This window comes from Herbaspirillum sp. CAH-3 (genome assembly GCF_009668275.1).
Classification (GTDB): Bacteria; Pseudomonadota; Gammaproteobacteria; order Burkholderiales; family Burkholderiaceae_D; genus Herbaspirillum; species Herbaspirillum aquaticum.
Map to the genome: position 1 here is coordinate 451171 of NZ_VSWE01000001.1, position 96082 is coordinate 547252.

At 60.7% G+C, this 96082-nt stretch carries 114 protein-coding genes and 1 tRNA gene (1 of these 115 cut by a window edge); 81 read left to right on the plus strand and 34 right to left on the minus strand.

Annotation, left to right across the window (positions count from 1 at the left end):
* A protein-coding gene (locus FYB76_RS02160) for a serine O-acetyltransferase (protein ID WP_154132517.1) crosses the window boundary here: on the plus strand, positions 1–424 show its 3' portion. 104 nt of this gene lie to the left of the window's left edge; the window shows 424 of its 528 coding nt (coding positions 105–528); its start codon lies off the left edge, out of view; the stop codon is at positions 422–424.
* Between the two features lie 126 nt (positions 425–550).
* On the opposite strand, the gene FYB76_RS02165 is transcribed toward FYB76_RS02160, so the two are convergent.
* Together FYB76_RS02165 and FYB76_RS02170 are read right to left on the minus strand one after the other, a co-directional pair.
* A complete protein-coding gene (locus FYB76_RS02165) occupies positions 551–1096 on the minus strand; it encodes an FxDxF family PEP-CTERM protein (protein WP_154132518.1) in 546 nt (181 codons plus the stop codon).
* Positions 1097–1832: 736 nt separating this feature from the next.
* Positions 1833–2993 (minus strand): glycerate kinase, encoded by a 1161-nt coding sequence (locus tag FYB76_RS02170; protein WP_154132519.1) that lies wholly within the window; start codon positions 2991–2993, stop codon positions 1833–1835.
* 289 nt (positions 2994–3282) lie between these two features.
* Between FYB76_RS02170 and FYB76_RS02175 the strand changes: the two genes are divergently transcribed.
* From FYB76_RS02175 to FYB76_RS02185, 3 genes are all read left to right on the plus strand, one after another.
* Positions 3283–3525 (plus strand): hypothetical protein, encoded by a 243-nt coding sequence (locus tag FYB76_RS02175; RefSeq protein ID WP_088753726.1) that lies wholly within the window; start codon positions 3283–3285, stop codon positions 3523–3525.
* Positions 3526–4112: 587 nt separating this feature from the next.
* Complete coding sequence (locus FYB76_RS26545) at positions 4113–4562, plus strand: hypothetical protein (RefSeq protein WP_186450067.1); 450 nt, start codon at positions 4113–4115, stop codon at positions 4560–4562.
* Positions 4563–4704: 142 nt separating this feature from the next.
* Positions 4705–4781, plus strand: a tRNA-Pro gene (locus tag FYB76_RS02185).
* Between the two features lie 62 nt (positions 4782–4843).
* Here the strand turns inward: FYB76_RS02185 and FYB76_RS02190 are convergent.
* Genes FYB76_RS02190 through FYB76_RS02205 form a run of 4 tightly spaced genes read right to left on the minus strand, consistent with a single transcriptional unit; the run spans position 4844 to position 7561 of the window.
* Entirely contained in the window at positions 4844–6022 is a 1179-nt protein-coding gene (locus tag FYB76_RS02190) for a tyrosine-type recombinase/integrase (RefSeq protein ID WP_154132520.1), read from the minus strand.
* Positions 6019–6246, minus strand: coding sequence for a DUF4224 domain-containing protein (locus FYB76_RS02195; RefSeq protein WP_154132521.1), 228 nt, complete (start codon positions 6244–6246; stop codon positions 6019–6021). Before FYB76_RS02195 ends, FYB76_RS02190 begins: the two co-directional genes overlap by 4 nt.
* The gene (locus tag FYB76_RS02200; RefSeq protein ID WP_229296848.1) at positions 6243–6605 is read right to left on the minus strand and encodes a hypothetical protein; all 363 of its coding nucleotides are present in this window, start codon (positions 6603–6605) and stop codon (positions 6243–6245) included. Before FYB76_RS02200 ends, FYB76_RS02195 begins: the two co-directional genes overlap by 4 nt.
* Complete coding sequence (locus tag FYB76_RS02205; RefSeq protein ID WP_154132523.1) at positions 6602–7561, minus strand: phage Gp37/Gp68 family protein; 960 nt, start codon at positions 7559–7561, stop codon at positions 6602–6604. Before FYB76_RS02205 ends, FYB76_RS02200 begins: the two co-directional genes overlap by 4 nt.
* A 37-nt stretch (positions 7562–7598) precedes the next feature.
* Between FYB76_RS02205 and FYB76_RS02210 the strand changes: the two genes are divergently transcribed.
* A complete protein-coding gene (locus FYB76_RS02210; protein WP_154132524.1) occupies positions 7599–7982 on the plus strand; it encodes a hypothetical protein in 384 nt (127 codons plus the stop codon).
* Here the strand turns inward: FYB76_RS02210 and FYB76_RS26755 are convergent.
* Together FYB76_RS26755 and FYB76_RS02230 are read right to left on the minus strand one after the other, a co-directional pair.
* Positions 7920–8882, minus strand: a complete 963-nt coding sequence (locus FYB76_RS26755; RefSeq protein ID WP_229296849.1) for a hypothetical protein — start codon at positions 8880–8882, stop codon at positions 7920–7922. The two genes, FYB76_RS02210 and FYB76_RS26755, sit on opposite strands and share 63 nt — an antisense overlap.
* On the minus strand, positions 8872–9792 hold the full coding sequence (locus tag FYB76_RS02230) for a hypothetical protein (protein ID WP_154132525.1): 921 nt from the start codon (positions 9790–9792) through the stop codon (positions 8872–8874). Before FYB76_RS02230 ends, FYB76_RS26755 begins: the two co-directional genes overlap by 11 nt.
* Before the next feature lie 124 nt (positions 9793–9916).
* On the opposite strand from FYB76_RS02230, the gene FYB76_RS02235 reads away from it, so the two are divergent.
* Positions 9917–10540, plus strand: coding sequence for a hypothetical protein (locus FYB76_RS02235; RefSeq protein ID WP_154132526.1), 624 nt, complete (start codon positions 9917–9919; stop codon positions 10538–10540).
* A 2-nt stretch (positions 10541–10542) separates the two neighbouring features.
* Here the strand turns inward: FYB76_RS02235 and FYB76_RS02240 are convergent, their stop codons facing one another.
* A complete protein-coding gene (locus tag FYB76_RS02240) occupies positions 10543–11460 on the minus strand; it encodes a recombination-associated protein RdgC (RefSeq protein WP_154132527.1) in 918 nt (305 codons plus the stop codon).
* Positions 11461–11487: 27 nt separating this feature from the next.
* Here FYB76_RS02240 and FYB76_RS02245 point away from each other — a divergent pair, with 27 nt between their 5' ends.
* Positions 11488–12069 carry a hypothetical protein gene (locus FYB76_RS02245; protein WP_154132528.1) on the plus strand — a complete coding sequence of 194 codons (582 nt, stop codon included), beginning with the start codon at positions 11488–11490 and terminating at the stop codon, positions 12067–12069.
* 227 nt (positions 12070–12296) lie between these two features.
* Here the strand turns inward: FYB76_RS02245 and FYB76_RS26960 are convergent, their stop codons facing one another.
* The 4 genes from FYB76_RS26960 to FYB76_RS02260 are packed head-to-tail and all read right to left on the minus strand — an operon-like array spanning position 12297 to position 13622.
* Positions 12297–12431: a hypothetical protein gene (locus tag FYB76_RS26960; protein ID WP_255475260.1), complete on the minus strand. Its 135-nt coding sequence runs from the start codon at positions 12429–12431 to the stop codon at positions 12297–12299.
* On the minus strand, positions 12428–13030 hold the full coding sequence (locus FYB76_RS02250) for a hypothetical protein (RefSeq protein ID WP_154132529.1): 603 nt from the start codon (positions 13028–13030) through the stop codon (positions 12428–12430). Before FYB76_RS02250 ends, FYB76_RS26960 begins: the two co-directional genes overlap by 4 nt.
* On the minus strand, positions 13027–13386 hold the full coding sequence (locus FYB76_RS02255) for a hypothetical protein (protein ID WP_154132530.1): 360 nt from the start codon (positions 13384–13386) through the stop codon (positions 13027–13029). Before FYB76_RS02255 ends, FYB76_RS02250 begins: the two co-directional genes overlap by 4 nt.
* Positions 13387–13388: 2 nt before the next feature.
* Positions 13389–13622 carry a hypothetical protein gene (locus tag FYB76_RS02260; protein ID WP_154132531.1) on the minus strand — a complete coding sequence of 78 codons (234 nt, stop codon included), beginning with the start codon at positions 13620–13622 and terminating at the stop codon, positions 13389–13391.
* 247 nt (positions 13623–13869) lie between these two features.
* Here FYB76_RS02260 and FYB76_RS02265 point away from each other — a divergent pair, with 247 nt between their 5' ends.
* Positions 13870–14283 carry a zinc ribbon domain-containing protein gene (locus FYB76_RS02265; RefSeq protein ID WP_195724550.1) on the plus strand — a complete coding sequence of 138 codons (414 nt, stop codon included), beginning with the start codon at positions 13870–13872 and terminating at the stop codon, positions 14281–14283.
* Positions 14284–14412: 129 nt separating this feature from the next.
* Here the strand turns inward: FYB76_RS02265 and FYB76_RS02270 are convergent, their stop codons facing one another.
* Positions 14413–15138 (minus strand): LexA family transcriptional regulator, encoded by a 726-nt coding sequence (locus FYB76_RS02270; protein ID WP_154132533.1) that lies wholly within the window; start codon positions 15136–15138, stop codon positions 14413–14415.
* A gap of 114 nt (positions 15139–15252) precedes the next feature.
* On the opposite strand from FYB76_RS02270, the gene FYB76_RS27065 reads away from it, so the two are divergent.
* The 4 genes from FYB76_RS27065 (at position 15253) to FYB76_RS02290 (ending at position 17136) form a co-directional block, all read left to right on the plus strand.
* The gene (locus tag FYB76_RS27065) at positions 15253–15444 is read left to right on the plus strand and encodes a helix-turn-helix domain-containing protein (protein WP_370516286.1); all 192 of its coding nucleotides are present in this window, start codon (positions 15253–15255) and stop codon (positions 15442–15444) included.
* A 433-nt stretch (positions 15445–15877) separates the two neighbouring features.
* Positions 15878–16486 carry a hypothetical protein gene (locus FYB76_RS02280; RefSeq protein ID WP_154132535.1) on the plus strand — a complete coding sequence of 203 codons (609 nt, stop codon included), beginning with the start codon at positions 15878–15880 and terminating at the stop codon, positions 16484–16486.
* Positions 16487–16515: 29 nt separating this feature from the next.
* Entirely contained in the window at positions 16516–16866 is a 351-nt protein-coding gene (locus FYB76_RS02285; protein ID WP_154132536.1) for a hypothetical protein, read from the plus strand.
* Positions 16867–16872: 6 nt separating this feature from the next.
* Positions 16873–17136, plus strand: coding sequence for a hypothetical protein (locus FYB76_RS02290; protein ID WP_154132537.1), 264 nt, complete (start codon positions 16873–16875; stop codon positions 17134–17136).
* Positions 17137–17138: 2 nt separating this feature from the next.
* On the opposite strand, the gene FYB76_RS02295 is transcribed toward FYB76_RS02290, so the two are convergent.
* Positions 17139–17612: a hypothetical protein gene (locus FYB76_RS02295; protein ID WP_154132538.1), complete on the minus strand. Its 474-nt coding sequence runs from the start codon at positions 17610–17612 to the stop codon at positions 17139–17141.
* Between the two features lie 179 nt (positions 17613–17791).
* Between FYB76_RS02295 and FYB76_RS02300 the strand changes: the two genes are divergently transcribed.
* The 11 genes from FYB76_RS02300 to FYB76_RS02350 all read left to right on the plus strand — a co-directional run bounded on the left by FYB76_RS02300 (position 17792) and on the right by FYB76_RS02350 (position 22205).
* Positions 17792–18229 carry a nuclease domain-containing protein gene (locus tag FYB76_RS02300; protein WP_229296850.1) on the plus strand — a complete coding sequence of 146 codons (438 nt, stop codon included), beginning with the start codon at positions 17792–17794 and terminating at the stop codon, positions 18227–18229.
* Positions 18226–18474: a helix-turn-helix domain-containing protein gene (locus FYB76_RS02305; protein WP_154132539.1), complete on the plus strand. Its 249-nt coding sequence runs from the start codon at positions 18226–18228 to the stop codon at positions 18472–18474. Before FYB76_RS02300 ends, FYB76_RS02305 begins: the two co-directional genes overlap by 4 nt.
* Positions 18471–19442: a helix-turn-helix domain-containing protein gene (locus tag FYB76_RS02310; protein WP_154132540.1), complete on the plus strand. Its 972-nt coding sequence runs from the start codon at positions 18471–18473 to the stop codon at positions 19440–19442. The genes FYB76_RS02305 and FYB76_RS02310 overlap by 4 nt, the downstream gene beginning before the upstream one ends.
* Positions 19442–19675, plus strand: coding sequence for a hypothetical protein (locus FYB76_RS02315; RefSeq protein WP_154132541.1), 234 nt, complete (start codon positions 19442–19444; stop codon positions 19673–19675). Before FYB76_RS02310 ends, FYB76_RS02315 begins: the two co-directional genes overlap by 1 nt.
* Positions 19672–19974: a DUF4406 domain-containing protein gene (locus tag FYB76_RS02320; RefSeq protein WP_154132542.1), complete on the plus strand. Its 303-nt coding sequence runs from the start codon at positions 19672–19674 to the stop codon at positions 19972–19974. Before FYB76_RS02315 ends, FYB76_RS02320 begins: the two co-directional genes overlap by 4 nt.
* On the plus strand, positions 19971–20339 hold the full coding sequence (locus FYB76_RS02325) for a hypothetical protein (RefSeq protein WP_154132543.1): 369 nt from the start codon (positions 19971–19973) through the stop codon (positions 20337–20339). Before FYB76_RS02320 ends, FYB76_RS02325 begins: the two co-directional genes overlap by 4 nt.
* A gap of 20 nt (positions 20340–20359) precedes the next feature.
* Positions 20360–20689: a hypothetical protein gene (locus FYB76_RS02330; protein ID WP_154132544.1), complete on the plus strand. Its 330-nt coding sequence runs from the start codon at positions 20360–20362 to the stop codon at positions 20687–20689.
* A 27-nt stretch (positions 20690–20716) separates the two neighbouring features.
* Positions 20717–21070, plus strand: coding sequence for a hypothetical protein (locus tag FYB76_RS02335; RefSeq protein WP_134222157.1), 354 nt, complete (start codon positions 20717–20719; stop codon positions 21068–21070).
* Positions 21067–21309: a hypothetical protein gene (locus tag FYB76_RS02340; RefSeq protein WP_154132545.1), complete on the plus strand. Its 243-nt coding sequence runs from the start codon at positions 21067–21069 to the stop codon at positions 21307–21309. Before FYB76_RS02335 ends, FYB76_RS02340 begins: the two co-directional genes overlap by 4 nt.
* Before the next feature lie 10 nt (positions 21310–21319).
* Positions 21320–21679 (plus strand): hypothetical protein, encoded by a 360-nt coding sequence (locus FYB76_RS02345; RefSeq protein WP_154132546.1) that lies wholly within the window; start codon positions 21320–21322, stop codon positions 21677–21679.
* Between the two features lie 106 nt (positions 21680–21785).
* Positions 21786–22205, plus strand: coding sequence for a hypothetical protein (locus FYB76_RS02350; RefSeq protein ID WP_154132547.1), 420 nt, complete (start codon positions 21786–21788; stop codon positions 22203–22205).
* Between the two features lie 128 nt (positions 22206–22333).
* Here the strand turns inward: FYB76_RS02350 and FYB76_RS02355 are convergent, their stop codons facing one another.
* Complete coding sequence (locus tag FYB76_RS02355) at positions 22334–22630, minus strand: hypothetical protein (RefSeq protein ID WP_154132548.1); 297 nt, start codon at positions 22628–22630, stop codon at positions 22334–22336.
* Positions 22631–22732: 102 nt separating this feature from the next.
* Here FYB76_RS02355 and FYB76_RS02360 point away from each other — a divergent pair, with 102 nt between their 5' ends.
* The 36 genes from FYB76_RS02360 to FYB76_RS02535 all read left to right on the plus strand — a co-directional run bounded on the left by FYB76_RS02360 (position 22733) and on the right by FYB76_RS02535 (position 55812).
* The gene (locus FYB76_RS02360) at positions 22733–23572 is read left to right on the plus strand and encodes a hypothetical protein (protein ID WP_154132549.1); all 840 of its coding nucleotides are present in this window, start codon (positions 22733–22735) and stop codon (positions 23570–23572) included.
* 109 nt (positions 23573–23681) lie between these two features.
* Positions 23682–23879, plus strand: a complete 198-nt coding sequence (locus FYB76_RS02365; protein ID WP_154132550.1) for a hypothetical protein — start codon at positions 23682–23684, stop codon at positions 23877–23879.
* Complete coding sequence (locus FYB76_RS02370) at positions 23876–25381, plus strand: hypothetical protein (protein WP_154132551.1); 1506 nt, start codon at positions 23876–23878, stop codon at positions 25379–25381. Before FYB76_RS02365 ends, FYB76_RS02370 begins: the two co-directional genes overlap by 4 nt.
* Positions 25382–25510: 129 nt before the next feature.
* Entirely contained in the window at positions 25511–25723 is a 213-nt protein-coding gene (locus FYB76_RS02375) for an HNH endonuclease (RefSeq protein ID WP_195724551.1), read from the plus strand.
* Positions 25724–25829: 106 nt separating this feature from the next.
* Entirely contained in the window at positions 25830–26282 is a 453-nt protein-coding gene (locus FYB76_RS02380; RefSeq protein ID WP_154132553.1) for a terminase small subunit, read from the plus strand.
* Positions 26279–27952 (plus strand): terminase large subunit, encoded by a 1674-nt coding sequence (locus FYB76_RS02385; protein WP_154132554.1) that lies wholly within the window; start codon positions 26279–26281, stop codon positions 27950–27952. The genes FYB76_RS02380 and FYB76_RS02385 overlap by 4 nt, the downstream gene beginning before the upstream one ends.
* A 7-nt stretch (positions 27953–27959) precedes the next feature.
* Entirely contained in the window at positions 27960–29216 is a 1257-nt protein-coding gene (locus FYB76_RS02390) for a phage portal protein (protein WP_154132555.1), read from the plus strand.
* On the plus strand, positions 29194–30039 hold the full coding sequence (locus tag FYB76_RS02395) for a head maturation protease, ClpP-related (protein ID WP_154132556.1): 846 nt from the start codon (positions 29194–29196) through the stop codon (positions 30037–30039). Before FYB76_RS02390 ends, FYB76_RS02395 begins: the two co-directional genes overlap by 23 nt.
* The gene (locus FYB76_RS02400; RefSeq protein ID WP_154132557.1) at positions 30036–31280 is read left to right on the plus strand and encodes a phage major capsid protein; all 1245 of its coding nucleotides are present in this window, start codon (positions 30036–30038) and stop codon (positions 31278–31280) included. The genes FYB76_RS02395 and FYB76_RS02400 overlap by 4 nt, the downstream gene beginning before the upstream one ends.
* 65 nt (positions 31281–31345) lie before the next feature.
* Entirely contained in the window at positions 31346–31621 is a 276-nt protein-coding gene (locus FYB76_RS02405; protein WP_154132558.1) for a hypothetical protein, read from the plus strand.
* The gene (locus tag FYB76_RS02410; RefSeq protein WP_154132559.1) at positions 31621–31965 is read left to right on the plus strand and encodes a head-tail connector protein; all 345 of its coding nucleotides are present in this window, start codon (positions 31621–31623) and stop codon (positions 31963–31965) included. Before FYB76_RS02405 ends, FYB76_RS02410 begins: the two co-directional genes overlap by 1 nt.
* A gap of 1 nt (position 31966) precedes the next feature.
* On the plus strand, positions 31967–32293 hold the full coding sequence (locus FYB76_RS02415; RefSeq protein WP_154132560.1) for a phage head closure protein: 327 nt from the start codon (positions 31967–31969) through the stop codon (positions 32291–32293).
* 1 nt (position 32294) lies between these two features.
* Positions 32295–32762: an HK97 gp10 family phage protein gene (locus FYB76_RS02420; protein ID WP_195724552.1), complete on the plus strand. Its 468-nt coding sequence runs from the start codon at positions 32295–32297 to the stop codon at positions 32760–32762.
* A complete protein-coding gene (locus FYB76_RS02425) occupies positions 32759–33100 on the plus strand; it encodes a DUF3168 domain-containing protein (RefSeq protein ID WP_154132562.1) in 342 nt (113 codons plus the stop codon). The genes FYB76_RS02420 and FYB76_RS02425 overlap by 4 nt, the downstream gene beginning before the upstream one ends.
* A gap of 62 nt (positions 33101–33162) precedes the next feature.
* Positions 33163–33816 (plus strand): phage tail protein, encoded by a 654-nt coding sequence (locus FYB76_RS02430; RefSeq protein ID WP_154132563.1) that lies wholly within the window; start codon positions 33163–33165, stop codon positions 33814–33816.
* Positions 33817–33824: 8 nt separating this feature from the next.
* The gene (locus FYB76_RS02435; protein WP_154132564.1) at positions 33825–34136 is read left to right on the plus strand and encodes a phage tail assembly chaperone; all 312 of its coding nucleotides are present in this window, start codon (positions 33825–33827) and stop codon (positions 34134–34136) included.
* A gap of 62 nt (positions 34137–34198) precedes the next feature.
* Positions 34199–34447, plus strand: coding sequence for a DUF1799 domain-containing protein (locus tag FYB76_RS27070; RefSeq protein WP_195724562.1), 249 nt, complete (start codon positions 34199–34201; stop codon positions 34445–34447).
* A gap of 39 nt (positions 34448–34486) precedes the next feature.
* Positions 34487–38011 carry a phage tail tape measure protein gene (locus FYB76_RS02445; protein ID WP_154132565.1) on the plus strand — a complete coding sequence of 1175 codons (3525 nt, stop codon included), beginning with the start codon at positions 34487–34489 and terminating at the stop codon, positions 38009–38011.
* Positions 38011–38361 carry a phage tail protein gene (locus tag FYB76_RS02450; RefSeq protein WP_154132566.1) on the plus strand — a complete coding sequence of 117 codons (351 nt, stop codon included), beginning with the start codon at positions 38011–38013 and terminating at the stop codon, positions 38359–38361. The genes FYB76_RS02445 and FYB76_RS02450 overlap by 1 nt, the downstream gene beginning before the upstream one ends.
* Positions 38358–39059 carry a phage minor tail protein L gene (locus tag FYB76_RS02455; RefSeq protein ID WP_154132567.1) on the plus strand — a complete coding sequence of 234 codons (702 nt, stop codon included), beginning with the start codon at positions 38358–38360 and terminating at the stop codon, positions 39057–39059. Before FYB76_RS02450 ends, FYB76_RS02455 begins: the two co-directional genes overlap by 4 nt.
* Entirely contained in the window at positions 39059–39802 is a 744-nt protein-coding gene (locus FYB76_RS02460; RefSeq protein ID WP_154132626.1) for a C40 family peptidase, read from the plus strand. Before FYB76_RS02455 ends, FYB76_RS02460 begins: the two co-directional genes overlap by 1 nt.
* Before the next feature lie 40 nt (positions 39803–39842).
* On the plus strand, positions 39843–40445 hold the full coding sequence (locus FYB76_RS02465) for a tail assembly protein (RefSeq protein ID WP_154132568.1): 603 nt from the start codon (positions 39843–39845) through the stop codon (positions 40443–40445).
* Positions 40442–43627 carry a host specificity protein J gene (locus FYB76_RS02470; RefSeq protein WP_154132569.1) on the plus strand — a complete coding sequence of 1062 codons (3186 nt, stop codon included), beginning with the start codon at positions 40442–40444 and terminating at the stop codon, positions 43625–43627. The genes FYB76_RS02465 and FYB76_RS02470 overlap by 4 nt, the downstream gene beginning before the upstream one ends.
* Positions 43628–43635: 8 nt before the next feature.
* Complete coding sequence (locus tag FYB76_RS02475; protein ID WP_154132570.1) at positions 43636–44409, plus strand: hypothetical protein; 774 nt, start codon at positions 43636–43638, stop codon at positions 44407–44409.
* Positions 44410–44417: 8 nt separating this feature from the next.
* On the plus strand, positions 44418–44966 hold the full coding sequence (locus FYB76_RS26965) for a tail fiber assembly protein (RefSeq protein ID WP_255475261.1): 549 nt from the start codon (positions 44418–44420) through the stop codon (positions 44964–44966).
* A gap of 79 nt (positions 44967–45045) precedes the next feature.
* On the plus strand, positions 45046–45441 hold the full coding sequence (locus FYB76_RS02485) for a restriction endonuclease (protein ID WP_154132572.1): 396 nt from the start codon (positions 45046–45048) through the stop codon (positions 45439–45441).
* Positions 45438–45737, plus strand: a complete 300-nt coding sequence (locus tag FYB76_RS02490; RefSeq protein WP_154132573.1) for a hypothetical protein — start codon at positions 45438–45440, stop codon at positions 45735–45737. Before FYB76_RS02485 ends, FYB76_RS02490 begins: the two co-directional genes overlap by 4 nt.
* Positions 45722–46375, plus strand: coding sequence for a glycoside hydrolase family 19 protein (locus tag FYB76_RS02495; protein WP_154132574.1), 654 nt, complete (start codon positions 45722–45724; stop codon positions 46373–46375). Before FYB76_RS02490 ends, FYB76_RS02495 begins: the two co-directional genes overlap by 16 nt.
* A complete protein-coding gene (locus tag FYB76_RS02500; protein WP_154132575.1) occupies positions 46372–46875 on the plus strand; it encodes a hypothetical protein in 504 nt (167 codons plus the stop codon). Before FYB76_RS02495 ends, FYB76_RS02500 begins: the two co-directional genes overlap by 4 nt.
* Before the next feature lie 328 nt (positions 46876–47203).
* Positions 47204–47554 carry a hypothetical protein gene (locus FYB76_RS02505; protein ID WP_154132576.1) on the plus strand — a complete coding sequence of 117 codons (351 nt, stop codon included), beginning with the start codon at positions 47204–47206 and terminating at the stop codon, positions 47552–47554.
* Between the two features lie 425 nt (positions 47555–47979).
* Positions 47980–49065, plus strand: a complete 1086-nt coding sequence (locus FYB76_RS02510) for an acyltransferase (RefSeq protein ID WP_154132577.1) — start codon at positions 47980–47982, stop codon at positions 49063–49065.
* Between the two features lie 461 nt (positions 49066–49526).
* Complete coding sequence (locus FYB76_RS02515) at positions 49527–50597, plus strand: NAD(P)-dependent oxidoreductase (protein WP_195724553.1); 1071 nt, start codon at positions 49527–49529, stop codon at positions 50595–50597.
* A 3-nt stretch (positions 50598–50600) separates the two neighbouring features.
* A complete protein-coding gene (locus tag FYB76_RS02520) occupies positions 50601–51878 on the plus strand; it encodes a glycosyltransferase (RefSeq protein WP_154132579.1) in 1278 nt (425 codons plus the stop codon).
* Positions 51879–51890: 12 nt separating this feature from the next.
* Positions 51891–53528, plus strand: a complete 1638-nt coding sequence (locus tag FYB76_RS02525; RefSeq protein WP_154132580.1) for a GMC oxidoreductase — start codon at positions 51891–51893, stop codon at positions 53526–53528.
* 10 nt (positions 53529–53538) lie between these two features.
* Complete coding sequence (locus tag FYB76_RS02530; protein WP_154132581.1) at positions 53539–55410, plus strand: acyltransferase family protein; 1872 nt, start codon at positions 53539–53541, stop codon at positions 55408–55410.
* A 159-nt stretch (positions 55411–55569) separates the two neighbouring features.
* Positions 55570–55812 (plus strand): hypothetical protein, encoded by a 243-nt coding sequence (locus FYB76_RS02535; RefSeq protein WP_034330072.1) that lies wholly within the window; start codon positions 55570–55572, stop codon positions 55810–55812.
* A 79-nt stretch (positions 55813–55891) separates the two neighbouring features.
* Here FYB76_RS02535 and dmeF read toward each other — a convergent pair whose 3' ends face one another.
* Positions 55892–56872 carry a CDF family Co(II)/Ni(II) efflux transporter DmeF gene (gene dmeF / locus FYB76_RS02540; protein WP_154132582.1) on the minus strand — a complete coding sequence of 327 codons (981 nt, stop codon included), beginning with the start codon at positions 56870–56872 and terminating at the stop codon, positions 55892–55894.
* Between the two features lie 16 nt (positions 56873–56888).
* The gene (locus FYB76_RS02545; protein WP_088753728.1) at positions 56889–57164 is read right to left on the minus strand and encodes a metal/formaldehyde-sensitive transcriptional repressor; all 276 of its coding nucleotides are present in this window, start codon (positions 57162–57164) and stop codon (positions 56889–56891) included.
* A 247-nt stretch (positions 57165–57411) separates the two neighbouring features.
* Here FYB76_RS02545 and FYB76_RS02550 point away from each other — a divergent pair, with 247 nt between their 5' ends.
* The 11 genes from FYB76_RS02550 to FYB76_RS02600 all read left to right on the plus strand — a co-directional run bounded on the left by FYB76_RS02550 (position 57412) and on the right by FYB76_RS02600 (position 69862).
* Positions 57412–59088: a methyl-accepting chemotaxis protein gene (locus FYB76_RS02550; protein ID WP_154132583.1), complete on the plus strand. Its 1677-nt coding sequence runs from the start codon at positions 57412–57414 to the stop codon at positions 59086–59088.
* A gap of 208 nt (positions 59089–59296) precedes the next feature.
* Positions 59297–60169, plus strand: coding sequence for a CheR family methyltransferase (locus tag FYB76_RS02555; RefSeq protein WP_088753730.1), 873 nt, complete (start codon positions 59297–59299; stop codon positions 60167–60169).
* Positions 60166–60771 (plus strand): chemoreceptor glutamine deamidase CheD, encoded by a 606-nt coding sequence (cheD, locus tag FYB76_RS02560; RefSeq protein ID WP_088753731.1) that lies wholly within the window; start codon positions 60166–60168, stop codon positions 60769–60771. Before FYB76_RS02555 ends, cheD begins: the two co-directional genes overlap by 4 nt.
* A gap of 77 nt (positions 60772–60848) precedes the next feature.
* The gene (locus FYB76_RS02565; protein ID WP_039876336.1) at positions 60849–61925 is read left to right on the plus strand and encodes a chemotaxis response regulator protein-glutamate methylesterase; all 1077 of its coding nucleotides are present in this window, start codon (positions 60849–60851) and stop codon (positions 61923–61925) included.
* Positions 61926–62101: 176 nt separating this feature from the next.
* Positions 62102–62497: a chemotaxis response regulator CheY gene (gene cheY / locus FYB76_RS02570; RefSeq protein ID WP_006712751.1), complete on the plus strand. Its 396-nt coding sequence runs from the start codon at positions 62102–62104 to the stop codon at positions 62495–62497.
* The gene (gene cheZ, locus FYB76_RS02575) at positions 62490–63149 is read left to right on the plus strand and encodes a protein phosphatase CheZ (RefSeq protein ID WP_088753733.1); all 660 of its coding nucleotides are present in this window, start codon (positions 62490–62492) and stop codon (positions 63147–63149) included. Before cheY ends, cheZ begins: the two co-directional genes overlap by 8 nt.
* Before the next feature lie 364 nt (positions 63150–63513).
* Positions 63514–64689 (plus strand): flagellar biosynthesis protein FlhB, encoded by a 1176-nt coding sequence (gene flhB, locus FYB76_RS02580; RefSeq protein WP_154132586.1) that lies wholly within the window; start codon positions 63514–63516, stop codon positions 64687–64689.
* Positions 64690–64691: 2 nt separating this feature from the next.
* Positions 64692–66800: a flagellar biosynthesis protein FlhA gene (flhA, locus tag FYB76_RS02585; RefSeq protein WP_088753735.1), complete on the plus strand. Its 2109-nt coding sequence runs from the start codon at positions 64692–64694 to the stop codon at positions 66798–66800.
* Positions 66797–68281, plus strand: a complete 1485-nt coding sequence (gene flhF / locus FYB76_RS02590) for a flagellar biosynthesis protein FlhF (RefSeq protein WP_088753736.1) — start codon at positions 66797–66799, stop codon at positions 68279–68281. Before flhA ends, flhF begins: the two co-directional genes overlap by 4 nt.
* 34 nt (positions 68282–68315) lie before the next feature.
* On the plus strand, positions 68316–69119 hold the full coding sequence (locus FYB76_RS02595) for an antiactivator of flagellar biosynthesis FleN protein (protein ID WP_088753737.1): 804 nt from the start codon (positions 68316–68318) through the stop codon (positions 69117–69119).
* Between the two features lie 5 nt (positions 69120–69124).
* The gene (locus tag FYB76_RS02600; RefSeq protein ID WP_154132587.1) at positions 69125–69862 is read left to right on the plus strand and encodes an RNA polymerase sigma factor FliA; all 738 of its coding nucleotides are present in this window, start codon (positions 69125–69127) and stop codon (positions 69860–69862) included.
* Between the two features lie 105 nt (positions 69863–69967).
* Here FYB76_RS02600 and FYB76_RS02605 read toward each other — a convergent pair whose 3' ends face one another.
* From FYB76_RS02605 to flgA, 3 genes are all read right to left on the minus strand, one after another.
* Complete coding sequence (locus tag FYB76_RS02605; protein ID WP_154132588.1) at positions 69968–70426, minus strand: flagella synthesis protein FlgN; 459 nt, start codon at positions 70424–70426, stop codon at positions 69968–69970.
* A 31-nt stretch (positions 70427–70457) separates the two neighbouring features.
* The gene (flgM, locus tag FYB76_RS02610) at positions 70458–70778 is read right to left on the minus strand and encodes a flagellar biosynthesis anti-sigma factor FlgM (RefSeq protein WP_088753740.1); all 321 of its coding nucleotides are present in this window, start codon (positions 70776–70778) and stop codon (positions 70458–70460) included.
* A 223-nt stretch (positions 70779–71001) separates the two neighbouring features.
* Entirely contained in the window at positions 71002–71739 is a 738-nt protein-coding gene (gene flgA, locus FYB76_RS02615) for a flagellar basal body P-ring formation chaperone FlgA (RefSeq protein WP_154132589.1), read from the minus strand.
* A gap of 231 nt (positions 71740–71970) precedes the next feature.
* Between flgA and flgB the strand changes: the two genes are divergently transcribed.
* From flgB to flgL, 11 genes are all read left to right on the plus strand, one after another.
* Complete coding sequence (gene flgB / locus FYB76_RS02620; protein WP_154132590.1) at positions 71971–72399, plus strand: flagellar basal body rod protein FlgB; 429 nt, start codon at positions 71971–71973, stop codon at positions 72397–72399.
* Positions 72400–72405: 6 nt separating this feature from the next.
* The gene (flgC, locus tag FYB76_RS02625) at positions 72406–72810 is read left to right on the plus strand and encodes a flagellar basal body rod protein FlgC (protein WP_088753742.1); all 405 of its coding nucleotides are present in this window, start codon (positions 72406–72408) and stop codon (positions 72808–72810) included.
* Between the two features lie 25 nt (positions 72811–72835).
* Entirely contained in the window at positions 72836–73558 is a 723-nt protein-coding gene (locus tag FYB76_RS02630; RefSeq protein WP_088753743.1) for a flagellar hook assembly protein FlgD, read from the plus strand.
* Between the two features lie 39 nt (positions 73559–73597).
* Entirely contained in the window at positions 73598–74869 is a 1272-nt protein-coding gene (gene flgE, locus FYB76_RS02635) for a flagellar hook protein FlgE (protein WP_154132591.1), read from the plus strand.
* A 111-nt stretch (positions 74870–74980) separates the two neighbouring features.
* Positions 74981–75718 carry a flagellar basal-body rod protein FlgF gene (gene flgF / locus FYB76_RS02640; protein ID WP_088753745.1) on the plus strand — a complete coding sequence of 246 codons (738 nt, stop codon included), beginning with the start codon at positions 74981–74983 and terminating at the stop codon, positions 75716–75718.
* A gap of 65 nt (positions 75719–75783) precedes the next feature.
* Complete coding sequence (gene flgG, locus FYB76_RS02645; RefSeq protein WP_088753746.1) at positions 75784–76566, plus strand: flagellar basal-body rod protein FlgG; 783 nt, start codon at positions 75784–75786, stop codon at positions 76564–76566.
* A 60-nt stretch (positions 76567–76626) separates the two neighbouring features.
* The gene (locus FYB76_RS02650) at positions 76627–77286 is read left to right on the plus strand and encodes a flagellar basal body L-ring protein FlgH (RefSeq protein ID WP_088754021.1); all 660 of its coding nucleotides are present in this window, start codon (positions 76627–76629) and stop codon (positions 77284–77286) included.
* 38 nt (positions 77287–77324) lie between these two features.
* The gene (locus FYB76_RS02655) at positions 77325–78455 is read left to right on the plus strand and encodes a flagellar basal body P-ring protein FlgI (protein WP_088753747.1); all 1131 of its coding nucleotides are present in this window, start codon (positions 77325–77327) and stop codon (positions 78453–78455) included.
* Positions 78456–78501: 46 nt separating this feature from the next.
* Positions 78502–79473 (plus strand): flagellar assembly peptidoglycan hydrolase FlgJ, encoded by a 972-nt coding sequence (gene flgJ / locus FYB76_RS02660; protein ID WP_088753748.1) that lies wholly within the window; start codon positions 78502–78504, stop codon positions 79471–79473.
* A 145-nt stretch (positions 79474–79618) separates the two neighbouring features.
* Positions 79619–81940, plus strand: coding sequence for a flagellar hook-associated protein FlgK (gene flgK / locus FYB76_RS02665; protein WP_088753749.1), 2322 nt, complete (start codon positions 79619–79621; stop codon positions 81938–81940).
* A gap of 20 nt (positions 81941–81960) precedes the next feature.
* Entirely contained in the window at positions 81961–83094 is a 1134-nt protein-coding gene (gene flgL, locus FYB76_RS02670) for a flagellar hook-associated protein FlgL (protein ID WP_088753750.1), read from the plus strand.
* Positions 83095–83206: 112 nt separating this feature from the next.
* Here the strand turns inward: flgL and FYB76_RS02675 are convergent, their stop codons facing one another.
* From FYB76_RS02675 to fliI, 13 genes are all read right to left on the minus strand, one after another.
* Positions 83207–84607, minus strand: coding sequence for an efflux transporter outer membrane subunit (locus tag FYB76_RS02675; RefSeq protein WP_154132592.1), 1401 nt, complete (start codon positions 84605–84607; stop codon positions 83207–83209).
* Between the two features lie 11 nt (positions 84608–84618).
* On the minus strand, positions 84619–86583 hold the full coding sequence (locus FYB76_RS02680) for a MacB family efflux pump subunit (protein ID WP_154132593.1): 1965 nt from the start codon (positions 86581–86583) through the stop codon (positions 84619–84621).
* 7 nt (positions 86584–86590) lie between these two features.
* The gene (locus FYB76_RS02685) at positions 86591–87805 is read right to left on the minus strand and encodes an efflux RND transporter periplasmic adaptor subunit (RefSeq protein ID WP_154132594.1); all 1215 of its coding nucleotides are present in this window, start codon (positions 87803–87805) and stop codon (positions 86591–86593) included.
* Positions 87806–87918: 113 nt separating this feature from the next.
* Positions 87919–88722, minus strand: a complete 804-nt coding sequence (gene fliR / locus FYB76_RS02690; protein ID WP_088753753.1) for a flagellar biosynthetic protein FliR — start codon at positions 88720–88722, stop codon at positions 87919–87921.
* A gap of 36 nt (positions 88723–88758) precedes the next feature.
* Positions 88759–89028, minus strand: coding sequence for a flagellar biosynthesis protein FliQ (gene fliQ, locus FYB76_RS02695; RefSeq protein ID WP_154132595.1), 270 nt, complete (start codon positions 89026–89028; stop codon positions 88759–88761).
* An 18-nt stretch (positions 89029–89046) separates the two neighbouring features.
* Positions 89047–89844: a flagellar type III secretion system pore protein FliP gene (gene fliP, locus FYB76_RS02700; protein ID WP_370516284.1), complete on the minus strand. Its 798-nt coding sequence runs from the start codon at positions 89842–89844 to the stop codon at positions 89047–89049.
* Positions 89828–90436 carry a flagellar biosynthetic protein FliO gene (fliO, locus tag FYB76_RS02705; protein WP_229296851.1) on the minus strand — a complete coding sequence of 203 codons (609 nt, stop codon included), beginning with the start codon at positions 90434–90436 and terminating at the stop codon, positions 89828–89830. Before fliO ends, fliP begins: the two co-directional genes overlap by 17 nt.
* A gap of 20 nt (positions 90437–90456) precedes the next feature.
* A complete protein-coding gene (fliN, locus tag FYB76_RS02710; protein ID WP_088753756.1) occupies positions 90457–90912 on the minus strand; it encodes a flagellar motor switch protein FliN in 456 nt (151 codons plus the stop codon).
* Positions 90913–90914: 2 nt separating this feature from the next.
* On the minus strand, positions 90915–91919 hold the full coding sequence (gene fliM / locus FYB76_RS02715) for a flagellar motor switch protein FliM (RefSeq protein ID WP_017450944.1): 1005 nt from the start codon (positions 91917–91919) through the stop codon (positions 90915–90917).
* A gap of 29 nt (positions 91920–91948) precedes the next feature.
* A complete protein-coding gene (gene fliL, locus FYB76_RS02720) occupies positions 91949–92464 on the minus strand; it encodes a flagellar basal body-associated protein FliL (protein ID WP_034338546.1) in 516 nt (171 codons plus the stop codon).
* A gap of 137 nt (positions 92465–92601) precedes the next feature.
* Positions 92602–93939 (minus strand): flagellar hook-length control protein FliK, encoded by a 1338-nt coding sequence (locus FYB76_RS02725; protein ID WP_088753757.1) that lies wholly within the window; start codon positions 93937–93939, stop codon positions 92602–92604.
* A 106-nt stretch (positions 93940–94045) separates the two neighbouring features.
* Positions 94046–94486: a flagellar export protein FliJ gene (gene fliJ, locus FYB76_RS02730; protein WP_088753758.1), complete on the minus strand. Its 441-nt coding sequence runs from the start codon at positions 94484–94486 to the stop codon at positions 94046–94048.
* A 37-nt stretch (positions 94487–94523) separates the two neighbouring features.
* Positions 94524–95930, minus strand: coding sequence for a flagellar protein export ATPase FliI (gene fliI, locus FYB76_RS02735; protein ID WP_088753759.1), 1407 nt, complete (start codon positions 95928–95930; stop codon positions 94524–94526).
* Positions 95931–96082: the final 152 nt, after the last annotated feature.

Below are 96082 nucleotides of genomic sequence, written 5' to 3' on the forward strand. Positions count from 1 at the left end.
GCGGCGTATCGAAGCGCGCCCGGCGGGTTTGGTTCGCAAGCTGCAGAATGCGGTGTATTGGCCCGTCTTTCGCTTCACGGAGACGGCGTTCGGGATCAGTCTGCCGCGTGGCGCGAGAATCGGCCCCGGGCTCAGGATCTGGCACTTTGGCAATATCTTCATCAATGATCAGGCCGTCATCGGTGCTCGCTGCACGCTGCGCCAGGGGGTAACGATCGGCAATCGACATCCTGACGGCCCTTCACCGGTCATCGGTGATGACGTCGAATTTGGTGCTTATGCGCAGGTGCTGGGTGGGGTGCGCTTGGGAGATGGCTGCAAGATCGGCGCGATGTCGGTGGTGTTGCACGATGTCCCGGCAGGGGCTACCGTGGTGGGGGCACCTGCTAAAGTGGTGTCGTCCGGGGAGAGGTCTGCTTCATAAGCGGAGCAGGGTCTCGCCGGGAAGGCTGGGGGCGCACTGCTGGTGCCGCCCTGATGTTCGTTCCATCTGTTATCGCGAAAAAAAACGCCCGACTTGTCGGGCGTTTTTCTTTGGCGCGGAGACTGCTCAAGCAGCAGCCATGCCGGTCGGCAGGGCCGACTCGTTTTTTTCGTTGCGGCGACGGCGCAGAGCCATCATGCCGACGAAGGCCAGGCCACCCAGCATCATGGCGGTGGTGGAGGCTTCGGGGACGGAAGAGGTCAGAATCAAGGAGCCGCCATAGCTGCCCTTGCCGGTAATCTGCAGGGCGTAGTTGCCCGCGGTCAGGTGGCTCGCGTCGATGGCAAATGTGGTGTAGCTCTTGTTGCCCACGGTATTGGTGAACTTGGTGCTGCCAACGGTCGTGTTGTTGGTCAGATCCTTCAGCACAAAGGTCTTCACGCCGCCGTTGGTGGTCGTCACGAAGGTTGCGGTGATCGATGCCGACAAGTCCTTCAAGCTGCTGATCGTGAAGGTGTAGGTGTCATCGAAACTTACGTTCTCCGCATAGTTAGGCGAAGCGATGCTGGCGCTGCCATTGGTGGGGCTCAACGAGAAGGTGGCTGCGTGGGCTGCACCGCCAGCCATTGCCAGGGCGAGAGTAATCGCGGAAGTGACGAGAAGCTTTTTCATGGGATCAATCCTTTAAGTTTACGACTATTTATGAAGAGGATTGCGCGTGGCGCTTTCCATTCCAAACCAAATCAACTCACTTTGATACTTGCTGGATTGCCCTGGGACAACTGCGTCACAGTCAATCTATATTGCCTGAAATCAAACAATTCCTGACAAATTCTGACGGTTGTTACAAAAAATGCGTTGATGTCGGAACTATAACATTTGGTCTGGAGCTGAGCAATAAAATTTGGCCTGAAAATCCACTTTTCGTGATTTTTTTAAGCGGCCGGAAAGCCGCGCCAGTAAAGGATTTCAAGAGTTTCTGCAGGGCATTTACGTGCAATTGTGCGCTGCGGAAATTAACAAATCCGTGGGGCAATTATTTTGTCTAAAAAACAACACATTGAAGCTAGAAAGTTATCAAAAGAATACTGAAAATTGCAAAATTGATATTGCAATATTGAAAATATATTTTTTGCTCTCTTTACATTGCTGGTTCTCAACAAACTAGCCTTCAATTTGTCGCAATTCGCAAGAATGTTGTTTTTTAGTTAATTTGTGATTTACGGGGATTCCGAGTCATTTTTTGCTGCAATCGGCTGGGGTGATCGCAATGAAACGGGAGTAATGCTGAGGGCGGGGGAGTGGGGGGCAAATTGCCGCACCAGTTAACGAGTGGGATTGGGAGGTCCAAGCGAAGCGTCCCCCCTTCTGAATCGGGGAGGGCGCTACCTTATCGGGGAAAGGCGACTCAGCGGGCGCCAGCGCCCTGCCACAAGCGTGCCAGCTGCTCGCCGCTATCCTTGAGCAGTCCGGGTGCCTGCGCAATGGCTTCCTTCAGATCCATCGGTCCGAAAGTGATGGAAAAGCATCCTGAGAAGCTGCTCTGCAGCTTATCCAGTGACTTACGGTCAATCCCGCCCGATAGCAGGGTGGTCGGCACACCAGCGCGGCGCGCGCGCTGGCTGGCGATGAAAGGTGCCTTGCCGTGCAGGGTCTGCGCGTCACTGCGGCCCTCGCCGGTAATGAGCCAGTCCGCCCCCGCCAGCGCTTCGTCCAGCCCGATATGGTCGGCCACGGTCTCCGCTCCCGAGCGGAACTGCGCCCCCAGCATGAGCAGCGCATAGCCGAGTCCACCGGCTGCACCCGCGCCAGGCCGGCCGCATGCCTGATGGCCGAGGGCCTGCTCCAGCACCTTCGCGAAATGGCTCAGGGCAGTATCCAGCGTTGCCACCTGGTCGGGATTGACGCCTTTCTGTGGACCAAACACGGCAGTCGCCCCCTCGGGACCGCACAGTGGGTTGTCGACGTCCGACATGGCCACGAAATGCGTCTCCTTGACGCGCGGATCCAGTCCTGATGCATCCACTCGCGCCACGCGTTGCAGCTGCGCCGGTACCGGCGGCACGATCTCGCCAGCCGCATCGAAAAACTCTACACCGAGCGCTGCCAGCAGTCCGGCGCCGCCGTCGTTGGTGCTGCTGCCGCCCAGCGCTACCAGGAAGCGGCGTGCCCCGCGATCCAGCAACTGCCTGATCGCATCGCCTACGCCCAGCGTGGTGCGCTGTTGAACTGCGACGGCCATGCCGGCGTCATCGGTGATGCCGACGATGGCAGCCGATTCCACCACCGCAGTGCCATCCTTGAGGATGCCGACCGGTGCTGATGCTGCCTGTGCGGCGGCATTGCGGCATTCAACGGTGAGGCGTTCTCCGCCTGCATGCATGAGCGCGTCCAGTGTCCCTTCGCCGCCGTCTGCAATCGGGCAGAGCCGGACTTGCGCATCGGGCAGTGCCGCCTGAATGCCGGCGCCAATGGCAGCGGCGACTTCTTCGGCAGAGAGAGAACCTTTGAACGAATCGGGGGCGATGACGACGACGGGAGCGCGGCGGGTAGGGGCAGGGGTGGTCATGATGTGCTGTTGAGGATGAAGCCTGGCGCCGAGCTGGGCAGGCCTTGGGGTCTCGTTTTGATTGTGGGCCGGAGGGTGGTCCGGCTTGGCTTGTTGCCGCGCCATTATATAAGCATGGCTCATCCGCATTATGGCAGCGGCGGTATATACAGTAGCAACGGCAGGTGAAGATTGAATCAGTTGCGGCACAAGCTGAATGAAGCGCGTAACAAATAGTAAGGGGATTGGATGGCGCGCCGGGAGCAGGGGATAGTGTCATGTTGGCGTTGTTGCGCCGGAGGAGTCCCTCATGAAACCTGACCTGCGTTCCGTTCTGTTGTTGACCGTACTGCCTGCCACGTTGCTGTTGGGCGGATGTGTGGCTGTGCCTGCCAGCCCCTACAATGGCGCGGCGGTTTATCCGGCCCAGCCGGTGTATTCGCCTTATTATGCATACCCTGCCTATCCCTCGTATCCGGCCTACAGCTATCCCTCTTCATCGTTCTATTTCGGATACAGCAGCGGATGGGGTGGTCACCGCCGGTGGCGTTGATTGCGCGGTGCAAGAGTTGAGCACGGCAGAGTCCGTGCGCATGCCAAAACCGGCTAAAATGGCGCCTTTGTGGATGGGCAAGCAGGGCAGGAGCGGAAGGGGCGCATGAGGTGCCCGCGCCCGGGGTGCGGCGGCATGAATCGCAGGCCGTCAATTCGCCGCTGTCTTCACACCGTATGAGTTTTATCGTTTCGTCGACCCGAACAGATGTCATTTCCCGCTCTCGGCGCCGGACGGCGTTGGGAATTGCCTCGTCCGTATTGGTGCATGCGGTGTTGTTCATGTTCGTGCGTGCCAAGCTGAATGAAACGCCGCCCACGCTGCAGTCTCCCGGCCGCCCGGATGCACCCCTGCAGGTCAGTTTCATTCGTCCGGCTGCGCCGGTGGCTCAGCCGGAGCCTCCGAAGCCCCTGCCTGAGCCGAAAAAGCCCGAGCCGGTCCAGAAGAAGCCTGTGGCAAAGCCTGCGCCTCGGCACAGTGCGCCCACGGCGCGGCAGTCCGTTCCACAACGCACGCCCTTGCCTGTCACCGAGGCCCCGAGCAGCAATGCGGCAGCCTCGGCGCCCGCTGCCCCTGCTGAAGATTTCATGGCATCGCTCAATCGCAATCGCCAGAAGCGCGAGGAGGCCGAGCAGGCAGCTGCGCAAGAAAACGCCGCCGCACGCGCTGCGGAAAATCCCTCGGCCAATGACATCGCCCGGGCCAATATCGCTTTCCAGGAGCGGCGCGGGCGAGGCACCAACGGCGTCTTCCAGATCATCAGCATGGGTCCGCGCGTGGCGCAATACAGTTTCCGCGGGTGGACCACCGACCAGCGCCGCAGCCAGAACCAGTTGATCGAAGTGGATGCCGGGTTCGGCGGCAATGTGCAGCTGGCAGTGGTCAACAGCATGATTGCGCTGATCCGCCGCTACTATCAGGGCGATTTCAATTTCGATTCGCAAAAGCTGGGCAGGGTGGTTACCTTGTCAGCTCGGCTGGAAGATACCAAGGGGCTGCAGAATTTCCTGATGAATGAATTTTTTGGCGGACGCTGATGGAGGCTTCAGCCTCGCGAGGTGTCGGCAGGGCTGAGGCGGCGGCTCCGGGACTCATGGCCGTCTTCCGCAAATGATTAAAAATGTTTTGCAGAAACAGTTGATTTAATAACATAGGCAGCCTATAATCTTTGTCTTCAGTCGGGGCGTAGCGCAGCCTGGTAGCGTACTTGCATGGGGTGCAAGGGGTCGTGTGTTCGAATCACACCGTCCCGACCAATAGAATCAAGCACTTGCGGCGAAAGCTGTACAGATAGACAGCACTGTATATTAGGGATTCTCTAATATTCAGTGCTGTTTTGCTTTGTGGGCCACGGTAGCGGCAGATCGATTTCCGAGACTTGGGCAATCACTTCCTTGATGTAGATCTCGGATGTCTGCGGCGACGTATGAGCCAGCCGTGCTTGGATCTGTTCCATCGGCAGCTTCGTCCGAGCTGCATCAGTCGCGCCGAGCGCGCGCAAATCCCTGAATTGAATCCTCTCTTCCGCCGGCGAGTCCTTGTTGATGCCCAGGCGGTCGCGCGCGCGGTCCCACATCGAGAACAGGCCGCTCTTTCCGTAAGCCGTTCCTTTCCGAGTCGGGAAGAGGTAGCCGGTGATCAACGGCTTGCCATGGACCTTGTATTCCCTCTTGATGGCGCGGGCACGCTGGATCACATCCCAAATCGCAGGGGTGATCAGGATGTCCACCGATTTGCCGCTGGTCTTCGCCGTCTTCGATGGCTTCAGCCGGATATGGCCGCCGATTTCTCCCTCGATCTGCGATTCCTTGAGCGTGCGGACGTCTACTGCGCGAGCCCACAGCAGATAGGCCGCATCGACCAGGCAGGCAAACATAGGTCCGCTGGCGGTGGGCAGTGCCTTGCCTGTGTCGGATCTCACCTTGCTCATCATGCCGGCCTGGCGGATCGCCTGAACCTGCTCATGAGTGGGCAAGATCAGGCGGCGCTCCGTCTCATAGTCGTCCAGCTCAATCTGGTCAATTGGATTGTCCTCACGCAGCCCCAGCTCGGAAATGATGTACTTGAACAGCTTGCGCGCCAGGGCGGTGTACTTCTGGGCGGTATTCGGGCGGTCGCTGAAGTTCTGCCGGAGGAACTGGGACCAGCTCTTGGTTGTGACCTGGCGCGCCGAGAAGTCGGCAAACGCTTCGGCCATGGTGTCGAGGTACCGGCCATAGGTGGCCTGGGTTTCGTCGCTATAGCGCTTCAGCTTGTGCTTTTTGAACTCGGCGCAGGCGTAGGCCATGCTTTCATTGTCTACGGCATGCGTCAGCAAGCCTGCCAGCGCCAGGTGCATCGCAGCTTCGCCATCAGCGACCCTGGCCAGCTTGATCCATTTCCGGACCTGCTTGCTCTTGGGATCGACGATGGGCTCTGCAGGGACGAACCAGTAGCTGTTATCTCGGATGTACACGCGGCGGGGCAGGCCCTTGCCGGTCTTGCGGGAGCGATTCATTTGCGGATCAAGCGGAGTTTCGGTTCTTGTTTTTCCGGCGCTGCGGCAGCTTCCGGTCTGGTGGTGACATACACGCGGAGCACCATGATGGTGTTGTCCGGCCGGCGATGGGCAGGGATACCCATTTCCTGCAGGCGGCGCAGCTGGAAGGCCGGGCGGTGGTAGCCGGTGATGGCCACCACCTCCTGCTCGGTCAGGGTGATCGGATCCAAGACTGCGTTCATAGGATGTCCTTTCCGCGTGTATCAATGACAGGCTGCTTTTCCTTGAGGCGGCGCACAGAAGCCTTCAGGCGCTGCTCTTCCTTCTTTAGGGCTGCGACCCGGTCGTTCATGTCGGCCAAGGTTCGCTTGACGCTGGCGTGATCAGACCAAGCGCGCTGCAGCACCACGGCATTGGTGGCCAAGTACTGGAATGGGTCGATGACCGCCCCGCACTGCACGCAGTTGACCAGACGGCCGTGCGAATCCAGAGAGATCTTCGCGTGCTGGCACATGTTGAATGGCTGCTTCTCCAGCGTGATGGTCTGCTGGGGTAGCTCCTGGGGCACGCCAGGGAAGTTGACGATGTTCTGGTCGCTCATGGAAACTCCCTCACGCGCAGGTCCAGCGGCCATTCCTCGACGTCGCCGCCTTTCTTGTCCTTCAGGCGGATGTGCCAGTGGCCATGGCCAAGGTCTTCCCGGCGGGTGCCATCAGGCCAGTGCTCTTCCGGGGACGAGGAGCAGCCATTCCAGATCGGCGAGGCGCCGAGCTGCTTCACATGAGCAGCGATACCAGCCAGCCGGCATTCCGAAACGATTGACCTCGCCCAGCCGATATTGAAGTCTCGAGCACCTGGGCCACTCTCACCGCCGACGATGATCCAGTCGATGCCGGTGGGCGTGTCGGCACCGTGCGCCGAGAGCGCACCGTAGTCGGAGCCGCAGGTCTCGCAGTGGACCGGCGGCAGTGCCTGATTCAGGTCCACCGGCCCGAGAAGGGGCTCCATCGACAGGAAGCGCCTCGCGGCAGGTACGGCCAGCAACTTCGAGATATCGCGGTCGGCCTCCTCCTGGTTGACCACCGTGGCACCGAGCCAGACGTTGCGCGGCAGGTACGGCTCGTCCAGGTGCTCCATCCAGAACAGGCTGCGGCCGACCTGCACCAGCATGTCCGGCACGTTGCCGATGCGCTTCGTCAGCAGGAGCCAGTCGAGGTTAGGTGTGGCCTCAATGAGCGCGAAGAGGTCGGCGCGCCAGCGCTCCGGCACTTGGTTGTCGAACACGTCGGCCAAGCTGGCGCAGAACACGCGCTGGCGGCGGCCATGCTGGCGCTGAAACTCCTCGGCAGCCGCGTTCCAGGCCACCGGCTTACGCCAATTAGATCCGCTGGTCAGGCGGCGCGGGGCGCCAGGTCCCCAGTTCACGGCCACGCCACCACCGAACCGGGCGTTGCGGGCTTCCGCGTAGCAGTGGTCGCATCCCGGGCCTACCTTCTGGCAGCCTTCCCACGGGTTGAACGTGTGGTCTGCCCATTCGATTTTGGTGTTTTCGCTCATGATAGGATTGCTTGAGTAAATCAATTGGAGGGGCGTCGTGAAAGACAAAAATGGCAAGCGTGTTTATCTGGAGGTCTTTGCTGATTTCGATCAGATTGAGCGTTTCGTAAAAGACTCTCCTGAAAACCTAATGGCCCTGCGTGAATTCGTTGCCTCTCGCTTTAACGCTCTGGATGACAGAGCCCAACAGGTCTTTGTTCAGGATTGGCTTTCCTACTTCGACGCGAACGAGGAGCGGCGCTTTCAGTTGGAGGGGCGGGACATCGAACGGCGAAATGTCGAGGCAACCGAAGCCTCGGCTCAAGCGGCGGCCGAGTCCGCCCGGACCGCTGGCCAATCAGCACGCGCAGCGATCGCATCAACCATTTTTGCTCTGGGCGCCTTGTTGCTCAGTATCGCCGCGTACATCAGGGGTTCGTAAATGGCTCTCCTGGAATAGCGGCGGCTCGGTAGCTACTGGTAAAGGGGAGTGCCTCGGCTTGGCCGCTTGCTTGGCACGGATCTGGTCCACCTTCGTCCAGATGCGGGCAAGCTCGGTTTCGCCGGCCGCATGCATGTCCAGCTTCGCGGCTAGGCACAGGGCGGCCAGCGTCACCATCACGCCGCCGACCTCCTGCACTGGCTCGCCGACAGGGCGGCCGAACACGTAGTCAACAAGCTGGTGCGCTTCGCTTTGAGTGCAGCCAGTGGATTGCACCAGTTCCAGCGCCTCTTCCAGGAAGCGATGATTGCGCTCCTGCAGGTCATTGCTAATGGCTTCGCCGAAGCAAGTCATCATCCATCGCTTGACACGGCTCTGAAAAGTTTCTTGGGGCGGGTGTGGCAATGCATGACCACTGATCGGCAGAACGGTGTCTCCGATGGGTTTGCCCAGGCTCCACAGGAACATGCAGAAGTTGGCCACATCGCGGGGATCGCCCTTTTCGACGTGCTCGCGCAGCATGTAGGAGAGTTCGGCGGGTTCGCATTCCTGCCAGCCGCTGCGGCCCTTGGCGCGCGCGTCAGCCAATTTCGCCTTCATCGCCTCCGCGAACTGGTCCACTGCGATATCGTCCGGATGCTTTTCGGTCGGTGTGATATCTGCAGCCACCTGCACCGAGACGACAGGGTGCAATGTGCCGCGCAGGCCCAAGATGATATTGGCGCCCTTGTTCAGCGCTTCCAGCTCTGGCGGCGTCGGCTCCCAGGCCGAGAACATGAAATTCCCCTCGCCGGTTTCAACATCGAGGACCGGCAGGACGCCGCAAGACATATCCTTGCCGTCCCAGTCGGCCGGCGCACCGAATTGGCGGGTGAAGCCATCTATGCACTTAATCAGCATGCTCGTCTCCAGCGTTGTCAGCGGGCGCGGCGGAAGCCTTCTTCTCGGCCTTGTCGCGCAGCGCCTGAATGGCGGCTTGCTGCGCCAGCAGCTCGTAGACGGCAGTGGCTGGCAGTTCGATCACTTGATCGCCGGCGGGTTTGTCCTGCAGGGCCTGGCGCACGTGCTCTGGAATAGCCTGCACCACCGCATCAACGGCCGAGACCATCGGCAGCACCGCGCGCGGGGGCGGGCTCCACGGGCGGATGGCGGCGGTGGTGATCTTCTTGCCGCCGGCGGCCGCGACGGTCTTCTTTGCCGAATCCAAGACCGCTGCGGCCTTGTCTCCATGCTCGCGCACGGCCTCAATGGCGGTGCTCGCCGCCGTCTCGCCGGCCCGGACCATCATTTGCACCGAGTGGGGCGCGGCCGATAACAGGAGCATCTGCTCAATGTGCTGGCGCGTTTTCCCTACCAGCTTGGCGATTTCCTCGTTGTTGAGGCCGAACGCCTTAAGGCGGCGATAGCCTTCGGCCAGCTCCAGCGGGAGAAGCTTGCGGTTATCCTGGCTAGTGAGGATGCGGGCCTGGCGCTCCAGGTCATTGCCTTCGAACGGCTCAATGCGGATCCATTCGATCTTCAGACCCTCTGCGATGAGCTCTTGATCCGCAGTGGTGCGGCGGTGGCCGTCGATGACATCCACACCCTGGCCGTCGGCGGACAGGCTGACTTCAAGAGGCGGAACCTTGCCGCCCCGGCGCTTGTGATCCTTCAGGCTCTCGATGTCATCGCGGTAGCCAGGCGCCTCGGTGTCGCGCAGGTTGAAGCCGGGGAGGATCCGGATGGCGCTAGGGCGAGCCCACAGGCCGGCATCTGTGCGCTTGACGGCGCCGAGATCCATAAGCTTGCGCCAGCTGGGTTTGTTAGACATTTGTGGTCTCCATCTTGGTGGAATTCATGAGTGCAGCGATGCGCTGCTGCAGCCCGGTGAGGGACGCTCGTCCTGGCGTATCACGCCCTTGTGCTACGATCGCTTTGAAAAAATAGGGGGTGGGATGGAAAAAGCTTCGATTGGAGAAATTGGTTTTCTTTCGACGTTGGCCGCAATAGTCGGGGCAATCTGGGCCAGAATCCTCGGGCTCGATCTTGGCGATGTCGCGACGTGGCTCAGCGCAATATTTACCGGATTGGCTTTCGGCGGAACGTTGGTTATTGCCACCCAAAGTGAGCGAAGGCGGAAGGCGGAATTGCATGCCCGCGGAGTAATTGCAGTCCCAGCGTTGATTGGATATGTCCGAGATATGAAGGCCCATACAGGGGCTATCTCTCATGGAGCGCAGCATTTGCGTAAGCTCCATGACGCTTACGGCGACGAGAACTGGAAGGGTTTCATCGCTGCATGTCAGATCCAAATGGCAAAAATCCAGCCTATTCCGGACAGTTATCTGCAGGATATTGTCGTAGTTTCGGCCTACATTGCTGGGCAACTTCATGCCGCTCAAGCGCAGATCCGCGGCATTAGAACCTACATGGATGCGGCCGTGACCACTGATCGCAAGGAAAGAAAAGAAACTGCTGATTTTCTGCTGTCGATGAGTCAGCCGTGCGCAGATCGTTTGATTCGATGTCATTCGGATCTTGAAGCATTGGCTGAGAAGTTTGGATTTGGAAAAATCTGAATTCACAATTTTTCCTTCATCGGTTCTGCAACGATGCCTCCAAGTGCTTTGATTAGATCTTTCAGCAGTTTTTGCAGTTCGCCAGTAAACAACATGAAGTCACCGTCGAAGCGCTCGTCATCGTTCTTACCGGTCAGCTCGTGGTTTTCCTTCAGCACGTCGAGCAGCGCGATCTTCTTGATAGACAGGTTCTCGGCCATGGTGAAGCTGATCTTATCTGCCCAAGTGAGTGCCAGGCGCGTGCACTGCTTGCCGGTCTCGATATGCTGGCGGAGCTGGTCGGCTTCGAGGGTATGGCGTACGTATCGCACGGTTGCGCGGCTCTCGGCGGTGGAGCGCAGCTCGGTGTCCTGATCGACCGTGAAGCCCTCGGGCGCCTCATCGCTCGCAAGCCAGTCAGTCATGGCAGCGCCAGGCGACATCACGGTGCGCACAGTCTCCAGCGGGAACTTCGGCACGGCCTTGAACAGCAGCTTGAGCGCTTCTTCGGCCCTGGCCGACGTGCTGCTGTCGGCCACCAACCAGCCATTGACCGGGTCGATCCAGACCCACATGCTGGATAGGCGCGTGAAGGCGCGCGGCAGCAGTTCATCGGTGACCTGTTCCTTCAGTTCCTTGGTCTGCTTGCGGCCCGGCGGAAAGCCTTGCTGTTCCTCCAGTTCCTTAGCGCGCTCGCGGGTGACCTGGTTGATCACCGAAGACGGCAGGATCTTCTTCTCGGTCTGCAGGCGCAGCAGGAACTGGCGATTGACCTGGTGCACGAGGCCGTTGGAGCTCTCACGCGGCTGGATCCAGCCTTGCGACTGCATGTCCATGTTGCCAGCACGCTTGAAGGTCTGCGGGGCCAGGTGCTGCGACAATTGGCCAGCGTTGATATGCCACCGCGCGGGGAGTCGGTAGATAATTGCGTTCTTGAACATACAAAATTCCAGAAAAAGGGGTGTCAAATGGAGCGAGAGTTACTGCTTGTGCTACGCGTATGTGTCGGATTCATTTCGGTTGCAGTCTCCCTCGCGCTGCTGTTTTTTATATTCCCAAGCATGAAGTCGGAAGTTGGCGCGGCTTGGACAGGTGCTTTGGGAACGGTGGCGGCATTCGGCGCGGCCATCTATTTGGCCAGACGTGGCGATGTTCAGCGTCGTCAAGAACCAATCCTGTCCCTTGGTGCAATCCTGTATCAGGCTGAATGGCTCTGTAAGCAGATCCCACAAGAAGCAAAGCCGTCTGTCGTCAGCATTCGAATGATGAGAAGCCTCGTCAGTCCGAGAAAAATCGAAACGGTCGAACGGGCCCTTGATCGGTTTCCCCTTGATCGCTTGTTGGACTACGCTTCTATTGAGGCGCTTTTCCAGATGCGTGATGCAATTCACATCGCGGGAAACACGATAAGAGGTATCAACATGTCTGATGACGACTGGTATAGAGATTTCTGCAGCACACATGGCGGGCGGAAAAAAATGCTCGATAAAGTTGAGTTGGCTTTGGCTCACCTGGAGCTAGTTCGAGCTGGAGCAGGAATTAACGGGTGAAATCGATCGCACGTGCAGCCAAGCGCAACGAAACGATGCGATCCCTTCCGCCTCGACGATGGAATCCGTAGAGACGGAAGAAAACCGGGATGGCGGCGATGAATTTCATTTCGCCCTCCAGCAAGCAACTTGCACAGGCGCGGCCTTGGCGGCTTGCAGCGAGGCCAGGAAGAAGACGGCGGCGACGATGAAGCACGCGCCGCATGCGAAGCCCAGGCAGAAGTTCTTCATGCGACCACCAGCACGGTGACACCGAGTGCGCCCGCCAGATATCCGGCGGCTTCGATGATCGCGGGGGAGCCGACCTGTTCCCCGGTACGCTCGGACCCGTCAGCGAAGACGTAGCGGTAACGGCAAGTCACTTGTCACCTCCATCGCTGGAAGCTGCCGTAGCCGGCAGGGAGGCGAAATCCAGGGCAGTTCCGCTCGGATACCAACAAAGCGGCTCGCGGTGATTGCGGATGACTTCGTTGAGCACATCGAAAGCCTTGACGAGTTCATACGGAACGTCACAACCATCAGGCAGATCGCCTTCGAACTGGTCAAAGGGATCAAGCGGCGATGCGTATTTCGGCTCGCAGATGATCAAGTGGAGGTCTTCGAAGGCAATGCCTTTGTCGTTCGCGTATTCGCGAGCCTCATTCGGATCTTGGAAATAGCGGTCCGTCCCGTCGAGGTAGAGCAGGGCGGCGCCGTCCCACTGCTCGCGGGGCATGGCTTTGTATTTCTCGATACGACGCAGCTCAAGACAGGAATCGCAGTAAAGGCGATCGATCTTGATTTCGACTGCCTCACACTGTTTGCACAGGCGATGAGTGGCGCCGCAGAATCGCGCCATGTGTTCGTCGTCGCCCCAGAACCGACCATCGCGCGAAGCCCAGCCGGTTACTGTCTGCAGGCTGGCGGCTTCTGGCGAGCTGTACGGAATGTGCAGTTCCGCGCCTTTGATCGGAGCATTCATTTGCCACCTCGCGCGGCGATGAGTTTGTCGGCCGCGCGCAGCAACTGCTCGCGGGACGGAGGATGACCGGTCTCCAGCATGTCCTGCAAGACGTTCTGTGCCTGCTTACCGGTGAAGATGGTGATGATCGCCTCCAAGCGCTCGCCAGCATTCTCAGCGGCGGTCTGCAGCGGCGGCGCCGAGTTCGCGAGGGCGGGTTTGCTCAGCACGTCGATGACGCGCTGGAAGCCGGCTTCCATCTGGGCGGGCAGATTCAGCAGAGTCGACAGATCGACCGGCTTTGCCGCCGGCTTCTTGGGCTGGGCAGCGGGGCGTGCGGTCGGCTGTGGGATCACTGGTTTCTTGGCGGTGGCCATGATTACAAGCCCTCCACTTCATGGTAGAGAGCCTGAAACTGTTCGGCGTCTCTGGTCCAATCTGCAGCGTAATCGGCCATCCCGCAACGAGCGGCCTCGCCCGCGTGGGTCCTGCATTCGTGGACGTATTGCGCCAGTGCGAGACGCATCAACAGGAATTGGGTGCGGGTCAAGGTGACTCCCCGCTCAATATCATTCCGCTGCATGGCCGCTCTCGTCGCATGCTGTGCACTCATTGCCATCTCCATCGCAAGTAAATTGCCGGAAAGCCTGGAACCGGCGCGGGATGCTTCCAGCCGAAAAGAGGTGAGGGGGACACCGAGGGGCGGCTGAGGCTTTTGGTAAGTCGATGAATAGAACTATACGCGAATGGATAGACAAGTCAATACGCGAATGAATAGATTTTTCCGCGACTTTTCCTGTAGCGACAGGCTCACATTTGGAGTGGGCTACAATTCAGCAAACAAATTAGGGAGCGTCGGAATGCGACAGTTTGAAAATCAAGCGAACGGCTATGTAGAAACGTTTGATCGGGGCGGTGCTGTTGCGGGGCTTCTCTTCTTTGGACCGTTTTACCTGGCGCTCAAAGGTCTATGGGGTCACTTCGTTTTTTATTTGGGGATTATGTTGTTTGTGGCAACAAGCGGCAGCATACCTATTATCCTTCTAGCTCACATCATCCTTTTTTTAGGATATGCGTTCACTATCGATTTTTTGGTTGCGACCCGCTTCTATCGTAGAGGCTGGGTTGAGTTGGTGCATGATCCCGAAGGCGCGGCAGAGGAAGAGTTGGCAAGCGAAACTCGGAAGTGTCCTTATTGCGCTGAGGAGATCAAGTCAGAGGCCATTAAATGCAAGCACTGCTTGTCTGAAGTCATACCCCTGCATCATTCCTAGAAGGCAGCGACCCCGCCTCGTTTGCATGTGTCTTTATCTGCACTTGCTGCGCTAGGCACTAGTACGAATGCAATTCAACCGGATCGAACTATGATCAGATCGGTTTTCATACGGACAAACGGCCATAAATTAGCCGCGTAAGAAGTTGCGCTGAGCCATAACTACTTCGCCGATGAGAATGCAGTTTTCTGTCGAGCACTCCTCGCGGTGATATCGCTTTTGATCCGAGTTGTCGGAGACCAAGAACCACCTGCCAAAATCACTGATCAACCGTTTCACAACAGCCTGGCCGCCAAAATTCACCGCAAAAATCTTGTTATCTCGCGGCCTGACGGACTTTGTATTGATGATGACTGTATCGCCATCGGAGAGGGTTTCCTCCATGCTGTCGCCGCGCACAGTTGTCGCCACTAATTGCTCCTTGGCCAATCCATGCTGATCTAGCCATCGCTGGGTGACTGCAACCGGGATTGCGAACTCACTTTCGTCAAGTTCAGCTTGAAAGCCAGTGATGCCTGCAGTGATGTTGAGCTTGTAGACAGGTATCTCGACAATATCAGGGCGAGCCGCAGGCGCTGTCGAGGCGATCAGAGCCTTGAGAGCCTGCACCTTTGCGGATGGTGTTACCGCATCTCGCCCCATTTCCCCCAAGCCCTCATTGAGCCAGTTGAAGCTGACGTTGCACGCTTCTGCGAGCTTGCGCACTGTGGCAGCCTCTGGGTGGCCTTTGCCGGAATTCTTCAAAATCCTGTTGATTGTCGGCTGTGGAACGCCGGATGCGCGTGCTAACGCACTCTGTGACGGGAACCCGGCAGCAGACATGGCTTGGTCAAGACGGGCGGCAATGTTACTCATTTGGTCAATATACGTGCGCGTATAGCTCCACGCAAATATCTATCCATTCGCGTATTGAATAAGTATCCAAGCGCGTATAGAATGACCTGCATGAATAAAGACATCGGCATCTTGATGCAGGAAATTCGTTCAGCGACACGCTGGAGTGAGCCTCGCTTGGCCAGTGAAATCGGAGTCTCTCAGCCGACCGTTAATCGAATTCTCAACGGTCAAGCGGATTGCAAAGCCAGTACGTTGCGTGCAATCGAGTCTCTGCATAGCCGCGTAGTTGCGACGGACGTACCAGTCCAGGAGGGCGCGCGATGAGCTGTGTCCCGCCCCGCATGGGTTCCCTGTTCCTGCAGGTGTTCCGCATCGACCCCGCATTCATCGGATAGGCAAATAGCTCTTGAGCAGATGAATCATGTATTCGCGCTGCAAAGCTGCTCCAGGTGATTCTGGCGGTGGCTGTAGGGCGAGGTTTTGGCAAGTGCCGGATATCAGCTGAGTAAATGCACTGGACTGGTCCGGCTTGAGGACGCCAATTAGGCAGCGCACCACAGTGTCTTGTACGGCGTTGCGTGCGCTCAGCTCCTCTTCCGGGGTCATGTGTGGCTGTACGGATTGCGGCATTGCTCTCTCCAATTATTCGTGCTCGGCGAGTCAGCAATCTATCACGGCGGCGCTTCCGAACTGATTTGGCGGGTTTGTAGTTTTCTTTTCGCATGCCACCAGAGTATGCACACGGGGATTAAAAGTCATGTTCCACGGTACACACGAAAGCCCGATTGGTTCGCTGCGGCGCCACGTTGAGACGTGGAAGAGGCGGACCACCTGGAGCAACGCGACCCTCGCGCAGTACATCGTTGAGGCGCACGAGCGCATTGGCGGACCGGCGCGGACCGGAATCACGTTCGGCCGGAGCGGAGACGCCTACAACGACATGAAGGCGCACCAGCAGCGCATCTGGCGCTGGCTGGACGATGTGTCGGATGACAAGAACCTGCTGAGCGCGAACTTCCTGCCGTCCATCGTCGCGGCGCTGCCGACCGATCTGAAAATCAGCTTCTGGAACGAGCTGCTGTCACATGACGGCTTCTGCGTGGCCAGCCTGGAAGAGGGCGACGGCCAATTCCGGATCACGGACCTCGCGCTGGTGATGAAAGAGGACAGCGAGGCTCACCAAGCCTGCGCCGAGGTGATCGGCAGCCCGGACGACATCCAAGCACTGCGCCGCGCCGAGAAGGAAATCACCGAAGCCATCGAGACGAAGAAGCAGGCGCGCGTGCGCATCGGCGCAATGATCCGCGCCATGTCTGCCGTTTCGAAGATCTGCCAGCCATTCCGCCGCGACGGCGTCACCCGCTGAAGTCAATCAAATCCCAAGAGGAGAGCCCCATGAGTGCATTTTGCGTATTCGGCGTGAGCCGCACTGACTGCCTGCGCATCGCTGAAAAGAAGGTGAAGCGCTACGACGACGAGAAGAAGCGCAATCTCACGATGGAGGAGTGGCGCGCCCAGGTCGATGCGCTCGCGCAGGATCTGTTCAACACGACCACGCGGCACCGCCAGGTGAGCCCGGCCTTCGATGCGCCTCAGTTCGCCCGCGAATGGGCGGCATTGGCGCTGCGCACCGATCAGGTGAAGGGTGCCGATGTCCGTGTGCGCAACATGGTGATGGATGGGGAAGGCAAGCCGGTGAAGCGCAACGGCAAGATCCTCATGACCTGGCAGCACTTCGCGGGTTGAGGCGCCATGCAAGCAGAAAAGCAAAAGGGCGGGGCTCTCGCCAAGTTGGCCGGCATCTTCTGCCAGGAGCCGCGCTTCCGCGCCTTCCTCGATGAGAAGTGGCAGGACGACGCGCCCTACGATACCCCAGAGAAGGCGGCAGACCTGGTGCGCCGGGTGTGCGAGGTGGACAAGCGCAGCAAGCTGGATCACGACCCTGCCGCCGCTGAACGCTTTCATGATCGCATCCGCATTCCCTACGTGCGCTGGCAGCTCGGGCGAAACGTATGACGCTATGCAAAAAATGCGGTCCACCGCTCACGGCGGCTCAGGGTCTGAATTTGATCGTCACGCCCATTTTCGCGCAGAGTGTCGTTGTATGCCGGGAGTCGAAGCCATTGGATATCAGGCACGTCCTCGTCGCGAAGCTTGTGAATTTTAAATTCAAGCTGATCGATATCGAGACTGGCTGCTTCGGCGTTGAGCTCGTTCCAGCGCCTGCGCTGCATTTCGCATTGAAGACGCTTTTCTCCAGGCGAAAACACAATGCTGAAGGCTGCAGCAGCAGCCATTGCAACGCCTGCGACGGCCGTGACGTGTTGGTCACCGCCGAGCCAGCCAGCGAATGCCGCCGAGCCGCCGAATATCTCCAAGAAGGAGAGGGCAGCTGCGCATCGTCCATAAATTCTACGCATCAGCAGGCAGTATCGCGCGCCGTAGCGAATTTCGAGAATTGCCTCAGAGTGACTGCGTGTCGAATTGGTCATTGCTTGTTCCCTTTGGTCCTGGTTGTACCGGCGGCGGCATTGGTCTCGGGGGCACTTGTGTACGCCGTTCAATTTTTTCCATGGCAGGCCTTCTTTGATAGTTGTTTTGGACTTGGGAAATTCCATTATAGCTATTCGGGTAGGGCTGCCGCCCAATCTGGTGCTTTAGGAGTGCGGCAATGATGCGCCGAACTCCACTAAAGCCCGGCAGAAAGCCCCTGAAACGCACCGGGTTTGCCAAGCCAGGCGCCGGTCTGCTGCGCGTTGCATCGTCCCAGATGAAGGCCCGAAAGGCCTCCAAGCCCAAGATGACAAAGATCCGCGCCTCCGCGCGCGATCAGGAATGCACGCTGCGCTTCCCGCTGGTGTGCAACCACCGCACCGATACCACCGTGCTCTGCCACAGCAACCAGCTGAAGGACGGCAAGGGCATGGGCCTGAAGGCCCCAGATACCCGCGCGGCATATGGCTGCAGCGCCTGCCATGACGTACTGGACGGCCGAGCGTCGCGTCCTGCAGGCATGACCCACGAACAGATGCTTGAGCGCTTCGAAGAGGCGGTCACGCTGACCCACCAAGTTTTAGCCCGCAAGGGTTTGTTGAAAGTTGAAGCATGAGTATCGAGCTCACCATCAAAGTCTGGCAGCGGTCCTTGCCGGCGTCTCCGAAGATTGTCCTGCTGGCGCTGGCTGACCAGGCGGGGCGGGACGGCAAGTGCTCTCCGCGCCTGCGCGATCTGGCCGAGAAGGTAGGTATGAGCCAGCACTCCGTCCGGACCAATCTCCTGCAGCTTGAGTCCATGGGAGCCGTGATCTGCGAGCGCCAGGCCTTCCGCGCATCCACATACAGGGTGGTCGGATGAGTATCGAAGCCATGCAATGGGCCTTCCAGCAGGACATCAAGCCTGCCTCGATGAAGTTCGTCTTGGTCTCTCTTGGGGACAACGCCCAGCACGACGGCATGGCCTGGCCCTCCATTGCAGCGCTGTGCGAGAAGACCGGGCTGGACCGCAAGACAGTGATTTCCGCCTTGAATCGCCTGGAGCAGGCCGGTTTCCTTTCGGACAGCGGGAAGCGCACGGGTAGCACGGGCCAGGTGAAGGTCTACCGGTTCAACTTTGATCGCCTTAAGGGTACCGAAAACGGAACGGTACCGAAAACGGAACAGTTCCGAAATTCCCGTCAAAGAGTACCGAAAACGACGGGTAACAGTACCGTTTTTCCGCATAACAGTACCGAAAACGGGACACGGAACCCACAAGAACCCAAAGAACCATCAGGGAACCCACAAGGCGCGCCTGCGGCGCCTGCCACTGACCCGGTTTGGAAACCCTTGCAGGCCCTGACCGCTGCTGGCGTCGAAAAGCAGACGGCGAAGGATTGGCTTGCACTGCGCAAGGCGAAGAAGGCACCGGTCACCGAGACAGTTTTCCACCTAGCGGCAGAGGCGGCACAGCAGGCCGGAGTGACGCTGCAGAAGGCGCTGGAGATCTGCTGCGTTCGCGGCTGGACCGGCTACAAGGCCGAATGGATCAAAAAGCACCTGGCCGAGGAGGGCGCTGCCACCGGTGGCGCATGGTTCGCGACGGAGCAGGGCGTGATCGCCAAGGCTGCGGAACTGGGCCTGAAGACCATTCCTGGTGAATCGGCCTTTTCGCTGAAGCAGCGGGTGCAGGAGGCCATCGACAACGGCGGCAAGCCGCCCATGACCGTATCAGGCCAGCGCGTGGTACAGGCGCAGCCAAAGGACGAAGGCAAGGCCGAGGTGTCGCCCGAGAACCGCAACGCCGCCCTGCAGGCAGCACGCGGTCTGAAGAAGAAGGTGGCGTGATGCGCTGCCTGGACTGCGCGCACTGCGACCTGCGCAGCAATCCGGAAATGGCGAAGCGCGGCTTCGCAAAGTGCAAGTTCGTGGAGTCGGCCACCTACCCGAGCACCACGGCGCAGCGTGAGTGCAGCCACTTCCAGACCACCGCGCAAGAGGCGGTAGCGAAGCGCGCGGCGTGGCTGCAGGCTCAGGACGAATTATTCAAAAAGCAATTGCCGCAAAGGAGAGGTGCATGAAGTTTTACCTGGCAGGACCGATGACCGGTATCCCGGATCTGAATTTCCCGCGATTCCATGAGGAGGCCGCTCGCCTGCGCGCGCTGGGCCACGAGATCGTCAATCCGGCGGAGCTCAACCCGACCAGCAATGACTGGCTGGAGTGCATGCGCATCGACATTCGCGAACTGGTGATGTGCGACGGGGTAGCGATGCTCGCCGGCTGGCGCAAGTCGCGCGGTGCAACGCTGGAGCACGACATCGGCATGCGCCTGGGGCTGCAGGTCATCGAGGCGGCCGATTTGGTCGAGCCCGCATGAAGCTGGTGACCGTCACGCTGCCTTTCCCGGATATGCGTCTGAATCCGAACAAGTCCAAGGGCACGCACTGGGCTGTCACGTCGGGTTTGCGCAAGAAGGCCAAGCACGTCGGCCACATCCTGGGGCTGGAGGCTGCGCACAAGGCCGGATGGGAGCCGCATGGTCAGGACGTGCCGCTGCGTATCACCTTCGAAATGCCAGATCGCCGCTGGCGCGACCGCGACAACCTGCTTGGCGCGATGAAGCCGAGCCTCGACGGCATTGCGCTGGCGCTGGGCGTGGACGACAGCCAGTTCGAGCCGGTGACGCTGCGCCGCACGTATGGCCGCCACCCCGGCGCCGTGCATATCGAGATCGGCGGCTGACCACCACCCTTGGAGGGCATATGCAGAAGGGGAAAAGCATTCGTGAGCATGTAGCGGAATACCTGGAAGAGCACCCAGGGTCTCCGATGTGGGAAATACAGTGCGCCATTTTGCAGCTCGGCATTTCCTCGAAGTTTGGCGTGGCTTCGGTGATTCGCAATATGTCGGCGTGCGGGGCCTTGGAGGTGGACAAGACGAATTACAAGGCTTTTCGCTACTCCCTGAAGGATGAGGCGCGCGCTGTGTACCTGGTCGATGCATCCCGCTTTGAGGTGCCGCCGGAGCTGGCTGGCCCTGCTGTTCCACCGCTGGTCTGGTCGATGCGCCATCTGCTCGGCCATGCCGTTTGATTGATAAGAAGCAACTAGGAGAGATACATGCAAAACGTTCAAGCGGCCGCTGCTCCGCTGGTACTCATACAGCCCGCCCCGGTGGCGCGCGATCAGGACGGCTACTGGGTCCACCCTGAAGAGCCCGACTTCGATGAAGACTGGCAGGCCTACAAAGCTTGGATCGCTGCGCAGGGCTTGGAGCTGAAGATCGATGACCTGGAAGACTATCCGGACCACGCAGCTCATCACCGCTACTTCGAGGAAGGCGAGGCCGACATCAGTGACTGGGTGAGCGAGCGTCCCGCTGGGGAAGGCTGGTTCACCCTGTCGATCCACATGACCGAAGACAGTGCGGTGTGGGTTTGGGCACGCCGTCGGCAGGAAGGGGCTGCAGCATGATCGCCGCCATCCCCGCCGAAGACCGGCCTACCATCATCCGCCAGAGTATCCCCGAGCCAGGCCAGGACCGCGCGCAGGCATTGAAGACATCGCGCATCGAGGCCGCGCACCACTATTCCAACGTCGTGCCCAGGCGTTTCAGCGTGCAGCTGCGAGCCAAGATCAACGGCGCCCCGTTGATTTGCTTGAGCTGCGGCGCGAAGACCAATGAAGACGGCGACCTGCCGTGCGACCACTGAGGAGGCAGCAATGAATAACGTGACCCGGTTTTTGAAGACCTTCGGCATCAATGTGCTGGCGGCCTACCTCTTCTACGCGTGGAAGTTCGAGGCATCTGAGGGCAGCGGAAACATCGTGCTCTTCTGGTTCTGGTTTGGGGCTGTGTTCGGGATTCTGGTGATGTTCTTGCCGGCATCTGGGAAGCAGCCAAAGCGCATCAAGTGGATTGATGCAGTCAATGCCACGGCGAACCTGCTCTTCGTCGTGGGATTTGCCTACTTCGGGCATTTCCTGCTGGCAGCTTGCTGCGCCCTCGGTGCGCTTGGGTGGCGGATCTACCGTGACAGGTTTGATGATGAGGGTTTGCCGCTGCCAAAGGAGGAAGTGTGAATTCGGAGGCAGTAGAACTGATCATGACACTCGGGGCGCTCTTCGTAGCGTTCTGCGGGGCGCTGGCGGTGCTGCTGCGCCATTTTGCAAAACAAGGCTGAAAAAAATGACGAACGACCGATTGACCGATAAGCAGCTGGACGCCTATTGCGAGGAGTGGCTGCGCTGGTGCGATACCCGCAAGTTTTACTTCAAGCCCGGCGCCCAGAACGTCCTGGCGCGTTTCCAGGCGGGGAAGTCGAAAGAGCCGCCGGACGCCCGCAATAGCGCTGACATGCAGTGGTTCAATGCGGCCGTGTATGCCATGGCTGACATGAAGGAGCATGAGGAGACGTTCGCATGCTTCCGCCTGATGTACATTGAGAGGGCAGGCCACGTGAAGCGCCTGGCAGATGAGAGGGGTATCTCGCAAAAGACCTATTACAACCGGGCTCGCACATTTGTTCGCAAGGCCATGTCGTTGGCGCGCAGCTTTCAAGTTGCGCAGCAGTCCTTCGATGCCGAGAACCGAGTCGCGAGTGTGTAATTAAAATTACACATAATAGTTCTGGTCGAGATTACACTTTTCCCCCTAAAATCGGGGTCATTCAGATAGTCTGAATAAGTGTCAGAAAATTTCTACGAAAGCCCCGATCCGAATGGACGGGGCTTTTTTCATGCGCCGTATTGCTCTTGCGCTTTCAGGATTACCTTTTGGATGCGGTCCGTCATTCCGGTTTTGTAGTGCTCTGGAATGGAAGGATTGGCGTTTAGTTCGCGGAGCAGTCCAAGTGCATTTTGGCCAATGGATTCTATATTTGCTTTGCGGTTGCTAGCATGTGCGGCCAAGTGTCCAATCACAGAGATGCTCATGGCAAAATCAGCGGTCGCCGAGATGGCGAGGCTATCAAGCAGCTTCTGGTGGCTGTTACGCAAGGCTTCAAATTCTTCGCGAGTTGGTGTGCTTTCCATAGCTTGTCCTTAGGGTTGGCTAGGCGAGAATAGTAACCTATTTGCAACATGCGTTCTGCGTCCGTATGTGATATTTTTATATCAACTTCCAAGGGGGCGGATATGGCAGATTCAAGCGATATTTACGGCAACGATAATAAAGAACCGATTTCAAGGGAAGAGCTGGAAGAACATCTCCGTAAACAGCTGAGATACTTGATGCGTTCGTGCAATGTCATGGACGCGGGAGACGCGGACGAGGCTCCACGTGCCGCTTCAGTACTGCGTACTTTGCTTCATCACGTTGGAAAGTCCCGTGCTCTATTGGTTCAGTTGGGACTGCGCGATGTGATCAGTTTCAAGAACACGGGGATATACCGTACGGAATTTCAGATCGCGTGTGAGTCCATGATTCCGCCCGAGCTAAAGGCCCAGGGATACCGGGTGGCGGCGACGAATGCAAATGAGGTCGGATTTCTGGTCTCTAGAGCTTTAGAGGATGGTACTTTCGGTTGGTTTGCACCTCTTGATGAGCCAAAGTATCTGCCGCAAGACCCTCGCTCGAAGGCATTAATTCCATTTCAGCGCTTTGATGACTGGTGGACGCGCACAATCGTCGAGGGAGTGGATCATCGGGATTTCAACCGCATGCACCTCGTGCTTGTTATGGCCAATCAAGATGGCGGTTCGCATGTAGATCCATCTCTTGATAAAGATTACCGAGCACTTTGTGATAACAGCAATGGGGACGGTGCCATAGCATGGTTTGGAGAGGCTCCTGTTCCGGGCGATCCAATCGCCAGCATGAAGGCGCTCTGGAAGCAATATAGAGATAGTATGCCAACTATTCGACACAACCGAGCGTATGCATCTATTCGCCAGATTGCCTATGAGGTCATTATTACCCTTCGCGATGATCCTGCTACCAAACAGATAGTAGCTCCATGTTTCGGTACCTCCTAGTTGCTTAATCAATATGTCCTGACGATAGCCAGGTTAAATTTTCCGAATAAGTTGTCTGTGCGACCCACTTTCAGAATTGGAAGTGGGTTTTTTTATGCCGGGTGCAAAGATGATCGTCAATATGGGTTTGGATAGTCCGTTGGGTTTGTCGGACACCTGGACGGAATGGTGCGACGTTGAGATCACGAAGGATTCGAGTGATCGGCCGGTCAATATCAAGGCCACACGCCAGGATGGGAAGGTTTTCATCAAGACCATCACCTATGTTTCCGGTAAAACCACGATCTCCAAATGGAGCGCGCAATGAGCGTCCTGTCTTCGGTCATTAACTTACCGACTCGTTATGCTCCGGTACCGGCGATGCCTGTGGCCAAGTTGAGACATGTTGGAACGCATTGCCGCTACCCAAACGTCTTGGGAGCGGTGCGGGAGTGGTTCGGTTTCTCGGTGCACTATGCGCCCGTCGATATCCCCTGGTTCCTCTTAGGGTGGACGAACTATTGGGGCTACAACGAGACGGCGAATACCGGTTCTCTCCAGATCACAACGGGTTTGGAATATCCGCTGAATCGCGACGATCTCCAGATCGTGGAGTATAGGGGGGCGCATGTGGGCACTGGTGTCGGTGGAGCCGATATCTTCTCCGATGGCATGCGGCCGGATACAGTGATCAGGGCGGGTACCTGGTATGGTCTCTGGCATTTTCACGCCAATCCGAACGCGGGTATTCCATTTAATTATGGCGGACCACAGCCCTGGGCGAACAACGCCGCCAATGGACTTTCGATCATCACTGGCACCGTCGGTAATGTGATCAATCATCTGATGTTTACCGCTACAGCAGTGGAGCGACGGGCGCTTGTCAATACCGATGCAACATCGAATCAGCACATCACGCCAATGTGCATTCTGACTGATTCGGATGTCCGCTCGTTCGGGCTGCTGACCGACTCTCGTGGTGCGGGTATGGCCTCTGCCTCGCCGTATAACTTCGATTACGTGTCCGATGCGTCATTGTTGCAGTGTGCTGCTGAAAGGGTATTCGGCCCCCTCGGCCCGTGGATGAACTTGGGTGCTGTGTCGGACGGTGCTGGTAATTTCATCGGCGGCTACGGTGGTCGGCGACACAACTTCCTGCGCTTTGTCACGGATGTGTTTAATGGATACGGAACAAACGACTTCTCGGGCGCTGCCGACTCTGCCTCGTTGATCGCGCTGGACGCGAAGGTCAAAAGCCTTTCCAACATCCGTGGGAAGAAGTTTTGGGGTGGAACAATTCCGCCGCGCACCACAAGCACTGACGAGAGTACCACTTTGGCAAATCAGACGGTGACCGCCGCAGATCAAAGACGCCGCGACCTCAATGCGTATCGACTGAGCCAGCCTGCGATCTATGATGGAGGTGTGCTTGACTTCGCATCGGTCGTAGAAGACCCGGTGACTCATGTCTGGAAAGCAAATGGCATTCAAACCACTGGTGCCATCAACTCCGGCAGCAATGTCTTCACCGCGACGGCGGCAGTATTTCTGCCAGCTCATACGGGGAAGACGATTTATATCGCGGGCGCAGGCGCCTCTGCAGCTGCGCTGGTGGCAAGAATGGTCTATGTGAGTCCGACCATTGTGAATCTGGTCAACGCGATTACAGGGGCTGCCGTGAATGCTGGCACCAGCGTGGCTGCGGCAACCACCTATGTGAATTGCCGGGAGTGGAGTGCTGACCGTATCCATGAGACACAGTTCGCGTGCCAGCAGTACGCGGCCCAGTTGGGTCCTGCCGCTGCAGCGATGGCAGCAGCCACTGCTTAGTCGCGTAGGAGGAATGAGGTGGCAAAGCTGACTATGCTGAAGCCGCGTTTGCTTCCAACATCTACTAGTCGTGTTGCGATACGGCAAGCATCCGCATACTCTACACCTCGCATTCGAGGACGGCAGTGGATGAAGATGAAGACTGATGCGTTGGTTGCATCGGATCACTGGTGCGTGGCTTGTTTGGCTGAAGGCAGGCAGACCATAGCAGTAGAGGTCGATCACAAGGATCCCTTGTGGCGAGGCGGCTCCAACGAACAGAGCAACCTGCAGGGCCTTTGCAAGGATCACCACGATGAAAAGACGGCGCGTGAGGCTGCTGAACGCGCCAGGGGAGGATGATCCGGAGGCGATGCCTACCGGGGGTGTCGAAAGTTGACGGATTGAAACTTCGGAAACCGCATGCCTTCCCACGCGCAGAAAAAATCCCCTTTTAGGAGTTTTGTTAATGGCATTAACAGCTAAAAAGAAGCTGTTTGCCGATGCGGTGATGCGCGGGAAGTCCAACAGGGACGCGGCTATCGAGGCCGGTTACAGTGCCGCGACTGCCTCGGCAGCAGGATCGCGACTTGTTAAAGACCCCGCCGTCGCTGAATATCTGAAAAAGTGCCGAGAGGCATCAAAGCCGCCGGGCGGGGAGGTCGCGAGCAGCCCCTTCGATATCAGCCGCGCATTGCAATACAGCGATCCGCGTTCGTTCTTGTTGGCAACAATGAATGACCCGCTGACTGAGGACAAGCTGCGCGTCGATGCGGCTAAGGCGCTGCTGCCGTTCATGCACAAAAAGCTGGGCGAGGGCGGCAAGAAGGATGCTCGGGACGAGGAAGCCAAGAAGGTGGCCAGCCGTTTCCCGACCGCCGCGCCTCCTCGCCTGGCAGCGTCCGGCGGTAAGAAGCTATGAAGTGGTCTACTGCGGTACCTGACTGGGAGGAGCGGATCGTCCAAGGGAAGTCGATCATCCCGCCGCCGATTTTCCGTGACCAAGCCGAGCATGCGCTGTCGATTTTCAAGCAGTTGCGCGTGGTGGACATCCCCGGCAAGCCGACCTTCGGTGAGTGCAGTGAGCAATGGGTGTTCGACTACGTCTCCGCCATCTTCGGTGCCTATGACGCCGACACTGGCCAGCAGCTTATTCGTGAATTTTATTTGCTGATCAGCAAGAAGAACACGAAGTCCACCATCGCGGCGGGGATCATGCTGACAGCGGTCTTGCTATGCTGGCGGGAGGAGGAAGAACACCTGATTCTGGCGCCGACTAAGGAAGTCGCCGATAACAGTTTCAAGCCGGCAGCGGGCATGATCCGTGCCGATGATGAGCTATCGGCCATGTTCCATATTCAGGATCACATCCGGACCATCACCCATCGGGTGTCCCGAGCATCGCTGAAAGTGGTGGCGGCCGATACGGATACCGTGTCGGGGAAGAAGTCCGGACGCATCCTGGTGGACGAGCACTGGCTGTTTGGCAAGCGAGCCAATGCAGAAGCCATGTTCATGGAGGCGCTGGGCGGCCAGGTCTCTCGCGACGAAGGGTGGGTGATTTTCCTGACCACGCAAAGCGATGAGCCGCCGGCCGGCGTCTACCTGGAGAAGCTTAACTACTTCCGCAATGTGCGGGACGGGGTGATCCATGATCCTAAATCTCTGGGCGTGCTGTATGAATTCCCGCCAGCGATGATCAGGAGCAAGGCCTATCTTGATCCGGCCAATTTTTACATCACGAACCCGAATATCGGGCGCTCAGTAAATGCCGAGTGGCTGCTTGACCAGTTGAACAAGGTCAAGGGCAAGCTGGACGGGGCTCTGCAGAAATTCCTGGCGAAGCACCTGAATGTAGAAATTGGATTGTCCCTGCGGTCGGATCGGTGGGCCGGCGCGGACCAATGGGAACGCCAAGCCAAGCGCCCAGGCTTGAAACTTAGGGATTTACTGGAAGAGTGCGAGGTGATCGATGTCGGCGCTGACGGCGGCGGCAATGACGACTGGCTCGGGCTTGCGGCCGCTGGGCGTCATAAGGAAACCCGTGAATGGTTGCTCTGGACGCATGCCTGGGTGAATCCTCCAGCTCTTGAGTTGCGTAAATCCGAAGTCCCGGCCTGGCTGGACTATGCAGCCCAGGGCGAGTTGACGATATGTGATTCGGTCGGCCCCGACGTGATCGAGATGGCAGAAATGGTTGCATCCATCGAGCAAGCCGGTCTCCTGGACAAGGTCGGGGTCGATCCTGGCGGTATGGGCGGCATTCTGGATGCGCTGATCGAGGCCGGTGTACCGCAAGACAAGATCGTGGGTATTTCTCAGGGCTGGAAACTTGGCGGTGCAATCAAGACCACCGAGCGCAAGCTGGCGGAGGGCGTGCTGGTGCATGGCGGGCAGAAGATGATGAATTACTGCGTCAGCAATGCCAAGGTTGAGCCCAAAGGAAACGCCATTCTGATCACCAAGCAAGCCTCTGGTACCGCGAAGATCGACCCATTGATGGCTACCTTCAACGCAATTTCCTTGCTGTCGCTGAACCCGGCGCCGGCAATCAACACAATCTACGAGCGGCGCGGCATTCGCTACGCGTAAGGAATCCATGGATCTGTTCAAAATTTTTCGCTCGGCGAGTTCGAGCGGGGGAGCAGTGCGCCCACGCGCCGAAGATCCAGCGGGCGGCCTGGTCTTCAACGGGCTGAATGATCCAGCATTTCTGGAGTATGTGAGGGGCGCGCAGGGGGCCGGCGGGCCCGGCGCATTGAAGGCATTACGCAACATGGCGGTGCTTCGCTGCGTGACGCTGATTTCCGAAGCCATCGGCATGCTGCCGTTCAATCTGATGTACAGCGATCCGGGCAAGGGCAACGCGACAGATCACCCGGCCTTCCGCCTCCTCAAGTATCGCCCGAACAGCTGGCAGACGCCGCTGGAATTCAAGCGGCTGATGGAGTTTCACTTGATGTTCAAGGGCAATGCTTATGCCCGCGTCATCAAGTCTGGTACGCGGCCGGTGGCATTGATTCCGATGCATCCGGATCGCGTAGAGCCGCAGCTCTCGAACACATGGGAAATGACCTATGTCTTCACGCGGCCAGACGGCCAGCGCGTCGTCCTCCCCGCTAATGAGGTCTTCCATCTGCGCGACCTCAGCGAGGATGGTATCAAGGGGCAGTCTCGCGTTCGCCTCGCGGGCGGCGCCATCGATCTGGCCTTGAAGGCCGAGCAGGCTGCATCCCGGACCTTCGAATCGGGCGTCATGGCCGGCGGCGCCCTGGAATTCCAGCATGAACTGTCGGACCGGGCTTACGAGCGGATCAAGGACTCCCTTCGCGACGAGCATACCGGTGCCGAAAACGCCGGGAAATTCTTGATCCTGGAAGGCGGTGGCAAGGCCAGCAAGTTCTCCAATACAGCTGATGAGGCCCAGCATATCGAGAACCGCGGCATGCAGATCGAGGAGGTCGCCCGTGCCTTCGGTGTGCCGCGTCCCCTGATGATGATGGATGACACTGCTTGGGGCAGCGGCATCGAGCAGCTGGCCATCTTTTTCGTGCAATACGCGCTGGCTTTCCGGTTCACGAACTGGGAGCAGTCGGCTGCACGCGTTCTGTTGACCGAGTCCGAACTCGACCAGCTGCAGTTCAAATTCAATGCCCGCGCATTGCTGCGCGGCACGCTGGAAGCGCAGGCGGACTTCTTCGCCAAGGCGCTTGGATCTGGTGGGCAGGCTCCCTTTATGACGCAAAACGAGGTGAGAAAGCTCAGCGATCTTCCCGAGTCGGACGAGCCGCAAGCCAATTCACTGAAGAACCAAATGTCAAAGGCACCCAACAATGAGCCACCTAAAGCTACCTGAAATCAAGGCCGACCACCGGCTGAGCGGCGAATTTGAAATGCCGGAGGATGCGCTGGAGCGCTGGAATCCCGAAATCCGCGCAGCGAAGGAGGATGCCGATACGTCGATCTCCGTCTATGGTGCCATCGGTGACACCTGGGACGGAAACGGCGTGACCGCTCGCCGCATCTCGGCAGCGCTGCGCGCTATCGGCGAGCGCGACGTTACGGTCAATGTGAATTCGCCGGGCGGCGACTTCTTCGAGGGTGTCGCTATTTACAACCTGCTGCGCGAGCACAAGGCCAAGGTTACCGTGAATGTCCTGGGCTTGGCCGCCTCCGCCGGCTCCATCATTGCCATGGCCGGTGATGAGATCCGGATGGGTGAGGGGACTCACCTGATGATCCATAACGCCTGGGCAGTTGTGGTCGGTAATCGCCACGATCTGGCCGATTCGGCCGATGTCATGGCGACGTTCGACGCCTCCATGGCGAGCCTGTACGCCGCTCGCACCGGTCTTTCGTCGGAGACCGTGGCGGACATGATGGACAAGGAAACCTGGCTGACCCCGGCAGACGCGATCCGGGACGGGTTTGCCACCGGCATGCTCTCGGCCGCCGATATCAAGTCCGATCCGAAGGCCAATAGTCAGCAGCGCGCCAAGGCGCTCATCGATGTGGCCATGGCGAAGGCTGGCCATTCCCGCTCGGTTCGCAAGGACGTGTTCAAGAGTCTGTTTTCCGGCACGCCTGGCGCTGCCGACCCACCGGCCACGCCCAGCGCTGGCACCAATGAAATCGCAGCGCTGCTGCAATCCACTATCCAAACTCTGAAAGGTCAATGATGCAACAATCGAACATCATCACCCGTCGTCGCGGCATCATGGGCGTGCGCGCTGATACCGGCTCCCTGCCGCCCGAGCTGCGCCAGTCCGTGGAGGCCATGAACAAGGCTTTCTCGGACTTCAAGGCCGAGCACACCAAGCAGCTGGACGACATCCGTAAGGGCCTGCCGTCCGCTGACCAGACCGCCAAGGTCGAAAAGATCGGTGCCTTCATGGACGAGCTGCAGAAGCAAATTGCAGACGCCCATACCAAGATCGCCGCCTCCCAGATGAACGGCGGCGAGAAGAAGCTGCGCGACGCGGAATATACCGGCGCCTTCCAGTCCCACATGCGTTCGGGCGACGTGCAGGCTGCGCTCAGCAAGGGCTCGGCGGAAGACGGAGGCTACACCACGCCCGTCGAATGGGATCGCACCATCACCGACAAGCTGGTTCTCATCTCCCCCATCCGGGCCATCGCCTCGGTGATGTCGACCTCCAAGGCCGGTTTCAGCAAGCTGTTCAACGTGCACGGCACCGGCAGTGGCTGGGTCGGTGAGACGGACGCCCGCCCGGAAACCAACAGCTCGAAGCTGAAGTCCCTGACCTTCTCGCATGGCGAGATCTATGCCAATCCTTCGGCCACCCAGCAACTCCTCGACGATTCCGAGATCGATATCGAGAAGTGGCTGGCTTCCGAAGTCGAAACCGAGTTCGCGAAGCAGGAAGGTGCAGCCTTCGTCTCGGGCGACGGAAACAAGAAGCCGATGGGCCTGCTGACCTACGTGACCGGCGGTGCCAATGCTACCGTTCACCCGATGGGCCCCATTGCCCTGGTCAACAGCGGCGCGGCCGCCACCTTGACTTCCGACGGCATCCTTGACCTGATCTATTGCCTGCCCTCGGCGTTCGCTGGCAATGCGCAGTTCATCATGAACCGCAACACCCAGGGCGCCGTCCGCAAGTTGAAGGACGGCCAGGGCAACTACCTGTGGCAGCCCTCCTACGTTGCTGGTCAGCCGGCGACCTTGAACGGCTACCCGCTGATCGAGGTTCCGGATATGCCCAACGTGGCCGCCAATGCGGTGCCGATCATGTTCGGTGACTTCAAGCAGGGCTACCAGATCATCGACCGCATCGGCATCCGCGTCCTGCGCGATCCGTACACCAACAAGCCCTACGTGCAGTTCTACACCACCAAGCGCGTGGGCGGCGGCCTGCTCAACCCCGAGCCGCTGAAGGCCCTGAAGGTTTCGGCTTAATCTGCGCTGGGTCAATCTGAGGGGGAGGGCGCGGGTCGTGCTCTTCCCCTTCCTAGGAGAAATGTATGAGTTTGCGAGTTTTTGCAAAGGCGTTCGAAGGTGTGCGCGAGGGCGAGATCTATCCGGCGCAGTTCTCGAAGGGCGATGAGTGCCCGCCTGAGCTGGTGGCCGGCGCACTTGCGCTCGGCGCGCTGGAGCGTTCCATCGACGAAATGACCGTCCTCCAGTTGAAGGCGGCGCTGGATGATCTGAAGATCACCTATGCCCAGAACGCCAAGAAGGAAGAGCTGGTCGAGCAGTTGAAGGCGGCCGAGCAATCGAAGGCGGCAGAGGCGAACTGATGGGCCTGGTCAGCAGGGACATTGCGCTCCAGCACTGCAAGGCAGATCCGGGCACCGAAGATGAGCTGATGGATATTTATCTGGCTGCAGCAGAGCAGGCGGCTGCGGATTATCTCAATCGGCAAATCTTCGCGGACCAGGCTGCGCTTGATGCTGCGGCGGCGGCCGGCACCGGTGGCGTCGAGCCCATCGTGGTGGATGCTGCCATCAAGGCCGCGATCTTGCTGACCTGCGGGCATTTGTACGCCAATCGGGAGGATGTGGTGATTGGCGCGAGCGCAGTGGCTCTTCCCAACGGAGCGCAAGCCCTGCTGCGCCCGAAGCGTAACAACATGGGACCATAGCATGCGCGCCGGTCAACTGAATCGCCTCATTTCTCTGCAAAGAAAAGTTGAGGCAAAAAATGATGACGGAGACCTTTCCAGGTCCTGGAGTGAGGTTGCAAAGCCGTGGGCGCGAAAAGTCGACCTTGCTGGTCGTGAGCTTGAATCGGCCATGTCCATCAGCCAGGAAATATCAGTCAAGTTCCTGGTGCGCTATCGCACGGATGTTGAGCAAGGCATGCGGATTGTGCTGGCCAGTGAGTCTTATCACGTGATAGCAGCGCTGGATAAGCGGGGTGATCGCGACGAATTGCAGATCTATTGCTCCAAAGGTCTGCGCGATGGCTAGGATGGAGGTCGATGGCTTTGATGAGGTAATTCGCCTACTCGAAGGCCTTCCAGAGAAGGTCGGATCCGACGCGCTGCGATCAGCTGCGAACGCTGGGGCCTCGATTATTAAGGCTGAGATTATTGCTCGCGCCCCTCGGAAGCGCGGAATTCTCGCTGATAACATTTATCAGAAACACATCGAGGAAGTCTCCTCAGTGACATCGCAGACCTACCACGTGTCTTGGCGCAAAAAGGGTAAGGATGATGTGCCGTTCTACGGGGTATGGGTGGAATACGGCCATTGGTATATCCCGCGCAAGCCAGATGGAATCACTTGGAAGAAGCATCGCGCCGACTCCAAGCCGATCTTCGTCGCGGCTCATCCTTTCTTGCGTCCAGGCTATGAGGCAAAGAAGGACGCCGCGCTCACGGCGATGCAAGATAAATTGAAGGAGCGTGTAGCCGAGGCGCTGAGGGGAGGGACATGATCGAAAAGTTGGTTATGGATCTGCTATCCGAATTGGTTGGCAGCCGCGTCTATTTTGATCACGCGCCCGACAAAGTTGAGCGACCCTATATCGTTCTGCTCCAAGTTGGTGGGGATCCAGTTGAGTTCTTAGATGGACCTTCTTCCATGGATCTGGTCCGCTTGCAAATTGACGTTTATGCAGAAACGCGCACATCTGCAAACGAGCTAATGTCACAGGTGCGGACCCGCTTGCGTCCATTGCAGGCCTCCGCTATCGGTGCTCCAGTCAGTTTATACGAGAGCGCAGTAGCGCTTTATCGGCGCAGCTGTGATTTCCGAATCTTGGCGGCGGCTTAGTTCCGCATCAAATCTACTAACAGGCCCCATTTTTGGGGCCATTTTTTTTGAAAGGGGACACCATGTCCTATACCTTGCCGGACGGTTCCAAACTCTCCATTGCCGCGACTTTCGGTCCCGTTGTGGCCATGACCGCGCTGTCCAACGCCCAGGAGGCCGTTGGCACAGTCGCAGCTGGTGCTGCCCTGGCGGCCGGTGACATCGTTGTCGTCACCGCGCCGGGCTGGCTGAAACTCAATCAGCGTGTTGCTCGCATCAAGAACTTCAACGCAGGCGCCGTCACGCTGGAAGGCGTCGATACCTCCAGCACCGACAAATTCCCTGCAGGGAGTGGCATCGGCAGCCTGCAAAAGGTGCTGACCTGGCAGCAAATCCCGCAGGTGACTGCGTTCGAGTCGTCGGGCGGTGATCAGAACTTCGCCACCGTCGAGTTCCTGGACGATGACCAGCAGCGCCAGGTCCCCACCACCAAGTCGCCACAGACCCTGTCGATCACGGCAGCGGACGATCCGACCTCGCCCCATGGTGATGTACTGTCGGCGGCTGATGAAGCCCGCGCCATTCGTCCGCTGCAGCTGGCCTTGCCCAGCGGTCCGAAGATCTTCTACAACGGCTACGTGTCGTATAACGCGACCCCGACGCTGACCAAGGGCAACATCATGACCACCAAGGCGTCCTTGGCCCTGGTGTCCCGTCCCACTCGCTACCAGACCTAAGGTGATGCATGCTCAAACTGCAACCTAATCCGACGTTCATCCTGCCCGTGGATGTTCCGGTGGCCGGCGAGCTACAGCCGACCAAAATCAAGGTGACCGTCCGCTACCACAAGCCCGACGAATTGACCGCTCTGCTGCAAAAGGATCCGAAAATGACCATCGGCGAATTCGTGCAGACCAATGTCGTCGGCTGGGATGGTGTCGAGGGAACTTTCAGTGAAGACCGACTGCGTGAGCTGCTGAGCAGCTACCACGGGCTGGACCTGGTGATCCACAAGGCCTACTTCAACGAAGTGTACAAGGCCGCCCAGGGAAACTGATCGCCGCTGCGGAGTTCCTCTATACCCCGGAGCCGGACGCCGCACAGCTCGCAGCCCTGGGGCTGACTCCGGAGGATCTCGGCGACAGATCTTCCTTCGATATCTTTCCCGAGAACTACACGTCTGTCGAAGTCTTCAACGCAATGCGCACGCAGTGGCGGACAGATATGGGGGTGCCGATTGGACTGGACTACTCGGCGCTCCCCTCTGTCATGCGCCTGTTTGGTGTTCCTGCTGTGCAGCGCAGGCGGGTGTTTGACGACGTGAGGGTAATGGAAAACGCAGCGATCAGCTTGATGCGTGAACAGTAACAGCCGCCCTCGGGCGGCGCTTCTTCAGGGCAATGTGATATGGCGAAATCAGGCGCGGGTGATCTGGCCGGCAGTGTAACGGTCGGGCTGACGGCCGAAATGGATCAGTTCAAAGCCGACATGCGGGAGGCTGGCCAGGCCGTCCGTGAGGTGCAAACTGAGGCGAGCTCGGCAGCGGCAAAGATCGTACCGGCGTTGAACCAGATCTCGGCGGCTGGTACGTCGGGTGCAACTGCGTTGAGCGCGGCACAGCAGCGCTACCTGGAGGGGCTGCAGCGCCAGGTAGCGGCAGCGCAAGGCGGTAAGGTTGCCTCACTGGAGCTCCGGGCGGCGCAGCTCGGCGTCTCGGAGGCAGCGGCGCCATTGCTGGCGACATTCCGCCAGCTTGAGGCGACGCAGCGGAAGAATGCCGAGGCAGCCAATGCCGCATCGGTCGCGGTCAAGGCCCAGGCCGAGAGCGAAGAGGATGCTGCAGCCCGTATCCGGGCGTCGGTGGCTGCATCCCTGGAGAAGACGGCCGCCCTCAACAAGGAAATCGAGGCATCGCGCGCTGCTGCAGCAGCAGCTCGGGAGGCAGGCGGCCGCAATGCTCCAGCCGGTACCGACCGGATCGACGCCTCTCTGCAGAATCGCGCCCTGCAGGAGACTGCAGACCGGGTCGCAGAGGTGAATCGGGCGCTCGGGTCTATTGGTCGCGGTGCGAGCAGCCAGAAGGAGCTGCAGGCCCAGACGGACAAGCTGGTAAGCCTATGGGGCCAAGGCAGGATCTCGGCCGAGCAGTACGCTGCAGCGGTTAAGCAGCTGGACTTGAGTGAAGCGCAGCTGAACAAGACCAGTACCGAGGCTGCAGCGAAGGCCGATGCATTCATCGCGCGCCTGAAGGATCAGGCCGCTACTGCCGGCAAGAGCGCCAAGGAGCTGCTGGAGTACCGCGCGGCGCAGCTTGGCGTGACCAGCCAGGCCGCGCCGCTGATCGAGCAGATCGAGAAAGCCGAAAAGGGCATGCACGGTTTCAGCCTCGCTACTAGCGGGAGCCGCCGTGAGCTGGGCGTCTTGGCGCGAGAAATTGCCAGCGGCAACTTCAGCGGCGCCAGCCGCTCGTTCTCGATCTTCGCCGAGCAGTCAGGCCTGATGCCGACACTGTTGTCTCCGGCAACGCTGGCGATTGGCGCCCTGGTTGCCGCTGTCGGTGGCCTGGCAGTGGCTTACCTGCAGGGGCATGCCGAAGAAAAGAAGTTCGCAGACGCGCTGGTGGTGACCGGGAACGCTGCCGGTACCACTGCCGCCAGCCTGCACGACATGTCCGTACAGGCCGCTGGAACGCTCGGCAGCTTGTCTGCGGCGAAAGAGGTGGTCCTGGAGCTGGCGAACAGCGGAAAGTACTCCGCCGAGCAGATTGGCCTGATCACCACTGTCGCGGTGGACATGCAGACGGCGACAGGCCGCGCCGTGAAAGATACGGTGCGCGAGTTTGAAGAGCTGGCCCGCTCGCCCGTCGAGGCTAGTGCGACGTTGAACGAGCAGTACCACTACCTCACGCAGTCGGTGTATGACCAGATCGCGGCATTGCAGCGGCAGGGCGACACTCAAGCAGCTATTGACCTGGCTGAGCGCACCTATGCAGATGCCATGGGGGCTCGTGCGCGCTCGATCAATGAGCATATCGGCACCATCGAGAGCGCATGGAAGCGCGCAAAAAATGCTGTGATGGGCTTCTGGGATACCGTGATGAACAACGGTCGTACCGACATGCTTGAGCACGACATCGCAGAGTATGAGAAGCGCCTGGCCACGCCGATGATCAAGTCGGATCGTGATGTGCTGCAGGCCCGCGTCGACGGGATGAAGAAGCAGCTGGCTATCCAGAAGGAACTCGCAGCTCAGCAGGAGGAGGCGGCGAAGAGCGGCGATGCTTCCATACAGGCCGCACGGTCGGTCGATCAGCTGACCGAATCTGTTGACAAGAGCATTCGCAAGCGGAACGAGCTGGCAAAGCTGTCGCAGAGTTTCACGGCCATGATGCGCGAGGCCAATCGTACGGGCGCAGCGAACGACCGTCTCGATGGAGTGATTTTCAGCGAATCAGGAAATCCGATATCGGGCGGCCTGTACGCCAAGTTGCAGAAGGACATCGAGGATAAGTACAAGGAAAAGGCACCATCCGGCGCCGATAACGCCCTGAACGCGCAGATCAAGGCCATTCAGGGTCAGATGCAGGAGGCAGAGCGGAATCTGCGTGCCACGCTGCAGAACAACAAGGCCACCTACGATGTCGGCCTGGTCAATACGCAGGAATATCTCCGCGCGGACTATGAGGCACGTCGTACCGCTCTGGATAAAGAGATGACGCTGGCGCAGCAGCAGGAAGCAATCGCTGGTCGAAAGAAGAACCTGAGTGCGCTGGAAGAGGCGAAGAATCAGCAGCGCAAGATCCGTGATGAGCAGTTGCAGAATGAGCAAAAATTCGTCAACGACACGCGATCTCTGGAAGAAAAGAATGCTCGTGACGTCCAGGCTTACGTCGAGTCCCTCAACGCGTCTTACAACACGCGAGCAGCTGCCATCCGCAATCTGGTCGACGGGGCCGGTCTGGGTGATGCAGCCCGTGATGAGCTCAATCGTCTCAACCAGGTGCAGCAGGAGTTTGATCGGGCGGCCGAGGCCTTGCGTAAGTCTCGGGAGAAGGGCGAAGCTCACGGCGGCCTTAATCAGGCGCAATACGACCAGGAGATGGCGGCACTGAAGGCAAACCTGGAAGCGCGGCAGCAGCTGGAACGCAGCTATTCCGAGGAGGCAAAAAAAGTCCAGCAGGATGGCTGGGTGGGCGCAAGCCGCTTCATGCAGAACTATGCTGATCAGGCAGCCAACGTTGCGAGTCAAGTCGAAAGCGTCTTCAGCGCCTCGGCGCGCGGCATGGAGGATGCCTGGGCGAATTTTGCTACCACGGGGAAGCTCAACTTCAGTGATCTAGCTAAGTCGGTGGTGGCGGATATCGCGCGGATGCAGGCCAGAGCAGCTATTTCGGGCCTCTTCAATTACTTGGTGCCTTTGGCTGCATCACTGTTCTCGCCAGGTGCTTCCGCCGCCCAGATTGGTGGTGCTGGCTCAGGACCGACTACTTTTGGCGTACAGCCGGGAAGTACTTTTGGTTCTCTTGGATCTGGATTTTCTGGTTTGACGATGAACGCCATGGGCGGCGTCTACAGCTCGCCAGGCTTGAGCGCCTACAGTGGTCAGGTGGTATCCAAACCGACCATGTTCGCTTTCGCGAAGGGTGCCGGCCTGATGGGCGAGGCCGGGCCGGAGGGTATCTTCCCGCTGAAGCGGGGACCGAACGGTGCTCTCGGTGTCCAAGCATTCGGAGGTGGCCACCCTATCAGCATCGCAGTGAGCGTCGAAATCAACAATGACGGTGCCTCGAAGACGTCCGTCTCTGGTGGAGATATGTCCGCGCAGGGCACCCAGCTTGCCGGAATGGTGGGTGAGGCCGTCAAGCTCGAGCTGCAGCGCCAGCGGTACTCAGGGGGCATCCTCTGGAAGATTGAAAATGGAGTGAGGGGCTGATGGAACCTGAAAAATTTACCTGGCGCGTAACAAGTGGAACAACCACTCAGCGGAAGTTCTCCGTTCTCGTGGCGACGTTCGGCGACGGGTACGAGCAGGTTGCTGCAAAGGGGATCAACAACGTGAGCGGGGCCTGGAATATCAGTATTACTGGCCTCGATGCCGACATCTCCGCAGTCGAGGACTTCCTCGACCGCCATGCCGGCGTGAGGGCGTTTTACTGGGATGCGCCTCGGAAGGGTCAGGTTCTGGTGCGGACGCCTCCAGGAGACCTTGCTTACAGTACTACCCCTGCGGGCGTCGGGATGTCTACGTTGACCACGACCTTCAAGCAGGTGATCACGCCATGAGGATCTATTCGGATATCCAGAAGCTCGAGCCTGGAGAGCGTGTCGATCTTTTCGAGCTCGATGCCAGGGTTATCGGCGCCGGGCAGCTTTTCTTCCATGGATACGCCCAGGTGGGGGCGATCTGGTGGCGCGGTGTCGAGTACGTGGCTTGGCCGATTGCTGCGGATGGATTCGCGATGAACGGTCAGGGTCAGCAGGCATCGCCCACGCTCACCGTTGGTGACGTCCAGGGCAGCATTGCATCCTTGTGTCTCGCCTTTGACGACCTGGTGGGAGCCAGGCTGATCCGTCGCACAACGTTGGGTCGCTTCCTTGATGCCGAGAACTTCCCAGGCGGGAACCCCTCTGCAGATCCTACGGAGCAGCTGCCCGAGCAGATTTGGTTGATCGAGCAGAGGACATCCGACGATGGGGCAGTCATCACCTTTCAGCTCTCCAGTCCACTGGACTTCAACGGCGTTCAGCTTCCTCGCCGGATGGTGGTGGCCAACAGCTGCTGGTGGCTTTCCTGTGGAGGTTATCGCGGCCCCTACTGCAACTACACCGGCTCGGCGAAGTTTGACCTGCAGGGCAATCCTGTATCGGATTCCAGTAAGGACAAGTGCGCGGGCACGCTCAGTGCCTGCAAACTTCGGTTCGGCGATGGGCAGCAATTGAACTTTGGAGGCTTTCCGGGCGCCGGATTGATCCGATCATGATGAATGAAAAGCTGCAATCGGAAATCGCAGAGCATGGCTGCGCTGCCTATCCACGCGAGGCCTGTGGCCTGATCATTGTTGAGCGGGGCAGGGAGCGGTACATCCCCTGTCGCAACGTGGCCGTGGGTGAGGAGTCGTTTGTTTTGCCTGCAGCGGACTATGCGGCCGCCGAGGAGCGCGGGGAGGTGGTGGCTGTCGTGCATACGCATCCTGACGTTCCGGCTGCTCCGAGCCAGGCCGACCGGGTTGCGTGTGAGGCGTCGGGGCTGCCCTGGTATATCGCGCGCGTGGATGGGCCTGTCGATGGGGCCGGACCCGTCGTCACCGAGTGGCAGTCGTGCAAGCCCTGCGGTTATGAGGCTCCGCTGGTCGGTCGCGAGTTCTCCCACGGTGTTCTGGACTGCTACACGTTGATCCGGGACTGGTACCGCCGGGAGCGTGGCATCGAATTGCCGGACTTTGCACGGCGCGACCGTTGGTGGTCCGATGGCTCTGCAGACGATCTCTATCTTGCCAACTATGGCGGCGCCGGCTTTGAGAGGCTGCCGGATGATGCTGAGCTGCGTGAGGGGGACGTCATCATCATGCAGATGCGTTCGGACAAGGCCAATCATGCCGGCGTCTATCTGGGAGACGGTAGGGTCCTGCATCACTTGTACGGCCGCCTGTCCTCCCGCGATGTCTATGGTGGGCAGATGCTCACGAATACGAGGGTGCGGGTGAGATACCGCAGCAAGCAATGACCAGGCCGCCTAATTGGGCGGCCTCTTTTTTTGGTGAGCTATGACACTTCGGAGAATTCGTCTGTACGGTCAGCTGGGCCGGCGCTTCGGCCGCGTCCATAGTCTGGCGGTCGGGAGCGTCGCTGAGGCAATTCGTGCCATGTGCATGGTGCTGCCGGGGTTCGAGCGTGAGCTGATGACTAGCCGCGATAGGGGCGTCGGCTACGCGATCTTCCTTGGGAAGCGCAACATCGGTGAGAGTGAACTTGCGCTTCCTCCTGGTGCCGAGGATATCCGGATCGCCCCGATCCTGACAGGCTCCAAGCAGGGTGGCATCTTCCAGATCGTCTTGGGCGCGGCGCTGATCGGCTTAGCCCTCTGGAACCCGGCCTTCCTCGGCTTAGGACAGGCCGGCCTGTGGTCGGTTGGCACGATTGGCGGCATGGGGATATCGATGGCGCTGGGCGGTGTGATCAGTCTGTTCGCACCACAGCCGGCAGGCCTGTCCTCCAAGGACAGCGTCGACAACGGTGCCTCTTACACCATGAATGGAGCTGTGAACACGGCGGCGCAAGGCAATTGCGTTCCGGTGGCGTTCGGCGGTCCGATGTGGGTCGGCAGTGCCGCCATCAGCGGTGGTATGTATGCGGAGGATCAACAATGAGTGCTGTGTCACTGCGCAGAGATCTGACTGGCTATGGCGGTGGCGGCAAGGGTGGAGGTGAGTCACAGAGCATCAATGAGGCATCGGATAGCCTGCATAGCCTCACCTCGGTCCGTCTGATCGATCTCATCGGATGCAAGGAGATCGAGGGCCTCGTCGACGGCGCCAGGTCTATCGCGTTGAACGAAACTCCTGTCCAGAACGCTGACGGCACCTACAACTTCTCGAACCTGACCATCGACTTCCGGCCTGGCACGCAGGATCAAGACTACATTCCCGGATTTCCTAGTGTCGAGAGTGAGCAGTCTGTGGGCGTGGAGCTGACATCAGCAACACCATGGTCGCGGGGCTTTTCCAATACCGACCTGTCCGCTGTTCGGATCCGGTTTTCGATTCCTGCGCTCAGCCAGACTGATACCTCCAACAACGCGATCAAGGGGTACCGGATCGAATACCGTGTAGAGGTCTCCACCGATGGCGGAAGCTTCGAGACGATGTTGTACGAGGCCTTCGATGGCAAGACGACGTCGACTTACGAGCGAAGCCGTCGGATCAATCTGAAGCGGGCCAGTATGGGGTGGGTTGTGCGCGTGGTGCGTGTTACACCGAATGCGAACACCTCGCTCATCTCCGACCGCGTCAATATCGTCTCGATCACCGAGGTGATTGATTCGAAGCTGCGCTACCCGAACTCGGCCTTGATTGGCCTGCAGGCTGATGCGCGCCAATTCACCAGCATCCCTTCGCGGGCCTACTTCATCAAGGGCCGTCGTATCCGGGTTCCGGACAACTACGATCCGGTCAGCCGGACATACTCGGGCGTCTGGCAGGGCCAGTTCAAGGTCGCTTGGACGAACAACCCGGCCTGGATCTTCTACGACCTGGCGCTCGATGATATGTACGGCCTCGGTCACCTCATTTCTCAAGATCAGGTCGACAAGTGGTCGATCTACCAGATCGGGCGCTACTGCGACGAATGGGTCTCTGACGGCCAGGGGCGGCTGGAGCCTCGATTTATCTGTGGCGTGTTTTTCCAGTCCCGTGCGGATGCGTACAAGGTCCTGCAGGACATGGCGAGCATCTTCCGGGGGATGGCGTTCTATGCCGGCGATGCGATCTATGCCTCGGCGGACATGCCGGTGGATCCGGCTTATGCCTACACGGCGGCCAATGTCATCGATGGCAAGTTCACGCGAGCCGGTAGTAGCCGCAAGTCACGCTACACCGTGGCGAACGTCAGCTGGAGCGACCAGGGCGACTATGGCCGGGCCAAGGTGGAATACGTCTCGGACGAAGAAGGCATCCGCCGATACGGTGTGCAGTCCACTGATGTGACCGCGTTCGGATGCATATCCCAATCGCAGGCGCATCGCGTGGGACGCTGGATTCTGCTCACGTCGAAGTTAGAAACCGAGAGCATCACCTTTCAGGTTGGTCTGGACGGCGCAGTGGCCCGCCCTGGCTCCATTGTCCGGATCGCAGATCCTCGGCGGATGGGGCGGCGCAATGGCGGGCGCATAAGGGCTGGTACGGGCAATTCGGTGACGTTGGATAAGGCGCCTGTGGTGCAGGTCGGGGATGCGCTTACCGTGATTCTGCCCAGCGCTGAGTCCGAAACACGGCCAGTCGTAGCGGTGGACGGTGACACGGTGACCGTCAATCCCCCCTGGAGCATGGAGCCCCAGGCAGAGTCGGTCTGGTCGGTCGATAACATTGACCTGGTTGCGCCTTTCTATCGAATCATCAACGTGGCGGAGAAGGGAGATCTCACATTCGAGATCTCGGCTGTGCAGCATGAGCCTGGGAAATACGCTTATATCGAAAGCGGCATCGCCATTGAGCCGAGGCCGACCACTGTTATCCCGATGCGATACCAGGCGCCGGTCTCCAAGGTCACCTTGAGCACCTACACAGTGTCCGAGCGGGGAGATAACGTCACAACGATGGTGATCACCTGGCCTGCGGCTGACCGCGCTGTGAGCTATCAGGTTGACTGGCGCCGGGATAGCGGCGAGTGGGTATCCCTGCCGCGTACCGAGTCGCTCAGTGTTGAGGTGGCAGGGATCTACTCGGGCGCCTACCAGGTTCGCGTGAAGGCATTCAACAGCATCGATGTCGGATCAGCGGTGGTGCTGAGCGCGGTCACCCAGCTGGAAGGCAATCTCGGGGCGCCGCCCGACGTGCCGTGGTTTTCGATCAATGGCGATGTCCTGTCATGGGGGGCAGTGCACGATGCGGAGCTGGCTGGATATCGTGTGCGGTACCACTACGGATCCAATCGCAGCTGGGGTGATGCAGCCGACCTTGTCAGTGGCATGGTACAGAGCAGTCCGTATCAGATCCTTTCTCGGCCACAGGGCGCGTTGACCCTGATGATCAAGGCCGAGAACAAGGCCGGACTCCAGTCTAATGCGCCAACCTACATCATGACCGAGATGGGGGACGCCTTGGTAGCCAATGTGGTGGAGGAGTTCGACTTCCACGGCGATGGGTATCCAGGGCAGATCTCCGGCGCAATCGTTGTTGATGGAGATCTGCGGGCCGAAGGGACACTGGCCTTCTGGGGGAATGACCTGGCGGACTATTGGCCGCTGGACGACGGCCGCCAGTTCTTTACCGATAACTACAAGCGCATGGTGTACGAGACAACGATCTTCACGCCGTCGGTGGTCGCGGCCGGATTGACGATGACATTAGATGTCGATTTCCAGGGCGGAGTGCGGACGATTGAGTATCGCTCCGGAGGTGGAGACCCTTACTTCGGGTCTGATGCCAATCCATTCTTTGGCGCAGATGATACGGAATTCTTCACGCCATTGCCAGGCTATCAGCCGTGGCCAGGTTCGTTATCGGCTCAGCTGATCCAGTATCAGCTTCGCTTCACGGTAGATACCGGGCCAGACCAGGGAGTGATCAGCGCCTGCAAGGCAGTCATCGACGTGCCGGATATCTATGAATCGTTCGATGACATCGTGGTGCCGCCTGCAGGTATTCGGTTGCCGATCGCAAAAAAGTACTTAGCGATCAAGAACGTGCAGCTCACGCTGCAGGCCGATGGTGGGACGGCGCTCAGTGCTCGGTACATCGATAAGAGTGTGACGCAAGGGCCGCTGGTGAAATGCTTCAACAGTGCGGGCGTTGCGGTGGCAGGGTCGCTGGACGCGCGAATTCAAGGTTACTAAGGGAAATCATGTTACTTCCAAGCAAAGAGCTTTTTAACGGTACGAAGACGCCGGTCACCACGACTGCGGAAATGCGTGTTGCGCTCGGCCAGCTGCGAGACTATCTTGCGGCGCTGCTGGGTGAGGATAGCGACAACAAGGCCGCTGCACGCAGTCTGCTGGGGGTTATCAATACCGTCATCCCTGCGGGCATGGCTGGTCTTTTCTTCTCAAAGGTTGCGCCCTCGGGCTGGCTCAAGGCCAATGGAGCAGCGGTCGTCAGCGATTCGTATGCTGACCTCACGGCAGCTGTCTATTGTGGCGATGCCGCCAATGCAACAGCTGCCTGGGGATATCGCTGCACGAACCCGGCAAATCCCTCGGGAAGCCGCAGCACGGTCGGTGCATATCTGGTTTTGCCGGACGCCCGAGGCGAATTTCTGCGCGGCTTCGATGACGGTCGAGGCATTGACGTGTCTCGAGTGCTGTGGGCTCTCCAGGCAGGCGCGTTGCTCAGTCACGCGCACGGTGTGTCGGATCCTGGTCACGCCCACTCGGTCTACGATCCTGGGCATGCCCACAGCTATGGCTCTCTTCCTCCGTTCACGCGGACCGGTGAAATGGCCGCTACTGGTTCAACTGGCTATATGGTCGGTTCGTCTGGATTCCAGAGCTATGGCACTGCAGGAGCTGGCACTGGCATAGGTATCTATGCGGCCCTGACAGGTATTTCCATTGGCGCAACTGGCGGAACCGAAAACTTGGTCCGCAACTTGGCCGCGCTTATCTGCATCAAATATTGAGGATGACAATGAACGCACCCGAATTTTGGAACTTCCACCCGACCACTCGCGCGCTGATCCGAACGGCCGAGCCCTGCTATGCAGACCCGGATCCACTCGTCGAGGGCAATTGGCTGTTCCCAGGAAATACGACCGACGCGAAGCCTGGCCCTGATGTCGAGGGCAAGTACCAGGTGATTGACCTGGACGCCCAGGAATGGAGCTACGTCGATCTGCCGACGGGCAGCGTTGAGTCGGCGCCGGCGGTCGGTGACTCCTCACCGGCTGAACTTGGGGCCGCCGCTGAGTTCAAGCGGGACATGCTGCTGCAGGTAGCCGGATTGCGAATCGCCCCTCTGCAGGATGCCGTCGATCTCGGCGTGGCCACCGATTCGGAGCAGGCACTGCTGGTGCGTTGGAAGCAGTATCGCGTCACCTTGGGCCGCGTCACTGCTCAGGACGACTATCCCAAGACCGTGGTCTGGCCAGATGCGCCCGACCCGGTGCCAACCGTAGAGTCGGCGCCCAAGGCGCCACAGAATTCTGCAGCAGATGAGCCGACAGGGGCCACCGAATAGGTGGCCCTAATAGTTTCTACGGTCAGTAAAAAAGCATAGACCGGCGAATTTGTGGTTTTAATCTTTCTCAGGGGAATCAATGCCAGAACCAACAACCAGCGCGGCGGCAGGGTATGCCGTCTCAATCGGCACAGTGACTCTGACGGGTGCATTTCTTGGCCTGCAGTATGACCTGCTGCTGGCCGGCATCTTCGGTGGCTGTGTGGCGCTCTCGTTCACACGGCAGACGCCGCTGCTGCGCATGGCCATCACGCTGATCACCAGTGCCTTGGTGGCGGCCTATGGCGGCCCGGTGGCCATGGCCTGGGCGGCGCAGTCGTCCTATTTCGATTGGACTGCCAAGATCCCGGAGCAGATGCGCTTCTTCAGCGCCTTCGCCATCGGAGTGTGTTCGCAGACGCTGGTGCCGCTGGCGCTGCAGCAGCTGCAAAGTCGATTTGGAGGGGGTAATCCGCAACCAGGAGCCTCCCAATGACAACCCATTACCTTCTGATCATCAACCTCGTGGCCGCCGGCCTGATCCTGCTGCGGGCGTTGTGTGCCCTCAACGAGATGACGCCTGGCGCCGAGCACCACCTTGATCGGCTGTTTTGCTCGGTCCTCGCTACCGGTGCCGTGGCGGTGCTATTGGGCCCGCTGTATGGCTACACGTCGCCGCAGACAGGCGAGGTGGCCATGAACACCGGTTTCGCCGGCCTCTACGCTATTCCCTGGCTGTACGTCGCCACGCGCGACCGATTGAAAGGATGCATCCCATGGACCTCACGATAGACCAGTTGCGCCAGATCATGCCCGCCTCGATGCGGGCTTCTTTTTTTCTGGGGCCGCTCAATGCCGCCATGCGCGAGTTTGGCATCGACACCGCCCAGCGCCAGGGCATGTTCCTCGCCAACGTCGGGGCCGAGTCTGGGCAGCTTTCCACACTGACGGAAAACCTGAACTATGGAGCCGACAGGATCCGGGTGATTGGCAATGCATCCAAGCCAGGATCTCGTTGGCGCTCGCTGGTGCCGCGCGCCGCAGAGCTGGCCGGCAACCCCGAGCGCTTGGGAAATGCCTTGTACTGCAGCCGCATGGGCAACGGCGATGAGGCCAGCGGGGAAGGGTACCTGTATCGCGGTCGAGGCTTGCTGCAGACTACCGGCAAGGCCAACTACATTGCTCTGATGATGGCGTTGCATCTGGACTGCGTGGATCGCCCGGAGCTGCTTGAGATGCCAGAGGCAGCGGCCCGCGCAGCTGCTTATTACTGGCACGCCCGCGACCTGAGTGAGTACGCCGATGCTGGCGATTTTGATGGCGTGTGTGACCTCATCAACATCGGCCAGAGGACCAAGGCACTGGGGGATTCGATGGACTACGCCAAGCGCCTGGCGCTGTACAAGAACGCGAAGCAGGTGCTGCAATGATCGCCGTCCTCGGAATGCTGCGCATCGTCCCGTCCTGGTGCTACTGGATTCTGGCCCTGGTGGCGCTCTGCCTCGGCTGCGAGATCCACGGCGCCGGCCGCGTGCAGGCGAAGTGGGACGCCCAGGTGAAGCTGCAGGCGGCCGCCGCTGAGGCTGCGCTGGAACTACGGCGCGAACAAAACCGGGCTATCGGCGCCGAGCAGGCGCTCAAATCGGCCCAGATCCAGAAAGGCTATGACGATGAAATGGCAAAAGTGCGCGCTGATCTGCGCAATTCTGAGCGGCTGCGCCTCGGTGCAGCCTGGTGCAACGGTGGCGCTCCCGGACCTGCCCAAGCTAGTGGCGCCGTCGGCAGCGATGGAGCCAGTACCGCCGGCCGGCTACTTCCTCCAGAGCTGGAGAGCGCTGTTCGCGCGCTGATCGGCCAGGCTGAAGAGGCCGCCGCCACCGCCCGCGCGGCGCAGGCATTCATCCGAGAGAACGGGATGGCTCCGCCTTGAATCTGCTATAGTGCAGCCGCCGGCGATTCATTCGTCGTCGGTCCCCATTCCAGTGCAAACTGGACCTAACCCCGAGCTTCCCATGTGGAGGCTCGGGGCTTTTTTATTTATCGCCCCTACCTTATAACGTGAAAATATCGGCTTTGGCTTGTAGTTGAGCCACATAGCCGTCGGAAGGTTATACTGTATATATGTACAGTATTTCGGGGCTAGTGTGAGCTTATCGCAGGAACAAATGGAGCCTCATCCGAAGGCCGACGATTTGGATATCCCTCCGGGGGTAGGGCCTGGGCATGGCGCGCAGATGTGCAAGCCTCCACGAAGGGGCGTGCTGGTGACCGTCCGCTGCCTAAAGAGCCGAGGTGTAAATTTAACTCCATCGGAAAGGCGGAAGATCGCCCCCACTGTAGGCGAGCTGAAGATTTCCCGTGTCCATGACCGCGCTGAATTTCACTCTATCGCTGAAATCGTGAGTTTTAACGAGGAATTGGACGGGCATCTCCGTTATTTTCCTGCCAGGCTGATGTGCTTGGTCAATCCAGAAATTCTATGGCTTGATGAGCGTGGGATGGTGATTTACGGAATTGAGCGCCTTGGAGGAATCGATGGCCCGCAAGTTTCTTACTGGCAGACGTGGCAGGTTGCATTTGGGAAAGCTAAACCGGAGCCGCCATTTTGAGATGGCTCTCATGATCCCTCTGTGAGTAAAAATACCTCTAATATAGAGTTCCCCAAGCGCACAGAATCTGCTTTTCGAGGTAGATAATTTAACACTGTATATTAGAGGTGCTGTGCGCAAATCCAGTACTGGCGTGGTCTGCGCTTAAAATGTCACCTGCATGGGGTGCAAGGGGTCGTGTGTTCGAATCACACCGTCCCGACCAACGAAAAACTCAGCACTGCCTGAGGCAAAAAGCATCGAATACGAAAACGTATCCGATGCTTTTTTGTTTTCCGCTTCAATTTCGCACATCGGCTACCCTTTCCAATGGGTCATTCACCCCGATTTGGCGGAATTTTTCAAATGACGCACTGCAGCGGCCGCCCAATATCGGTTATTCTCGCTCTTGTTCAAAAGCTAATGAATATCCTATTGGGAAGCGTATGAATAACAAAGACCATTTCCTGACGCTCGATGGGTTCAGAGGAATAGCAGCGATCCTGGTTGTCTTGCGCCATACGTTGCCCTACTTTGGCGGCAATCCCTTTTTCTCAAGCTACCTATCGGTTGACCTGTTTTTTCTCCTGAGCGGCGCAGTTCTGGCTCGGTCATATGAGGCAAGATTGCTGAACGGCATGTCATTGGCGGCGTTCATGAAAATCCGCCTTCTGCGGTTATATCCCTTATATTTCATCGGAATGTGCATTGGCATCCTGGCCTCCTTGGTTGATGCCATGCCCTACAAAGGCCATACGCTTGCCGCTGCAAGCTTTGGGCTGCTGTTGTTGCCTGCCTTGTACACGCACACGCTGTTTCCCTTGAACGGCCCGGCGTGGTCACTGTCTTCCGAGCTCATCGTCAATCTGGTCTATGGATGGAAAGCGAAGTCTCTCAGCAATCGCGTGCTCATAGCGGTGATGGCATTCTGTTTGCTGGGTCTGATCGCTTTCACCCTTTACTGGCCTGCGCACAACTTTGACGCGGGATTCTACCGGCGCACGTATTACGTCAGTTTTCTTCGCGTCGGCTTTTCATTTGGCGCCGGCGTCCTGCTCTACCGCTGGTATCTTCGCAGAGCGACGACAATTCAACTCAGCAACCGCAACGCCCTCCTTGGGATAGCAGGCATGACCCTGGTGCTGACGGCATCGCCCTCTGCATCCATCCTCCCAGTGTACGATGCATTGGCCGTCGCCATTGTGTTCCCTCTGCTGGTCTACGTCGGCATGCGCTTTCAGCCGACTGGGGTTTTGGCTAGCCTTTGCAAGCTGCTGGGGATCGTTTCCTATCCTCTCTACATCGTCCACAGCCCGCTATCTGAACTCGTTCAGCATGGTTTCTTGTCGGCGACAGGCCGGAGTGTGGGTGCATATGCGCCGCTGGCTGGGTTTGTGATTTTGGTGCTCCTGGTGGCGATTGCCTGGTCACTTCATCACTTCTACGACGAACCCGTGCGCAAGGCTGCTGCAGCTTGGCTTGCAAGACGGACGCTTGCAAAGTCCGCAACCAAGGTACGTCCGCTTCCGTGAGTGTTTGCGAATTGCTCACGGTCTTGCTTGGCTCATAACCAAAACGTATTGCGCTCAAGACGCCAGTCGGCTGCGGCGATGGCGCACCCGTTGGGCTTGTCGGGCGCGTTCGATCGCCACGCCTCCGGGCTGATCCGACGTCATGCAGGTTGATCGCGTGTCATTGCTTCATATTGCTCACCATTTATGCGCCGTGTAATATTGGCAACCAAAAATGATGCGGCGCAAAAATCCGTGCGCGGTGGCGACAAAGGCGCGTTGGCTTTAAGCCCGGAGAACATGGCTCCTAGCGACGGCCGATATAAATAAACAGTGGTTGCAATGCAGCAACAAAAGGAATCAAGAACGCATCCGCGTGAGACGCGCTTTCATGTGATTGATCGGGCGGCTGCGTAATGCGGCGTGTGGTGGTGCAGGCACTGCTCGAGGTAAGAGCGCCCGCTCTTGCAATGCGCCAAACGATGAATCAGCTGCATCAACTATTCCTGATTTTGAAGAACATCACGGGAGCTTATGTGAAAGTGCTAGTACTTGGGGCGACCGGTTTCATCGGGCAGCGGCTGGTTTCATGCTTGCGCGCGAGTGGTTGGGCCAACCCCGTTTTGGCCGGTCGTCGCGCCCCCGCCGTGAATGCTGATGGTTTGGAGTTTCGGCAGGTCGACACCCTAGACGCCTCAAGCCTGCGCCGCGCTATGGGTGACATTGATGCGGTGGTCAATTGCGTGACCGGGCAGGGCGGCGCGATTGCCCGTGGCGCGCAACTCTTGACCGAGGTAGCGCTGCAGACCTCCTGCCCGCGAATCGTGCACATGAGTTCCATGGCCGTCTATGGGCGCCAGGAAGGATGCCTGAACGAAGACAGCGCTCTTGATCCGGGAGCTAGCTGGTATGCCCAAGCGAAATGCGAGGCCGAAGAACATATGAAGGCCTATGCGCAGGCGGGACATCCTGTCGTCATGTTGCGTCCCGGATGTGTGTACGGCGCGGGCAGCGACATGTGGGTGGCGCAGATGGCCCGGCTGCTCGTCGCTGGCCGGATTGGCGATCTCGGCGCGCTCGGCGAGGGCTGGTCCAATCTTGTGCACGTTGACGACGTGTGTGCTGCTGTACTCCTGTCCTTGCAATTCACTGCCGAAGTAGATGGCCCAGCAGAACGGGGGGCTGCCATTTTCAATCTTGTGGGTGCTGATAGTCCGCGCTGGAATCGTTATTTCGTTGATCTGGCGCAGGCCCTTGGGGTTAGCCCGGCCAACCGCGTACCTCCGATCCGGCTCAAGCTTGATGCCAGGCTGGGTACGCTGTTCATTCGTATGGCGCAGCGCGTGGCAAATGCGGCAGGCTGGTCCGGGCTGCGGTTGCCGGTGGCCGTATCGCCGTCCTTTTTGCGTTTGTGGCACCAAGATCTTCGTATCGATGGTCAGCGTGCGCGTGCCCTCCTGAAGTTCGCGCCGCGCCCCTATTCCCAAGGCTTGGCCGAATCCGCGCAGTGGGCCTTTGATGAAGGAATTGGAACCGCGCGGGTAGTCCGATGATCAATGCCTGCAACGTTCATTTGCTTCCTCCTGCGCCCATTCAACACTGTCTGCAACAATAAAATGAGAATAGCCTACCTGACCAGCGTCTACGCGCGCGCCAGTGATACCTTCATCCGCAACGAAGTTCTGGAACTGCGCCGTCGCGGTCATGAGGTGCATACCTTCTCCATCCGACGTGAGGCGGGCGACGCCTCAGTCAGCTCGGACGTCAAGAGCGAGCAGGCGACTACTGACTACATTCTTGAAAACGGCCTGCCGCGTTTGCTTGGGGTAGCTCTGTCTACCTTGCTTCGTTCGCCCGGACGCGTTCTGGAAGTACTGAAGCTGGCGCGGCGTACCCGCGCGGCGGGACTGCGCCCGGCCCTGCTGCACGTTCTATATCTGATCGAAGCCTGCTACCTGGCTCGGCGCTTGAGCGAGCAAAAGATACAGATCCTGCATAACCACATCGCTGAGAACTCCGCCACGGTGGCCATGTATGCCTCCATACTCAGCGGTATCCCTTACAGCATGACAGTGCATGGTCCGGGTATTTTCTTTCATCCCGTCGCATGGGCGCTGGGCGAAAAGGTGCAGCGTTCTGCCTTCACTGCCACCATCACGCATTTCTGCAAAAGCCAATGCATGCTGTTTTCCGAGGTACAAGCCTGGCCGCGTTTGAACGTGGTGCGTTGTGGCGTGGGGCCGGCCTTTGAAGACGCACCTGCACTGCCGATTCCGCAAGTCCCGCGCCTGGTATTCGTCGGTCGCCTTTGTGCAGAGAAGGGCGTACCCCTGCTGATTGAGGCCGTCACCCGCCACGTCAACGCTGGCAAGCCGTGCGAGCTGGTGCTGGTCGGGGATGGGCCATTGAGGCCTTTCATTGAGAAAGCAATGGCTAACGGCCCTTTGGCCAACGTGATTCGCATTCTTGGCTGGAAGAGCAGCGCTGAAGTCAGGGCAGAAATAGAGCGTAGCCGGGCGCTTGTACTACCGAGCTTCGCTGAAGGATTGCCGGTGGTGGTGATGGAGGCGCTAGCCCTGTCGCGCCCTGTCATCAGCACGCGTATTGCTGGTATCCCTGAGTTGGTGGAGGACGGGGTCAATGGCTGGGTGGTGGCGCCTGGATCGGTTGAAGCGCTGGTCGCAGCGATCGACGAGGTAACATCGGCATCGGTAGAGCGATTGCAGGCAATGGGGCAGCAGGGCGCCAAAGCCGTACGCGGCAAGCACCATCTCGGCACCGAAGTGGGGAAGCTGGAGCAGCTGTTTGCCGCACATGGCCTCCCGCAAGCTTGAGGGGAGGTCAGCTTGATTCGATATCTGTCTGATTGCGAAATTGCAAGCCTCCAGGATTATCCGGTCTGTGTGGTCGGCAGCGGCCCGGGCGGACTCAGCTTGGCTGTGGCGTTGGCGCGCAAAGGCCAACGGGTGTTGCTGGTTGATGGTGGCGACTGGCGCGAAGAGCAGGTCGATGATGATGCCTATCAAGGCAGCGCCGCTGCACCGCACCCGGGGACGACCGAATACCGTCGCCAGCGTTTTGGCGGCACGACGCATTTGTGGGGCGGCCGCTGCGTGCCGCTGGACCCGGCCGATTTCGCAACGCGTGCTCACGTGCCGCTCAGTGGCTGGCCAATTTCGTACGACGAATACGCGCGCTACCTGCCCGCGGCTATGCAATATTGTGATGCGGGTGCTGCGGACTTTTCTCCTGCATGCCTTGCCGGTGGCAATGGTCCGATGTTTTCGGAACTTCCCCAGCTTGATGAGGCCCTCAGCGAACATATCGAGCGTTACAGTCTACCCACGGATTTTGCGGCGAAATTCTCCGAAGAACTGAAAGCATCCGACCGAGTGATGGTCGTATTGCGTGCGCGGTGCACGCGGTTGGTGAGCAACGCCAATGGTTCTCGCATTGAATCCATCGTGCTGCACGACGGCCAGCAGGAAATCCAGGTACGGGCCGGACAGATCGTGCTGGCAGGCGGCGCCATCGAAGCGACCCGGCTGCTGTTGTGTACGCGCGAGCAAGTCCCTGCTTGGGCGCGTTTTGACAGCAGCCTGGGCCGATATTATGCGTGTCACTTCGATCTGATCTTTGGTGAGATGCGGTTAAAGGGGGAAAAGCCCCGTTTTCGCTTCCAGAAGACCCAGGATGGCGTATATGCTCGCCGCAAACTACAGTTCACTCCGCATTGGCAAAACCGGTTGGGCTTGCTCAATTCCACCTTGCGCCTGCATTTCCCGTCCTACGGTGATCCAGGGCATGGCAGTGGCGTGCTGTCGGCGATCTATCTAGCCAAGTCCGTGTTGCCATCGGAGCACCAGGATATTCTCAATCACGGTAGTCAAAACCAGGTGGGCGATCCGCAGCGACTTGCTCATCTGCGAAATGTAGTGCTGGACGCAGGTTCCGTGTTTGGCTTTGCCTACGACATGGTAGTCAAGCGCAAGCTGGCCAAGCGCAAACTGCCTTACACCCTCATACCCAACCGCAATGGCACCTACCCGCTGGAATTCAACAGCGAGCAGGTCAGTGATGCTGGCAACCGTATCCGTCTGCTGGATGCCACTGACCGATATGGCATGCGCCGTGTGGATGTTCAATGGCGCCTGACTTCCCAGGATATCGAGTCTGGAATTCAATCTTTCATGACCATGCAAAACTTGCTGTCGAAGACGCGCCATTGTCGGCTGGACTTTGATCATGGAGAACTGAGGGAGCAGGTTACGCGTGCCCTGCCAGTGGGCGGGCATCATATCGGGAGCACTCGCATGGGACGCTCGGCTGACCACAGCGTGGTGGATGTCAATTGCCGCGTCCATGGCGTGAGCAACCTGCTGATATTGAGCTCATCGGTGTTTCCAACCAATGGCCATGCGAATCCGACGCTGAGCATTGTCGCTTTGGCGTTGAGAATGGCTGACCACGTACAACAGTTTTAAGGTGATTCCGATGCAGAGTCTGAAAGTCGCTGCGAGCGCAGCCGACTCCGGCAAGATCCAGGCAGTTCAAGGTTTGCGGGGTATTGCCGTCCTGGCAGTGCTGCTGTTCCACGTCAAGTTCACCACCTTGGCCGGGGGATATCAGGGCCCGGATATTTTCTTCGTCATTTCCGGGTTCGTGATCACGTTATTGCTGCGCAGGCGTATCACTGCAGGTAACTTTTCTTTCCTGGAATTCTACGTTCGTCGTGCTTGGCGCTTGCTTCCCGCACTGATTGTTACCTTGTTGCTGACGGCAGTCGTGTTTTCCATCCTGACGCCAATTTCGATCAACAACACGTTATTGCCCTCGTTGATCGCCTCTGCAGCAGGTGTTGCAAATCTTTACTATGCCGGCACCATCGACTACTTTGCCAGCGGTACCTCAAATCCCGTTCTGCATACTTGGTCGCTGGGTGTTGAAGAGCAGTTCTATCTTGTTTTTCCACTGCTGGCAGTGTTACTGGTGAGGTATACCAGCAAACCGTTTAGATGGCTGCTGATCTTGTCGCTGGCCAGTTTTTTCGCAGCCGTGCTCGCCACATCGCACGATGCAACTGCGGCGTTCTACTTGCCGTGGTATCGCGGTTGGGAGTTTTTGGCTGGCGCATTGGTCGCCTACGTTGACCGCGACAAGATCAAGCCAGTGCTGGCCCAGTTCTTTTCGATCGGTGGCTTCGTATTGATGATGGGCTGGATATGCTTTTACAAGGAAAGCTATGTCTTCCCTGGCGTAGGTGCCTTGGGCGCGGTGCTGGGTACTGCGATGACGATTCTTGGGGCAGGGCAGCTCAACTGGGTCAATAAGCTTCTTTCATCGCGCGTCCTGGTACGGTTGGGTGACATGTCCTATTCGGTATATCTCGCTCACTGGCCGGTTGTGTGTCTGATCGGTATGTTTTTCCCGCTCGAACGTTTGTCGCACCAGCTGGTTGCGCTGGTGCTGAGCATCGTGCTGGGATATCTCTGCTGGCGGCTGGTCGAGCAACCCGTGCTGGCGCGGTATCGACCTGCCAAATCGGCTGCTGGCTGGCTGTTCGTGCCCGCCGTCTTCGCACTGACCGCCGGCCTGATCGCTTCGATTTCCTATGGAGCGGAAGGTCTTTGGCAGCGCAACCCGATGGCCATGCGCTATCTTCAGCCGGCTCCCAACGAGCGGGCGATGTTCCGCGAAGGCCAATGCTTCTTGTCCTATCGTTTCGGCTTCGACACCTATGACCAGAAGACTTGTTTGCGTGGAGACATGAACAAGCCCGGTTTGCTGGTCATGGGCGATAGTTTGGCGGCCAACATCGCGCTGGCCCTTCAAGAAAAAATGCCCGAGTACAACGTACTGCAGGCCACGGCGGTCGAATATCGTCTCTCAAATCGTGGCGGCTGGCCCGACTTTACCAAGCGACTGGATGACCTGGCCTGGGGCCCGGATGGGTTGGGAGGTCGGCACGATATCAAGACCGTTATTCTCTTTGCCCGTTGGAATGAGACTGATTTGGAGGGATTGCCCGAGGTTGTAGAGAAACTCAAGGCGCGGGGAGTGAAAGTTATCGTGCTAGGCCCGTCGCCTGAGTTCTACATTAGTCTGCCGCTGATTCTGGCGTACAGCAACGTCATCGGCATTGATCTTTCCTCGATCATGAACAAACAGGAGCGCGCCGCGTTGAACGCTCGCTTTGCCAGCACACTGGCCAATAAGTTGCAATATATTTCAATGATGGATGTGATTTGTCCGCAGGGTCGGTGCGATGTGATCCAGGAAAAAGACAAATCTTCGTTGTTCCTGGACAAAATTCACTTCACCCGTCCCGGCGCTGAGTTGTTTGTATCGCGTATTCCGCTCCACTGATCGTGAAGAGGATGGGGGGCGGATAAGATTGCTTACACATAAATACAATTTCACGTCCGCCCACCCCCGGCCCAGCTCGTTACCTGATCACCACCCCAAGTGGCCGCCGGCCCCCCTGTGGGCCGGCCTATTCCGCCAAACAAGATCAGGAGCAAGTCCATGAAATCCCTACTATTGATACCGGCGCTGGCTGCCGCCTTTGGCCTGAGCGGCTGCGTGGTCACCCCGCCCACGGTCCGGCCTGCCTACGTGGCGCAGCCGGCCTATGTTGCTCCACCGGGCGTCGTCTATGTTCAGCCCACCTATGCCTCGCCCGGCCCGGGCTGGGTCTGGGAGTATCACTCCTATTACGGCTGGGGTTGGCACCATCCCCACTACGGCTGGCATCGCGGCTGGCGCTGAAGCAGGGCGGCAGACGTAAAGACAGCGGCCGCGGCCGCTGTCTTTTTCTTCACTGTCTCAAATACGATCCGCTGCGCAATCACCCGGCCTGCCGCAACTCCAGCGTCAGGTGGCGCAATTCATTGACTGAGGCCAGCTTCCCGCGCAATTGCGCTTCCGTGATGGCAGCACCCGTCGACACGCTGACGATGGCCGCCCGTGCAGCCGGACCGATGCGCCAGACGTGCAGATCCTCGATCTGCACCGGCTCGCCCTCCAGCGCCTGCTCGATGCGCGCCGCCACTTGGGCATCGGTCACGTCCAGCAGCACCGCCGCACTGGCGCGCAACAGGCTGTAGGACCAGTTCGCAATCACTACCGCACCCACCACCCCCATGACCGGGTCCAGCCAGGTCCAGCCCAGATAGAGGCCCGCCAGGAGGGCAGCGATGGCCAGCACCGAGGTGAGGGCGTCGGCCACTACGTGCAGGTAGGCTGAACGCAGGTTGTTGTCATGGCCGTCATGATGATGACCGTGATGGCCTTGATGGTCGCCGTGCCCATGGTCGTGATGTTGCGCATGCCCATGATGCGTGTGTCCGTCTTCGTGAGCATGTCCATGCCCGTGATGTCCTTCCATCAGCAGCAGGGCGCTGGCGATGTTGACGATCAGCCCGACAACGGCAATCGGTATTGCCTCCCCAAAGTCCACCGCCGTCGGGCTGGCCAGGCGCCACAGCGATTCGCCGCCGATGCCAATCGCAATCACCGCCAGGACCAGGGCCGAAGCAAAGCCGGCCAGGTCACCCACCTTGCCGGTACCGAAGCTGAAGCGCCCGTCATGCGCGTGCCGGCGCGCAAAGACGTAGGCGCCGGCCGCAATGGCCAGTGCGCCGGTATGGGTGGCCATATGGAAGCCATCGGCCAGCAGGGCCATCGAACCCGTGAAATAGCCGGCCGCAATCTCGGCCACCATCATGACGGCCGTCAACGCCACCACCCACAGCGTACGGCGTGTGTTGCGGTCATGGTTGGCACCCAGGTAAAGGTGTTCGTGGCGGTAGGTGGCGGGATTGTTCATGAAGACTCCTTCAGTTTCACTTGGCATAACGGCGGATCGCTTCCAGGACTTCGGCCAGTCCCTGTTGGCGCTGCTCGTCGGTCAGCCCCGGGCGGGCCACGTGTTCGCGTGCGTGCGCTTCGATCAATTCGTCCATCAGCCCATGCACGGCACCCCGGATGGCCGCCGCCAGGTGCAGGGTCTTGGCGCACTCGGCCTCGCCCTCCAAGGCGCGCTCCAGCGCCTGTACCTGGCCGCCGATGCGGCGTACGCGCTTGAGCAGGGCGTCCGTGTCCTGTGTCAGGTGTGCCATATACCATACCCCCCTATCCTATGTAGGTGGGCATTATAGCTGCCTTGTGTCGCAAATTGGCAAGCGGCTCGCGCCGTGAGGGCGCCGGGGCTCTTGTGCTGTGGCAATATGGCTGTATGAAGCTTTGTTCATTCAGTTACGCGTAAGCTGGCCGCTATAGCCTCAGGACAATGCGGCGTGTTTCGTCCGCAATCAAACCTGTGATGGATCAGGTGAAGAAAAGCGGAAAATCCGCGAGGAGACGAGAATGGGGAAGAACACGGGGACCGGTGCATCCGCACAGGCGTGGACGGCTGCATTGCCTTGGGTGGCTGGCCTGGTGCTCGGTGGCGGCACGGCGCTGGCCTTGCAGGCTGCAGGTGCAGAGCAGTGGCTGAGTGCGCCCGGCAGCAGCGCTATCGCAGTCTTGCTGGGCCTGGTCGGTTTTGCCTTGGCGCAGCGGCGCGCACAACCCGGGAATGGGCAACTGGTCGACAAGATCAGCGGCGAGATTGATCACATCATGATCGGTGCGGCGGAAACGTCTTTCTTCGTCGATACCATCAAGAACAAGATCAGCAAGGACGTGGTGGCCGCCGACCGCATCGCCGCCAGTGCCGAGCAGAACGCGGCCACGACCGAACAGATCGCGGCGAATGCCGAGCGCGCCTCGTCGATTGCTGCCGAAGTACGCACCGAGAGCGTCAGCGGGCGCTCGGAAGTCGACCGTGGCCTGCAGCAGATCGGCCAGGCCCGTACGGATGCGCTGTCGGCCTCCTCGATGATGGCGCAGTTGCAGGAAAAATCGCGACGCATCCACGGCATCACCGAAGTCATCAGCGAGATCGCTGCCCGCACCAACCTGCTGGCCCTGAATGCCGCCATCGAGGCTGCGCGCGCGGGCGAGCAGGGGCGCGGCTTCGCGGTGGTTGCCGGGGAGGTGCGCCAGCTGGCCCAGCGCACCAAGGAGGCGACCGACGACATCGGCGTGATGGTGCGCGCCATTACGGAAGAAGCCGAGCGCGCCGCCAACGGCATGAATTCTCTGAGCAGCCGGGTGCTGGAGGCGGCGCAGAACGTGGAGAAGGTGCACGGCCTGCTCAACAGCATCGAACGCTCCGCCAGCCAGTCGCAGGAGCAGATCGAAGAAATCGCGGTGGCCTCGCGCGAACACGTGCAAACCACCCAGGAGATCGCCGAAGCGATCACGGATATCCGCAACGGCATGCTGCAGACTGACGGTGAACTGCCGCGCGTGGCGGCCTCCGCCATGGTGCTCTCGGAACGCGCCGAGGCCGTCTTCGAGGCCATCATCGATGGCGGTGCGCGCAGCGGGCATGACGATATCCGGGTAGCCGCCACCCAGGCGGCCCAGGCCGTGGGCAAGCTGTTCGAGGCAGCGATCCGCTCCGGCCAGATCAGCGAGGCGGCCCTGTTCGACCGCAGCTACAAGCCCATCCCGAATACCTCCCCGCAGAAGCATTCCAGCCAGTTCGACGGCTTCACCGATCGGGTGCTGCCGGCCATCCAGGAAGGACTGCTGGCGAGCATGCCGCAACTGGCCTATGCGGGGGCGGTGGACAACAATGGTTATTTCCCGACCCACAACAAGAAGTTCTCGCAGCCCCTGACTGGCGATTACGACACCGACCTGGTCAACAACCGCACCAAACGCATCTTCAGCGATCGCACCGGCAAACGCTGCGGTGCCAATACCAAGCCCTTCCTGCTGCAAACCTACCGACGCGATACCGGCGAAGTGATGCACGACCTGTCGGTGCCGATCTACGTCAACGGCAAGCACTGGGGCGGTTTCCGCGTAGGTTATCGGTCCAGCCATGCGTCGGCACAGGCGGCACCTGCCGCCGCCACGGGCTCGGCTATCGTGGCACCAGCACCGGGCGCAGCGCGCTTGCCGGGGCGGCCCGTCCCGCGCGGCCGGTGAGGATTTCCAAGGATTGAGAAGCCTATGCACGCCCGCCCTCGATTGACTTGCCGCAATAGGGGGGTAAAACCGTTTCATTTCCAAGGCTGATTCGCTTGACCCCGCTTGGCGCCTGATAGATTATGCGCCAAGGGGATGTCCGTCCGGATGGGGCGGGCGACAGACAGCAAGCAGCGCCGCGATGCGCTGCGCCAGGGAAGGAAAGACAGTGAAGCCGACGGTACCGGGCAAGGGCGAATCATCCGGCAAGGAGTTCGATTTCAACAGCCGCGATTTCGAGCGAGTGCGTGGCCTGATCTACCAGCGGGCTGGCATCGCGCTGGCCGACAGCAAGCAGGAAATGGTTTACAGCCGCCTGGCGCGGCGCCTGCGGGCTACCGGCATCACTTCCTTCCAGCAATACCTGGACATGCTGGAGCGCACCCACGACTCCGACGAGTGGGAAGCCTTCACCAACGCGCTGACCACCAACCTCACCTCGTTCTTCCGGGAAGCACACCATTTCCCGATCCTGGTCGACTTCCTCAAGACCTTGAAGGAGCCCGCCACCATCTGGTGTTCGGCCGCGTCCACCGGGGAAGAACCCTACACCATCGCCATGAGCGCCTGCGAGGCCTATGGCTCGATGACGCCGCCGGTGCAGATCGTGGCCACCGACATCGATACCAACGTGCTGGCCACCGGTGCCAATGGGGTCTATCCCATGGAGCGCATTGAGAAGATGTCGCCCGAGCGCGTCAAGAAATTCTTCCTGCGCGGCAAGGGTAGCCATGAAGGCTACGTGCGCGTGCGTCCCGAATTGCGCAAGCTGATCACCTTCAAGCAGCTGAACCTGCTGGCCGATGGCTGGCCCATCAGCGGCCAGTTCGACGTGATCTTCTGCCGCAACGTGATGATCTATTTCGATAAACCGACCCAGAGCAAGATCCTGTCCCGATTCGTACCATTGATGAAGCCCCATGCCTTGCTGTTCGCCGGCCATTCGGAGAACTTCCTGTATGTCTCCGACGCACTCAAGCTCAAAGGCAAGACGGTCTATGAGCTCAATGCCAACCAGCGTGTCGCAAGGACCAAGCCATGAGCCACGCCTCGGAACAGATTGCCACCAATCTCTACTACGACCGTACCTTCGATTGCGATGCGGCCAAGATCCTGCCGGGCGAGTACTACTTCACCAGCAAGGACATGATGATCGTCACCGTGCTGGGCTCCTGCGTGTCGGCCTGCATCCGTGACCGTGTCTCCGGTATCGGCGGCATGAATCACTTCATGCTGCCCGACGGCGGCGGTGACGACGGCAGCCCCGTTTCGGCGTCGGCGCGCTATGGCACCTATGCCATGGAAGTGCTGATCAACGAAGTGCTCAAGAGCGGCGCGCGGCGCGAGAACCTGGAAGCCAAGGTGTTTGGCGGCGGCAACGTGCTGCGCGGCTTCTCGGCCATCAACGTGGGCGAGCGCAATGCCGAATTCGTGCGGCGCTACCTGAAGGCCGAAGGCATCCGCGTGGTCGCCGAAGACCTCAACGACATTTATCCGCGCAAGGTGTACTTCTTCCCGCGTACCGGCAAGGTGCTGGTCAAGAAGCTGAAGCAGATGCACAACGACACCCTGGTGAACCGCGAAAAAGCCTACGCCAGCAAGCTGGTCACCAAGCCGGTCGGCGGCGAGGTGGACCTGTTCTGATGGGGCAGGGTGGAGGCCGCCCGCAGCATCCCGGGGCAACCTGCAACATTGAGTTTGAGTGATTGAGTGATTGAGTGATGAAAATTAAAGTTCTTATCGTCGACGATTCGGCACTGATCCGCAGTGTCATGCGCGAAATCATCGGCAGCCAGCCGGATATGGAAGTGGTCGGCGTGGCGCCGGATCCGATCATTGCGCGCGAGCTGATCAAGCAGACCAACCCGGACGTGCTGACGCTGGACGTGGAAATGCCGCGCATGGATGGCCTGGATTTCCTCGAAAAGCTGATGCGCCTGCGTCCCATGCCGGTGGTGATGGTGTCCTCGCTGACCGAACGCGGTTCCGAAATCACCCTGCGGGCGCTGGAGCTGGGCGCGATCGATTTCGTGACCAAGCCCAAGATCTCGATCCAGAGCGGCATGCAGGAATATGCCGACATGATCGCCGACAAGATCCGTGCCGCCGCCAAGGCGCGCGTGCGCGCCCGCCCGTCGCGCGCGGCCGAGCAAGCCGCCACGCCCGGCGAGGCCCTGCCGCAGATCCGCAATCCGCTCACCAGTAGTGAAAAGCTGATCATCATCGGAGCTTCCACGGGCGGCACTGAAGCCATCAAGGAATTCCTGATCCGCATGCCCTCCGATTGCCCGGGCATCCTGATCACCCAGCACATGCCGGAAGGCTTTACGCGCTCCTTCGCCCAGCGCCTCAACAACCTGTGCAAGATCTCGGTGGTGGAATCGGCCGGCAACGAACGCGTGCTGCCGGGCCATGCCTACATCGCGCCGGGCCACTCGCACCTGAAACTGGTGCGCAGCGGTGCCAACTACATGACCCAGCTCGACCAGGGGCCGCCGGTGAACCGCCATCGTCCCTCGGTGGACGTGCTGTTCCAGTCGGCCGCTACCTGCGCCGGCAAGAACGCGGTGGGCGTGATCCTGACCGGGATGGGCAAGGATGGCGCACAGGGCATGCTGGAAATGCGCAATGCCGGTGCCTACAACTTTGCCCAGGATGAAGCGTCGTGCGTGGTCTTCGGCATGCCGCGCGAGGCCATCGCCATCGGCGCCGCCCACGAAGTGTTGTCGCTGCAGGCCATGCCTGGCAGGGTTCTGGCGTGGCTGGCGGAACACGGAAGCCGCGCATTGCGCGTATGAAGCATTTTTCCAGCGCTTATTGTTCCGCCAATTTTGTTTTGCTGCACTACAATGCGATGCAGATGAGAGGCAGCATGGGCCAGTGGCCCGTGCTGAGGAAATAAGAGGGTTCGGTTCAAGTTAGCGCAGGCACTTGCCGATAACCAAGAATTCAATTGTTCAGATGGAGTCTTAGCATGTCCGGTCCCAATACCAAATTCTTAGTCGTCGATGACTTTTCGACCATGCGCCGCATCGTGCGCAACCTGCTCAAGGAATTGGGCTATACCAATGTGGATGAGGCTGAAGACGGTGTGCAGGCGCTGCAGAAACTGCGCAGCGACCAGTTCGACTTCGTCGTCTCCGACTGGAACATGCCCAACATGGATGGCCTGACCATGCTGCAGGAAATCCGCAAGGATCCCGCACTGTCCAAGCTGCCCGTGCTGATGGTGACGGCCGAAGCCAAGAAGGAGAACATCGTTGCAGCCGCCCAGGCCGGCGCCAATGGCTACGTGGTCAAGCCTTTCACCGCGGCGACGCTGGATGAGAAGCTGGGCAAGATCTTCGAAAAGATGGCCGCAGGTGGCTGAGGTGGATAACGCCGCCAATCCCGCTCGATCGCCTTCGGCCGAGGGCGCCGGCGTCAACGACGAGGTGCTGGTCCGTATCGGCCACATGACGCGCAACCTGCACGACAGCTTGCGCGGCCTGGGCTTCGACCGGCTGCTTGAGAAGGCCGCCAGCGACATGCCCGACGCGCGTGACCGCCTCGAATACGTGGCGCGCATGACCGAGCAGGCCGCGCAGCGCGTGCTCAATGCCACCGAGCTTGCCAGCCCGCTGCAGGAGCGCATCAATGAAGGTGCCAGCGAGCTCAAGGCGCAATGGGATGCGGCCGCCGCCGGCAGCTTTGCCGAGGCCGACTATCGTGCCCTGGCTGCCAAGACCTCGGCCTTCCTGGCCCAGGCCAGTGAAGACAGCAGCGTGACCAAGCAGCAACTGCTGGACATCATGATGGCCCAGGACTTCCAGGACCTGACCGGCCAGGTCATCAAGCGCGTGACCAAGCTGGCCCATGACCTGGAGTCGCAACTGGTGCAGTTGCTGGTGGATTACGCGCCCTCCGAGACCAAGCGCGAGGATACGGGCCTGCTCAACGGCCCGCAGATCGATCCGGCCGGCAAGGATGTCATCGCCAACCAGGGCCAGGTGGACGACCTGCTGGAGAGCCTGGGCTTCTGAGGCCGGGTTCTCCGCATTTCCCGGTCAACACAAACGCTTCGGCACTTGCCAATCAGGCAAGTCCGGAGCGTTTTGTTTTCGTTTGATGTGGCTGGTACGCGACGCCGGAAGCGCTTTCCCGCCTGCACAAGTCGGCGCAACTGCCCGTCCCGCTTGACTTTCTTCACATCTCTCAGCTCCGATACGCAGCGTTTTGCCGCAGGCAGACCCTTGGGTTTTTGCCTAGTCCGAAATGGGGGACCTTTTCGCCCTTATTCCCCTGATGCTCGGGGCGCCTGCTCGCCAATAATCCTAGCCTATTGTTCTACAAATCCGTCCAGCGCCAGCGCTGGGGGGAAAGCGGCTTAGCAGGGGGATACGGCGGATGGCCGAAGACAGCGATATGGAGCGGACCGAACCCGCCACGGGCAAACGCATCGAGCGTGCCCGTGAGCAGGGGGATGTCCCGCGTTCGCGCGAATTGGCCACGACCTTGATGCTGCTGGTCGGCGGCAGCTGCGTCTGGCTCTTCAGCGGCCCGGTGGTGACCAGCCTGGACCGCATCCTGGTGGCGACCCTGACCTTCGAGCGGGCGGCCGCCTTTGATCCGGCGCTGCTGTTCGACATGCTCAGCGCCCACATGCTGGACGTGGCCATTTCCATGATCCCGCTGGCTTTCCTGATGACCCTGGCCGCCATGGCCGCACCGCTCATGCTGGGCGGCTGGCTCTTCAACACCAGCTCGCTGGCGCCCAAGTTCAGCAAGCTCAATCCCATCAGCGGTTTTGCCAACATGTTTTCGATCAATTCCCTGGTCGAGCTGGGCAAGGCCGTCCTCAAGACGCTCCTGGTCGGCACCGTCGCCTGGCTCGCCATTCGGGGCCAGATGGATGCGGTCATGGGCCTGGGTGTGGAGTCGCTCAAGACCGCCAGCGCGCACTCGGCGCAACTGCTGTGGATCAGCTTCATCACCATGGTGTCGGCACTGATCGTGATCGCCGCGCTGGACGTGCCTTACCAGATCTGGAACTACGGCCGCAAGCTGCGCATGACGCGCGAAGAGGTCAAGCAGGAACATAAGGAATCCGAAGGCGACCCGCACATCAAGGGCAAGATCCGTGCGATGCAGCGCGCCATGGCCCGCCGCCGCATGATGGCCGAAGTGCCGACCGCCGACGTGGTGGTGACCAACCCGACGCACTTTGCGGTCGCCCTGAAGTACACCGAAGGCAAGATGGGCGCGCCCAAGGTCGTGGCCAAGGGGGCCGACGACGTCGCCGCCAAGATCCGCGAGCTGGCGCGCGAGCACAAGGTGCCTTTGCTGGAAGCACCACCGCTGGCGCGTGCGCTGCACGCCCATACCGAGATCGGCGACGAAATTCCCGAGGCGCTCTACACGGCAGTGGCCGAAGTGCTGGCTTACGTGTTCCAGTTGCGCACCTTCGGCCAGTTTGGCGGCAACCGTCCGGTGGAACCCACCGAGCTGAACGTCCCCAAGGACCTCGACCCGGCCACCGCGCCCAAGAAGCCCCGCGGTCCCAAGAATAGAAACAGGCAGTAACGATGGCAACCAAACTCAATACCATGAAAATCCCGGCCTGGGTCCCGCTCAAGAGCGGCCGGGCGCTGGCGGCCCCGATCCTCATCGTCATGATGCTGGCGATGATGGTGCTGCCGCTGCCGGCTTTCATGCTGGATCTGCTGTTCAGCTTCAACATCTCGCTGTCGGTGATCGTGCTGATGACCGCGCTCTACACCGTCAAGCCGCTGGACTTCATCGCCTTCCCGGCGGTGCTGCTGGTCTCGACCATGCTGCGCCTGTCACTGAACGTGGCCTCCACCCGCGTAGTGCTGACCGAAGGTCACACCGGCCCGGATGCGGCCGGCAAGGTGATCGAGGCCTTTGGTCACTTCCTCATCGGCGGCAACTACACCGTCGGTATCGTGGTGTTCGTGATCCTGACCATCATCAACTTCATGGTGGTGACCAAAGGTGCCGGCCGTATCGCCGAAGTGGGCGCACGCTTCACCCTCGATGCGATGCCCGGCAAGCAGATGGCCATCGACGCCGACCTCAACGCCGGCCTCATCGGTGAACCCGAAGCCCGCGCCCGCCGCAAGGAAGTGGCGCAGGAGTCCGAGTTCTACGGCGCCATGGACGGTGCCTCCAAGTACGTGCGCGGCGATGCCGTGGCCGGCATCATCGTTACCGTCGTCAACATCGTCGGCGGCCTGGTGGTCGGCATGGTGCAGCACGACCTGGCCTTCGACGCCGCGCTGAAGAACTACACGCTGCTGGCCATCGGTGATGGCCTGGTCGCGCAGATTCCTTCGCTGATCATCTCCACGGCCGCCGGTGTGGTGGTCTCGCGCGTGGCCAACGACCAGGACGTGGGTGGGCAACTGATCAACCAGCTCTTCGCCAAGCCGGAAGTGCTCTACATTACCGCCGTCATCATCGGCGGCATGGGCCTGATTCCGGGCATGCCGCACATCGCCTTCCTGCTGCTGGCGGCCGCCATGGCTGGCGGCGCCTACGCCATCAGCAAGCGCGTGCAAACGGCCAAGGCCGAAGCCGCCGCGACGACCCCGCAGGCCGCTGCCGCAGCCGCTGCGCCCTCGGAAGCAGAAGAAGCGACCTGGAACGACGTCATGCCGGTCGATACCCTGGGCCTGGAAGTGGGCTACCGCCTCATCCCGCTGGTGGACAAGGGGCAGGGCGGCGAACTGCTCAAGCGCATCAAGGGCATCCGCAAGAAGTTCGCCCAGGAGGTCGGTTTCCTCTCGCCGCCGATTCACATCCGCGACAACCTGGAACTGAAGCCCTCGGCCTACCGCATCACCTTGAAGGGTGTGGAAGTGGGCAATGGCGAGGCGCATGCCGGCCAGTACCTGGCCATCAATCCGGGCATGGTGACCGGTCCGCTGCCGGGCATGATGACCTCCGATCCTGCCTTCGGCCTGCCGGCCGTGTGGATCGACAGCAGCCTGCGCGAACAGGCTTCCACCATGGGTTATACGGTGGTCGATGCCGGTACCGTGGTGGCGACTCACCTCAATCACCTCATCACCACCCACGCGGCCGAGCTGCTGGGACGCCAGGAAGTGCAAAGCCTGCTGGATCACCTGGCCAAGGAAGCCCCCAAGCTGGTGGAAGACCTGGTGCCCAAGATGCTGCCGCTGGGTACGCTGCAGAAGGTCTTGCAGAACCTCTTGCTGGAGGGCGTGCATATCCGCGATATGCGCACTATCATCGAAACATTGGCCGAACACGCTGCCCGCATCCAGGATCCGACCGACCTGACGGCGATTGTCCGCATCGCGCTGGGCCGTGCCATCGTGCAACAGATTTTCCCGGGCGAGAACGAGCTGGCCGTCATGGCGCTCGATTCCAAGCTCGAACGCCTGCTCATGCAGGCACTGCAGGCCAGCGGCGACACCGGCGGCATCGAGCCAGGCCTGGCCGATTCGCTGGTGCAGCAGACCGAAATGGCGGCGCAGCGCCAGGAACAGATGGGCCTGTCGCCCGTGCTGCTGGTCGGCGCACCGCTGCGGACCTTGCTGGCGCGCTTCCTGCGCCGCGCCATGCCGCAGTTGCGCGTGCTGTCGCACGCTGAAGTACCCGAGTCGAAAACGATTAAAGTTACCAGCCTAGTTGGAGGGCAAGCATGAACGTCAAGAAATTTATCGCCAATTCTTCTCGCGAGGCCTGGCGCCAGGTTCGCGAGGCGCTTGGCCCGGATGCCGTCATTCTCTCCAACCGCAATATTCCAGATGGGGTGGAGATCCTGGCCATGGCCAACGAGGACATGACCACCCTGGTGGCGCCGACCGGTGCGCGCGACCCCAACGGCCGTGTGCAGGCGGCTTCCTTGCAGCAGCAGTCCGGCGCGCCGGCTGCGCAGGCCAAGCGTCCGGCGCTGTTGTCCTCGCCGCTGGCCCAGCAGCCGGCCCGCGCGGTGCGTCCCGAGAACGCGCCCTTGCTGGACCAGCCGGCCCATGGCCGCGCACCGGTTCGTGCAGCCGAAGCCGCCCCGGCCAGCGATGCCCGTGTCTGGCGCAGCCGCCGCGCGGAACAGGATGCCGCCCGTGCCGCCTCGGCACAGCAGGCGCAGGAGTCGGGCGACCAGGAAATGCGTCCGCGTTCGGCCCTGCCTGAATTCGATGGCAAGGATTACGACGAAATCCTGTCGGAAGTCATGAGCGAGATCCGCTCCATGCGCGGCGTGCTGGAAACCCAGCTGGCCGAGATTTCCTGGGGTGGCACGCAAAAGCGCGATCCGCTCAAAGGCATCGTCCTGAAAGAAATGCTGGCGGCCGGTTTCTCGGCCAGCCTGTCGCGCCTGATTACCGAAAACCTGCCGGCCAACTCCAAGTCGCAGGACATCATGTTCTGGGTCAAGTCGGTGCTGGCACGCAACCTCAATACCCTGGCCAACGAAAACGAACTGCTGGAAAACGGCGGCGTCTTCGCCCTGGTCGGCCCCACCGGCGTGGGCAAGACCACCACCACTGCCAAGCTGGCAGCACGTTGCGTGATGCGCCACGGCTCCGGCAAGCTGGCCTTGATCACCACCGATGGCTACCGTATCGGCGGCTACGAACAACTGCGCATCTACGGCAAGATCCTGGGCGTGATGGTGCACTCGGTCAAGGATGAGACCGACCTGCGCATCGCCCTGGAGGAGTTGAAGGGCAAGCACACCGTGCTGATCGATACCGCCGGCGTGGGCCAGCGCGACCAGATGGTGGCCGAGCAGGACGCCATGCTGGCCGGTGCCGGCGTGGATATCAAGCGCCTGCTGTGCCTGAACGCCACCGCCACCGGCGGTACCTTGAACGAAGTGGTGCATGCTTATTCGAGTTCGGGCCTGGCCGGCTGCATCATCACCAAGCTGGACGAAGCCGCCACCATCGGCAACGTGCTGGACGTGGTGATCCGCCACAAGCTCAACCTGCATTACGTGGCCAACGGCCAGCGCGTGCCCGAAGACCTGCACGTGGCCAACAAGCTCTACCTGGCCGATCGTGCCTTCAAGCAGAAGCGCGAAACTGCCCCTTTCGAATTCCAGGAGGGTGAGTTGCCGGGCGTGATCGGACCTACTGCCATGTCCATGAATGACCGCGGACTGCGTGAGGTGAGCTTTGGCTAGTTACGATATCGACCAGGCAGCTGGCCTGCGCCGGATGCTGGAGCGCCCGGTGCCCAGGCTGTTCACCTTCTTCTCCGTGCTGGGAGAAGAGGAAAAGAGTGCGATGCTCATCAATCTGGCAGCGTCCTTGTCCCAGGCCAAGCACAGTGTGCTGGTGGTCGATGGCGACGTCGCCACGACCGGCTTGCTGACCCGTATCGGCTTGCGTCACGATGTGGCGACCCTGCAGGAAGTGGCGCGCATGGAGCGCCCCATGGTGGAAGCCACGCGGCGCTTGCCGGAAGGTTTTTCGATGGCGCGCATCGCTCGCCGCACTGTCCCGTCGGCGACCGATCCCCATGCAGGCCGTCTGGCCGAGATCTTCGACAGCCTCATCGAGCAGGCCGAGATCACCCTGGTCAATGGCGTGCTGGCGCGTGACCTGTCGCTGCCGGTGCCGACCATGGAAATGGGCGAGATCGTGATCCAGGTGTCGACCACGGCCTCGTCGATCAAATCCGCCTATGTGCTCCTGAAGAGCCTGAGCGACCGGATCGGCCGCCGTCCCTTCAGTCTCATCGTCAACGATGCCACCGAAGCCGAAGCCCGTACCGTCTACGCCAACATGGCCCAGGCGGCCAGCCGTTATCTGGCCGCCCAGTTGAATTTCATCGGCGCCATCCCGGCTGACGATCATATTCGCCGCGCTACCGGGCAGGGCCGGGCGGTGATGGACGTGTTTCCTTTCGCCGGTGCCGCGCTGGCATTCCAGCGCTTGTCCAAGCGCTTCACGGAAGGTCCGGATGCGGCGCGCAGCGCATACGGCATGGCCACCGACGGTGCCAGTCTGGGAGTGTGACGTGCATGTATAACGTCAAGGGAAAGAAGGGCAAGAACGACGTGCTGGAGCAGCATGCGCCGCTGGTCAAGAAACTGGCGCATCAGCTCAAGGCCAAGCTGCCCCCCAGCGTAGAGGTGGACGACCTGATCCAGGCCGGCATGATGGGGCTGCTCGACGCCGTCAACCGCTACGAAGAAACCCATGGCGCGCAGTTCGAGACCTATGCCGTGCAGCGTATCCGGGGCGCCATGCTGGACGAACTGCGCAGCAGCGACTGGCTGCCGCGCAGCATCCGCCAGAATGCCCGCAAGGTGGAAGAGGCCATGCAGAGCCTGCTGCAGCAGCTGGGCCGCCAGCCGCAGGAGGCGGAAGTAGCCCAGCACATGAAGATCAGCCTGACCGAATACCAGGCGTTGCTCGCCGATTGCGGCGGCCACCAGTTGATCTATTACGAGGATTTCCACGACGACGATGGCGGCCATGAGCACTTCCTGGACCGCTACCAGGCCGGCCAGGGCGAGGATGATCCGCTGCAGAGCCTGATCGAAGGCGGTTTCCGGGAAGCGGTGGTGGATTCGATCAAGGCCTTGCCCGAGCGCGAGCAGCTGCTCATGGCCCTGTACTACGAGCAGGAAATGAACCTGAAGGAAATCGGTGCCGTCATGGGCGTGTCCGAATCCCGGGTGTGCCAGCTGCACAGCCAGGCGATCTCGCGCATGCGCTCTTATCTGCGCGAACATTCATGGAGCGGGGTGGCCTGACGATGCTTGCGCGCAGGGCGCATTTTCGGACCCAGCAACGACAAAGCCCGGCAATGCCGGGCTTTTTGTTGTTCGGATGCAACTCAGCAGGCGTGCAGGGAAACCTTACACCACGCCCAGACGCCGGCCGGAGGATTTGATGCTGTTCTGGCCATCCGGGCCGTAGAAATTGCCGGTGCCGGTCTTGCCTTGCAGGATGGTCAGGGCACTCTGGTTGATGGAGAGTTTCTTGCCGATCAACAGGCCGTTGACGCGGTTCAGTTCCTTGGCATCCTGCGCCAGCTCGAAGAGGCCTGCCCAGATATCGCGGTCGGCCTCGCTGGCGTGTTCATTCATCCACTTTTGCATGCCGGCTTCATCTTCGCTGTAACCCAGCTTGCCCAGCAGCGCGTGGCGGTTGCCGGCCAGGGTAGACATCTCGGCCACGATATTGGCTTTTTCGGAAATGATGTCGGTCAGGCCTTCAGCCGTGGCCTCGGTCAGCAAGGCTTGCTCCTGGTTCAGCTTGTCGACCAGGCGCGAAAGGGCGGCGTGTTCCAGGGAGAGATGGCTGGCCGGATTCATGCGGAAGATCCTCGGTGCAGGCGAACGGCGATCAGGCCGGGCGGGCGCTGATGAGATTCTTGACGGTATCGATCAGGCCATCGGCGATCTTGTCCGGATCGATCTGGAAGGTGCCATTGGCAATGGCAGCCTTGATCTCGGCCACTTTCTTGCTGTTGAAGGCGCTGCTGTCGCCATTGACCTTGGTTTCCAGCGCTTGATAGGTGCTGGACAAGCGCACGCTGTCGGAAGTGGCAGCCTTGGCAGCCGCACTGTCGCCCGCGGCGGGGCCGGTGGCGGCGTTGTTGCGGGTCTGCGTTTGCGTCTGCTCGGTGTTGAGGGCAGCGGATTTGAGGGCGTCGTTAACGTTCACGGCAGTATTCCTTGTAGGGTGGGGGCGCTTCGCACCCGCCTGTCGTATGGATTATCGACCAGTTCTGGGCAAACTTTAACATTCCCGCACTTCAAATGCGCCGATTTCGGGAGATTTCTTCACATTCCCCTCCGGGCGAGCCGCTGCGTTCCGCCTCCAGCGCGCACCGTGGGAAATTGCTTCATATCAATAGAGAAAGCGCGATAGCCAGGCGGTACCCGCTTCAATAATTGATTTCCAGGATGCCACCCGCCTTGGCGATGCCGCTGACGACCTGGCCGGCCGCCGTCCGGGCCTGGGCCATCTGGCCTTCATTGGCATTGGTCAGGGCGCGCGCCTCGGTGGAAATCTGGAAGCCGGGGCCGATCGACACCACCCGCACCGCCTGGCCTTGCTGCACCACGCGCTGGTTGCGGATGGCGTCCAGGCGCAGCGGCGTGCCGGCGCGCAGGGACATGTTGGCTACGCGCCCGACCACCTGGGATTCCTCGGTGATGACCCCGCTGGGCAGGGCCGACATGTCACCGCGAATACGCGTGATGTCGCTGGCGCTGATGGTTTGCCCCTGGGCCAGCGGGACGGCCGCGACCAGGTAATCCGAGATCACCTGAACGTTGGCGCGCAGATAGATGGTCCAGGGGGAGGGCGCGACGCACTTGATGCCGACCGTGGTGCGGCCGAACAGGCGGCCGCCATTGGGCATGAAGGCTTGCGGTTCCAGGCAGGCGGCCAGGGTCAGGCGCGAATCCACCGGATCGACGGTGACCGTGACGCTGCCCGGCAGGCCGGAAGTCTGGCCTTTGAGGAATTGCTCCGCCACTTGTTGCAAGGCTGGCAAGTCCTGCTTTTGCGGCGTGTTGGGGTCGTTCTGGGAGAAGGCGGGCGCAACCACGCCCAAGCCCGCTCCCAGCAAGGCGAGGGCGGCGAAGGTGCGGCGCAGGGCGCGGAAAACGTGTTTCATTTTGTGCAACTTGCCCGTGATGGGCATAGGCGAATCTTGGCAGCCATGGTACGTCGCGCGCGCGAGGTCAAAAGCGCAAACAGGGGAGGCTTTTCTCTCTTTATCGCCCCTTAGAGTTAGTGGTGCGAACGTATGATCAAGCCTACGTAATTCCATCATCGGCGCAGTCCGCGAGCGGCCACGGCAACGGCAGGCGAGAGCGGCGCAGCGACGGTACTTCCGGAGGACCTGATGGTCTCTAAGCTCGACGATTATTTCCGTTTCAACGAGATGGCGCTGAACCTGCGGGCCCAGCGCCAGCAGGTGCTGGCGTCCAACATCGCCAACGCGGACACGCCCAACTACAAGGCGCGTGACGTCAACTTTGCCGATGCGCTCAAGAATGCGCTGGACAACAAGTCCAACACGATCCCGCCGCTGCAGCTGGAGCGTACCGCTGCCACGCACGTGGCCGGCACCGCGCCCGACTCTGGGCCGGGCAGCATTGGCGGCACGGCCCTGCAGTACCGCACGCCGGCCCAGGGCAGCGTGGACGGCAATACCGTCGATCTGGATGTGGAGCGCAATGAATTCGTCGACAACGGCATCCGTTATGAAGCCGGCGTCACCGCCGTGAACGGCCAGATCAAGGCCATGTTGAACGCCATCCAACCGGGTTGATAAACCATGTCTCTTTCCAACATCTTCAACGTGGCGGGCTCGGCCATGAGCGCGCAGTCCCAGCGCCTCAATGCCACGGCCAGCAACATCGCCAACGCCGACAGCGCGACCAGTCCCAACGGCACGCCCTACCGGGCCAAGCAGGTGGTGTTCGAAGCCATCCCGGTGGGCAGCGTCAAGGATAGCGGTGTGAAGGTGGCGGCCGTGGTCGAGGACCAGGCCCCGCCCAAGCTGGTCTATGACCCCAAGCATCCGATGGCCGACGGCAATGGCTACGTGGCCATGCCCAACGTCAATCCGGTCGAGGAAATGGTCAACATGATCTCGGCCTCGCGCTCTTACCAGACCAACGTGGAAACGATGAACACGGCCAAGGCCATGCTCGTCAAGACCCTTACCATCGGCCAATAAGCGGCCAGTCAACAGGACCTGAACCATGGCAATCGTCTCCAATGACCTGCTCAGTGCAATGAATGGTACGAGCAGCAGCTCGTCCACCAGCAATTCTTCCAGCCTCGACAACAACAGCCCGGACGCGATCCAGAACCGCTTCCTGACCTTGTTGATCGCGCAGATGAAGAACCAGGATCCGAGCAACCCGATGGACAACTCGCAGCTGACCACGCAGATGGCCCAGCTCTCGACCGTCTCGGGCATCTCCCAGCTGAACAATTCCTTGTCCACGCTGATGAGCAACCTCAATTCCTCGCAGGCGCTGTCCACGGCCAACATGATCGGCCACAGCGTACTGGCCCCGGGCAACAGCATCCAGCTTACCAGCGATACGACCAAAGACGCCGACGGCAAGGAAACCACCAGCCAGAAGGCGGTGTTCGGCGTGAACCTGTCCGGAACGGCCTCCTCGGTGGTGGTTACCATCAAGGATTCCACCGGCGCCGTGGTCCACACCACCGACCTGGGTACCCAGGCGGCCGGCGTGGTGCCGGTGATCTGGGATGGCTCCAACGATACCGGCGGCAAGGTGGCCGACGGCAACTACACCTTCACGGTCAGTGCCTCCAACAATGGCACTGCGGTGTCCGCGTCGACCTTGTCGTTCGGTACCGTTTCCAGCGTCTCGACTGCGTCGGACGGCGTCAAGCTCAACGTCACCAATGTCGGCACCATCAAGCCGACCGACGTGGTGCAAATTCTTTAATCGTCATTACCGACAACATTCGGAACAAGGGGATATCTCATGAGTTTTCAGCAAGGTCTGAGCGGACTGAACGGCGCAGCCAAGAGCCTGGACGTCATCGGTAATAACGTGTCCAACGCCAGCACGGTGGGTTTCAAGCAGTCGCAGACGCAGTTTGCCGACATGTATGCCAACTCCATGAACCGCTCCGGCAATTCGCCGGTGGGCATCGGCGTGACCGTGGCCAACGTGGCGCAACAGTTCACCCAGGGCAACATCACTTCTTCGGCCAACCCGCTGGATATCGCCATCAATGGTGACGGTTTCTTCCAGGTGGCGGCTTCGCTGGACAACAAGTCGCCGATGTACGGCCGCAATGGCCAGTTCCAGCTGGACAAGAACGGCTACATCGTCAACCCCAGCATGAACGGTGCCTACCTGATGGGCTGGGCGGCGGGCGCATCGGGTGGTGATCCGACTGCATTGCAGATCGATACCTCGGCCATCCCGGCGACCCCGACCACGACCATCACCACCAAGGTCAACCTGGATTCCCGCGTGACCGCGATTCCTGCGACGACCGTGTTCAACGCCAACGATCCGACCACCTACAACAATTCGACCGGCGTCACCATCTATGACAGCCTGGGCAATCCGTACAGCGTGCAGACTTATTACTCGAAGGCTGCACCGACCGGAACGCCGCCGACGACGACCTGGACCGTCTATGCCAAGGTCGACAGCACCACGCTGACCAGCGGTACGCCTGCAGCTCCCTTGGCCGTGGGCACCATGACCTTCGATGCCACCGGTGCGCTGACCTCGACCACCGGCCTGACGCTGAGCACCGCCACCCTGGGGACGGTGGTCAAGGCCGGCGGCGTGTTCGCCAACCCGATCAACATCTCCTACGCCGGCTCGACCCAGACCGGCTCGGCCTTCGTGAACCTGGCACAAAGCCAGAACGGCATGCCGCCAGGTACCCTGTCGAGCTTCTCGATCGACAAGGACGGCAGCATCATCGGTTCCTACAGCAACCAGCAGACCAAGAACCTGGGCACCGTGGTGCTGGTGAACTTCGCCAACCCGAATGGCCTGCAGCCGCTGGGCAACAACCTCTACCAGGCCACCGGTGCGGCCGGCAGCCCGCTGGTGGGCAAGCCGACCACGGGTACCTTCGGCACCCTGCAGGCGCGCGCGGTGGAAGACTCCAACGTCGACCTGACTGCCGAGCTGGTCAACATGATCGTGGCCCAGCGTGTCTACCAGGCCAACTCGCAGACCATCAAGGTGCAGGATACCGTGCTGCAGACCCTGGTCAGCCTGCGATAACAAGTTGTATCCGGCGCGCCGTAGGGCGCGCCTGTTCCAAGGCTGCCGGCGTCGCCGGCGGCCGGTTTCAACCGGGGGTGCCAGGGATGGGTGCCGCCACTAAGGGGTGATATGGATCGTCTGGTCTATACAGCGATGTCGGGCGCCAAGCACACGCTTGAGCAACAAGCCAGCGCCAGCAACAACCTGGCCAATGCCACGACCACGGGTTTTCGCGCCCAATTGAATACCTTCCGTTCGGCACCGGTGGTGGGTGAGGGCTTGCCCACGCGCGCCTTCGTGGTGGATTCCACGGCAGGCAGTGATTTCTCGCAGGGTCCGATCCAGGATACCGGCCGCGCGCTGGATGTAGCGGTGCAGGGCCGTGGCTGGATCGCGGTGCAGACCGCCGACGGCGGCGAAGCCTACACCCGCAACGGCAGTTTCAAGATCAACGAGAACGGCATCCTGCAGACCCAGAACGGCCAGTCCGTGCAGGGTGACGGCGGTCCGATCACCATTCCGCCCGATACCACCGTGGCCATCGCGGCCGACGGCACGGTGTCGTCGATCCCGACCAACGGCATTCCCAATGCGGTCAACGTGCTGGGCCGCATCAAGCTGGTCAACCCGGACGAAAAGAACCTCAAACGCGGCGACGACGGCCTGTTCCGTACCATCACCGGTGCCGCCCAGCCCGATGCCAATGTGCGCCTGGCCAGCGGTGCGCTCGAAGGCAGCAATGTGAATGTGGTGGAGGCGATGGTCAACATGATCAACCTGTCGCGCCAGTTCGAAATGAACATGAAAGTGATCCAGACCGCCGAAAGCGACTCGACCAAGGCGACCTCGATCCTCTCGCTGTCTTGATGCTGCCCACGCACCTGACCTCAACGATGCACCTGCAGCGCAAGCGCTGATTACCGGAGAAACAAATGATTCGTTCCCTGTGGATTTCCAAGACCGGCCTGGATGCGCAACAGACGCAACTGGACGTGATCTCCAACAACCTGGCCAACGTCAGCACCAACGGTTTCAAGCGTTCGCGCGCCGTCTTCGAAGACCTGCTGTACCAGACCGTGCGCCAGCCTGGTGCCCAGTCCTCCCAGCAGACGCAATTGCCCTCGGGGCTGCAGATCGGTACCGGCGTGCGCCCGGTGGCCACCGAACGCATCTTCACCCAGGGCAACGTCAACCAGACCAACAATGACAAGGACCTGGCGATCCAGGGCAATGGCTTCTTCCAGATCCTGCTGCCGGACGGCACCACCGCCTATACCCGCGACGGTTCCTTCCAGACCGACAGCCAGGGCCAGATGGTGACCTCCAGCGGCTACACCCTGCAGCCGCCGATCACCATTCCGCTCAACACCACCAAGCTCAGCGTGGGCCGTGACGGCACCGTCTCGATCATGCAGGCCGGCTCGACCGCCACCACCCAGATCGGCACCATCCAGGTCGCCACCTTCATCAACCCGGCTGGCCTGGAAAGCCGTGGCGAGAACCTGTACGTGGAAACCGCCGCTTCCGGCACCCCGAACCCGAACACCCCGGGCACCAACGGCGCCGGTGCGCTCTGGCAGGGTTACGTCGAGACCTCCAACGTGAACGTGGTGGAAGAGCTGGTCAACATGATCCAGACCCAGCGCGCCTACGAAATCAACAGCAAGGCCATCACTACGTCCGACCAGATGCTGGCCAAGATTTCGCAGCTGTAATGCAGTCGTGAAGTGGTTTTTGAACAAGGCAGTCGGTAGCAGAAGAAGGACGAGGCAATGATGAAGAGCATGCTGAAATTGGCCACCATCGCGGGCGTGTTGAGCGTCACCGCTTGCACCACCGTGCCGGACAGTATCGTGACCGGGCCCAAGACGGCGCGTCCGCAACCGGCGTCCTATGCGCCGCCGACCTCCGGTGCTATCTTCCAGTCGGCGGTATACCGCCCCCTGCTGGAGGATCGCCGTGCGCGCCTGGTGGGGGACACCATCACTATCGTCATCAACGAAAAGACCAGTGCCGGCAAGTCCGCCGGCAGCTCGGCCAGCAAGACGGGCGCAGTAGCCTCGCCCGCACCGACCATCTTTGGCACCACCATCAAGGAATTGTCGGCCACCGGCAGCTCGTCCTCCAAGTTCGAGGACAAGGGCGCCACCAGCTCCAGCAATACCTTCACCGGCACCATCGGTGTCACCGTGGTGGAAGTGCTCCCCAACGGCAACCTGGTGGTCTCGGGTGAAAAGCAGGTGGCGCTGGACAAGGGCGTGGAATATGTCCGCTTCTCCGGCACCGTCAGCCCCGACAACATCCAGACCGGCAACACCGTTTCCTCAACCCTGGTGGCCGATGCCAAGGTCGAATACCGTACCAACACCCGCGTGGACATGGCTGACTTCATGTCTTCGCTGGGCCGATTCTTCTTCAGCGTTTCTCCTTTCTGATGTGGAGTAGTGCAATGACCCGGAAAGGATTTTTCGCCATGGACATGATCAGGATGGGCAGCAAGCTGCTGTCGGCAGCTGCCGTGGCGGCGCTGTGCCTGGCGGCGGCTGCGCCGGCCAACGCCGAGCGCCTCAAGGACCTGGCCAGCATCCAGGGCGTGCGCCAGAACCAGCTGGTCGGCTACGGCCTGGTCGTGGGCCTCGACGGCAGCGGTGACCAGACCACCCAGACTCCCTTTACGGTGCAGAGCGTCATCAGCATGCTGCAGCAGCTGGGCGTGAACGTGCCTACCGGCACCAGCAGCAACATGCAGTTGAAGAACGTGGCCGCCGCGATGGTGACGGCCACCTTGCCGGCCTTCGCGCAGCCGGGCCAGCTGATCGACGTGACCGTTTCATCCATCGGCAATGCCAAGAGCATCCGTGGCGGTACGCTGCTGATGGCACCCTTGAAAGGTGCTGACGGCCAGATCTACGCCATCGCCCAGGGCAACATCGTGGTCGGCGGTGCGGGCGGTTCGGCGGCAGGCAGCAGCACCGTCATCAACCAGCTGTCGGCCGGCCGCATTTCGGGCGGTGCGACCGTGGAAAGGGCCGTGCCCAGCTCGCTCGGCGGCGGCGACATGGTCATGCTGGAACTGAACGACAATGATTTCTCGACCGCCAGCCGGGTGGTCGATGCGCTCAACAAGCGTTTCGGCAATGACACCGCCGTGGCCCAGGATGGCCGCGTCATTCGCGTACGTGCGCCGATTTCCAGCGGCGACCGGGTGGCCTTCCTCGGTGCCCTGGAAAACGTCGATGTCACCCCCGGCAAGCTGGCCGCCAAGGTGATCTTGAATGCCCGTACCGGCTCGGTGGTGATGAACCAGAGTGTCATGCTCGATACCTGCGCGGTGTCGCACGGCAACCTGTCGGTGGTGATCCAGGCCGACAATGCGGTCAGCCAGCCCAATGCCCTGGCTGGTGGCCAGACGGCCGGCGTGCAGAATGCCCAGGTGTCGATCAACAAGGAGCCAGGCAAGGTCATGCTGTTGAAGGGCGGGGCTTCGCTGTCCGACGTAGTCAAGGCGCTCAATGCCATCGGCGCCACGCCCCAGGACTTGCTGGCGATCCTGCAGGCCATGAAGGCCGCCGGTTCCCTGCGTGCCGAACTCGAAGTGATCTGACGCTCCGGGCCGATCCAACTTCCAACGCATTCCACCAAGGTCATCCATGCTCAACAAGATCAACCCATCCAATCCGACCGAGAGTCTGGCTGTCGATGCGAATGGGCTGAACGGCCTGCGCGAGGCTGCCAAGCAGAACTCGCCGGAGTCCATCAAGGGGGCCGCCAAGCAGTTCGAGGCGCTGTTCCTGAACATGGTGATGAAGAGCATGCGTGATGCCACCCCGCAAAATGGCCCGTTCGACAACGAGCAGACCAAGATGTTTACCTCCATGCTCGACCAGCAGCTCAGCCAGAGCCTGGCGCAGCGCGGAGTGGGCCTGGCCGATGTGCTCACGCGCCAGCTCTCGGCCTCGCTGCCCAAGAAGCTGCCCGATGCGCAGGACCTGGAGGGTAATCCGACGCCGGGCGAAGAAGGTCTGCCGATGGGCATTCCGCTGGTCAAGGACATGAGCGACGCCGACCGTGCCAAGTTCATCCAGAGCTTCGCCAGCCAGCAGGCCGCGGAGGGTACCGACCAGGATGGCCGCAACAAGCAGCGCCGCAACTCCAACAAGCCGGCCCACGTGGAAGCGTTCCAGAATCGCCTGCAGGCCGATGCGGAAATGGCCAGCAAGATCACCGGCATTCCCGCCAAGTTCATGCTGGCCCAGGCCGCGCTGGAAACCGGCTGGGGCAAGAAGGAAATCGTTACCCGTGACGGCCGTTCGGCGCACAACCTGTTCGGCATCAAGGCCACCGGCAACTGGACCGGCAAGGTGGTCGAGGCCACCACCATCGAATACATCAACGGCAAGCCGCAGAAGCGCGTGGAGAAATTCCGCGCCTACGATTCCTATGCCGATGCCTTCAAGGACTACGCCAACTTGCTGCGCAGCAATCCGCGCTACGAGAAGGTGCTGGCCAGCGCCCAGGATGCCCATGGCTTCGCTTATGGGTTGCAGCGTGCCGGCTACGCCACCGACCCGCACTATGCGGAAAAGCTGTCGCGCATCATCCGCCAGTCGCTCTCGGCCTGATCCTGCCTCGCCAAGGGGCGCGAAGGGCTGGCAAGCTCATCGGTTCCGGCCGGAAACAAATTTGGCCCGGATCCTCTAAAGTTTTGGTCAATCCTGCCGTTGACTTGGTTATTCCGCTAAAAGCTTTCAGGGACGACAACCTAGCATGGCAACTAACATCTTCAGTATCGGGCAAAGCGCGTTGCAGGCGGCCATGGCGGCGCAAGCCACCACCAGCCACAACATCTCCAACGCCACCACTCCCGGCTACAACCGCCAGGAAGTCGTGCAAAGCTCGGCCGGCGGCATCAACTACGGCTACGGCTTCGTCGGCCAAGGTGCCCAGGTTACCCAGATCAAGCGCATCTACAACGATTTCCTGACCAAGCAGGCCCTGGCTTCGCAGAGCTCGGCCAGCTCGCTGGATTCGTATTACGCGCAGATCTCGCAGATCAACAACATGGTGGCCGACACCAAGGCGGGCCTGTCGCCGGCCTTGCAGGACTTCTTTGCGGCCATCCAGAACCTGGCCTCCAACCCGAATACCCAGGCCTCGCGCCAGTCGGTGCTGTCGCAGGCCTCGACCCTGGTGGCACGCGTGTCGAGCATCAACGACCAGCTCCAGCAGAGCAGCGCTGCCGTCAACAGCCAGATCACCTCGACCGTCACCAGCATCAACTCCTACGCGCAACAGATCGCCAAGCTGAACCAGGCCATCGTCAGCGCCGTGGGCAGTGGTGGCGGGCAGCAGCCCAATGACTTGCTGGACCAGCGCGACCAGTTGGTGGCCGAACTCAACAAGTACGTCAAGATCACCACCGTGCCCCAGGATTCGGGCGCAGTGAGCGTGTTCATCGGTACCGGCCAGTCGCTGGTGACGGGTGACCAGATCACGCAACTGACCGTGACCAATTCGCCCACCGACGTCTCGCGCCTGCAGGTCGGCCAGGTGCTGCCGGGTGGCGGCACGGCGACCATCCCGGACAGCTTCTTCTATGATGGCGGCAGCCTCGGCGGCTTGCTGAAGTACCGCAGCGAGACCCTGGATCCGACCCAGAATGCCTTGGGCCGCATTGCCATTGCCATGGGCACGGCGTTCAACCAGCAGCAAAAGCTGGGCCTGGACCAGAACGGCAATCCCGGCACCAACATGTTCAACGTCAGTTCGCCCAACCTGATCGGTTTCCCGACCAATACCGGCACGACCAACCTGACTACGACCATCTCCGACCCGTCGGCGCTGACCACCAGCGACTACACGCTGAGCTATGACGGCACCAACTACACCTTCACGCGCCTGTCGGACAACACCAAGACCGTCAAGGTCGCCGGCGATTTTCCGGTCACGCTCGATGGCGTGACCTACTCCGACGGTGGCACCCCGGCTGGCGCGCCGACCATGGCCAGCGGCAACACCTACAAGATCCAGCCGACCGCCAACGGCGCAACGGCCTTCTCGCTGGCACTGAACAACACGCAATTGCTGGCTACGGCGGCACCGATCTCGACCTCCGCCAACGCGACCAACAACGTCAACGCCAGCACGCCGGCCACCAATACCGGCAACGCGATCATTTCCAATACCTCGCTGGATCCGGCCACCTTCAAGCAGGGATCGTCGGTCTCGTTCACGGCATCGCTGAGCGGCGCGCAGGTGCAGCTGACGGCGGCATGGACGGGTGCGGCACCGGCACCGGCGGTGACCTTTACCAATCCGGATGGCACCACCGGTTCGGTCCCGGCAGGCACGGCCTTCAACTACACGCCGGGCATGACCATCAGCAGCGGTGGGGTGACGTATGCCCTGACCGGCACCCCGTCGGTAGGCGACCAGTTCAACTTCGCTCCGGTGGCAGCCAACAAGGGCACGGCGACCATCAACGCCGGTTCGGTGACTGCGCCTTACCTGACCACGACCACGCCGCTGACCAAGCCCACCACGCTGACCTACAACACTGCGGCAGCACCTCCGGCATTCACCATTTCGCCGGCCGTGCCTGCCGGCGGCGGCACCATCACCCACAAGGATGGCACCACCACCGCCATCGCCGGTGGTGCGACCAGCCTGGCCTACACGGCAGGGGATACCTACGAGATCAGCGGCGTGAAGTTCCAGATCTCGGGCCAGCCCTCCAATGGCGACCAGTTCACCATTTCTGCCAATACCAACGCGACCTCGGACAACCGCAACGCGCTGGCCCTGGCCGGCCTGCAGACGGCCAACACCATCAATGGCACCAGCTTCCAGGGTTCCTACTCGCAGCTGGTGGCCACCATCGGCAACAAGACCAACGAGATCAACGTCACCAACACGGCCGAAAAGACCCGGCTGACGGCGATCCAGACCCAGCAGCAGACCGAGTCCGGCGTCAACCAGGACGAGGAACTGGCCAACATGATCCGCAACCAGCAGCAGTACCAGGCGGCGGCCAAGATCATCCAGGCCGCCAGCGACATGATCAATGTCCTGCTCACCCTGGGCGGTTAATCAGTTAAAGGAAGAAGACCATGCGTATCAGCACCCAGATGCTTTATCAGTCGAGCAACAACGACCTGACCAGCATGCAGAGCCAGATCCTGAAGCTCACGCAGCAGGTGACGGCGCAGCAGAAGGTCTTGCTGCCCTCGGATGATCCGGTGGCCGCCGCCCGCGCCCTGGACATGACCCAGACCTCGGCCCTGAACGACCAGTTCAAGACCAATCGGCAGAACGCCAACAGCGCCCTGGCGACCGTGCAGGGTACCCTGGACAGCCTGACCAACATGCTGACCAAGCTGAAGTCCAACGTCATCACGGCCGGCAATGCTTCGTATTCAAATGCCGAGCGCATCAACATGGCTTCCGAGATCAAGGGCAACCTCAACGAAGTGCTGGGCTATGCCAATGCCCAGGACGGGCAGGGCAACTACATCTTCGCCGGTTTCAAGAGCACCACCCAGCCCTTCACCCTGGACGGCACTGGCGGCGTCACCTACAACGGTGACCAGGGCGCCATGACGCTGCAGGTGGACTCGACCCGCCAGATGGATATCAGCGCATCGGGCCAGACGGTGTTCCAGGGCAATGGCCAGGACATCTTCAAGACCATGACCAACATGATCAACATCTTGTCGGTGCCGGTCACGGAAGCTGCCAACAAGGCCGATGACGCCGCGGCCAACGCCTATGTCTATCCGGCCGGCAGCGGCCAGACCCCGATCGCCGCCTACAAGGCCGCCCAGGCCACCCTGGACGCCATGAAGCCGGACGATCCTGCCTACCAGGCGCAATTCACGTCCACGGCAGCATTGAAGCTGCAATCGGATGCGGCCAATGCGGCACGCACCCCGGTGGTGGGCAGCCAGGCGGCACTGGCGCGCAACCTGGCGCAGTTCAACACCCAGATCGATTCGCTGGCCAGCAGCGTCTCCACGGTGAAGGCCTCCATCGGCGCCCGCCAGAACGAACTGGACAACCTGGATGCAGCCGGTGAGGTCAACAAGGAAAACTACACCCAGACCATCAACAACCTGCTGGGCCGCAACCTGTCCGATACCAGCGAGCTGATCAGCGACCTGACCCTCAAGCAGACCTATCTGTCGGCTGCGCAGAAGGTCTTCGTCACTACCAGTGGCCTGACTCTGCTGAACTACCTGAAATAATGAATTTCCTTTCACGGCGACGGCGTTGCAGGCCGATCGCAGTGAAGGAAACGACAAAAAGGCGAACCTCCGGGTTCGCCTTTTTGCTTGGTGCGCTGATGCGGTGCCGTCTTCAGCGAAGCGGCTCGGCCCGGGCGTCGCCACCGAGGGCCTGGTACAGGGTCATCTGGTTCTTGAGCTGGTTCAGCCGCACCTGGGCCAGGGTGTTCTCGGCGCTGCGGCGCTTGTCCTGCTGGTCCAGCCAGGCCTGCAGGGTGGCCGAGCCAGCCCGGTAGCGCAATTCGTAGAGCTGTTCGGCGGCCCGGGCCACCTCGACATTGCGTGCCTGCAGCGCCTGCTGTCGTGCATATTGCTCGCGCGCCGAGAGGGCATTTTCGACATCGCTGAAGGCACTGTAGAGGGTCTGGCGGAACTGGGCCAGGGCGCTGTCATAGTCCGCCTGTGAAACGCCGACCTGCAGCTTCATCTGGGTCTGCTGCAGGAAAGGGAGGCTCAGTTGGGCGGCCAGCGAAGCCACCGGATTCTGGACCAGCCGCAGCAGGGCGTCGCTGCTGGTGCCCAGCGAGCCGGTCAGGCTCAGCTTGGGATAAAAGCTGGTGCGGGTGAGGTCGACATTGGCCAGGGCTTCACGCAGCCGCAATTCGGCTGCTTGCAGGTCCGGACGCCGCGCCAGCAGCTCGGCCGGCAGTCCCGCTTCGAGCGCCGGCAGGGGCTGCTGCGGCAGGGCCGGCGGCAGGCTGCGGCGCTGGCCGGGCGGGCTGTCGAACAGGATGGCCAGGGCGTTGTCATTCTCGACTTGCTGCTGTACCAGCTCGGTATAGCTCGATTGCTGGCTCAGCAGGTTCTGTCGGGCCGTGAGCAGCTCCAGCGAAGACACGGCACCGGCGCGGTATTGGGTCTGGACCAGGTCCAGCGTCTTCTGCGCGTAGGCGATGCTCTGTTCGGCGCTGCGCAGGCGCTGGTTCAGGTAGGCACCGGTCCAGTAGAGGTTGGCGGTGGTGCCGACCAGGGAGAGGGCGGTCGCCGCCCGGTCTTGCGCGGTCGCCAGGGCTTCCCAGCGCGCCACATCGTAGTTGGCACCCAGTCGGCCCCAGAGATCGACTTCATAGGACAGGCTCACCGAATTCTGGCTGGCGCGGCTGGTCTGGCGGCTGCCGTCCAGCGCCTTGCTGCCGCTGCTGCCCAGCTGTGCGCCCAGGGCCGGGATGAAGGCATCCTCGGCGATGCCGGCCTGCAACTGGGCACGCCTGACCTTGATGGTGGCCACGGCCAGGTCGTTGTTCTTGCGCAGGGCCTCGTCGATCAGGGCGGAGAGCGTGTCGTCGCCGAAGCCCTGCCACCAGCGGCTGGCATTGACCGTGGCGGCCTGGCCAGCCTGTTGCCAGGCCGCCGGGGTCTGGGTAACGGGTGGCGCGTAGGGAGTACGCACCAGGCTGCTGCAGCCGCCCAGCAGGGCCAGTGCCAGCAGCAGTGCCAGGCGCGATGGAAGTGGAGTAGTCAGGTGCTTGGACATGGCGGGCAATTTCATTCGCGGGCGAGGGCATCCACCGGATTGAGCCGCGCGGCATTGCGCGCCGGCAGGAAGCCGAACACCACGCCGATGAGGGTGGAGCAGGCGAAGGCGCTGACGATGGAGGCAGTGGAATAGATCAGGCGGAAGCTGCTGACGAAGTGTGCAAACACCGCGCCAAAGGACAACGCCAGCAGCACGCCCAGCAAGCCGCCGGCCAGGCAGACCAGCACGGCTTCGATCAGGAACTGCTGCATGATGTCGCTCTGGCGCGCACCCACGGCCATGCGCACCCCGATCTCGCGGGTACGCTCGGTGACCGACACCAGCATGATGTTCATCACGCCAATGCCGCCCACCACCAGCGAGATCAGCGCGATCATCGATACCAGCAGGGTCAGTGTGGCCGTGGCCTTCTCGATGGTCTGGCGGATGCTGTCGGTGTTGAAGATGTAGAAGTCCTTGGTGCGATGGCGCAGCGTCATCAGCTGGGTGATGCCTTGTTCCGCCGCCGCGCTGGGCACCTTGTCGCTGACCCGCACGGTGATGCCGCTCAGGTAGCGCTGGCCGATGACGCGGCTCATGGCCGTCGTGTAGGGCACCCAGACATTGAGCGCGCTATTGTTGCCGAAGCCGTTCTCGCGCTTTTGCGTCACGCCGATCACACGGCAGGGCACGCTGCCCAGGAAGATGACTTCACCCAGCGCGTTGCCGCCGTTGGGGAAGAGCTTCTTGTAGGTGTTGGCATCGATCACCACTTCCTGTGCCTGGCGCCGGATGCTGTCGTTGTCGAAGCTCATGCCCTGCGCCATCTTCAGCCCGCGCACGCGGAAATACTGTTCACCTACGCCATTGATGGTGGCCGTCACCGAGATGTTGCCGTAGCGTGCCGAGGAGGCCGTGGCTACGCTGGGGGTGACGCTGTCCACGTAATTCTGTTCCGCCAGGGCGGCGGCATCGGCTGGCGTGAGGGTACGGATGGCGGCCGACTTCATGTCGCCGAAATCGGTGCCGGGAAAGATGTCGATGGTATTGGTCCCCATGGCGCTGATGTCGGAGAGGATCTGCTCGCGCGAGCCGCTGCCCAGCGCCACCACCGAGACCACCGAGGCGATGCCGATGATGATGCCCAGCATGGTCAGGAAACTGCGCAGGCGGTGCGCATTCATGGCCAGCAGCGACATGCGCAGCGCTTCCTTGAAACGGTCCAGCCCGGCGCGCCAGCTGCTGGCCTGGCGGCGTTGCTGGCGTTCCTGCTTGATCACGCCGTTTACCGGCGCGGTTTGGTCGGGTTCGTTGCGGCGATCCGCAATGATGACGCCATCCTTGATCTCGATGATGCGCTGGGCATTGCTGGCCACTTGCATGTCGTGCGTGACGATGATGATGGTGTGGCCCTCGGCATGCAATTCCTTGAGGATGTTCATCACCTCGTGACCGCTGTGGCTGTCCAGCGCACCCGTGGGCTCGTCGGCCAGGATCACGTCGCCGCCATTCATCAGCGCGCGCGCGATCGAGACGCGCTGCTGCTGTCCGCCCGAGAGCTGGCCAGGCTTGTGGTGGCCGCGATCGGCCAGGCCGAGCCGCGCCAGCAGCTGGGCGGCCCGCTGGCGGCGCTGCGCCGGTTCCTGGCCGGCATAGACGGCGGGCACTTCCACGTTGGCGGTGGCGTCCAGGTCCGACAGCAGGTGATAGCGCTGGAAGATGAAACCGAAATGCTCGCGGCGCAACTGTGCCAGTTCGTCCGGGGCCAGCTTGCCGGTCTCGCGTCCGGCGACCAGGTAGCTGCCGGCGCTGGGCTTGTCGAGGCAGCCGAGGATGTTCATCAGGGTCGACTTGCCCGAACCGGAGGCCCCGACGATGGCGACCATTTCGCCGGCGTAGATGTCGAGGTTGACGTCGTTGAGCACGGTGATGGTGTCATCCCCGGCCGGAAAGTCGCGGCGCAGTGCGCGCAATTGCAGCAAAGGTGTCGTCATGGCGAACTTACATGCGCGGCGGCGGGCCACGACGCTCGCTGCTGTTGTCGGCGGCGCCCGGCAGGGCGGTGCCGGTCACCACGCGTTCGCCGGCCTTGAGTCCCTCGACGATCTGCACCTGGGCATTGGTGTTGATGCCGATACGTACCTGGCGCTCCTCCGCCTGGCCTTGCGCGTCCAGCACACGTACTGTGTAGCGGCCTTGGGCATCCCTGGCGCCCAGTGCGGTGGAGGGCACCACCAGCGCCTCCTTGGCCTCGGAAAGCACGATGTTGACCTGCGTGGTCATCGAGATGCGCAGCTTGCCATCGGGGTTGGGCAGGTCCAGCAGGCCGTTGTAGTAGATCGCCGTGGAGCTGGCACTGCTGCTGGTGCTGGCCGTGGTGCTGGTGGCGGTGTCGTCCTGCAGGATTGAATCCGGTGCCGGTTCGATGGCGCGCAAGGTGGTGCGATAGCGGTGGTCGGGGTCGCCCAGGATGGTGAAGAATACCGGCAGGCCAGGCTTGACGCGCACCACGTCGGCTTCGGAGATCTGTGCCTTGATGGTGACCGTATCCATGCGCGCCACCTTGATGATGGTCGGGGTGGATTGGTTGGCGTTCACGGTCTGGCCTTCCTGCGCCACGATGGCCACCACTTCACCGTCGATGGGTGCCGTGATCCGGGTATAGCCCAGGTTCAGGCGCGCGGTGTCGACCTTGATGGCACCGTCCTTGATTTGCGCCTGCAGGGCCGCGATGTCGGCGCGGGTGGTGTTGAGGGTGGCCTCGGCGCTCTCGAAGTTCTCGCGCGAGCTGGCGTCCCCGGCCAGCATCATCTGTTGCCGTGCATAGGCCAGCTGGGCCTGCTTCAGGCTGGCTTCCTTGGCACGCAACTGGGCCTGCAGGTTCTGCAGCGAATACTCGGCGCTGGCCAGTGCATTGGCCTGGGTCAGGGAGTCGATCTCGGCCACCAGCTGGCCCTTCTTGACGCGGTCTCCCAGCGCCACCTTGAGCGACTTGATCTGGCCCGATACCTGGGCACCCACGCTGACCTGCTTGTAGGCCTTGACCGTGCCGCTGGCCAGTACCACGTCCTGGATGTCGGTGACCGTGGCGATGGCGCTGAGGTAGCTGGGTGGCGGCGGCGGGGTGAGCGCGCGGTGCACCAGGTAGCCGCCGGCCAGCAGGACGGCGAGACTGAGGAAGAGAATTTTTGGACGGCGGAAGTAGGCGAGGTTCATGCGAAAAAATCAGGGTCGGCCTGACGGTGGCCGCGCGCAAAGGCGTCATTGTGAGGCTGGCGACGCCGGCCGTGTGTCAGGAGACGTAAATGTTGTGACAGCAGGCCGGCAGCTTACGGTTTGGGCAGGGCATTGACCGGCGGCACGCTGCCCAGCAAACGGACCATCTCGATGCCATCGGCAAGGAAGCGCTGCAAGGGCGTGAGCATGTAGGGCAGGGCGAAGGCGATCAGGATGAAGCCCGCCAGCATGGTAATCGAAAAACCGATCCCGAACAGATTGAGCTGCGGTGCCGCGCGGGTGAGGATGCCCAGCGCGAAGTTGGTGATCAGCAGGGCGATCAGCAGCGGCAGCGACAACTGCAGCCCCATGCTGAACACCTTGGCGCCCCACAGGGCCAGCTCGTGGAAGCCTTCGGTGGTAATCGGCACACCCGTGATGGGCAGTGTATGGAAGCTCTCAGCCATCGCCTGCAGCAACAGCAGATGGCCATTGAGGCTGAGGAAGACCATGGTCGCCAGCAGCGAGAAGACCTGGCTGATGACGGCCGTACGGCCCTGGGTCTGGGGATCGAAGAAGGCTGCAAACGACAGGCCCATGGTGGAACTGGTCAGTTCGCCCGCCGCTTCCACGGCGGCAAATACCACGCGCATGGCAAAGCCCATGGACAGGCCGATGAGCAACTGCTGCAGCAGGATCAGCAATCCCGTCATCGACATGGGGTCGATGGCCGGCGGGATCGGTACGTCCGGCGCCAGCACAACGCCGATGGCGATGCCCAGCAGGATCTTGACCAGCATGGGCACGCTGGCGCTGCCGAAAGGCGGTGCAATGGACAGCAGCCCGAGGATACGCGTGGTCGGCCAGATGAACATGGCGACCCAGGCGTAGAGTTGCTGGCTGGTGAAGGTGAGCATGGATCAGGAGCCGCCGGGCCTGCCCGGCGGACCGGCTTACTGGACCATGGCGGGAATCCCGCTGAACATGGTGTGCATGTAGTCGAGGATGACGGTCAGCATCCACGGACCGGCGATGATCAGTGCCAGGAACACGCCCACCAGCTTGGGAATGAAGGCCAGCGTCTGTTCGTTGATCTGGGTCGCGGCCTGGAAGATGCTCACCAGCAGCCCGATGAGAAGGGCCGTGATCAGCATCGGGGCAGCGATCAGGAGGGTGACTTCCATGGCCTGGCGGCCCATGGTCATGACGCTTTCGGGTGTCATACGTATCCTTGCCTTGGGCTAGTAGAAACTCTGGGCCAGGGAACCGATCAGCAGCTGCCAGCCATCCACCAGCACGAACAGCATCAGCTTGAAGGGCAGCGAGACGATGGCCGGCGACATCATCATCATGCCCATCGACATCAGGATACTGGCCACCACCATGTCGATGATGAGGAAGGGGATGAAGATGGCAAAGCCGATCTGGAAAGAAGTCTTCAGTTCACTGGTGACGAAGGCCGGGACCAGCAAGCGCAAAGGCACGTCCTCCGGACCCTGCAGGGCGGGGCCGCGAGAAAGCTTCACATACAGCGCCAAATCCGACTGGCGGGTCTGCTTGAGCATGAACTCCTTCAGGGGCGCGGCTCCCTTGTCGAGTGCTTCCATCATCTGGATCTTGTTTTCCGCAAAGGGCTGGTAGGCCTCGGTATAGATGCGGTCGAACACCGGACTCATGACGAAGAAGGTCAGGAACAGCGACAGTCCCACCAGCACCTGGGTGGGCGGGGTGGACTGCGTGCCCAGCGCCTGGCGCAGCAGCGACAGCACGATCACGATGCGGGTGAAGCAGGTCATCATCAGCAACGCCGCCGGAATGAACGACAGCGAGGTGAGGAACAGCATGGTCTGGATCGGCAGCGAATAATTCGTGCCACCGCCCGGGGCGGGCATGCTGTTCAATGCCGGCAGGCCTTGCTGGGCCGAAGCCGCCAGCGGCAGGCACAGCAGCGCCATCCACCAGTAGCGGCTGCGCAGGAGCGCGCCGCTGCGGCGGAGAAGGGAAGAGAGGATGCCTTGCGGCTTAAGGTGTGCTGCCATCATTACCCGCACGGTCACCGCTGCCGGTGCCGCCATTTCGTTTATCCATGGTGTGCTTGAGCCAGGTGGCAAAGGCCGGACCTGTCGCGGCCGGCCGGTCCGCCACGCCTTCCTGGCGCGGCAGCGTGGCCAGGGCATTGACCCGGCCGGGGGCAACGCCGACCACGATCCACTGCTCGCCCACTTCGACGACCATCACCCGTTCGCGCGTACCGACCGAGACGCCGCCGACCACCTTGGCCACGGCATTGCCTCCCATGCTGTTGGCCAGGCCAAAGCGTTTGAAGAGCCAGGCCACCCCGGCCATCACGGCCAGTACCGCGATCAGCCCGAAGAGCATGGTGAAGACACTGCCGGAGGAAGAGGGAAGGGAAGTGCTGGCGGCGGTCGCCGCCGGGGCTGCCGCCGCAGGTGCTGTTGCGGTTGCCGGTGCCGCCGCCGGGACTGCAGCGCTGCTGGCTGCCGGGGCGGTTTCGGCCCAGGCCTGGGCTGCCGTGACCATCGTCCCGCCCAGCAGGAGCCAGGCAGACATCAGCGCCGGACGGATCCGGCACCAGCCCTGCGACATCGATGCTGCGTCAAAACGTGTCATGAAAACAGAGGCCATCCCGCTCAGCGGTTGAGCTTGCGGATGCGTTCTGCCGGCGTGATGATGTCGGTCAGGCGGATACCGAACTTGTCGTTGACCACCACCACTTCGCCTTGCGCGATCAGGCAGCCGTTGACCAGCACGTCCATCGGTTCACCGGCCATGCCATCCAGTTCCACCACCGAACCTTGCGCCAGTTGCAGCAGGTTCTTGATGGCGATCTTGGTGCGACCCAGTTCCACGGTCAGCTGCACCGGGATATCGAGGATGAAGTCGATATCGTTGGGGGTATTGGTCTTGATATCGGCGGCGCTCAGGTCCTTGAAGACGGTGGCCATCGCGGGCGCCGCGCTGAGGCCTTTCTCGTCTTCCATCTCGCCCTTCTTTTGCGCTTCTTCGGCCTGGGTCTGCTCGGCCATGGCCGCGCCCCACGGATCGTCTTCCGCTGCGCCTGCGCCTGCTACGTTCTCATCAGCCATTACTAATCTCCTTGAAAGCTTTCCGGTGTTTCTTGATGGGTGATGGACAGCAGTTTTTCAACGCGCAATGCGTATTGGCCATTGGACTGGCCGTAGCTGCATTCCATCACCGGTACGCCGTCAACCTGTGCCTCGACGGTCGTATTGGTCTGCAGCGGAATGACGTCGCCGACCTGCATGTGCAGCAGATCGGTGAAATTGACTCGGGCGGTGCCGAAATTGACGATCAGTTCGACCTCGGCGGTCTGGATCTGCTGCTTCATCAGGCGGATCCAGCGCTTGTCCACTTCCAGTGCCTCGCCCTGCATGCTGCTGGTGAGGCGGTCACGTACCGGCTCGATCATCGAGTAGGGCGTGCAGATGTGGATTTCGCCCGACACCGGCCCCAGCTCGACGGTGAAGGTGGTCGAGACCACCACTTCGTTGGGCGTGGCGATGTTGGCGAACTGCGTATTCATTTCCGAGCGAATGAATTCGAATTCGATCGGATAGATCGGTTCCCACGACTTGGCGTAGGTCTCGAAGGTGATCTCCAGCACGCGCATGATGATGCGCTGCTCGGTGGGCGTGAATTCACGGCCTTCGATGCGGGTGTGGAAGCGGCCGTCGCCGCCGAACATGTTGTCGACCAGCATGAACACGAACTGCGGGTCGAACACCACCAGCCCGATGCCGCGGAAGGGCTTGATGTGGACCAGGTTCAGGTTGGTTGGCACCACCAGGTTGCGGATGAATTCGCTGTACTTGGACACCTTCACCGGACCGACCGAAATCTCGGCGGTGCGGTGAATGAAGTTGAACAAGCCGATGCGGAACAGACGCGCGAAACGCTCGTTGATGATTTCCAGCGTGGGCATGCGCCCGCGCACGATGCGTTCCTGCGTGGCCAGGTTGTAGGTACGTACCGTACCAGGAGCTTCTTCGACGATTTTTTCTTCGTCTTCATCTCCCGTCACGCCCTTCAAAAGGGCATCGACTTCTTCCTGTGATAGAAAATGCTCGGCCATGGTCGACGATCTCTGACTTCGATGCGGTGTTACTGCTGTTGGATCACGAACGAGGTGTAGAACACGTCGGTGATCTGCGGTCCCTTGCCCTTGCCCGAGAACGGCTCGCCCAGTTGGTCGATGATCTCGTCGGTCAGGCGGCGCTTGCCTTCGCTGGTGAGCAGCTCCGAGGCCTTCTTGCTGGACAGCACCATCAGCAGGCGGCTGCGCACTTGCGGCATGTACAGCTTCAAGGCTTCAGCGGTCTGGCCATCCGGCACTTGCAGGGTCATTGCCACCTGCAGGTACTGGTCGCCGGTTTCCTGCTGCAGGTTCACCACGAACGGTTCGATCACCACAAAGGTGGGGGCCTTGGCTTCGACCTTCTCTTCGGCGTGATCATCACCCTTCTTGCCCTTGCCACCCATCATGAAGAACGCTGCGGCGCCGCCGATGACCAGCACCAGCACCACGCCCACGATGATGAACAGCATCTTCTTGCTCGATTTTGCCGGTGCTGCATCTGCTTCAGCTCCCTTGGCCGGGGCTTTTCCTTTTGTTGCCATCTACTATTCCTTTCAGTTCGTCTGCGCGGGTTGAGGGCTTATCTGCTTATCGGCAGGCAAATCACATTGTTGAGTCCTGCGCGGACGAAAATTGCTTATTTTTTAAGGTTTGTGGTGCCAGGCATGGCTCGTGGCGATCAGGCGAAGGTGTCGACCAGCCCGAGTCCGCTGGTGGTCGCGCTGGCTGCCGTGGTGCCACTGAGGGCCACATCGCCTTCCTGCTCCTTGCCGAAGCTGCCCGGGCTGCCGCTGCGTGCCTGCTGCTGGCCGCTGCCGGCACCCTGCTGATGGTTGGGCATGCCGGTCTGGACATTGGCCTGGCCGAGCTGGATGCCGGCCTGGTCCATCATTTCACGCAGCTTGGGCATGGCCGCTTCCAGCGCCTGCTTCACTTCGGGCTGGGCGGTGATGAAGGTGGCATCTGCCTGCTGGTTGTGCACGTTCAGCACCACCTGCATGGGGCCGAGGTCGGGCGGATTCAGGCTCAGCGAGGCGCTTTGCATGCCGGCGGTCGCCATCCAGGTGATCTTGGTGCCCAGGGCCTGGTTCCAGCCGGCACTGCCGACGTTGGACTGGATCTTGTCGCTGTAGGCCGGCGCAAACACGGCTTGCGGCTGGCTGGCGGCCACGGTCTGGACGGCCGGCAGGACCACGGGCGTCGGCGTGGCCTGGGCGGCATCCTGCTTGGCGGCGGGTGCGGCGACTTCGGGAGCGGCCTTGCCCAGTTGTGCGCGGGCGGACAGGGCGCTGGCATCGTCCTTGGGCTCGGCCTTGGCGGCAGCACCCAGGTCAATCGCCGCTTTTCCATCCTTGGCGGAGGCGGGCTGTGGCGCCGGATTGGCTTCGGCATTGCGCTTGCTGGCCAGTTCGCTGGCGGCGGCGTCCTGCTTGCTGCGGGCGGTTGCCAACGCATCCTGCAGGGCGGCCGGGTCGACCTTGCCTTGCTTTTCGTCGGCCAGGGCTTGCTGCTGGTCGGCCAGCGACATTTTGCCGCCGCGCTTGGCCTGGGCCAGCAGGTCGGCTTCGCTGCTCTCGCCCTTGGCCTTGCCATCGGCCGGCGTGACGGCGTTCTGCGCGATGTTGGCGACCAGGGCCAGCAGTTCAGCTGAAGCCTGGGTGGTGGTATCGGTGCTGTCCTCGTCCTCGTCCTTGTCGCTGACCTGGCTGCTCTTGTCGCTGCCATCGCCGGCAGCACTCTTGCTGGCGGCGCCGGCATTGGCGGAGGCATTCTGGGATTGCTGGGCGGCGGCGGACTGGTTGGCTGCTGCCTGCTTGGCGGCAGCCTGGTTCTCGGCGTTCTGCTGGGCCTGGCGCGCCTGTGCCTGGTTGTCCTGCACACGGGTATTGACCTGGCTGTTGAGCACCTGGTTGAAGGGCACATCGGCCGAGAAGCTGTCGGCGGGATTGCCCGAGCGCGAACCTGTGGCGGCCTGGGAGCCGGTGATCACGTTCAACAGCGGCAGGGAAGTGTTCATGATGGTGGCCTGTCGGTAAATGCGGTCTGCTGCTCTAGGATGCTGTTTGCGGTTCTTCGCTTGCGCGGTGTCTGTTTCGGTCTTGCCTGGCTGGCCGCTTCAGCGGTCAGCGCTTGTAGAAGCTGATGCGGGCAGCATGCTCGTCCATGGACTTCTGGTCGCGCTTGTTTTCCTTGCGCATTTCCTGGTCGCGCGCGCGCGTGGCCAGGGTGTCGTAGGACATGCGCTTGCGCTCGCAGGCCTGCCATGCGGCACGCGCCTCGGCTACCCGCTGCTGGCTGCTCTGCACCACGTTGACCTGGCCGTCGATGGCGTTGTCGATCTTTTCCAGGAACAGCTGGAAGTTGCGATACGCCAGGGCGGTCAGGCCATTGGTCAGGGTTTCCTGGAAGCGCGCGGCGTAATCGTCGCGGTACTGCTGCAGGATACCCAGCTTCTGTTGCGCTTCTTCACTCACGCGAATAGCCCGGCCGAGGCGTTTGGTCGCTTCGTCGGTCTCTTTGGTCGCCAATTCAATCAGCGTATCAAGTGCGGAGGGAGTAGCCATGATCACTCTGATTATATTTTTGAGGATGCGCGCTCAATCAACCGAATAGAGCGGTAAGTTGCCTCAAGCTCTCTGATACATCGGCTTGCTCATGGATGCCCTGCTGCAAAAAGGACTCCATTCTTGGCAACAAGGCAATAGCTTCATCGAGCACCGGATCGCTGCCAGCGGCGTACGCGCCGACGCTGATGAGGTCGCGGTTGCGCTGGAAACGTGAATACAATTGCTTCAGGTGGCGCGAACGGCGTTGATGGTCGGCATCCGTGATGCTGTGCATGGCACGGCTGATGGATTGTTCGATATCGATGGCCGGATAGTGGCCCGCTTCGGCCAGCTGGCGATTGAGCACGATGTGGCCGTCCAGGATGGCGCGGGCGGCATCGGCGATCGGGTCCTGCTGGTCGTCGCCTTCGGTGAGCACGGTGTAGAAGGCGGTGATGGAGCCGCCGCCTTCATCGCCGTTGCCGGCGCGCTCCACCAGGGCGGGCAGCTTGGCGAACACGGACGGCGGATAGCCCTTGGTAGCCGGCGGTTCGCCGATGGCCAGGGCGATTTCGCGCTGGGCCATGGCGTAACGGGTCAGCGAATCCATGATCAGCAGCACATCCTTGCCCTGGTCGCGGAAATACTCGGCAATGGAGGTGCAATACGCAGCGCCCTGCAGGCGCATCAGCGGCGGGGTATCGGCGGGCGCGGCCACCACGACCGAGCGTGCCAGGCCTTCGGCGCCGAGGATCTGTTCGATGAATTCCTTCACTTCGCGGCCGCGCTCACCGATCAGTCCGACCACGATCACGTCCGCGCTGGTATAGCGCGCCATCATGCCCAGCAACACGCTCTTGCCCACGCCCGAGCCGGCGAAGAGTCCCATGCGCTGGCCACGGCCGACGGTGAGCATGGTGTTGATGGCACGGATGCCAGTGTCCAGAATGTCGCGGATGGGCGCGCGGCCCAGCGGATTGGCGGCACGCACGGCCAGCGGGGCCGAGCGTTCGGTATGCAGGGGGCCGAGATTGTCGAGCGGGCGGCCGGCACCGTCGAGCACGCGGCCCAGCAACTCGTCACCGACCGGCAGGCGGCGGCTGTGCTCGTCGGCGCGGCGCGGGGTGAAGCTGATGGGACCGGTGCGCGGGGGAGGGCGGACCGGTTCGACCGGATAGACGCGGGTGCCGGGGACGATGCCTTCGACATCGCTCTGCGGCATCAGGAACAAACGTTCATCCTGGAATCCCACCACTTCGGCTTCGATCATCATGCCGTTGGGCAGCGGGACATTGCAGGGGCTGCCCACGGGAAGCTTCAGTCCGACCGCTTCCATCACCAGGCCGGCCACGCGCGTGATGCGTCCGGCCGTGCGGGTAGGCTCGGCCATGGCGACCAGGCTGCGACAGTTGTGCAGGTAGGCTTGCCACAGGCTGCTATGGGAAGGCATCGGGGAGTTCATGCGGGTCTCCCGTTCATGTAGAACTCATTTCATCAATAGGCGTGAGTGCGAGCGAGTCCCGTTTGGGATGAAGTGCAAGGCGCGAATTTGGGTCAAGACTGGGCGTCTTGACCCAAATTCGTAACGCAGCAATTCGCCCAAACGGGCCGCTC

Coding starts and splice junctions, on each gene's coding strand:
- FYB76_RS02410 (WP_154132559.1), top strand. CDS start 31,621: ATGGGCCTGGTCAGCAGGGACATTGCGCTCCAGCACTGCAAGGCAGAT.
- FYB76_RS02470 (WP_154132569.1), top strand. CDS start 40,442: ATGAGTGCTGTGTCACTGCGCAGAGATCTGACTGGCTATGGCGGTGGC.
- FYB76_RS02680 (WP_154132593.1), bottom strand. CDS start 86,583: ATGACGACACCTTTGCTGCAATTGCGCGCACTGCGCCGCGACTTTCCG.
- flgK (WP_088753749.1), top strand. CDS start 79,619: ATGGCAACTAACATCTTCAGTATCGGGCAAAGCGCGTTGCAGGCGGCC.
- FYB76_RS02425 (WP_154132562.1), top strand. CDS start 32,759: ATGATCGAAAAGTTGGTTATGGATCTGCTATCCGAATTGGTTGGCAGC.
- FYB76_RS02245 (WP_154132528.1), top strand. CDS start 11,488: ATGGAGCGAGAGTTACTGCTTGTGCTACGCGTATGTGTCGGATTCATT.
- FYB76_RS26755 (WP_229296849.1), bottom strand. CDS start 8,882: ATGCTGATTAAGTGCATAGATGGCTTCACCCGCCAATTCGGTGCGCCG.
- FYB76_RS02315 (WP_154132541.1), top strand. CDS start 19,442: ATGCGCTGCCTGGACTGCGCGCACTGCGACCTGCGCAGCAATCCGGAA.
- FYB76_RS02385 (WP_154132554.1), top strand. CDS start 26,279: ATGAAGTGGTCTACTGCGGTACCTGACTGGGAGGAGCGGATCGTCCAA.
- dmeF (WP_154132582.1), bottom strand. CDS start 56,872: ATGAACAATCCCGCCACCTACCGCCACGAACACCTTTACCTGGGTGCC.
- FYB76_RS02400 (WP_154132557.1), top strand. CDS start 30,036: ATGATGCAACAATCGAACATCATCACCCGTCGTCGCGGCATCATGGGC.
- FYB76_RS02165 (WP_154132518.1), bottom strand. CDS start 1,096: ATGAAAAAGCTTCTCGTCACTTCCGCGATTACTCTCGCCCTGGCAATG.
- FYB76_RS02365 (WP_154132550.1), top strand. CDS start 23,682: ATGATCGTCAATATGGGTTTGGATAGTCCGTTGGGTTTGTCGGACACC.
- FYB76_RS27065 (WP_370516286.1), top strand. CDS start 15,253: ATGCAGGAAATTCGTTCAGCGACACGCTGGAGTGAGCCTCGCTTGGCC.
- FYB76_RS02270 (WP_154132533.1), bottom strand. CDS start 15,138: ATGAGTAACATTGCCGCCCGTCTTGACCAAGCCATGTCTGCTGCCGGG.
- FYB76_RS02370 (WP_154132551.1), top strand. CDS start 23,876: ATGAGCGTCCTGTCTTCGGTCATTAACTTACCGACTCGTTATGCTCCG.
- FYB76_RS02190 (WP_154132520.1), bottom strand. CDS start 6,022: ATGAATCGCTCCCGCAAGACCGGCAAGGGCCTGCCCCGCCGCGTGTAC.
- FYB76_RS02170 (WP_154132519.1), bottom strand. CDS start 2,993: ATGACCACCCCTGCCCCTACCCGCCGCGCTCCCGTCGTCGTCATCGCC.
- FYB76_RS02675 (WP_154132592.1), bottom strand. CDS start 84,607: ATGTCCAAGCACCTGACTACTCCACTTCCATCGCGCCTGGCACTGCTG.
- FYB76_RS02250 (WP_154132529.1), bottom strand. CDS start 13,030: ATGAATGCTCCGATCAAAGGCGCGGAACTGCACATTCCGTACAGCTCG.
- FYB76_RS02330 (WP_154132544.1), top strand. CDS start 20,360: ATGCAGAAGGGGAAAAGCATTCGTGAGCATGTAGCGGAATACCTGGAA.
- FYB76_RS02405 (WP_154132558.1), top strand. CDS start 31,346: ATGAGTTTGCGAGTTTTTGCAAAGGCGTTCGAAGGTGTGCGCGAGGGC.
- FYB76_RS02550 (WP_154132583.1), top strand. CDS start 57,412: ATGGGGAAGAACACGGGGACCGGTGCATCCGCACAGGCGTGGACGGCT.
- FYB76_RS02175 (WP_088753726.1), top strand. CDS start 3,283: ATGAAACCTGACCTGCGTTCCGTTCTGTTGTTGACCGTACTGCCTGCC.
- FYB76_RS26545 (WP_186450067.1), top strand. CDS start 4,113: ATGGCATCGCTCAATCGCAATCGCCAGAAGCGCGAGGAGGCCGAGCAG.
- FYB76_RS02435 (WP_154132564.1), top strand. CDS start 33,825: ATGCTCAAACTGCAACCTAATCCGACGTTCATCCTGCCCGTGGATGTT.
- FYB76_RS02495 (WP_154132574.1), top strand. CDS start 45,722: ATGGACCTCACGATAGACCAGTTGCGCCAGATCATGCCCGCCTCGATG.
- FYB76_RS02490 (WP_154132573.1), top strand. CDS start 45,438: ATGACAACCCATTACCTTCTGATCATCAACCTCGTGGCCGCCGGCCTG.
- FYB76_RS02395 (WP_154132556.1), top strand. CDS start 29,194: ATGAGCCACCTAAAGCTACCTGAAATCAAGGCCGACCACCGGCTGAGC.
- flhA (WP_088753735.1), top strand. CDS start 64,692: ATGGCAACCAAACTCAATACCATGAAAATCCCGGCCTGGGTCCCGCTC.
- fliL (WP_034338546.1), bottom strand. CDS start 92,464: ATGGCAACAAAAGGAAAAGCCCCGGCCAAGGGAGCTGAAGCAGATGCA.
- fliQ (WP_154132595.1), bottom strand. CDS start 89,028: ATGACACCCGAAAGCGTCATGACCATGGGCCGCCAGGCCATGGAAGTC.
- FYB76_RS02415 (WP_154132560.1), top strand. CDS start 31,967: ATGCGCGCCGGTCAACTGAATCGCCTCATTTCTCTGCAAAGAAAAGTT.
- flgC (WP_088753742.1), top strand. CDS start 72,406: ATGTCTCTTTCCAACATCTTCAACGTGGCGGGCTCGGCCATGAGCGCG.
- flgG (WP_088753746.1), top strand. CDS start 75,784: ATGATTCGTTCCCTGTGGATTTCCAAGACCGGCCTGGATGCGCAACAG.
- cheD (WP_088753731.1), top strand. CDS start 60,166: ATGAGCCACGCCTCGGAACAGATTGCCACCAATCTCTACTACGACCGT.
- FYB76_RS02345 (WP_154132546.1), top strand. CDS start 21,320: ATGAATAACGTGACCCGGTTTTTGAAGACCTTCGGCATCAATGTGCTG.
- flgE (WP_154132591.1), top strand. CDS start 73,598: ATGAGTTTTCAGCAAGGTCTGAGCGGACTGAACGGCGCAGCCAAGAGC.
- FYB76_RS02605 (WP_154132588.1), bottom strand. CDS start 70,426: ATGAATCCGGCCAGCCATCTCTCCCTGGAACACGCCGCCCTTTCGCGC.
- FYB76_RS02360 (WP_154132549.1), top strand. CDS start 22,733: ATGGCAGATTCAAGCGATATTTACGGCAACGATAATAAAGAACCGATT.
- flhF (WP_088753736.1), top strand. CDS start 66,797: ATGAACGTCAAGAAATTTATCGCCAATTCTTCTCGCGAGGCCTGGCGC.
- flhB (WP_154132586.1), top strand. CDS start 63,514: ATGGCCGAAGACAGCGATATGGAGCGGACCGAACCCGCCACGGGCAAA.
- FYB76_RS02320 (WP_154132542.1), top strand. CDS start 19,672: ATGAAGTTTTACCTGGCAGGACCGATGACCGGTATCCCGGATCTGAAT.
- FYB76_RS02510 (WP_154132577.1), top strand. CDS start 47,980: ATGAATAACAAAGACCATTTCCTGACGCTCGATGGGTTCAGAGGAATA.
- fliM (WP_017450944.1), bottom strand. CDS start 91,919: ATGGCCGAGCATTTTCTATCACAGGAAGAAGTCGATGCCCTTTTGAAG.
- FYB76_RS02520 (WP_154132579.1), top strand. CDS start 50,601: ATGCCTGCAACGTTCATTTGCTTCCTCCTGCGCCCATTCAACACTGTC.
- FYB76_RS26965 (WP_255475261.1), top strand. CDS start 44,418: ATGAACGCACCCGAATTTTGGAACTTCCACCCGACCACTCGCGCGCTG.
- FYB76_RS02325 (WP_154132543.1), top strand. CDS start 19,971: ATGAAGCTGGTGACCGTCACGCTGCCTTTCCCGGATATGCGTCTGAAT.
- flgJ (WP_088753748.1), top strand. CDS start 78,502: ATGCTCAACAAGATCAACCCATCCAATCCGACCGAGAGTCTGGCTGTC.
- FYB76_RS02335 (WP_134222157.1), top strand. CDS start 20,717: ATGCAAAACGTTCAAGCGGCCGCTGCTCCGCTGGTACTCATACAGCCC.
- FYB76_RS02530 (WP_154132581.1), top strand. CDS start 53,539: ATGCAGAGTCTGAAAGTCGCTGCGAGCGCAGCCGACTCCGGCAAGATC.
- FYB76_RS02255 (WP_154132530.1), bottom strand. CDS start 13,386: ATGGCCACCGCCAAGAAACCAGTGATCCCACAGCCGACCGCACGCCCC.
- FYB76_RS02200 (WP_229296848.1), bottom strand. CDS start 6,605: ATGAGCGACCAGAACATCGTCAACTTCCCTGGCGTGCCCCAGGAGCTA.
- FYB76_RS02545 (WP_088753728.1), bottom strand. CDS start 57,164: ATGGCACACCTGACACAGGACACGGACGCCCTGCTCAAGCGCGTACGC.
- flgB (WP_154132590.1), top strand. CDS start 71,971: ATGGTCTCTAAGCTCGACGATTATTTCCGTTTCAACGAGATGGCGCTG.
- cheY (WP_006712751.1), top strand. CDS start 62,102: ATGTCCGGTCCCAATACCAAATTCTTAGTCGTCGATGACTTTTCGACC.
- flgL (WP_088753750.1), top strand. CDS start 81,961: ATGCGTATCAGCACCCAGATGCTTTATCAGTCGAGCAACAACGACCTG.
- flgF (WP_088753745.1), top strand. CDS start 74,981: ATGGATCGTCTGGTCTATACAGCGATGTCGGGCGCCAAGCACACGCTT.
- FYB76_RS02685 (WP_154132594.1), bottom strand. CDS start 87,805: ATGAACCTCGCCTACTTCCGCCGTCCAAAAATTCTCTTCCTCAGTCTC.
- FYB76_RS02240 (WP_154132527.1), bottom strand. CDS start 11,460: ATGTTCAAGAACGCAATTATCTACCGACTCCCCGCGCGGTGGCATATC.
- FYB76_RS02630 (WP_088753743.1), top strand. CDS start 72,836: ATGGCAATCGTCTCCAATGACCTGCTCAGTGCAATGAATGGTACGAGC.
- fliP (WP_370516284.1), bottom strand. CDS start 89,844: ATGGCAGCACACCTTAAGCCGCAAGGCATCCTCTCTTCCCTTCTCCGC.
- FYB76_RS02515 (WP_195724553.1), top strand. CDS start 49,527: ATGAATCAGCTGCATCAACTATTCCTGATTTTGAAGAACATCACGGGA.
- FYB76_RS02485 (WP_154132572.1), top strand. CDS start 45,046: ATGCCAGAACCAACAACCAGCGCGGCGGCAGGGTATGCCGTCTCAATC.
- FYB76_RS02565 (WP_039876336.1), top strand. CDS start 60,849: ATGAAAATTAAAGTTCTTATCGTCGACGATTCGGCACTGATCCGCAGT.
- FYB76_RS02595 (WP_088753737.1), top strand. CDS start 68,316: ATGCTGGAGCGCCCGGTGCCCAGGCTGTTCACCTTCTTCTCCGTGCTG.
- FYB76_RS02290 (WP_154132537.1), top strand. CDS start 16,873: ATGCAAGCAGAAAAGCAAAAGGGCGGGGCTCTCGCCAAGTTGGCCGGC.
- FYB76_RS02375 (WP_195724551.1), top strand. CDS start 25,511: ATGAAGATGAAGACTGATGCGTTGGTTGCATCGGATCACTGGTGCGTG.
- FYB76_RS02265 (WP_195724550.1), top strand. CDS start 13,870: ATGCGACAGTTTGAAAATCAAGCGAACGGCTATGTAGAAACGTTTGAT.
- fliI (WP_088753759.1), bottom strand. CDS start 95,930: ATGAACTCCCCGATGCCTTCCCATAGCAGCCTGTGGCAAGCCTACCTG.
- fliJ (WP_088753758.1), bottom strand. CDS start 94,486: ATGGCTACTCCCTCCGCACTTGATACGCTGATTGAATTGGCGACCAAA.
- flgA (WP_154132589.1), bottom strand. CDS start 71,739: ATGAAACACGTTTTCCGCGCCCTGCGCCGCACCTTCGCCGCCCTCGCC.
- FYB76_RS02300 (WP_229296850.1), top strand. CDS start 17,792: ATGATGCGCCGAACTCCACTAAAGCCCGGCAGAAAGCCCCTGAAACGC.
- FYB76_RS02655 (WP_088753747.1), top strand. CDS start 77,325: ATGGACATGATCAGGATGGGCAGCAAGCTGCTGTCGGCAGCTGCCGTG.
- FYB76_RS02260 (WP_154132531.1), bottom strand. CDS start 13,622: ATGAGTGCACAGCATGCGACGAGAGCGGCCATGCAGCGGAATGATATT.
- FYB76_RS02390 (WP_154132555.1), top strand. CDS start 27,960: ATGGATCTGTTCAAAATTTTTCGCTCGGCGAGTTCGAGCGGGGGAGCA.
- FYB76_RS02280 (WP_154132535.1), top strand. CDS start 15,878: ATGTTCCACGGTACACACGAAAGCCCGATTGGTTCGCTGCGGCGCCAC.
- FYB76_RS02445 (WP_154132565.1), top strand. CDS start 34,487: ATGGCGAAATCAGGCGCGGGTGATCTGGCCGGCAGTGTAACGGTCGGG.
- FYB76_RS02455 (WP_154132567.1), top strand. CDS start 38,358: ATGAGGATCTATTCGGATATCCAGAAGCTCGAGCCTGGAGAGCGTGTC.
- FYB76_RS02450 (WP_154132566.1), top strand. CDS start 38,011: ATGGAACCTGAAAAATTTACCTGGCGCGTAACAAGTGGAACAACCACT.
- FYB76_RS02380 (WP_154132553.1), top strand. CDS start 25,830: ATGGCATTAACAGCTAAAAAGAAGCTGTTTGCCGATGCGGTGATGCGC.
- FYB76_RS02650 (WP_088754021.1), top strand. CDS start 76,627: ATGAAGAGCATGCTGAAATTGGCCACCATCGCGGGCGTGTTGAGCGTC.
- FYB76_RS02465 (WP_154132568.1), top strand. CDS start 39,843: ATGACACTTCGGAGAATTCGTCTGTACGGTCAGCTGGGCCGGCGCTTC.
- FYB76_RS02340 (WP_154132545.1), top strand. CDS start 21,067: ATGATCGCCGCCATCCCCGCCGAAGACCGGCCTACCATCATCCGCCAG.
- FYB76_RS02460 (WP_154132626.1), top strand. CDS start 39,059: ATGAATGAAAAGCTGCAATCGGAAATCGCAGAGCATGGCTGCGCTGCC.
- fliR (WP_088753753.1), bottom strand. CDS start 88,722: ATGCTCACCTTCACCAGCCAGCAACTCTACGCCTGGGTCGCCATGTTC.
- FYB76_RS02285 (WP_154132536.1), top strand. CDS start 16,516: ATGAGTGCATTTTGCGTATTCGGCGTGAGCCGCACTGACTGCCTGCGC.
- FYB76_RS02600 (WP_154132587.1), top strand. CDS start 69,125: ATGTATAACGTCAAGGGAAAGAAGGGCAAGAACGACGTGCTGGAGCAG.
- FYB76_RS02725 (WP_088753757.1), bottom strand. CDS start 93,939: ATGAACACTTCCCTGCCGCTGTTGAACGTGATCACCGGCTCCCAGGCC.
- FYB76_RS02355 (WP_154132548.1), bottom strand. CDS start 22,630: ATGGAAAGCACACCAACTCGCGAAGAATTTGAAGCCTTGCGTAACAGC.
- FYB76_RS02350 (WP_154132547.1), top strand. CDS start 21,786: ATGACGAACGACCGATTGACCGATAAGCAGCTGGACGCCTATTGCGAG.
- FYB76_RS02535 (WP_034330072.1), top strand. CDS start 55,570: ATGAAATCCCTACTATTGATACCGGCGCTGGCTGCCGCCTTTGGCCTG.
- FYB76_RS02420 (WP_195724552.1), top strand. CDS start 32,295: ATGGAGGTCGATGGCTTTGATGAGGTAATTCGCCTACTCGAAGGCCTT.
- FYB76_RS02475 (WP_154132570.1), top strand. CDS start 43,636: ATGTTACTTCCAAGCAAAGAGCTTTTTAACGGTACGAAGACGCCGGTC.
- fliN (WP_088753756.1), bottom strand. CDS start 90,912: ATGGCTGATGAGAACGTAGCAGGCGCAGGCGCAGCGGAAGACGATCCG.
- FYB76_RS02430 (WP_154132563.1), top strand. CDS start 33,163: ATGTCCTATACCTTGCCGGACGGTTCCAAACTCTCCATTGCCGCGACT.
- FYB76_RS02235 (WP_154132526.1), top strand. CDS start 9,917: ATGGAAAAAGCTTCGATTGGAGAAATTGGTTTTCTTTCGACGTTGGCC.
- FYB76_RS02500 (WP_154132575.1), top strand. CDS start 46,372: ATGATCGCCGTCCTCGGAATGCTGCGCATCGTCCCGTCCTGGTGCTAC.
- FYB76_RS02195 (WP_154132521.1), bottom strand. CDS start 6,246: ATGAACGCAGTCTTGGATCCGATCACCCTGACCGAGCAGGAGGTGGTG.
- fliO (WP_229296851.1), bottom strand. CDS start 90,436: ATGACACGTTTTGACGCAGCATCGATGTCGCAGGGCTGGTGCCGGATC.
- FYB76_RS02305 (WP_154132539.1), top strand. CDS start 18,226: ATGAGTATCGAGCTCACCATCAAAGTCTGGCAGCGGTCCTTGCCGGCG.
- FYB76_RS02205 (WP_154132523.1), bottom strand. CDS start 7,561: ATGAGCGAAAACACCAAAATCGAATGGGCAGACCACACGTTCAACCCG.
- FYB76_RS02310 (WP_154132540.1), top strand. CDS start 18,471: ATGAGTATCGAAGCCATGCAATGGGCCTTCCAGCAGGACATCAAGCCT.
- FYB76_RS02230 (WP_154132525.1), bottom strand. CDS start 9,792: ATGTCTAACAAACCCAGCTGGCGCAAGCTTATGGATCTCGGCGCCGTC.
- FYB76_RS02295 (WP_154132538.1), bottom strand. CDS start 17,612: ATGACCAATTCGACACGCAGTCACTCTGAGGCAATTCTCGAAATTCGC.